We start from the raw sequence: 115,343 nt of genomic DNA on the forward strand, positions 1-115,343 counted from the left end.
TTAGACTTAACTAAGCATGATTATGATGTTATCTCAGTGCCTGGTCAATATGCACTTGAACGGCAACCGGAACGGCAAGAATTACGGCGCGGAATCACTGAATTTTCTAGTCGTCGTAATTCCAGCTCGCACCATATGAATCCATTTGTAGCATTAGTTGATAAGAATACAACTGAATTCACAGGAGATGCAATGGGGGTTCTGCTTGTTTATTCCGGTAACCATCAATTTACTCTTGAAAAAGATCAAATTGACCAAATCCGTTTGCTAACAGGAATTAATGATTACGATTTTGAATGGGTTCTTCAACCAGGAGAAAGTTTCCAAACGCCAGAAGCAATCATGGGCTTTAGCCAGCAGGGGCTGAATGGAATGTCGCATGTCTTCCATAGCTTGCTCCGTGACCGGGTTGCTCGTGGGAAGTACCAATATGCGGATCGTCCGATTGTAATTAATAACTGGGAAGCAACATTCTTTGATTTTGATGATGAAAAGCTTGACCAAATTATTGATGAAGCAAAGCCGCTAGGAATTGAAATGTTTGTATTGGACGATGGGTGGTTTGGCCATCGTAATGATGATAATTCTTCCCTTGGCGACTGGTTTGTTAATCAACAAAAGCTTACTGGGGGACTAAAGCGGGTTGCAGATCGAACTCATAAGAGCGGTATGAAGTTCGGGCTGTGGTTTGAACCAGAGATGATTTCAGTTGACTCTGAACTTTATAAAGAACATCCCGATTATGCCTTGCATGAGCCTAATCGTGGCATGACCCTTTCGCGAAATCAGTTAGTTTTAGATTTTAGCCGGAAAGAAGTAGTTGATAACATCTTTAATCAGATGTGCTTAATTTTAGATAAGGTGCCGCTTGATTACATTAAGTGGGACTTTAACCGAAACTTAACAGAGGTCTTTTCTAGTGCAGCTGACCCTGAACATCAAGGCGAGATTAGTCACCGCTATATTTTAGGGCTATATGACCTTATGGAACGTTTGGTAACCCGCTATCCTAATATTTTATTTGAAGGCTGTTCAGGCGGTGGTGGACGGTTTGATGCCGGAATCCTATACTACATGCCGCAAAGTTGGCCTTCTGATGATACGGATGCGGTAGAACGGTTGAAAATTCAATATGGGACATCCTTAACTTACCCAATTTCTTCAATGACTGCCCATGTTTCTGTGTCGCCTAATCAGCAAACTGGCCGTTCCACAAGCTTTAAGATGCGGGGCGATGTTGCAATGAGTGGTGTTTTTGGTTATGAATTAGATTTAGCAGACTTAACTGATGAAGACCGCCAAATGGTAAAGGAACAGATTAAATTTTATAAAGCTCACCGTCATCTAATTCAATACGGAGATTTCATTCGCCTTGAAAGCCCGTTTGACAGCAATACGGTTGCTTGGGAGTTTGTAAGTCCAGATAAGTCTGAAGCATTATTATTTATGTTTAAACAATTACACACAAATCGTTTTGAGATAAATAATACTAAAATGGCTGGACTTGATCCGACAATTGATTACCATGACGAAATGACGGATAAAACTTATGGCGGGGATGAATTAATGAACGTTGGTTTATTCCGTGACCCAACTCACACAGGAGATTTCCTATCCGAAGTACATTATTTCAAAGGTAAGTAGGTTTAACTGCTTTTAAAAATTAAAGAGAGCGTGAAGACGAGCCATTTGCGGGTTCGTCTTCACGCTCCTTTTAGTTCTTTAAGTTACTATTTTTTAGCTTTAATTAACGCATCAATTGTCCACATCCAGATTGCGTGACCCAAAAACTCAGAAATATGTTCTTCTAATGGTTGGTCCTTTGGTGATGGAACGGTTCCCATCATTGGCATTAATTTAAGATGGAAGAAATCCCAAACTGCAATACCAAATGGGACTCCATTGCCCTTTTTAATCCATGGTGCTAATTGACCGCCGACACTATAAATAACACCAAAGCCAGCAGAAAAGCTAAAGTGAACTAGGTAGCTCACCCATGGTAATTGTTGTCCTGAATAGGTATAAGTGGCATGGGTTATTCTAGCTGGTACACCAAATTGTTCGAGTAATTTTTGTGGCGGGTTTGTTTGGTTACGTTCTGGCGTACGAGGGGGAAGAATATTCTCCCATCCTAACTTAACTAAACCAGCAACTAAACCAGCTGTCACACCGATACCGATTGACTTACCCCAATTAATTTTATTCATATTAATCACCATCCCAAATATGAGTTATCAAATTAATTGTACCAATCTAGATTATAAATTCAATTAATTGAGCTAGCGTAGGTGTCTTTGCCGTGCATAGGATAACAAATCTGTTCCTAAAACATATTCAACGCGTGACAATTCAGTGAAGGATGTACAACCAAGGAGCGCTAATGAACGCTTTACGATTACTTGCCATTCCTCTAATGTTTGATCAAGGGCATCATATCCTTCACGTTGTAAGATGTTTAGGAAGTAACCAGCAACACCGACTGCGCGGGCACCAAGTACACCGGCTTTAATAACGTCAAGGGGGGAAGTTATTCCTCCAGAAGCAATAATCTCTGTTTTGCCCCGCCGAATAGAGTGTGCTTCTAGTAAGGATTCAGGAGTGGTTTGACCCCAATTAAGAAGACTATCGAAATTGATATTATGATTACGTCGATTTTCAATTGCAGCAAAGTTAGTGCCGCCACGACCACTAACATTAATTAGGTGAACGTCATGGGTTTGCAATTTAGCAATTGTAGTTTTGCTCATTCCAAAACCAACTTCTTTAACAATCACTGGAATATCAAGTTCATTCACTAGAAATTGAATGTTATCAAGCCAGTTAAAATCTCGGTCTCCTTCAGGCATGATTAGCTCTTGAGCAGCGTTAATATGAAGCTCAAGTGCGTTTGCCTTTAGAAGTGATATTGCCGCTTGCGCTTGGTCAAGACTAGTACTGGCACTTAAATTAGCAAAAATAATACCATCTGGATTCTCTTCTCTGATTACTTCAAATGAAGAAAACGCTTGAGGATCTTTATTAATAATGCTTAATGAACCGGTAGCCATTGCGAGATGGTGTTTATGTGCTAATTGAGCAAGCTGACGATTGATCTTAAGTGCTTGATCACTTCCGCCTGTCATTGCTTCAATATAAAATGGATTTTCAATTTCGAGATTATCAGCCAATTCGACATGGAGATCAACATCATCGGTGGTCATTTCAGGCAAACTATCATGAATTAAGCGCACTTGGTCAAAATAATGTTGCTGGTGAACTTGGTCATAGTATTTAGCTGCCAAGGAAAGATGTTCATTTTTACGCTGGGCATGACGTGATTCCATCATGGTCCTCCTTTAAGTTATTTAATATATGAAAGATGATTTTTAACGGATGTCTTAAGGCTTTTAGCACTATCAATAAAATGAACTGAAAGAGGAAGCTGCTCAATATGGTTCTTAGTCCAGCTCTTCAAAACATTTCCAAAATTTGAATTACTATCAATTGCGACAATTCCGCAATCACCACCGCCAGCACCAGAAGTTTTTGCTGCGCCACCAAAGGATTCCGCAATTTGACAAAGCTTTGCCAATGCTTCTGTTTCAATATTTACTCCTGAGTTAGTGCCAAGCTGTTTTAACAGGTCGCGATTATAACGAATTTCGTTTTTGATCGCCTCAAGGTCTTGCTGATGAAAACCGTCAACCATTCGTTGGATACAAGACTTACTCTTCTCAAGAAAACGCTGGTATTCACTTTGACGACGGGCCTTAAAGAGTGAAATCTTATCAACTAGTTGGGAAGTGGAAGCTGGTTTCCCAGTCCACCCAATTAATAGTTCTAGATTTTTAGGCGCCTTTAACGATTCAATATCAAGGTCAGGCCAGGGTAGGTCAATAATTGTTTTTAAATCTAAATACTTACGTTGTTGTGCTAACCATTGACGGTCAAATGAATGATAAGAAATCCATCCGCCATATACGGAAGCAGCTACATCACCAAGTGAACCGTTACCTTGAACTTCAAAGTGGGCGATTGCCGCTAATTTAAAAATCTGGTCCTTATTAACTGGCAGGTTATAGAAGTGGCAAAGGGCCTTAACGGTTGCTACCGTAACAGCTGCTGAAGATCCTAAACCATATTTTCTGCCATTAGCGCTGTCAAGCTGACTATCGATGTGAATATTAAAAATTCGCAAATCACGGCTAAAAGTTCGTGCATATTCTTCTGTTACTTTAATCGCTGAAAGAATATAGGAAAATGGGTTATCACGCTTGTCAACAACCATTTGATCACCGCGTCTCCGCCATGAAAGCTGATCATTATTATATTGGCGGCTGATAATTTGGCCGACTTCCTCAGCACTTTCTTCAATAGTACAAGTAACGAATTGATCTAATGCAACTAAAATAGCCGGATAACCATTTTCAACAACGGCATATTCACCGGCAATATACAATTTACCTGGTGCTTTTTCAGTAATCAAAATTTAAAGTCCCCTTATCATTAAATTTTATTCATTCCAAATTTTTATTCCGGGTCCCGGTTGTGAAACCACCAACCGATCATGACCAATAATATTGCTTAATTTAGTAACGATTTTTTCTCGGTTCATACGGTCATAGATAACTTTTACATTTGGACCGGCATCCATCGTATAATAGCAGTTTATCCCATTATTACGCAAGTCCTGAACTGCCTTAATAATGGTTAGTGTTTCGGCATTAAAGTAGGTAAATCCAGGATCGGCAGACAGTGTTAGCGCATGCATTCGCAAAGCATTTTCTTCGGCAATATGTCCGATTAGGTCAATATCTTTAGCTTTGATTGCTTTTTTAATGGCGGTCATATCCCGAGCTACCACTTTTCGCCAAGCATCATAGTAAGGTGAAGTGGCAACACTAGATTGCATTCCAGACCGGCTTGAGATTTTTTTCTTCTTGGTATTGACTAACACTGCTAACATTTCAATAGGGAAATCAACGTCTTCTAAAATTGGTTTGGCAAATGATGATTGATCATCGGTTCCTTTTTGCCATTCCACTAAGCCACCATAGATAGACCTAGTGGCAGAACCAGAACCACGACGCGCTAAACGAGAAAGATCACGGGACGATAATTTTAATCCCGCGGCAGAACTAGCTGCTCCTGCAAGCGCGGCAAAAGCTGATGCAGATGATGCAAGGCCAGCAGCAGTAGGAACATGATTGGTAGAATTAACCTTTGCAAAATAATTAATTCCGCTCAGTTCCCGCACAAGATTTAAAATATGAACAACTTTTTTAGCATCCTGCTGATCAAGCAATTGTTTGTCAACGTAAACTTGGTCGGAAGTGAGCTGATCGTCAAAGTTTACGGTGGTTGTCGTATAAAATTCGTTAAGCGTGAGGGAGAGACTATCTGTTTGCGGAATGATTAGTTCTTGATTTTCTTTTCCCCAGTATTTGACGAGCGCGATATTTGTATGTGCTTTTGCTGTTGCCATTAGTCATTACCTCGCTTATCAAGTGGTTGAAGCCAAACTTGTTGTGCTCCGTTTTCTTTTAAAATACTTGCCAGTCGACGAGCACCCATCGCTGTTCGTGCAAGTGCAATCATACAGCCACCACGGCCACCACCGGTTAATTTAGCACCTAATGCGCCATTATCTCGTGCAATATGGATTAAATGGTCTAACGAAGGATCTGATACATTGAGTGCTGCCAAATCGGTTTGTGCAAAGTTAAGTGCTTCTCCTAAATGTTCAACGTCATTTTTAGCTAAATAGTTCTTAGTTTGATTTACTAATTCGCCAAGATGGCTGATACGGGTTTCAGCATATTCTTTATTAGTTTTTAGTTCATCTTTAACGGCAGTAATTGCCTCTTTAGTAGCGCCTTTTATTCCGGTGTCTGCAATAACTAATGAAGCGTCTAAATTCATTTCGATTGGGACGCCAATTCGACCTTTGATATAAAAAAGCGGCTTTTCAGAACTAACGGTAGCCGCATCTAAACCTGAGGGACTACGGTGGGTAACTTGTTCCTCAATGTCAGCAAGCTGAAGCAGTACTGTTCGATCGAGCGGTTCATCATAGTAATCAAAAGATGCACGAATGATTGCAATCGCACTTGCTGCTGAAGAACCCATACCGCGTTCGGCAGGTAATTGACTTTCAACGGTTAAATCCCAGCCTCTTTCTTGAGCATTAAACCGAGCAGATAAAGCTTCAACTAATTTTTTAATCCCGGCCATAGAGGATGGTAAATTCTCTAAATCACCATGGTAATACCGACTTTTAATAATTTGCTGGTTATCTTGGCGACTAGTTAATGTAGCAGTTAGGCGGACACTTGGCAATGGAAGGGCAATTGCTGGTTGACCGTATACTACGCTATGTTCTCCCATTAAAATGATTTTCGCATGGCTAGTACCAATCCCTTGTTGTTTCACCATCGTAACCTACTTTCTACTTAAAAATTCAAATTTAATCATAGCATAAAACATTGATTCTAGCTAAAAACGATTACGGATGTTACCAAATCTAAATATTTTGCTATGAAAATTTATGGACTATGTAAAAATGAGAAATTTATAGTAGAATGGTGTATTATTTACTTTAGAATATTTAGTAATTTTGTATATTATAACTTCGGAGAAATATGGTGATATTGTGGCACAGCGTAGTAGTCAGCGCATAAAGAAGCGTGATAAAAAAGCGCCAATCTACTCAGTTGTTGACTTAGAAACAACAGGAACAAATGTTAATCACGGTGATCGAATCATTCAAATTGGGTGTGTTCTTGTTCAAGATGGCAAAATCATAAATCACTTTGAAACAAAGATAAATCCACGAGAGAAGATACCGCGCTCGATTGTCCAATTAACAGGGATTGAAGACAAAGATGTCCGCAAAGCACCCTTATTTGAGGATGTTGCCGGTACAATATATAGTTTGCTAACGGGGACAACATTTGTGGCACATAATGTTAATTTTGATTTTCCGTTTTTAAATGCAGAATTGGAAAGAGCCGGTTATCCCTCATTATCAATTCCAGCAATAGATACAGTAACTCTCAGTCAGATTCTTCTGCCAACAGCAAAAAGCTTTCGGTTACGTGATTTGACAAGTTCACTGCATATTGAACACGATCATCCGCATAGTGCCGTATCAGATGCTGAAGCAACAGCAGAACTGCTTAATGATCTGTTAAAAAAAGTCCAAGCTCTTCCTACGCTTACACTTGAGAAGCTTTCGCAACTGAAGCTTAATTTACCGCAACAAACGGCAGGCGTTTTTGATGCTGAACTACAGCAACGGCATAAAAAACCACGACCATTAAGTGAAGAATTGTATGTTTCTCATGGAATCGTTCTTCATAAGTCGCGTCCGATAACCGCAACTGGCAAAAGAGAAGCATATAAATATCCTTCAACTAAAAAGGCTAAAGAAAAAATATATCGCGATGCCTTGAAACTACGGCCTATTCAGGCAAAGATGATGAATAGTATTTACAATAACTATACTCATGATGAACCTAAAAATATGATCGTTGAAGCAGGTACAGGTGTTGGTAAAACATTGGGCTACTTATTCCCGCTAAGTTATGCTGCTTATCCAAATAAAAAGATCGTGATTAGTACCGCAACTAATGTTTTACAACAGCAAATTATTGACACTTCAATTGCACAATTAAATAAGGTTCTTCCTTTTAAGATGAATAGTGTCATTATTAAAGGAAATCACCATTATTTAGACCTTGCACGATTTGTCCATTCTTTAAGCGTAATTGAAGATTCAAAGCTTGTTCAATTATTAAAAGCTAAAATTTTAGTTTGGCTATTATCAACCCAGACTGGCGATTTAGATGAACTTAATTTGAATTCCCAACAGTCACCTTACTTTACTGAAATTCGTCACCAAGGTGTTCGGACCCTTAATTCATCAAATGCTTTCTATCATGATGATTTTCTAGTTCGGCGTGAAAAGCGTTTGCACCAAGCGGACATTATTATTACCAATCATGCTTATCTCGTAGCCCATGCTCAAGACCTAGGAGATGGAACACGGCGTCCTTACTTAGTGATTGATGAGGCACAGCACTTAAGCGAAAGTATTTTGAAGCGTTCTCGACGAACATTTAATTTCCAGCGATTGCGGACAGCTGTTCATGTGATGTCGAATTTAGTTAATAATGGGAGCGATCGTAATTTAACCGATATCTTTGCTGAGCAAGCATTGGGGAGTTATAATGTTGAACTGCTTCGGGGAGATTTGAATGCGGTTGAAGAAGCAGTAGATCTCTTTCAACAGGCTCTTTACCGTCAGTTTATGGCAAATTCAACTGGTAACCCGGATAATGAACTTATTGAGCAGCCGCTCCGCAATGACCAAGTAATGGAAGTCTTAGATATTGGCGGACCGATCATGATGAAATTAGAGCAGGCACTAAGTAGTGTTCAGTTGCATTTCTCCGCTTTAAGCCATCTTTTTACTAGTCAAAGCGATCGTTGGTTACTAAGTGATCGTTACCTAATGAGTCAATTTCAAAGCCAATTAGCAAAATTAATTGAAGCAGATCAAACATTGAATGAGTTTAGTGACACCCTGCAGCAACAAGGGGATGCAGCGGCTTTTTGGATAACCATCCGCCAATCAACTGAACAAAGTACTTTACAGCTTAGTGGAGGTTTATTGGAAACAACGCATTACTTAACTAAAAATGTCTATCCTTATTTTGCTCAACCGCTATTTGTAGGTGCTACGCTTTTTACATCGGCACGGTCACAATATTTATACAATCAATTAGATCTGGATCGTAATAATACATTAACTAGACGATTTGCATCGCCGTTTGATTACCAGCATAACGCAAAGCTGCTAATTGCTGAAGATGCACCGGTTCCTAGTGCACAGAACAATATTGACTATATTAAATATCTTAGTAATACGATTTATCGGTTGACTAAAAATGCGCGGTATCAAACAATGATCTTATTTAATTCCCTAGTAATGATTGAGCAAGTTTATAGTCAATTAAGGGAAACAGACTTATTTGATCAACGTGATATTTTAGCGCAGGGGATTACGGGTAACCGCGATAAAATATTAAAGCAATTTAGTAGCGGCCAAAATTCCATCTTACTAGGGGCATCGAGTTTCTGGGAGGGGATTGACCTTCCTAGCTCGGCATTGGAGCTGCTAATCATTACAAGATTACCATTTGACTCACCAGATGAGATTATGAACCGTGCCCATAATAAGTTGTTGCAGCAACAAGGGAAGAATCCTTTCTATCATTCAGAACTACCAAAAGCAACGATGCGGTTACGGCAGGGGATTGGTCGCTTGTTAAGAACAGAAGAAGATCGTGGTATTGCAATTGTGCTTGATCCGCGGCTGAAAACTAGACGCTATGGTCAGACCATCCTCAATAGTTTGCCGGCTGATTTGCCAGTTAGCGCACAGAAAACGAGTGAGCTTATAACAACAACGCAAACTTTTTTAATGGGTAACGGTAATGAAAAAGTTAAATAAACTTTATCAACTTTTATTTAGTTATTTCTGGTATAATCAAAACGATTGCCAAGCAAGGTCAAAAAAGTAAAGAATAAGAGGGAATTATATGCAGAGTCGACGAGAAGTTCAACGTGAACAGAGTCGTGGTTCCTCGATGCGGACGATTCGTAACCTTTTAATTGCGATCCTACTAATTTTATTAATCGTATGGAGTGTATTTGCTGTTAGCAGCCAGCCACGAAATGCGGCACGCCGACAAACTATATCGCTTGCGGAAAAATATGCGCATTTACGTTCGCCTGATCAGTTTTATATTTATAATCGGGAAAGCACTTATTATGCAATTAGTGGTAAAAATCAGAAAAATCAGCCTATTCTCGTCATCGTTCCACAACATGGCGGTAAGATTAGAGTATTAAAACAATCATCTGGGATCACTGCTGCTGAGGCACGAACAATGACTAAGGAAAATAGGAAGCCACGCGAAATCTTAAAAGTTGCTCCAGGAATATTTAATGATAAGACGGTCTGGGAAGTTACATATCGTAACCAAAAAGGAAATTTATGCTACGATTTGATCAATTTTAAGACTGGACAATATGTTCAAAATATTAATAATCTTTAGTATAAATTAGGACTGATAATTTTATGGAGGCTGGGATTACTCAGTCTCTTTACTTTTGCTGAGAGTGATGTAAAGGAGTTGATCAAATGGCAGATGTTGACTTATTACAGCATTATTTACAAGCTGGTGAAACGAATATCAGCAATTTATTATTGCACCATTATAAAGAATTAGGGATGACAACTTCACAGTTTGTACTTTATCTGCAATTTAAATCTTATCAAGATCGGGGGATAATGAACCCTGATGTAAGAACTATTGCAAAAAATTTGGGGACAGAAGAACGGCAAGTATTTGAACAGCTTCACCAAATGATGACAAACCACTTAGTAGAGCAAAAAATGCGGAAACTAGATAATGGTAAAGAAGATGCAATATATGATTTTTCTTTACTAATAAATAAATTAGTACTACTAAATGAGAATGATAACGAATTATCTATTAAGGTTGAAAATACTGCCACACGAGCCGAAACATTTAATCAGCTTGAAGCAGAATTTGGGCGACCGCTTTCATCAATGGAACTGCAAATTGTTAATGACTGGCTTGATAAAGATAATTATTCCGCAGTAATGATTAAGCTGGCACTGCGACAAGCGGTAATGAATAGCGCCTTAAATCTCCAGTATATGGATCGAATCCTTCAGAGTTGGAATCGTCAAGGGTTGAGGACCGAACGGGATATTGGTGAGCATGAAAAGCGGTTTGAGCAGCGAAAAGCATCAGGACAAAAAGCAATAAAGAAGACATTGGGAAAGCCTAAAATACCAATTTATAAATTAGGCGAATAAAATAATTTAATATAAGGGTGGTTGACATGGAAAAATCTTCTTCTCAGGTAATGAAGGGAATTATATGGGCAGCAGTTGCGTCTGCAATGTGGGGGATTTCTGGAACAGTCCTTCAGTTGATTTCACAAAATTTAGCCATTCCTGCCACGTGGATGCTATCTATGCGGACATTCTCAGCAGGGATCATCTTATTAATAATTAGTGTAATTTTATATGGAAAAAAGATTTTTAATGTGTTTAAAACGCGGGCAACTGCGATTTCAGTTATTAGTTATGCCATCTTAGGATTAATGGCTAATTTACTAACTTTTTACTATGCTATTCAAACGGGGAATGCATCAGCAGCTACGATTCTCCAATATCTTTCGCCGCTATTTATTGTGCTTGGCGGAATTATTTTTATGCATCGCCGCCCATTTAGAAGTGATATTATTTCGTTTGTTATTGCTTTAATTGGGGTTGCATTATGTATTACACGCGGGAACTTTACACAATTAGCATTACCGCTTGTTTCGTTGCTGTGGGGGTTAGGTTCAGGGATTACTGCCGCTTTTTATGTTGTATTGCCGCAACGGGCTGCCGATGAAAATCCGCCGATTGTTGTTTTAGGTTGGGGAACAATGATTGCAGGAATCCTATTTAATTTATATCGGCCATTTTGGGTTAATCCACCACATATTTCTACAACATTGGTAGCATCGGTTGCTACTGTGGTACTGTTTGGCACAATTCTGCCATTTGGAATTTTACTCCACGCAACTAAGTATGCTCCATCAGATGTGGTTAGTATTATGGATGCTGTTCAGCCAATTACAACTTCGATATTAAGTGTCATCTTCTTCCATCTGAACCTTAATTGGGCAGAAATTTTAGGTATTGTTTTAGTTATCATTGCCGTTTATGTCTTACAGAATGGTCGAAGAAAACATACGATTCATTATTAAAAGAAAATGAAAAAGGACTCAAAGCTTCTCCAGAGTACTGGTTGAAACTTTGAGTCCTTTTTAGCTGCAAATTATTTATTAAATAATTATTGTGGAGTAGCACTTGGCTGTGTTGCTGGTGCAGAGGAACTAGAACTAGCTGCTGAGGTGCTACTCGATGATGAAGATTGACTAGAGCCATTATTTCGTTCTTCTGCTCGGCTTTCACTACTGCTTGAGGAAGAACTTGATGAGCTTGATGACGACTCGCTGGAACTATTAGAAGAACTGCTATTATGATTGTCTGATGTGTCTTCGGTATATTCAAAAGCCCATTTAGAGTCACGAATGACCAGTTGACGCTTACCTTTAACACGAACTGCTTCAACTGTATCAGGCATTGTCCAATCAGAAGCATGATTTTGACTATCAAGATACTGCATTAGATCTTTGTAAAGCAATTGCGCTGATTTTACATATTGTTCAGAGATACTGCCACCTGGTTCAAGCGGGTGATCATATCCCGTCCATACAGCAATTGAATAGTTCTTCGTGTAACCAGCCATCCAGGAATCCATAACGCCAGATTGTCCTGAGTTGCCTGGATAGTTAGTTGTACCAGTTTTACCAGCTTGATTTACACCATCAATTTTGGCAGCAGTCGCACTACCTTGAGAGTCTGTAAATACTCCTTTAAGCATATCGGTAATCATGTAGGCAGTTGCCTTATTCATTGCCCGTTGACCCTTAGGATTGAATTGCTTTACAGCGCCATCTTGTGTAGTAATTGAATTGATGTAGTAAGGCTTATAGTAAGTACCGCCATTAGCAAAAGCCGCGTAGGCAGCAGAAACTTGAAGAGGAGAAATATATAAGGCAATCCCATTTTGTAAGGTATATGGTTGCTTTTGAGAAATTCCTAAACCATCTAAAAAGCTAGTGGCACGTTTAATTCCAACGGCTTGTAGTGCGCGGATAGCCGGGACATTTCGTGATTGAACCAGGGCATCACGCATTGTCATTGTTCCTTTATATTTCTTATCAAAGTCATGTAAGACAGTATTAGTACCAGGGAATACAAACCGTGTATCAGCGATTGATTTAAATGTTGGCCATTGAAGGTATTCAATAGCAGGCCCGTAATCCATTAATGGCTTAGCGGTTGAACCAGAGCTTCGATTGCTTTGAACAGCTCGATTAAGTCCATAAACAACATTACCTGTATGACGTCCGCCAAGCATTGCGATAATTTGCCCGTTGTGGGGATCAGTGACCGCAACCCCCGTTTGCATTTTATCGCTTTGGAACTGTACACCGCCATTTGCAGCATCGTATAGGTGTTGTTGAGCATCTAAGTCTAAATTAGTATGAACTTTTAACCCATCACTATAAGGGTTATATCCTTGTGCCTGAAGATCTGCTAAAACTTGTTTTACGTATGGATCAACAACTTTTGCTTTAACAGCAGTGCCGCTACCAGAAATATTACCATGGTCTGGGTCTAACCCAGCAGTAACGCTTTCACTAGCAGCCTGGTTAGCTTGAGCCTGGGTAATATAATTGCTCCGTACCATCGCATTTAGAACTTCATTTCGCCGTTGAGTGGCGTATTTAGTATTACTTACTAACGGGTTATAGTAGGTTGGTGACTGTGGCATCCCGGCGAGGAGTGCTAATTGTGAAAGATCGAGGTCGTTTAAATCTTTTCCGTAATAATATTGAGCGGCAGTTTGCATTCCATAAATCCCATTTCCCATATATACCTTGTTAATGTAAAAACCGAGAATTTGATTTTTGCTAAAGTGACGCTCAACGTTGATTGCTAACCACGCTTCCTGGGCTTTTCGCTTTAACGTTCGATCTGATGCAGCAGTAGAAAAGACGGATAATTTAACCAATTGCTGGGTTAAAGTACTTCCCCCCTGCATTCCGGATGAACGGCCAAAAATATTAGATGTCGCAGCACCTAAAATACGAATGGTATCAACACCGTGGTGCTTATAAAAACGACGATCTTCAATCGAAACAACGGCATTTTTAAGTTGCTTTGGAATTTGATTGTTCTTAGCATATTCACGTTTTTGTGCTCCTAAACGGGAAATTACTCGATTTTGATCATCATAAATAGTCGTAATGCTTTGACTTGTTAAATCATTTCTACTAATTTTAGGAGCACTTGATGCATAGTAGAAAAATAAAGCTGCACATGCAACCATTAGTAGGACGACAATTCCTGCTACCCAAAGCAGAATTTTCTTTATTAAGCCGCCAACATTGCGTTGTTGATTGTCATTGTTGTTATTGTTATGACGCTCACTACGCGTTGACTGATTATCATTTGACATAGTAAACTCCTTTACGCTTTTGCAGCAATTATTTTATCAACAGCATTTAAATATGGTAAACGCGGATTAAGTTGATAATGAATTTGGTAGCCTTCGTTAGCTATATCTGCTCGTAAAATTGACTTACGTCCGCCGTTTTGCTGCTGATCCCAGTATTTAAACAGGTTTGAAGCGGGAAGCAAATAAAGCAGGTCAAGCTCAGTGAACTTTATGAAGGCAAAACAAATTCCTCCCTGTGCTACACACTCACGCATATGTTGAATCTGATGAGGATGGAAGTTCTTTAATGGAAAAGAATTTTTATTACGTGTCTCTTTTGCATCAAAGTCAATATAGTACCCTCGATATACGCCATTATAGTCTGTTGTAGATGGCCGACGAAAGTAAGCCTCCCGAATAACGGCTGCACTTCGTTTTGGATAGTCAACCTTAACTAGTTGAACTGGCGTCGGCTTCTTATGAATTACGGCAATATGGCGCGATAAATAATACTGATTACTATGATTGATTTCATCTTCAAGCGACATCCCACGCTTAGCATAGATAGATTGATGTGGTGTCGGTAATTCATTATGTGTATTATAGTGTTGTACAGGTTGCTGACCATTGGGATAGTGAATGGTCACGATAATCACTCTCCTAACTAGAGCTATATTATACCAGACTACTTGCCTGATGATTGATACAAGATGATTACAAGTTTTTAGTAAGATTATTGTTATAACGGTGACTGCTAACTGATATAGTTCGGAGGCGCTTCAACTTATACCTTAAAATAACTGTAATTATGATGGAGGAATTTATGAAACGAGTATGGATTACGGGTTATCGCAGTTATGAATTAAATGTTTTTAAGGATAATGATCCAAAGGTAAAGATAATTAAAGAAGTACTAAAAAAATCTTTAAAGGCACGATTAGAACAAGAAAGCGATGAGTTTTGGGTGATTTCTGGTCCGCAAATGGGAGCAGAAAGGTGGGGGATTGAAGTTGCACTGGAATTGAAATTAGAGTTTCCCGAAATCAGAACAGCATTAATGCAGCCATTTGCCGAATTTGGCAGTCAATGGAATGATAGTAATAAATTAAAACTTACAAATATTGCTCAACAAGTTGATTTTTCAGCGGACGTTTCAGATAAACCATATCAATCACCACAACAATTGCGAAACTACCAGCAATTTATGCTCACCCATACCGATGAAGCAATTTTACTTTATGATCCAGAATTTGAAGGAAAAACAAAATATGACTATCAGGCAATTAAAAGATATGAGGAACAGGCTGACTACTCCCTTGAATTAATCGACTTTGATGAGTTACAAGAGGAAGCCGAAGTCTGGGAGGAACGTCAACGTGAAAAAGGCGGATTTTAGTCTTGCAATTTGTTTGAGGTTTGGTATTATAGTTAGTGGACTACGCAAACTAAACAATTGAGGTGTTTAAGTTGGATAACATAAAATTTACTCCACAAGATATTTTGCATAAGCAATTTAAGGAGAGAAATATTGGCAAAGGCTATGATGAAGCGGATGTTGATGCTTTCTTAGATGATGTTATTAAAGACTATGACACCTATAATAAGGAAATTGAACGTTTAAACGATGATAATGAACGTTTAAGAGCTAAGGTTGACGAACTTAATCGTCAAGTAGAAGTAGGTTCTTCTATGAGCAGTCAGACTGCTTCTCGTCAACCAGTATCAAGCGCTACAAATATGGATATTTTAAAGCGCCTGTCTAATCTTGAACGGCGAGTATTCGGTTCTCAATTAGACGGTAATGAAAACAATAATGACTCACATTTGCTTTAGTGCGTGTCATATAGTTTATTAATAGTTATTGCAAGTTTTGGGTAATTGAGCACAGCTATGTGTTGTGTTAGGAAGGTCCATGCTCGCACAGGCTGCGATGCCTGTAGTGTTTGTGCTCGCTGAAAAAATAAGGCGGGGCACCATTTATTTGGTGACGGCGGAAAAACAGACTAAGGTTTTAACTATGTCTTAGTATTCCTGAAAAGTGCCACAGTGACGATACAGTATTGGAAACAATGCTGGTGGAACGCGGTAAACCCCTCAAGCGGTAAACCCAAACTACGGTAGGGGAGCTTTGGATAACGAATTGAAGTGATTCCAGGGGAGAGTATTTTATACTCTGAGATAGATGATTACCTCGATATAATTTTGCCTGATAATTATATTACGACAAAACATGGCCTACAGATACTTGCATACAGGCACCCGGGTTCGCTCGGGTTTTTTTATTTTAAATTTTGTCACATACTATTTGGTGGTTAAATCAAATTTAATTTTCTACTGATAAATGAATTGCTAAGAGATTTTAACTATATAAAAGCAAAAATAACAATAGTTTTTAAATAACTATTTCAATTATTAACAATACAGATTATAATAGTGTAGGAATAAATTAAAAGTAGCTTTTTAGAAAATAGTTATCAGATGATTAATAATATAGGTATTAAATTTAGGGAATTATGAATAAGAAAATAAAAATTGTATATATGTCATTTTCTGGGAATGTTCGCTCATTCACTCACCGTCTCCAAGAGTATGCTACTCAGCAGCACCACTTAAATAATGAAAATCCAATCATTGAACTGCTAGAGCTTTCCGAAGATACTATTCCGACGAAAACCGAGGATGAGTTTTTTGTGATTTTACCAACTTATATGGTTGGAGGAACCAGGTTCATGCCAACTCTGACAGAAATTTTGACAACTCCGATGAGAGATTATTTGGAGTGCGATGAGAATGTAGAACGTTGCTTAGGATTAATTGGTAGTGGTAACTTAACGCTTGGAAAAATGTACGTTATAACCGCCAAAACTTATGCTCATGATTATGATCTACCATTATTATCAGCATTTGAATCACGTGGCACTACTCGTGATATCGAACGGATTTATAAGACCTTAAATGAAAAAGCATTTGGATAAAATTCCAGATGCTTTTATTTATACACGTCTTCTTTTTATTTTGCGACTAATATAATGTAAAATAGATAATTAGTAATATTGACTTAAGGAGAGTTTAATGTGCAAACATATCAGTTAATTGCTACTGCAGCTTCAGGTATAGAGGCTTTAGTAGGTAAAGAATTACGAAATCTTGGCTATGAGGTCAAGGTTGAAAATAGCCGTGTCCGATTTCAGGGGACGATGAAAGATGTTATTCGGACCAATTTATGGTTACGGACTGCTGACCGCGTGAAAATTATTGTTGGTGAGTTCGATGCTCGTTCATTTGAGGAACTATTTGATCGGACAGAAAATATTGCTTGGGAGAATTTGTTACCTGTAGACGCAAATTTTCCGGTTGAAGGGAAGAGTCATAATTCTCAGTTACATAATGTTCCAAGCGTGCAGGCAATTACTAAAAAAGCGATTGTTCAGCGTTTAAGCAAGGTTTATCATCGGCGGACTCGTTTGGCAGAAACAGGGGCTACATATCCTTTAGAGGTTGCCATCAATAAAGACCATGTGTTATTAACGCTCGATACTACTGGTGAAGGACTATTTAAACGTGGCTATCGAAAAAATAAAGGTGGTGCTCCGCTTAAAGAAAATATGGCAGCGGCCTTGGTAATGCTTGCTCACTGGTTTCCTGATAATCCCTTTGTTGATCCAGTATGCGGGTCTGGAACTATCCCGATTGAAGCAGCCCTGTACGGTCATAACATTGCTCCCGGAATCAATCGTTCATTTATTAGCGAACAGTGGGTAAACCTGGTCCCAGATGGTTTGTCTGATGAGGTACGCGATGAGGCAGATGCATTAGCTGATTATGATATTGAACTAGATATTCATGGATATGATATTGACCAAAATATGATTGATATTGCGCAGGAAAATTCACGTGCCGCAGGGTTAACGCATGATATTACATTTAAGCAGCTTGCGGTAAAGGATTGGCATACTACTAAAGTTAATGGGGTTATCGTTGCTAATCCGCCATATGGTGAACGATTAAGTGATAAGGAATCAGTTCATGAACTTTACCGGCAAATGGGTGACCTTTATCGTCCTTTAACTACGTGGAGTAAATATATTTTGACAGCTGATATGGAGTTTGAAAAGTATTATGGTGCACAGGCAACTAAACGCCGTAAACTTTATAATGGAGCCTTGCGAACTGACCTTTACCAGTATTGGGGCAAAAAAGATCGTTCTAAGTTCAAAACGTTGAAATAGCAAGGGGTTCAAGTAATTTGAGCCGCCTTAAATAAGTGTGAGGGGTACACAGGGGGCAAACTAATATATTTAATTAAATAAAAATTTAGCCCTGATAATTGCTGGAGGTTCTTCAACAATTATCAGGACTTTTTGGCTTAGTTAAACTGCTCTTGAAGCTATATTAATCATCAGTAGCCCATCAGTTATGTGAATGATATAATTAAGACTGTATTTTCTATATCAAAAAAGGCTATTTTATTTTACGGAGTGCTTGATTGGCAAGATTATGAGCACCGTGATTTTGCTGCTCTGGAATCCATTGAGTAACAACTGTTGTAAAGTTTTGCAACAGGTCATTAAGCTTATTTAATTCATTTTGGTAATGTTTTGTATAATTTTTGCCGATTGCATCGCTTAAAATCCGACTATCAGTATAAAATAAAACTGTTTCATTTTTACTAAAATGATCACTTAGATATTTAAATCCAAATTGCGCTGCAGCAAATTCGCCATGGTGGTTATCCATCATTTGTAATTCTGCCGGAGCTGCGAGCTGTATTTGCTCATGATTAGCAATAATTACAACTCCTAATCCAGTAGGACCGGGATTACCCTTGGTAGCAGCGTCTGTATAAATTTTAATCATAAAAAATGCCTCTTTTCTGAAAGGAATGTCTTTTAAATATTATGGAAGAAGAAACTCGCTATTTTTACCAACCAGATCTTACAGGTACAATTATTTGTTGGTGTTGGACTTTTCTCTTTTTTATTGCCGGATTAGTGGTTTGGCTTGAAATTACTCACTTCCAATGGCTAAGTGCTCTTCTTTTTGCAATTTTTGCAGTTTTAGCAATTTTAGAATGGCGCCGGCGAACAGTTGTGATAACGCCAACCAAGATGATATTTAATCGCTTGCTGCAAAAAGACTATCTTATTATTCCGATTGCTGATATCCGTCAGCCACAATTTACAAAGCATACGGTCACAATGACAGTTAATGGTGAGGTGCTTAACTTTACGTTCACTTCTAAAGCAGTTGCGCGGTTAAAATTAGCACTCAAACAACAGGGGGAACAGTAATTGTTACTTTGTCTAACTATTGGAATTATTATAATTTTAACAATTTGTGATCAATTATTAAAATATTGGGTTGCCTCTTCCATTGCCTTAGGAGGAAGTAAAACATTAATTCCGGGTATTGTTGAACTAACTAATTTACGAAATACCGGTGCAGCTTGGAGCCTGTTTGAAGGACAGCAGGTTTTCTTTACGATTGTCACGATTGTAGCAATTATTGTTATTAGCTATTTTATTTGGAAGTATCGAAAAAATGGTGCGATGCTAACAGGTTTGGCTTTAATCATGGCGGGAACGATTGGTAACTTTATCGATCGTCTTGTACATGGGTACGTAGTTGACATGTTTGAGACAATTTTTATTAATTTTCCTATTTTTAATATTGCGGATATGTGCCTAACACTTGGAGTTATTTGGCTGATAATTTGTATTTTGAGGGAGAAGGACTGAAATGTCAGAACAACTAGAATTAGTGATTGATGACAAAATGACTGGTCGTATTGATAAAGAGTTGGGGCATCATTTTGATCAATTTTCACGGTCACAGCTTCAACACTGGATAGAAGATGGTCATGTATTAGTTAATGGTAAGCAAGTAAAACCTAAATATAAATTATTAGTTGGTGATCAGGTAAAAATAATCCCAGAAGAACCGCAGAAGATTGACCTTGCTCCGGAAAATATTCCGCTTGACATTGTATATGAAGATGATGATGTAATTGTTGTTAACAAACCTCAGGGAATGGTTGTCCATCCTGCACCTGGACATCCAGATCACACCTTAGTTAATGCCTTATTATTTCATTCACCGCTATCAACAATTAATGGTGAATTTCGCCCAGGAATTGTTCATCGAATTGATAAGGATACTTCGGGCCTGTTAATGGTTGCTAAAAATGATATGGCACATCGGTCATTAACAGCACAATTAAAGGCTAAAACAAATAAACGTGAATATGTTGCGTTAGTTCATGGCGTAATTAAAGAAGATAAGGGAACAATTGATGCTCCGTTAGGTCGATCCTTAAAAGACCGTAAAAAGCAGGCTGTTGTTTTAGATGGGCGACATGCTATTACCCATTTTAAAGTATTAGAACGATTTAAAAATTATACACTTGTAGCTTGTCGATTAGAGACAGGCCGAACGCATCAGATTAGGGTACACATGAAATATATTGGTCACCCATTGGCTGGCGATCCTTTGTATGGACCACGGAAAACCTTGCCAGGTAATGGTCAGTATCTCCATGCTCGTTTACTTGGATTTAAGCACCCGCGAACGGGAAAAGAAATGGTTTTTACTGCACCATTGCCATCGTACTTTACAGCAATGCTTGAACATTTGCGTAAGACAGACCAATAAATTTCTTGTTTTTGTCAGGAATAACGTTCATAATAATATTGTTCAAATAGTAACAAAGTTGTTTAGGAGAGTGGTACAGTGGCAGCACGATACCTAATATTTGAAGATGGTTCAATTTTTGCAGGAGAAGGCTTTGGATCTCCTGCGGTTACTTTTGGTGAAGTTGTGTTTAACACTAGCATGACTGGCTATCAAGAGATTATTACTAATCAAGTTTATAATAATCAAATTGTCGTTTTCACCCAGCCTAATATCGGTAGCTATGGAATTCAGCGAAACATTTATGAATCTATTGTTCCCACGATTAAAGGAATTATTATTCGCTCTATATCAGATGCGGCTAATGACAACGATCGTCAATTAACTTTGGATAAATATCTTCAGCAAATGAATATTCCGGGAATTACTAATATTGATACCCGGGCGGTCGTTCATAAATTGCGAAAGGCTGGAAGACCTTTGAAAGGGAGCATTGTACCTGTTCCTGATGATCATGCATTTGACCAGCTACATGCAACCGTACTAACTAATCAACAAGTTGCTCAAGTATCAACCCCTAAGCCATATCCTAATCCAGGAACGGGGTTAAGTGTTGTTGTAATTGATTTTGGATTGAAGCATGGAATCCTTCGTGAATTAAGTCGCCGTAAATGTAACATTACCGTATTACCTTATACCGCTACTGCCGAAGAAATTTTACGTTTAGATCCAGATGGGGTGGTCCTATCCAGTGGGCCAGGTAATCCTCAGAATGTACGAAAATCTGTCTTGGAAATGATTCAGACAGTCCAAACCAAAGTACCTTTGTTTGCAATTGGATTAGGGCACGAACTATTTGGGATTGCTAACGGTGCAAATGTGCAACAAATTCCCGTAGAACATCATGGAATGAACCATCCTATTCATGAAATTATTACTGATCATGTTGTATATGCTACTCAGGCAGAGGGTTATACTATCGCTCGGAATTCTGTTGACCGTTCTCAGCTATTCATTACGTATGTTGATATGATTGATGATAGTGTTCAAGGGCTTCGTCATCGTCGCTATCCCGCATTTTCTGTTCAATTTTTCCCTGATGGTGCGCCGGGACCGGATGAAACAGATGGTTTATTTGACGAATTTGTCGATACGATGAATAGAAGGGAGGCTCGTCACTAGTGCAAAATTTAAAGTCTGTATTAATTATTGGGGCTGGAGCAAATGATGTTCAGCACGGGGATGAGCTTGATTCGGCTATCTATCAAGTCTCACAAGTCTTTAAACAAATGAAGATTAAAACAATTCTCGTTGATGATAACCCGTTTTCAGTAAGTTTAGAAAAAGTGGATCATGGATGCATTGTGCCGTTAAAGGTTGAGAGTCTTGTAGATATCATTAATAAGTTCCACCCTGATGCAATTTTACCTACTTTAGGGAATCGACAAGCATTTGAGCTTACACAGGAACTGTTAGAAAAAGGAATTATTAGAAAAGAAAACATTCAACTATTGGGTGTTCCTGAAGCCACCGTTCGCCAGGTTAATAGTGCGGTTCTTCTTGAACGGACCCTTCGTCAAATGGAAGCACCGGTCAAAAAGATTATTACTGTTAACAACTATCAAGAAGCGCTTGATGAAGCTACTAAATTAGGCTATCCGGTCATTATTCGGTCGGTATTGCCGAAAAGCAGCAGCACCCGGAAAATTGTTCATGACCGTAGTGAATTAGCTGATGCGGTAAAACAATGTTTAAGTCAATCAAGGGCTGAGCAGGTTGTTGTTCAGCAAAGTTTAGCTGGATATAAGGAAATTGAAGTTGTCGTTCAGCGGGATAGCTCGGGGACAATGATGATGCTATCGATGATTGAGGATATGGACCCGATTGGTATCCATGCTGGTGATTCAATTGCTTTTAATCCAGTTCAAACACTTCTGGACCGTCAAATCCAAGACATCCGTGATACTGCATTTGCTATTACCCGCAAGCTGCGGATTGTAGGGACAAATCACATTCAGTTTGCACTTGATACCAATAGTGACCGCTTTTATGTCATTAAAAGCAGTCCGTATTTTGATCGCATCACTGCTTTTGCTTCACAATCAACGGGTTATCCAATTGCACAGGTAACAGCACAATTATATGCAGGTAAGCGCCTTCGCGATATTGATTTAGGCGAGAATTATATTCATCATGCAGCATTGGTTGAGCCAACAATGGATCATATTGCTGCCCGTGTTCCGGTTTGGGGGTTTAGTGAATTACCTAAAGCAAGCCGATTGCTGGGGACAGAAAAGCGTTCAGTTGGGACAGTGTTTGGTGTTGGGCGAAGTACAATTGAAGCACTTTTTAAGGCGATTGAATCACGTTATAACGAACCTGCTGATTTCCATTTGGCAGCTCAAAAACAATTGACAGATGATCAGTTAGTTGCAAAAATTGTTCATCCAGAAGCTGGCCGGCTCTTTGTATTAATCGAAGCAATGCAACGCGGATACTCAATTAGTGAGCTATCAGAGATGACAAAGATTGATCCCTTTTATTTTGATCAAATTGATAAGATGCGCTCATTAATTCAGGAAATTGCTAGCCATCCTAATAAAGAACCATTCTTACAAAAGGCTAAAAGCTATGGACTGAGTAACCAGCTCATTGCCAGGTTATGGGAAACTACTCCTGAGCAGATTTATCAAATGAGCCTAGATCATCAATTAATGACAAAATATAAAGAAATTGAACCATCTGCGGGGGAATTTGATCAGCATACTAATAGTTTCTATTCTGCTTATGAGGAAGAAAATGAGATTGAACGAACTCCCCAACCAAGTGCACTTGTTGTTGGAACAGGGGGATTACGATTAGGTCTAAGCAATTCTAGTGATTACTTTGTAGCTATGTTATTACAAGAATTGCAAAATGAAGGCTTTAATAATGTTGTTATTAATTCCAATCCTAGTTCAGTAACCCTTAGCCCGGAATTGGCAAAAAAACGCTATATTGAACCTGCCACTATTGAGAATATTTTACAAATTTTACGGATAGAACAACCTCAATATTTATTTATTCCCGCCAGTTATGGCAAATTGTTAAATTCTCTTCAAAAATATGATTTAGATGTAAAAATGGTTATTATTCCAGATGAATTACCATCTAATGCAGCGGGGAGTGATAAGCAGCGTTACGGATTTAACTATGTTTATGATGGTAACTACGCATATCCACTTGGAGCAACGACAGAGCTTTTCTCGCCAATTGCATTAAACTACCAATCAACAGCCCTTCGTTATCCTGCTGATCTTGTTTCGCCAACTTACCAAAAACTCAATGATCAGGCTAATGCGGCAGTATTACAAATGGAGAAACCAGGGTTATATCAGGTAATCTTTGAACAGACGAATGATAAATTTGAATTATTAAAAGTTCAACCATTGTCATTGCCTGAAGTAGCTTTTCTCTCTAAAGCGTTACGGTTGAATTTACCTGGGATTTTCGCCCAATTATATACAAATAATTTAGATACTTTGCTAGAAACTAAAGCAGTGCCAGGGATTGTTACTTATCGGGCAACTTTTCCCTTTAAGGCCCTTCGAGTAAAAGGAGGAATTCCTGCTCGCAATCGGGTAATTGGTGCGCAAATGCAGTTTCTAGATGAATAATGAAAAAACCTTCAGTCTTTAATCTATGGAAGACTGGAGGTTCTTTTATGTGGCGTGGTATAAACTTTTGTCTTATTTCCCTAATTTATGCGGGGTCACGTACAAGGTCTTTTGCCCTGTGAATGTGACGAAACCGGGTTTAGCACCATTTGGCTTATGAAGGCGTTTTGCTGGAAGATAATCAACGGGCACATTGTCGGAGTCACGACCTTTTGAAAAGTATGCGGCTAATTGGGCAGCCTCAAGGATCGTTTCCTCGCTTGGATTAGTTGAACGAACGACAACGTGGGAACCGGGAATATCTTTAACATGAAGCCAAATTTCATTTTTGTTAGCAATCTTAAAGCTTAGCCGGTCATTTTGAAGATTATTTTTACCGACTAAGACTGCCGTACCATCACTGGTATGAAATTCTTCAGGAGCGCTTACTTTAACTTTTCGCTGTTTTTTACCATGCTTTTTTTTCTTAATGTAGCCCTGTTCTTGTAACTCAAGTTTTATTTCTTGAATATCATCGGGGGCCGCAAGCTTAATCTGATTTTCAATACTTTCAAAATATCGAATTTCATCTTCTGTTATTTTAAGCTGCTCATTAACATAGTCAACAGATGTTTTTAGTTTATTGTACTTAGTAAAGTATTTTTGCGCATTACGAGATGGGGATAGCTTGGGAGAAAGCTTAATTTTTATTGGTTTGTTTTCATCATAAAAATTTGGAAGTTCGATTTCTTTCATTCCAGGGGTTAATTTACTAAGATAAGTAGTAAGGATTTCACCACAAATACGGTATTGGTCTGCAGTAGCGGCATCTTGTAACTGTTGTTGGAGTTTTTTAACTTTTCGTCGGTCTTTTTTAAGTTCGTTTTTCAACACTTTTAATACTTGACCTGCTAATTCTTTTGACCGGTCCTGTTCTGCTTTGTTAGCATAAAAGGCGTCAAGAAGAGCTGATATCGAATTAAAGTGCTGCAACTGTTCTTCAGGGGTATCGACGGGAGGGAAAGCAGCAAATTGCGTTTTTCCATTAGCCATTGTAATAATAACCGGATCGGGATTTTCAAAATGATTAAGAAATTGCTGGTAAGCAGTTGGTAAGTTATCGCTTTGTAATAGTTCAGCTGCAAACTCTCTGGCTGAATCCTTGCCTAATCCCTGATAATGTTGCTGTAGTTGATGACCTAATTCTGTTAAATCAGAAGTCTGTTTTACAAGGTCAGAGTAAATTTGATTTGGAAGGTAAGGATTTACTTTATCTTGTTTAGGAGGCATCACAAATGTAGCACCTGGTAGTAAGAGACGGACACGATTTTGATCTGAGCCGACATGCTTGATTGTGTCGATGATTTTACTTGTTTTACGATTAACTAGTGAGATATTACTATGGCGAGCCATTATTTCGCTAATTAGAACTAATTGCTGACTATCGCCCAGTTCATCTCTGGTATCAAACGTAATCTTGATAATTCGATCGTTGTCAACTTGCTCAATCTTGTTAATAATTGCTCCTTCAAGGTACTTCCGCATTGTCATGGTAAAATTAGTTGGCACAGCTGGATTCTTATATGGAATGTCTGTGATTTGAATTCGTGGGTAAGTTGGATTAGCGGAAATAAGTAACGGGTAATTATGCCGATGAGCGCGAATGGTGATAATTAATTCGGCAGGGTAAGGTTGACTAACTTTGGCTACCCGACCAGTGGTTAATTTTTGATCTAACTCATGGACGATTGCGTGAGTAAAAAAACCATCAAAAGACATTAGTTAAACCTCCTATATTAATTGTTAAAACGAAAATAGCACTATTAATTATACAGTTTTGAATCATTAATGAAAAGTAATGTTACTTTAGTGGACATTTTTTTAGTTGGTTTAGAAGCGTCAATGTGGTATGCTTTTTGTATTATGTGGGTAAAATCCGCGTAAAAACGCAATTATTTTAAATTATACAATTTTTAGAACATGGAGTTGATAAGATGAAAATTGCTGTTGTTACTGACAGCACTGCCTACCTTTCTCCAGAAGAGGCGGCGGCTAATAATATTCATGTTGTCCCAATCCCAGTAACATTGGATGGTCAAACATACCGTGAAGGTGTTGATATTTCCACCAGTGATTTTTATGAAAAGATGGCAAATTCAAGTTCTTTTCCTAGTACATCGCAGACACCAATTGGTCAGTTGATGGAAGTTTATCAGGGCTTGGCTGATGATGGATATGAAGCTGTGATTAGTATTCATTTAACGCGGGCAATTACAGGTTATTTAGATACCGTTGAGCAGCTCGCTGAACAAATGAAAGATATTATTAAGATTGTTCCGATTGATTCGCACCTAACCGTTAAGATGATGGGTTATTTAGCTTTAGAAGCAGCAAAATTAGCCAATGAGGGCGATGATTTAGACGATATCGTTAAGAAAGTAAAAGAATATCGCGATACTTTCAATAATGTTTTTGTAGTTGATGATTTACAAAACTTGGTTCGTGGTGGTCGCCTGTCTAACGCTTCTGCATTTGTTGGTTCAATTTTAAAAATCAAGCCATTATTAACAATGCATACGCCAACACATGCAATTGAAGCATTCGAAAAAGTTCGTTCAATGAAGAAAGCTAAGCTGCGTTGTGAGCAAATCTTTGATGAAGATATTGCTAAACTTGACTACCCGGTTCGCGCAATGGTCATTCATGCTGATGTTCCTGAAGAAGGGCAAAAATGGCTTGATAAGCTTCAAGAAGACCATCCAGATATTTCTTTTGAATTAAGCTACTTTGGTCCGGTTATTGGAGCGCACCTAGGTAAGGGAGCTTTAGCATTGGCGTGGATGCAAGATACAACAAAGAAGCCTTTAGCATGAAAAAACAGACCTTAATCAAAACATTATTGGCAATTGCTGCTGGTATTTTAATGCTGTTAGTTTCATTTACCGGATTCCAAACTGTCCTGCCAACGGGCGAGGCATTTATGCCATTAGCTGGGGTAATCGCAGTTGGTACGGCAGTTGCATTAGGAATTAACATCTCGTTTATTGTTACTATTATTAGTACAATTATTATGTTCGTTTTGGGAACCGCTGACTGGGTTATCTTAGTTGATTTTATTATTGTTTTAATCGTTGTTGGATTGATTTTAAAAAAGCAGGTTCCACTAAATATTGATCTTAACCATCAGCAATTATTATGGTTGGCAATTTTTACCGGATTAGTACAATTATTTTTTATTTCAGCTTTCTATGGCTTAATTGGATTAGTGCTTACCGGCAGCCCAACAGGTGGTTTAACATTCGTGCAGCTAATCATTCCAAATGCGTTGCTTACAGGATTATTATATGGCTTTTTGGTTGCACCAATTTCTTTAATCTTTCGCTGGGTTGCTCGAAAAGCTTTACATATTGATAACCACCATGATGATTCTAGTAATTCTGCGGATACCAAGCACCAAGGATCGATAATTGTTGATTTGAGAAATTCTAAAAATAAAGATGATAAAAAATAAAGGTTTCAGGAACTAATCCGAATTCTAAAAACACTAAAAATAAACGACCAAGATTAGCTTCATTAGCGGATTTTGGTCGTTTATCATATTTACTATTTTTTAGCATTCCATTCGGCATGAAATTCAGCAAGATAATCAAGCATTACTTGTTGCCGATGGGCTGCTATTTTTTTAGCAGTAGCCGTATTCATCATATCTTTTAGATGTAGTAGCTTTTCATCAAAATGGTTAATAATTGTTTCATTAGCAAGGTTGCGGTATTCTTCACGAGACATGTTATACCGTGGCTTAATTGCTGGATCATATATTTTTTCGTGATGACCACCGCCATAGTAGATTGCTCTTGTGATCCCGATTGCGCCGATTGCATCTAACCAGTCAGCATCACGAACAATTTGACCTACAATTGATAGATTAATTTGTTCACCATCGAGGGTATGGGCAAAGGAGATATTATCAATTACATCCATTATTTGCTGAACTTGGTCAGAAGAAAACTCATTTTGGTTGAGATACGTAATTAATTCTTCTTTGGCGGCATTGATATTTTTGACTAGCTTTTCATCGATCGTGTCATGCAGGTATGCAGCAACAATTGGTAAAAACGGGTCCACATTCTCACCATTTGCTAGTCGTTTGCTCATTCTAACGACTCGGTTGATGTGATCCATCCCGTGACCAGTGCTATCCTGACCGAGCTTGCTAATCGTATATGCTTTGACCGCTGCTAATTGTTCTGTTTGATTCATTTTGTTACCTCTTTTATCTTTTACTTATTTTATTTTAATACCTAATCAAAGAGGTGCCAATTCTAAAAAAGCCCATAGTCAAAAATAGGGCATCGCATCTCCTGAAAACCTCTTGTAAAATAATATATGAAGGGGAATCAATAATGAACTTATTATTTTCAATTAACGATAAATTTGTTACGCAATTGGCGACTGTCCTGCTTTCAATCAAGCTTAATACTAAACAGCAGGAGTTTAATGTTTATGTATTGCAAAAAGAAAGACTACAACGAACTGCGGAGTTAGAGCAAATTTGTAGTAGATTCAATATGCACTATCACCCAGTAACAGTAGATGATGATTTGTTTAGCAAGGCACCGGTCACTGATCGTTACCCAACAACCATTTATTATCGTCTGCTTGCACATGAGCTGCTGCCGACAAACTTACATAAGGTTTTATACCTCGATGCCGATGTTTTATGTGTAAATGATCTGACAAGTCTTTATAATATTCCATTAGATGACTACCTATATGCTTCTGCAATTCATACTAATCTTACTAATACAACCGATGTGATTAATAAGATTAGACTGCAAAATTTTGATGCAGACGGCTATTACAATTCGGGAGTATTATTGATGAACTTGGATAATATCCGTAAAAAAGTACAAGCAAAGGATATTTTTGAGTATATCCGAAGCCACATGCTTTTATTACCAGATCAAGACGTTCTCAATGCTCTCTATGGACGCGATATCAAATCGGTTCCAGACCAGTTATACAATTTTGATACACGGAAAGGAACGATTTATGAAACAATCTCATTTGGGGAATGGACGACTGATTGGGTGTTAAAAAATACGGTTATCTTACATTATTGTGGTCATGATAAGCCATGGTTAGCCGATAAAAATACAGGACGATATACGGCGCTTTACAAAAACTACTTTCAAATGACCAACCGAATCTTGAATAACTAATAAAAGCATCGTGCTAATGAATGGGTTTCATAACACGATGCTTTTACTGATTAAAGACGAGTTAGTAAAGGATAACGGCAGCTGGCACAGTAATCCAGTAAAGGAGCGCTAGTATAATCAATGTTAAGGGGATGAGTATTAAACACCTTTTCTGCCATGTGATTCGCTGTTTATAGGCCTTTGCCTGCTTGACCAATTCAGGAGAAACTTCTAAGTGCTGTTCAGTAATTTTTGCTTTATCTAGGCTAGCCTGCTTATTATAGTCTTTTCCGTTGAGGTGGAAGTGAGCGCCATAAACAATATTGTAGATCTTCCATTCAGCGTTTTCGGTTTCTCGTCCAAAGACAACATAATCGGTCCATTGCTGACGCTTAAATGAGGAGTTGAATTGTGATAAAACATTAACTTCATTGTCTAAGCCAAATGCTTGTAATTTTGCAATTATAACGTTAGCTGATACTTGTTTAGCAGCTAACATTTTACCACGATTTACCATTACATCGTCGATAATACCTTCCGCAGCCTTATTTTTAATTTCAACCTGCATTGTCTTAAGAAAAGTGTACCCTAACTGTTGCTTTAAAATATTTAGATAATCACGATTACCGGTAAAGCAACGACGAATTGATTGTCCGTAGGTAAACTGAGCTTTAGCATAAGTATCAATTAAAGTTTGAACTAATTCATCGTCTAACTGGTGGGTATGTCCTAAGCTAATTTGATGTTCTTCCAACCTATTCTTAAATTGGGAAATGGTCATATTAGGCATTAGCATCCATTTAGCTAACCCGACAACTTTATGGGTATCGCTAGTTTCGCGAACGCTAATAATTAACCTTTTTACGAATGAATAAAGGTAAATAATGACACCAACTAGAAAAATAAGGAGAATAATGCTGTTTGCGCCATTAGATGAACTACCAGAATAGCTTCTTCCTGTTCCGCCCCCAGTAGAAGTATGGTGATGACCACCACCGCCAGTCGAGCCCATTGATGCGAAAGCTGATTGGATTGTCAACAATTTGATAATTATTATGAGGGAGATTATTTTTAAATATTTAAATGGTTTAATGATAGTAATCCTCTTCTAAATTTATTAATCGGCTTATTATAGCATATTGCTGGGCAGTCGATTAATAGGCTACTTCAAAAGCAGCTCATCATGGGCTAAAAAGCTTTCGTTAAATTTAGTGAGGGGATGAAAGTAAACTTTGCCAAATTCATCAATTAATCCGTGAAAGTCTTTTGCCATTTCAACTGTAAAATCATTATTTAACTGATACAGTTTAGCAAGACTGCGATAATCGGTTAAGTTTTGAATCCCAAGAAGGGTAAAAAGGGTGCGGGCATACTTATCACTGATAAAAGTTGGAACTTCAAAGACATAAGTTAGCAACACATCCGCCGTTTCTTCACCGACCCCGTGTAATTGGAGCAGGTGGTGACGCAAATCAGCGCCAAAGGTATTCTTTATGGCAGAATAATCAAAATTATATTTATTAAGCCATGAAAAAATATTATAAATGGCTTTGCTCTTATTACGGAAAAAGCCGGCTGGGCGAACAGCGTTCTGTAATTCTTCGGTTGTCATTGCAAGGATTAAAGAAGGGATAAAATCGGTTTGTTTCTTAAACAATAACCGTGCGCGATCAGCATTTCGCCAGTTTGTATTCTGAATCAGGATTGCACCGATAATAATTTCTTCTTTGGAATCAGCAGGCCACCACCCAGAAGGTCCCATATTTTGACGCATTTTCCAATAAAGTTCTTGAACAGTTAGTTTCATTTTACTTTCCCCAGAAAAATTTAATTAAGATCTTATTGACTTGTGGACTATGGTGAAGCAGTTCATGTTTAGCATCTGGTCCGGTAATTTTAATTTCACGATAAGAACGGGTGCGGTTATTAATGAGGTATTTAAGTGATTGGCAAGAAGCATTTGATACTTGACTATCATTGCCATCCTTTAAGTCTCCGTATATATTTAAGAGTCTGATTTGAGTTGGGTAACGGTGACGGAGAGGTAGCAGTTTTTGATAAGTATCGTTCATTGAAGATGGCTTCCCGGTCTTTCTGTTAGTTGTCAGGTTAGCTGGTTCATTCCAACCAATTGCGCCGTCGAATGTTCCAGCCATCGCTACTTGTTTTTGGATTTGCGGCAGATTACGATTGCCGGCATTAGCAAGCAGGTAATACATAACAGCCATATTTCCCATTGAATGAGCTTCAATATTTACTTTTTTAAAATGGTATTGTGATTGCAATTCTTCAAGGACATTTTTAACCCATTGTCCCTGGAGTGCGTAATCTGTTGTTCGACTATTATCAAAATTAACCATTACTAAAGGATTAATTGCGTTATGGGCAATATTTCCCTTAAGCGTAACAGTTCCATTACTTGCTACATCGGCTGTAATAACAGTTTTTGAGACACCGGCTTTCACAAACTCATTGACCATGTATTCTTCAGCGTGGGCACCACTTCCGTACCCATGAAAGAAAAGGGTGGGTGTAGTGGAATGGACATATTTGTTAGAGATATCAGCATGGACACCTGTTCCTATCAGACTAAAGCACATGGTCGCCACCAGGAGGGTAATTAGTGATAGTAGGTTAAATTTTTTTAGTTTAGTCATAAAAAAGCCTTCTTTTACTATTTAGTGATATCATAGCATATTGAAGGACTAACTTTTAAGAGGTAATGCTTGTATTTAAAATATAAAATATGTTACAGTATTATGGTTGTCAAACGAATAACACATTAATTATGGAATGAGAAGGGAAGGTAATACGATGGAAATCAAACAAGCTAAAATGGATGATTTAAATCAAATTATGGAAATTCTGCGAGATGGTCGTAACCAATTAGCTGAGCAAGGAATCGATCAATGGCAGGGTGATTACCCGAACGAAGAACATATTAAAGAAGATATTGAAAAAGGTTTTGCGTACCTTGTTCAATCTGACGATGATGAGACTGTTGGGGCACTATCAATTGTTGAAGCACCGGATCACTCATATGACGAACTTCATGGTGACTGGTTAATTGATACTGATAAATATGTTGTTATTCACCGAGTAGCAATTCACTCAAACCATGCCGGTAAAGGATATGCTTCTCAGTTGTTTACCAGTGTAATCGACTATATTAAGAACAATCGAAAAGAAATTAAGACAATTCGGATTGATACGCATGTTGATAATAAAATTATGCAACATTTGATTGCTAAGAACGGCTTTACTAAAGTCGGGGAGCTTCATGGTGTTTACAGACCTGAAGAAAATTCATACGTTTACGCTTTATTAACAGGTAACTAATAAAAAGCGAGGGATTAGGAATTATTTCTTAACCTCTCGCTTTTTTTAATTTTTAAAACTATGAACTGGGGCAGGGATTAAACCGCCACGGTTAATCATAGCAGTGCTTGCTGCTTTATTAACAGCCATCAGGGGGGCATGGCCTAATAGCCCGCCAAACTCAACAGTATCGCCTACCTTCTTGCCAGGGGCTGGAATAACACGTACTGCAGTTGTTTTGTTATTAATCATTCCAATGGCGGCTTCATCAGCAATCATTGCACTGATAGTTTCTTTTGGTGTATCACCAGGAATTGCAATCATGTCAAGACCAACTGAACAAACCGCAGTCATTGCCTCTAATTTTGAGATGTTTAGAGTTCCGGCATTAACAGCCTTAATCATTCCTGCGTCTTCAGAGATGGGGATAAATGCTCCCGACAATCCGCCGACGTGACTACATGCCATAATTCCGCCTTTTTTAACGGCATCGTTTAACATTGCTAGTGCGGCAGTTGTACCATGTGTCCCGACCTGAGCAACACCAATTTCTTCTAAAACTTCAGCAACTGAATCGCCCGCTGCAGCAGTTGGTGCCAACGAAAGATCAACAATTCCAAATTGAACTCCTAATTTTTCGGCAGCAACAGTCCCTACTAATTGACCCATTCTTGTAACCTTAAATGCTGTTTTCTTAATTGTTTCTGCGACGACATCCATCGAGGCACCCTTTACTTTTTCAAGGGCTGTTTTGATAACTCCCGGACCGGAAACACCAACATTAATTACAACATCAGGTTCACTGACACCGTGGAAACCACCAGCCATGAAAGGGTTGTCTTCAACAGCATTGCAGAAGATAACTAATTTAGCATTAGTCATCATATCAAGCTTGGATCCTGCAACAACTACTTCACCCATTTGCGCAACCGCGTCCATATTAATTCCGCTGCGAGTAGAGCCGACATTTACAGATGCGCAGACGAAATCTGTTTCAGCTAGTGCTTCTGGCAATGAAGAGATAAGGGTACGGTCACCACTTTGATAGCCCTTTTGAACAAGAGCGCTATAACCACCGATGAAGTCAATTCCCAGGGCCTTAGCAGCCTTATCCAACGTTTTTGCATACTTAACATAATCATGATCATGAGAAGCGGCAGCAATTAGCGAGATAGGGGTAACAGTTACCCGTTTATTAGCAATCGGAATTCCATACTCGGTTTCAATCTGATGGCCTACCTTAACTAAATCTTTTGCTTTGGCAGTAATTTTCTCATAAATTTTTTGGCAAGCAATATCACTATCGCTGTCAATACAGTCAAGTAATGAAATTCCCATTGTAATTGTCCGAACATCGAGATTTTCATTTGAAATCATATGACTGGTTTCATAGATTTGCTGTGAATTCATTAAAATTTGCTCCTTAAATTAAAGATTATGCATTGCATCGTAAATTTTGGCATTTCGTAAGTTGATTTCAACACCAATCTCTTTCCCAAGCGCGGTAAAATCGTTGTTCAATTGATGGCTATCAAGATTATTAGGAATCATTACCGACATCATCATAACAAAGTTTCCATCCATAATAGTTTGCGAGACGTCTAAAATGTTGATTTTCTTATCAGCAAGGAGGGCGCTAACCTTGGCAATAATTCCAACTTGGTCTTCTCCTAATACAGTTACTACAGCTTTCATTAAAATATCCTCGCTTTCTTTTAATGATTTTAATTGTAATATAATGATATGATCATTTCTAGACGATTATTGGAATTCTTAATAAAAAACAAGGAGCCGGAAATTAACATTTTTCTCGGCTTCTTGCTTCCTAAAATAAATTATTCAATCCTAAAACGCGCCTGGCTTAGCGATGTAGTCATCAACACCGTCAGGATTACCCGACCATTTAAACTTATCATACCAGATAGAGTGTTTTTCCGTATCTAGCTGGTCAATTTGCTCAATCTCGTGTGGTGATAGGGTAAAGTCGAAAATATCTGCATTCTCTTTCATTCGTTGCGGATGAGTCGTCTTAGTAAGGACAACAAAGTTTTGCTGAATTTCCCAGCGAAGAATAACCTGCGCCGGAGTTTTCTGATGATGCTCAGCGATTTTAGCAATAACATCATTTGCCAACAGTCGTCCATTGCCAAGGGGCGACCAAGCTTCAAGCTGGATATTCTTTTGATGACAAAAATCAACAATCTCTGGTTGATGAATGAGAGGATTAAATTCAATTTGGTTTACAGCCGGCAAAATTTGGGCATGATCAAGTAAGTCTGTCATTCTTTCGACATTAAAATTACATACTCCAATTGCTTTTGCTTCACCATCGGCATATATATCTTGTAGTGCGCGCCAGCTTTCATTATATTTATTGTTTACTGGCCAATGAAGTAAGAGTAGGTCAACATAATCAGTCTGCAGTTTCTGTAGTTGTGCGGAAAAAGCTTTGCGTAATTTATCATAATTGCCTTGATCGCCATTAAAAATTTTAGTTGTTAAAAAGATGCTTTCTCTTTTTCGACCTGTAGAAGTTAAACCGTCCTGAATTCCTTTTCCAACTGCTTCTTCATTGCCGTATTGTTTGGCAGTATCGATTAGAACATAGTCGTTTTCAATAGCTTCTTTTACCGTTTGGCGGGTTTCATTCAGTGATGTCTTCCAAACGCCCAGACCAAGCTGCGGTATAAGCAATCCGTTATTTAATTCGATTTTAGATTGAAGATTTTGATTCATTTATATCACCTTTACTATTAAAGAAAACTTTATGCACACATTAATCATAACATTATATAAGATAACTTGTATACTAAAGCGTATTAAATAATTGACATGATAAGTCAAAGTTATATAGAATTGACTTATTATAAAAGTTGGAGAGAGAATGTTATGAACGATAAAGTTACGATAAAGACAATTGCAAAGATTGCAAATGTTTCTCACACCACCGTATCACGAGCCCTAAATGATAGTCCTTTGGTTAAAGAGAAAACTAAAAAGGAAATTAGGGACATTGCAGAAAGACTAAATTATTCGCCTAACCTAAATGCTAAGGCGTTAGTTGAGCATCGATCGTTCATTATTGCCGTTTACTTCACTGATCTAAATAGCGGGACATCTCCTAGCTTCATGTCGGAAATGCTCCATCAAATAAAAGAAATGTTACCAACCGGGTATGAGATAGCGGTAGATAGTTTTGCCGGATTGCGTCAGGCAAATCAATCAATTAATTTACGATTTGATGGAGCGTTAGTTGTCAGTCAATCTGTGAGTGATGACTTGTATATTGACCAGTTAGCAAAAACGGGAAAACCAGTAGTAGTCTTGAATAGAAAAATTGATCGTGATGATCTTTTTAACTATGCCTCTGATGATTATTCAGGAACTGTTACGGCAATTGAATATTTGTTACAAATGGGGCATCGAAAGCTAGGGATTATTTCCGGTAAAGAGGAGTTTACATCTTCTCAAAATCGGTTAGCGGGGTTTCTAGACACACTACAAAAGCACAATATTACTCGTAATGATAACTGGGTTGCAACTGGTGATTACAGTGTGCAGTCCGGCTATAACGCAATGGAGAAAATCTTAAATTCTGGTGACCTTCCTACTTGTATGTTTGTGTCAAATGATGATATGGCAATGGGGGCAATGCGCGCTTGCGAAGATTATGGCTTTAGTATTCCAGAGCAAATTTCGTTTATGGGATTTGATGATAGTGCATATTCAAATTACTGCATTCCGCGACTAACGACCATTCGAAAGCCGGTGCGTGAAATTACTAACAATGGAATTAAAACATTAAATAGCCTAATTAATAATGAAAGTCCAGAAACAATTCAGGCAATGAATATAAAACCTTCTTTAGTCGTTCGGGAGTCAGTGAAAAAAATAAATTAGTTATTTTTTTCACAAAAATTGTTAACGTTTTCAAAAATATGTGGTATTATACAATTGTTAAGGAAATCGCTTTCAATCAATGCAATGATAGAACTATCCTTAGCGATTGCAATCATTCACAGTAGTTACTGTTAAGAAGTTGTGAAAGAGCAACTTTTAATTTTATAGATAAATGTTCACGTGTGCGTTTTCTTGCTCTTTAGATATTAAGGGAGGTCATACCGTTGGATACCACATCTGTTAAAGACAATACTGGAAATGGATCAGCAAAAGATACCACGGTAACGAAAACGGATAACTTTAATAAAAAGATTCCTACTCATCAGAAGATTTTTTATGGTTTTGGTGATTTTGGAAATGGTTTTATGTTTGATTTGGGTCAAGCTTACTTGACAAAATTCTGGATTGATGCAGCTGGAATTGGTGCTGGTGCAGTTGCAGGAATTTTCGCCTTTACTAAGATTTTTGATGCCTTCATGGATCCAATTGCTGGTTCCTTTGTTGATGGACGGAAAAACATTGGTAAACGGGGAAAGTTCCGTCCAGTGATGATGATTTCAGCAATTATTCTTGGTATTATGACAGTTATCACGTTTACGATGCCAATGGGGTTAACAACAACCCAAAAGATTATCTACGCTTATGCTGTTTATATGATTTGGGGTGTTGTGTACTCATTTACTAACGATCCATATGGGTCACTAGCATCGGTTATGTCGCGAAACCCGCAAGATCGAAGCTTTATGGCAACTACTCGTCAAGTTGGTTCTGTTGGTGCCCAATTTATTGCTGGGGTTGCGTTTATTCCACTAATGGAGCTTGTCGGTGGTGGAATGAGTAGTAAAGATCAGCTTCATGGTTACTTCTTTGCTGCTGCTGTGTTTGCTGTCATTGGTGTTGCTATGTTTGCGGTTTGTTATTTTGGAACAAAAGAAAATGTTAAGGTTCACCGTGATAAAAATGCCAAGCGTGAAGGATTTAAAGACTATATTAAGGTTGTCTTTACTAACGGACCGCTTGGGGCGTTAATTTTGATGACATTGTTCACGATTTCAGCCATGAATACGAATAATCAAATGATGGTCTTTTATGCTCAATATAATTTAGGAAACATTGGGTTACAGCCAGTTATCAATGCTGTAATGATGGGCTGCTCAATCGTTGGGGTATTCATGATTCCAGCGTTGACTAAACGTTTTGGTCAAAAACGAACTGCAATGTTGTCGTTTGTTGTTGGTGCAATTGCTAACATCTTAAACTTCTTCTTACCAAGCAATGTAATTACTTTTATTGTGCTGGTAACAATTGGCTATACTGCCTTAGCTATTCCAAACGGGATTACATGGGCTATGGTTTCTAACGCCATTGATTACGGTGAATGGCATACTGGAATGCGGAAGGAAGGTATTACATACGCTGCCTTTAACTTCTCGCGAAAGATTGCGCAATCAATTGCTGCTTTGGTTAGTGCCGGTGTATTAGCAGTTACCGGTTATGTTGCTAATGCTCATCAGACTGCCCGTACATTGCAAGGAATCAAAGCTGCAATGACCCTTTATCCCGGCTTTTGCTTAATCATGGCTGCAATTATTATTGGTTTCTTATACAAGATTAGTGATAAGAAATTTAAGCAAATTGCGACTGACCTTGATAATGGTAAGTGGGAGCATGGTGTCATTGGTGATGAAGACGTTAAGGACTAAACTGATTGGTTTTGATGTAAGATAAGGATTATAGGAGGAATAATCATGACATTACTTGATAGAGATTTCTTACTAACTAACGAATGGGGTAAAAAGTTATTCTTTGACTATGCTAAAGATATGCCAATCATTGACTTTCACTGTCATTTAAACCCAGAAGAGATTTATGAAAACAAAAATTATGCAAACATTACCAGGGTGTGGATCAATGAAGACCACTATGGCGACCATTACAAGTGGCGCTTAATGCGGGCAAATGGCGTGCCAGAAGAACTAATTACTGGAGACGCTGATGATTATGAAAAGTTCTTAGCATGGGCAGGGACAATCGAAAAAGCCGTTGGTAATCCGGTTTATGAATGGACTCATCTTGAATTACGGCGTTTCTTCGGGATCGATAAACCTTTGACACGAAAGAATGCGCCAGAAGTTTGGAAGAAAGCTAATGCCCTCCTTCAAACAGATGACTTCAAGCCACGTAACCTAATTAAGCTTTCCAACGTTAAGGCCGTCTGCACAACCGATGATCCGGCATCAGACCTTCATTATCATAAACTATTGAAGAAAGATGAACGTGAAAACGGTTTTAGAACATTACCAGCAATGCGGCCTGACAATCTAATTCAAATTAATAAACCAACATTTGCCGAATACCTTAAGAAATTAGGTAAAGTTTCCGGTGTTGAAATTAACTCTTTCCGTGATTTAATCAAGGCAATGGATCAACGTTTCCAATACTTCAATGATATGGGCGGTCGTCTCTCTGATCATTCACTTCTTACTTACCATTATGCTGAAGCTACTGATGATGAACTTGATGCCATTATGAAGAAGGCGGAAGCAAATGAAGAAGTAACAGGGATTGAATATGATAAATGGCTTACGATGTTCCTTGAAGAAATGATGAAATTAAATACCAAGTACAATTGGACAATGCAATTCCACATTAATTCAATTCGGGACCTTAATCACCCAATGTTTGAACAGCTTGGTCAAGACACTGGTTATGATGCAATGGGAACTCAACCCGATATTGTTTCTCATATGCAAAAGCTTTACACTAAGATGCGTGATACAAATGATATCCCAAAGACTATCTTCTACTCATTAAACCCAAATGACTGGATGCAACTAGTTACACTAATGGGCTGCTTCCTTGAAGGTGGTAAGCAACGGATGCAATTAGGTGCTGCTTGGTGGTTCAATGATACTGCTGAGGGAATGACTACGCAGTTACGTGATTTTGCTCAACAAAGCCTTTTGCCAAACTTTGTCGGAATGCTAACCGATTCGCGGAGTTTCCTTTCATATCCACGTCATGAGTACTTCCGGCGGGTATTATGTAACTTTATTGGTAGCTTGGTTGAACAAGGGCGGGCACCTGAAGATAAAGAATACCTTGGTAAAATTGTCCAAGATATTGCTTACAACAATGCTTATGAATACTTTGGCTTCTTTAATGATGCTACCCCTGATGAATTATTTACTAAGCATGAAAATCCATTTCAATATTAAAATTTAAGTAATACGAGGAGTGATGGCGGAGATGTCATGACTCCTTTTTAGTAAAGGAGGAATCTGATAATGAAATATCCAGGAGAGCCATTAAATATCTTACACACAATCGGACTAAAAGAGTTATATCCGCTTATCCGAATCAGCTTTTCGGTTGATGAGCGATTTGATGTGGGGCGGTTTAAAAAAGCAATAATACAATGCAATGAGGTTGTTCCAGAGCTTTTTTCAAAGTATGTGCTTGAAGATAATTCGTTTATCCCAGTAACCGATGATTTGGAAGGGGTTCTATTTATGGGACTTGATCCCGATATTGACAGTGAACGCTGGGATTTGTTTGCGGATCCTCAATTGCGAATTTATTTAAATGAGTCAGAAGATGGGTATGATGTTACTATTTACCTTAGTCATATTTTGACCGATGGGGCCGGTGGCAAACAGTTTTTATATTTATTGGCATCGGCATATAATACAGGAAAAATTAACAAGGTGAACCACCAGGATATTGATTGGTTGCGACAATTACTTAAAGAACATCCGGTTAAGACTAATCGGCAGGCAGATCACCCTGCAAAGCCATTAACAATGCCTGCGCTCGCTAATGACCAAGGGAAACGGCGGAGAACGCTGACTATTAGATTGAGCAAAGACGAAACAAACCAATTGTGTCAAGCCGCTCATCATAAGCATGTAACCCTAAATGACCTCTTTATGGCTGCGTTTGGGCAGGCGGTTCAGCGTTATGCCGACACTGATGAAATAGCTTTAGCATGTCCAACAGATATGCGGCAATTTATTCTGGGGGCTGAACAGCTACGAATGGCTAATCATACTTCGCGGTATAATATCGCAATCAAATCAGATTTGCGACAGCCATTTGAAACGGTCGTTAATTCAGTCCATCAAGCAATGGCAACCAACAAGCGGGAATTCCAATGCTTCCAGTCAGTTAAAGAATTAATTGATAAGTATGAGCAGTATCCGCTTGCTGAATTACAGCAGATTGTGGAGGATAATTACCATGTTCGCAATATTTCATATACAAATTTTGGCATTATTGATCCACAACGCTTTGCTTTTACTGATTGTGCAATTACAGATTTTTCAATGCTGGGAACATATCGAAAATACCCGATGTTTCAAGTGGCAATTAGCACTTATTGCGGACAGGTTAACTTATCTTTTGCAATGATCGGTAATGATGCGGAAGAACGAATGGGCAGAGCAGTAGTGTTAACCATGTGCGACTTATTGCGTGAATATTTCTTAAGATTTAATTAGTGACTTAAAGCGGCTATTTAGTGGCCGTTTTTTTATATTTTCAAGGTTAGTCGATATTGACTAATTAGTTAAAAGCGATTACAATTCTAATATACTAATATATCAGTTATCAACAAATGGAAGAAGATGGTACTCTGGTTAGCTGGCAGATTGCTTTTATAAACATTTGTCAGTATGACTGTTAAAAGGTCTTTTCAATTATTCTCCTTGCATCTCAGTGAAGTTGTAGTAAAATACTGTTTGGCTAATCTCTTGTTCACGTGAACATAGAGATTAAAAAGAGTGAGAGGAGAGACTTTTAATGAATCTAATTAAAAGTATTATTGTTGTTATCATTGCTAGTATTCTTTTAGCAGGCGGTGTTAGTGCCAGTTCGATTTATACTAGCAAGCAAAATATGAATAGTCATAATCTAAGCTACCAGATGACAAATATTGTAACAAAGAATAAGGAAACAGTTGACTATCAAATGAATAAGTAATGCAAACCGTTAGCAGACCGGCAGTTTGTGTTGGTCTCTTAATTTTAAAATGACTTGATCAATCCTAAACAATCTAATTAATCCTATTGAAATTTTCACGTTAACATTTTATAATACAAATAGATTGATAGCGCATTCATCAACTGCTGTAGTTGCACATATGACTACGTATTCAATATATCGGCTTAATTTGCAAGTTATTGCACATCATCCTCTCACAGATGCGACTAAATTTAGCAAATCAAACCGGGCGCACAGTAGTTAATTTGGTTTGGAGGTTTTTTAGGATGGAGAGTCTAAATAACAGTTTTCGTAAGTTGCCACAATATCCAAATAAGGTTATTCAGTTCGGTGAAGGAAATTTCTTACGTGCATTCATTGATTGGCAAATTCAGCAAATGAATAAGCAAGGCCTATTTAAGGGCGGGGTGCAAATTGTTCAACCATTGCCAACAGGTCGAGTAAAAGATCTCGATGAACAAGATGACTTGTATACAGTATTGCTTGAAGGAATTTTAGATGGCAAGAAAATCCAAAGTCATGAAATTATTGAATCAGTTAATGGAACTGTTAATCCTTACACTGAATATGATAAGTACATGGCTTTAGCTGAAGATGACAATATTGAGGTTATCTTCTCTAACACGACTGAAGCAGGAATCGCTTTTGATAAAAATGACACTCTTGAGAAAATTAAAAATGGTGAAAAGAGTTCATATCCTGCTAAGCTAACTGCTTTACTTTACCATCGATTTGAACTTGGTAAGAAGGGATTCCATATTATCCCGTGTGAATTAATCAATCATAATGGTGATGCATTGAAGAAGACCATTTTACAATATGCGGATCTTTGGAATTTAGGACAAGACTTTGTTGACTGGATTAACAAAGATAATAAATTCTATTCCACATTAGTTGACCGGATTGTACCGGGTTATCCACGTGATCGAGCAGCAGATCTTGAACAGGAATGGGGCTATAAAGACCAGAACATGGTAAAGACAGAACCATTCTTAATCTTTGTAATTGAAGGCGACAAGGACATCGAAAAAGTATTACCGCTTAAAGAAGCCGGCATTAACCTCGTCGTAACTGACGATATGCAGCCATACCGTAATCGGAAAGTATCGATTCTTAATGGCCCGCATACCACGATGTCGCCAATTGGCCGTTTAGCCGGTCTACAAACAGTTGGCCAGGTAATGGCTGATAAGGACTTTTATAAGTTTATTGATGATGAAATGCATAAAGAAATCATTCCTGTTGTGCCGCTACCAAAAGAAGAATTGGAAAGTTACGCTAAGGGAATCCAAGAACGGTTTGAAAACCCATATGTTAAGCACCAATTAAGCGCTTTGGCCCTCAATAGTATTTCAAAGTACCGTGCGCGGTTATTACCAAATTACAAGCGCTATTATGAAAAATATGGCAAGCTTCCTAAACGGATGACCGTTGCCCTAGCAGCTTATCTTTGGATCTATAACGGCAAATCTGAATTTGAGATTAATGACACCGCTGATATTGTTGACGGTTTTGCGAAGATTAAGGGTACAGATGATTACATCCATGCGGCTCTTTCTAATCATGATTTCTGGGGTGAAGATTTAACTAAGATTCCCGGACTCGAGGACTTAGTAACCAAGTATTATAACGAAATTGGCAAAAAGGGAACACGTGAGATCGTTCAAGAAATTAACGTGGAGGAGTAAGTTTTATGGAAAAGCTACTTATCTTAAACCCTAATGATAACGTGGCCGTTGCGACCGTTGATCTTCCTGCACAAACAACCGTTGAAGTTAATGGCAAAAAGATTGTTATCAGTGATAATATTCCCGTTGGCAATAAGGTTGCGCTGACCGATTTAAATAGCGGGGCTAATATTATCAAATTCGGACAACCGATTGGGCACTTAACAACAAGTGTGACTGCTGGTGTATTGATCAATAAACAAAATCTTATAACAAATCAAAATAACAACAAAATTAACACACCAAATATAAAAGTTGATTTTCCTGATATAGGTCAAAAAACTTTTATGGGTTATCGTCGGCAGAATGGCAAAGTTGGGATCCGCAATGACCTCTATATTGTGCCAACAGTTGGTTGTATTACACCTTTAATGGATGTGATGGTCCAACAGTTCAAAGCCAAACATCCTGATAATGGAGCATTCGATAATATCATTTTGCTTAAGCACCCATATGGCTGTTCGCAACTGGGTGATGATTTTGAACAAACGCGGCATATTCTTTGTGACGCAGCTTTGCATCCGAATGCTGGTGGTGTATTAGTATTTGGTCTTGGCTGTGAGAACAACCAAATGGACGGAATGAAAGCTGAAATTGAGCAAATGGCAGGAATTGACAGCCAAAGAATGAAATTTCTTGTTGCCCAGGAAGTAAAAGATGAATTTGCGGACGCTCAGCAGTTACTAGAAGAGTTAAATGCGGCAGCAGCTGATGATAAGCGAACGCCGGTATCGTTGAGCGAACTGAAAATAGGATTGCAAAGTGTTCGTCCTGATGGGCTAAGTGCGATTACCGCTGACCGCTTAATTGCTGATGCGGCTAGTTACATTACTGCTAATGACGGGACGGTTGCATTAACCGGAATCCCTTCGCTATCTGGAGCAGAGCAGGAAATCATTGCACGTGCATCGAATAAAGAAGTTTCTGAGCATGTGACTTCGATTTTTGATAACATTAAGCATTATTATGCTCATTTTGATGCTCAGATGAACAAAGTACCAAGTGACGCAGAAGATAAAATTGGCATTTCAACTGCTGAAGAACGCGCACTTATGACCCTTCGTCTTGCTGGTAATGGTGAAGTGAATGATGCTTTACCGTATGGGCATAAATTAACAAGAAATGGGATTAACCTAATTGAAAGTCCGGATAATGACCTTATTGATTCTTCGGCAGAAGCTTCTGCTGACTGTCAAATGGTTGTTGTCAGTACAGGTAAAGGGACGCCATATTCTACCTATGTCCCGACAATTAAGGTTTCCTCTAACTCAGCGCTTGCAGAAAAGAAGAACCGCTGGATTGATTTTGATGGTGAGAAAGCCGCAAATGATCCAAAGGGGATTGAAAGATTTATTAACTATATTATTGATGTTGCTAATGGTACCAAGACAAGTAATGAAAAAGCCGGGCTTCATGGGTTAGCTATTTTCAAGATTGGTGTCACCGAATAAGCGGGGGATTAAAATGCAAGTTATTGAAAACAAAGAATTTCGGGCTGAGATTGATGAACATGGCGCGCAATTAACTCACCTCATTAATAAAACAGCTGGTTTCGATTATATCTGGAATGGAAAAGAATGGGGGAAACATGCTCCGGTTCTCTTTCCGGCAATCGGACGCTCGAATAAAGACGAATATGTATTAAATGGACATACTTATTCTATGCCGCAACATGGTTTTGTGGCAGATGAAGACTTTTCAGTTATCTCACATGAGCCTAATATTCTTACTTTAGGTCTTCGTGCGGATGATAAAACTAGAGAAATGTATCCATTTGATTTTGAACTGAAGATTACGTTTACTCTCCTTAGCACGGGTCTTACGCTTAGCTTCGATGTTAGTAATCATTCAGATGAGGTCATGCCATTTTCACTTGGCTCTCATCCCGCATTTAATGTGCCAATTAATGGCATCGGTAAATTTGATAATTACCGGGTAGAATTTATCGGTACAGAAGATCCGTTAAATGTTTATGAAATTGTAAAAACACCTGCTCCATATCGGACAGGAAAACAGGAACCGTTAACTAATTCAAATGGTAACCTATTTGAACTTAACTATGAAACGTTTAAACCAGGATTGCGAATCATTACTAATTCAGGAGTCAAAAGTGTTCGTCTCTTCTCACCTCTAACTAGTCACCAAATTCAATTAGATGTTGACCAGTTTAACAATATTTGCTTATGGACAAAAGAAGACGAAGATTGTTCATTCCTATGTATTGAACCATTTAATGGCTTACCTGATGTACTTGGTGCTCCTGTTGATTGGAAGGATAAAGAAGGCAACTTGTTCTTACAACCAAGTAGTTCACAGGTATATCAATATGAAATTCATTTATCATAAAAAGGAGATTATTTAATTATGTTACCAAAATTTGAAGCATTAGAAGCCGTCAAAAATGCTGGTGTTGTAGCGGTTGTTCGTGGTCGTAGCGAAGAAAATTCTTACAAGATTTCAAAAGCAAGTATTGAAGGGGGCATTAAGGCAATTGAATTAGCTTTCACCTCGCCAAATGCTGACGTTACAATCAAACGTTTAAGTGAAGAATATGCTGATGATCCATCGGTAGTCGTTGGCGCGGGGACTGTTCTTGATCCATCAACGGCGCGAATGGCAATGATTGCTGGCGCAAAATTTATTGTTAGTCCTTCTTATAATGAAGAAGTTGCGGAATTATGTAACCTCTACTGTGTTCCATATATGCCCGGATGCTTTACACCAAGCGAAGTTCAAAAAGCATTAAGCACCGGTGCTGACGTTATTAAGATCTTTCCTGGTGCAATTGCTACTCAAAAGATGATTCCAGAATTGCAAGGACCATTCCCTCAAGCCAATATTATGCCTAGTGGCGGTGTTTCTCTGGACAATATGGCTGAATGGTTCAAGGCTGGTGCATTTGTTGTTGGTGCTGGTGGTAGTTTAGTTGGTCCTGGTGCCGATGGTGATTACTCTAAAGTAAAGGAAAATGCACAAAAGTTTCATGCAGAGTTTGAACGGATTCAACAAGAAGCAAAGTAACAAATAACCTTTGCTTCAATAAAAAAGGAGCTTGATACTAGTGAACAATTTCATTATTCTGAACGATCATGACACTGTCGCCGTTGCTCTCCAAGACATCAAAAAAGGATCTGTTCTAAAGACAAAAATGCATGGAGACGTAATCGTTTTAGAAGATATTACTCGTGGTCATAAGATTGCCCTTGAGAATGTTGCAGAAGGCGAAGACATTATTAAATACGGGTATCCAATTGGTCATGCGACAAAGCCTATTAAGCGTGGCAGTCATGTTCACGTTCACAATGTTGCAACCAATTTATCCGGCGAATTACAGTATCACTATAATCCAATTGAAATAGAGTCTAAAGTAAAAAAAGATAAGCGGACGTTTATGGGCTACAAGCGTCCAAATGGTAAGGTTGGCATTCGCAATGATTTATATATTATTCCGGTTGTAGGTTCTGTTAGTGAAACCCTCGATCCGCTAGTCGAGCAGTTTAAAGCCTTACACCCTGACAACGGTAATTTTGATAATGTAATTCCGTTAAAACACACATACGGTTTTGACACGCCTGAAGATAATTATGAACATGCTCGTAAGATCTTAGTTGATGCTGCCCGTCAACCTAATGCCGGCGCAGTACTTATTTGCGGATTAGATTGTGCCGATGATAGTGAGTTAGAAAAAATGAAACAGGCACTAGTTGCAGCAGGCGGGCCGATTAATACCCAACGAATCAAGTTCCTTTCATCTGCTGATAGCGACGATGAACTTGCTGATGGATTAGCGATGCTGGAAGAATTAAATAACGCGGTAGCAGACGATCAGCGAACACCGCAACCGCTTAGCGAATTAAAAATTGGCTTAAAGTGTGGCGGTTCAGACGGGTTATCTGGCGTTACTGCTAATCCATTGCTAGGACGACTCTCTGATTTTGTTGATGCTCAGGGAGGAACGACCGTTTTATCAGAAGTACCAGAAATGTTTGGTGCAGAACAGATTTTAATGTCACGAGCACAGGATAAAGAGACATTTGACAAGATTGTGAACCTGATTAATAACTTCAAGGCTTACTTTGAGAGTTTTCACCAGCCAATCTATGAAAATCCTTCACCAGGTAATAAAGCTGGTGGAATTTCTACACTTGAAGATAAGTCATTGGGATGTACGCAAAAATCAGGATCATCAGCAGTTAATGATGTCCTGCAATATGGTGATAAGTTGAAGACAAAAGGATTAAACCTATTGCAGGCACCCGGCAACGACCTCGTTTCTTCTTCAGCCGAGGCATCGGCAGACTGTCAAATGGTTCTATTTACAACTGGCCGGGGAACGCCATTTGCTACTTATGTTCCAACAGTAAAAGTATCTTCTAATTCTTATATTGCTAACTTAAAACCACGGTGGATTGATTTTGACGCAGGACGATTAATGAATGAATCAATGGATGATTTAGCGGATGAATTTATCCAATTTATCATTGATGTCGCAAGTGGTAAAAAAACTAATAATGAAAAATATAATGTTCACGGTATCGCAATTTTCAAGACTGGTGTTACTGAATAGTAAAAGGGGTGATATGCGATGAGTAAAATTGTAACTTTTGGCGAAATGATGATGCGTCTCAAACCAACTGATAAGAAACGGATGCTGCAAGCAGATAGGTTCGATGCAAATTATGGTGGTTCGGAAGCCAACGTTGCGGTTTCATTAAGCCTATTTGGTGACCAGGCAGCCTTTGTATCAAAGTTCCCTGAAAATGTGTTAGGGAAAGCTGCCACTGATAAATTACGTGAATATGGTGTGGACACCTCATTACTGCAATATGGTGGCCCGCGTCTTGGAATTTACTTTTTTGAAAAAGGGGCTAGTGTGCGTTCAACCAAGGTCACCTATGATCGTGCGGGTAGTTCTTTTGCAACGTCAAAGGCTGACGAATATGATTGGGCGACATTGCTAAAGGGCGCGGATTACTTTTACTTCAGTGGAATCACAGCAGCCCTCTCCAATGAAATGCGTAAAACAATTTTAACGGCTTGCGAGTATTGCAAAGAACATGGAATTAAAGTAGCCTGTGATTTAAACTTCAGGGGTAAGCTTTGGACCCCAGCAGAAGCACAAGCATATATGCAAAAAATAATGCCATATCTTACTGTTTGCTTAGTAAATGACGAAGATTTTGAACAAAGTCTCGGCATTTATGCTTTTGATGGCGACATGGCTCGTGGAATTGATCAAAAAGACACCTTTATTCATGGAATGAAAGAAATTGTTAAGCAATATCCTAATGTGAAGGTTGTTGCAAGTGTATTAAGAAACATTCAATCTGTCGATAAGTCGACGTGGATGGCTTTGATGTTAAAAGATGGAAAGGTTTATGAAAGTCCAGCGTATAAGATTGATGTTCTTGAAGGTGTTGCTGGTGGTGATGCCTTTGGTGCAGGATTAATGCACGGAATTTTGAATGGTCATGATCCGCAAGAGACGATTGATTATGCAATTGCGGCGAGTGTGCTTAAGCTAACCGTTCTTGGCGACTTGAATATCTCAACTAAAGAGGATGTTGAAGCAGTTATGCAAGGTGGCGCCGGTACAAGGGTTGCAAGGTAAAAGAAAAATATTTTTAGAATAATTAAGACAACAAGTAATTATCTATTTTAGGTTATTACTTGTTGTCTTTTTTAATAAATTATTCAATTCCGTTTTTAATCAATATTATCAAAATAATCTGGGAAAGACTTAATAAGCGACTCTTCTTCATCAAGCATTCGGTGCATGTGATTAGCTGTCAAACGATCCGCCTCGTTAACATCGTTTGTCTTAATAGCTTTATAAATTGCGATATGTTCCTCAATCAATCCTTGCCACGAAAGTTTTTGCACTTTTAACCGTAAGAACCGGAAACGATTAAACTGAATATTAATCTTTTTTAGCCAATCCCATACGCGTTGGTGATCGGTAAGCTTATAAAAGTACTCATGAAAGACATCGTCACTGTCTAAGAAGGCAGGGAAGTCATCACTTTCACGAGTTCTTTTTTCATTTTCAATGATTCGGTCGAGATAAGCTATTTGTTCTTCATTAAGTTTCAGCGTTGCAGCTTCTCGCATAATTCGCCGCTCGACACTAGCACGGACAAAACGGGCATCTAAAACGTCTTTTAAATCAATCTTTGCAATATAAGTGCCTGATTGTGGGATTACATTGATAAGCTGCTCTTGACGTAATTGAAGTAACGCTTCTCTAACGGGAGTCCGGCCAATCTGAAGGTCTTCTTCGATTTTCTTTTCTGATATCTTCTGACCAGGTTCATATTCGGCATCGATAATCTTTTTTAAGATGATGTCATAAGCCTGTCCAGTTAAGTTATTTCGTGAGTAATTAGGCATTCCTACAACGTCCTTTCTAGTGTTTTTATTATAACGTTTCTTGTGATAAAAAAGCAATTTCTGTAAAGATATTGACAAAACTACTGAAAACGTTTACTATAAAGTCAACTGATATATTAGTATATTACTTTGAAAGGAAGCGCTGTTAATGGTGAAATTAACTGACGACTATCTTAACAATCCAACACCATTTGAAGAAGCTGGAGTGCGGGTTCCTAAGTATGCGCAAGATAAATTAATTGAACATACTAACGAGAATCCGGTATGGGTTCATTTTGGTGGCGGTAATCTCTTTAGATGTTTTCATTCTGTCATTGCTCAGGATTTAATTAATAAGGGCGAATTAGATAGTGGAATTATTGTTGCTGACACCTATGATGATGAAGTAATTAATGAAGTCTACAAGCCTTATAATAATCGCTTCTTATCAGTTGTGATGAAAAATGATGGCCTGGATAAGGAGTTAGTAGCGAGCGTAACTGACAGTATTTATGCCAATAGTAAAAATAAAGCAGGACTTGAAAAACTAAAAGATATTTTTAAGAAACCAACACTGCAATTAGCGACATTTTCAATAACGGAAAAAGGGTATGCCTTAAAAGATATGAACGGCAACTTGACTAAGGGAGCTGAACATGACCTTAGTAATGACCCGGATTCTGCGGTTACTAATATGGGAATAATTGCCAATCTATTACTATCACGGTATAAGGCAGGAAAATTACCAATTGCCATGGTCAGTACCGATAATTTCTCACAAAATGGGAAACGGTTGGAAGAAGCAGTCCAACTTATCGCTAATGGTTGGGTGAAAAATGGTTTCGCCGACCAAGGATTCCTTGAGTACCTCGATGATCCTAAGCAAGTATCATTTCCGTGGAGTATGATTGACCGAATTACACCAAATCCGTCCGAAAAAGTATCGAAAGAGTTAGTTGAAGATGGGATTAAAGACGCGGCAATCGTTCATACCGATAAGCATACAAATATTGCACCGTTTGGTAATACCGAAGAAACTCATTATCTCGTAATTGAAGACAGTTTTCCAAACGGACGGCCAAAGCTTGAAGATGCCGGTGTATTTATGACCGACCGCGAAACTGTTAATGATGCTGACCAGATGAAAGTTACTGCTTGTCTTAATCCTCTCCACACATCACTAGCAATTTTTGGCTGTCTGCTGGACTTTCATTCAATTGCTGATGAAGCAGTGGACGATGACCTCCTAAAGATGATTAAGAATCTCGGTTACGGTGAAGATTTACCAGTCGTAAAGGACCCGAAGATTATTAATCCCAAAGAATTTATTAGTACTTTAATTACTAAGCGGTTACCGAATAAAAATATTCCTGATACACCACAGCGGATCGCGTCAGATACGTCGCAAAAAGTTGGTATTCGTTATGGAGTAACCCTTCAGCACTATGTTGATAATCCTAAACTTGATCCGGCAGACCTTGAATTTATCCCAATGATCATTGCTGGCTGGTGCCGTTACTTAATGGCAGTTGATGATAATGGAAATGCCTTTACTCCAAGTCCAGATCCGTTATATGACCAGTTACATGAGTACGTTAAGGATATTAAGATCGGTGGTTCAGAAAGCAATATCCATGAAAAATTACAGCCAATTTTAAGTAACAAGTCAATTTTTGGTAATGATCTTTATGAAATCGGTCTAGGAAATAAGATCGAGGATTACTTCAAACAGATGATTACAAAGCCAGGAGCAGTTCGGGCGACAATTCATCAAACTGTTGAAGAAAAAGGAAAATATTAGTAGAAGAAGGTATTTATGAAATGAAAAATATGGGATTTCGCTGGTATGGCGATGGCAATGATTCAATTAAATTGTCAGATATTCGTCAAATTCCAGGAACAACACAAGTAGTAGGAGCGTTGTTCGATATTCCGGTTGGCGAAGTTTGGCCAAAGGAACGAATAGCAGCACTAAAAAAAGAAGTTGAAGATGCTGGATTAAAACTTGAAGTAATTGAATCGGTTAATATTCATGACGATATAAAGATTGGATTACCAAGTCGTGATAAATATATTGAGAACTATAAAGAAACAATTAAGAATTTGGCAGCCTATGGAATCAAAGTCATTTGCTATAACTTTATGCCAATTTTTGACTGGGTACGGACTGACCTTCATTATCCGCTTCCTGATGGATCAACGGACATGGCGTTTCAACATAAATATGTTGAAGGATCACCAGAAGACATTATTAAATCTGTAGAAAAGAATTCTAATGGTTATGTTCTTCCAGGCTGGGAACCAGAACGGCTAGCAGAAGTCAAACGCTTATTTGAAGCTTATAAGGATGTTGATGAACAGAAGCTGCGTGAAAACCTTAAATACTTCTTAGATGCGATTATTCCAACCTGTGAAAAGTATGATGTTCGGATGGCAATGCACCCTGATGATCCGCCAATGCCATTATTTGGCTTACCGCGAATTTATAAAAATCGAGAAGACATGCTAAAAATCGAACAAATGCATGAATCAAAATACAATGGTTTTACGATCTGTACAGGAAGTCTTGGCGAAAATCCTAATAATGATGTTCCCGCTATCATTAGAGAATTTGTCAAGAAAGATCGGGCACCATTTATTCACGCTCGTAATATTAAGTTTATGGGTAATGGTGATTTTCATGAGTCAGCACACTTATCTTCAGAAGGTTCATTAGATATGTATGAAATCATGAAAGCTTTATATGACACTGGGTTTGATGGTTACATTCGTCCAGACCATGGTCGTGACATTTGGGGCGAAGAAGGTCGTCCAGGATATGGATTATATGATCGCGCACTTGGAATTACTTATTTGAATGGTCTTTGGGAAGCAATTACAAAGGAAAATAAGTAAAGGATGGGAAGGTAGTGATTAACCATGCCGGCCGATATAGTTTCGCTAATCTGGATTGGTCTTGGAATTGGCTTATTGGTTTATTTAATTGTTGGACTTAAGCTTCATAATATTATCGCACTGCTTTTAGCAGGACTCTTTATAGCTTTTGCTGAAGGAATGCCAATTACTAAGGTTGTTCCGACAGTTGAAAAGGGAATTGGCGGAGTTTTATCTACTCTTGCCTTAATAGTTATCTTTGGAGCAATTGTCGGGGAACTGATGACAGAATCAGGCGCTTCTCAACAAATTGCGGATACAATTGTTTCAAAAATGGGACGTAAATATTTATCATTTGCTCTTCTTATTATTGGAATGATTTTTGGAATGTCAATGTTTTATGAGGTAGCATTCTTAATTACTGCGCCACTTGTTATCAGTATTGCCCAAGAAGCAAAAATCCCGTATATGAGATTGATAATTCCAACTGTTGCAGGGGCAACGATGGGACACAGTATATTTCCACCGCAGCCTGGTCCAATGGCATTAGTTACTGCCTTTCATGCTGATATAGCGCAAGTATATATTTGGGGATTTGTAGTAGTTATCCCGACAATTATTTGTTCTGGTATTTTAGTTCGACACTTCATTACAGGACTGGATTCGATGCCTCTTGGCAATGTTATGAAACCGGCACCAAAGAAACCTAAAAATGAACTTCCAAGTTTTGGGATAAGTTTATTGGTACCATTATTGCCTGCCATTATTATTATAATTTCATCGCTATTTAAATCTATTAGCAGTGAACAAAGTATGGTTTATAAGGTAATGAGTTTTCTGGGTAGTGCTGATATTAGTATGTTAATTACTGTAATTATTGCAATGATCGTATTTGGTTATGCAAGAGGCAAGAGCGGTAAACAAGTAACTGCCCAACTTACAAAAGCGATTCAAGGAATTTCTAATGTTTTACTTGTGATTGCAGCTGGTGGGGTAATGAAAGAAGTTATTATCGATACCGGTGTTGGTAATATTATTGTTCAAATGTTTGGAAAATTACCAGTATCACCTTTCATTCTTGCGTGGTTAATTACTGTATTAATTAGGATTTTAACAGGACAGGGAGCAGTTGCTGCTATTACTGCTGCGGGAATTGTGGCCCCAATGGTAACAATGATGCACGTAAGTCCTGTGCTAATGGTACTAGCATGTGCCTGTGGTAGTAATACTATGACTTTAATGTATGACGGGGGATTTCTCCTCTTTCAACAATCATTCGGTATTTCCTTAAAAGATACATTTAAAACATGGGATGCTTTAGAATTAGTTAACTCAGTTGTAGGGTTGGCAATGGTATTACTATTAAGTTTATTTGTTCATTAATTGTGAATTGGTGAGCTATATGAGACGCTGAAAATAATTTATAAAGATGGTTGGTAAAAAGGCAATTAGAACGCATATTTAAGACGACATTATCTATGGATTAGATATGTGTTTTAATTTTGCTTCGATTGTGAAAAAATTAACAATTTTAGTATTAAAAGAAAGTTGTGAATTAAAATGAAAAAGAAAGGTAAGACTAGCTGGGTTTACACACCAAAGAAAATCAATGTTTGGCGTGGAATTGGTTTTGGGATGAATGACTTAATGGGCGGTGGATGGAATAACATCGTTTCTGGAGTTATCTTTGTGTTTGTTATGAGTAATGGTATTAGTCCCGCACTTGCAGGAGCGATTACGGGAATTGGACGAATTTTTGATGCTATTTTTTCGCTATTCTTTGGGGCAATTACCGATGGCTTCTATCGAAATAAGTTGGGACAAAAATTTGGTCGCCGGCATTTCTTCATTTTAATTGGTGGAATCTTATTTGCTATCGTATTCCCATTATTCTGGGTAAAGTCAACTAATTGGATTTATTACTTGATTGTGTATGTTGCCATTGAATTGATTATCGCTATGATTTTAATTCCGTGGGAAACATTACCAACTGAAATGACAACGGACTACAACTTGCGTACTGTATTATCTGGATCACGGATGGTAATTTCAGCTACTGGTACAGCACTTGTATTCTTTATACTTGCAGCATTGAAACATGCTCAGAACCCTAACGCTTATTTGGTAACAGGAATTATTTGGACAATTATTTTTGTCATTGCAATTTTTGTTTCATATCGTAGTACCTGGGAACGACCATTAACAGAGGACTTTGTTAAAAAACTTGATTCAAAGCCTGACTTACCCTTAGGTACATTTCTTAAAAATACTGTTGAGGATTACTTCTCGACGTTTAAAAACAAATCCTTTAGACAACATCTGGCAATTTATTTACTATCATTTACCGGTAAAGACTTCTATTCAATTATGCTTCCAACATTTATTCTTTGCTGTATTAATGGCGCAAAAGATGATCTTCCATGGACATTGCAAGCATTATCAGCTATTGGTATTTTAGCTACATTAGCTGCAACTAGAATGATGATTAAACGCGGACCAAGATTTCTTTACGGTCTAAGTTATTCAACGATTATTCTTACAATGATTGGTTATATCCTTACTTGGATGTTTGATGTTAATAATCCGGTTGTAATTTTAATTGCTATTTCATTAGTTTATCAATGCGGACGTGCAATTTTGGAATTCACGCCATGGAACGTTTTCCCATTTATTCCTGATATTGATCGGATTATGACGCGTCAAGATCGTGCTGGTATTTATGCAGCTGTCATGACCTTTTTCCGTAAATCTACCGGAGCTGTTGCCTCATGGATTGCCGGTATCCTCTTGGAGGTGATTGGCTTTAATTCTAAAACAATGCTTAATTACAATACAACCCCACGAAGTATTCAACTTGGAATCATGCTAATTTGCTTCATTGGACCTGTTGTTTTGATTGGCTGGGCATTAATAATTGCAATGAAATTCAAACTTAATCGTCAAACGCATGATGTATTAAAGGCTGAACTTGAACGGCTTCAAGCTGGTGGTTCAAAGGCGGATGTAACCCCTGAAACAAAAGAGGTTGTTGAAGAATTAACAGGGGAACCATATGCAAAAGTATGGCCTAATATAAATGACGATAACATTAAAACAAACGGAGGTAAATAAACATGACACTAGTAGGAAAAGACTTTTTGTTAACTAACGAATGGGGTAAAAAGCTGTTCTTTGATTATGCAAAGGATATGCCAATCATTGACTATCACTGTCACCTTGTACCGAAAGAAATTTATGAGAATAAGAATTATAAAAATATTACTCGTTTATGGCTTAATGATGGTACTTATGGTGACCATTATAAGTGGCGGTTGGAACGAGCAAATGGTGTTCCTGAAGAACTAATTACTGGTGATGCTGATGACTATGAAAAGTTCTTAGCATGGGCTGGTACAATTGAGAAGGCTGTCGGTAACCCAGTTTATGAATGGACCCATCTTGAATTACGCCGCTTCTTCGGAATTGATGAACCACTAACTCGTAAAAATGCGCCAGAAGTTTGGAAGAAAGCTAATGCCCTCCTTCAAACAGATGACTTTAACCCGCGTAACCTTATCAAACTTTCCCATGTAGTTGCTGTATGTACAACGGATGATCCGGCATCAGACCTTCATTATCATAAATTGCTGAAAAAAGATGAGAGAGAAAATGGCTTCCGCACATTACCAGCAATGCGGCCTGATAATTTAATCTATATTGATAAGCCAACATACGGTCAATGCCTTAATGAATTAGCTACGGTATCTGGAGTTAAAATCGACTCATTTAAGGATATTATTAAAGCAATGGATCAACGGTTTGGTTACTTTAATAAAATGGGTGCTCGGCTTTCTGACCACTCGCTAAGTACTTATCATTTTGTTGAAGCAACCGATGATGAACTTGATTCAATCGTTAATAAAGCTATCAATAACGAGCAATTAACTGATCGTGAGCGTGACCAATATCTCACAATGCTTGTCGAAAACTTAATGAAGCTTAATAAAAAATATGATTGGACAATGCAGTTCCATAATAATGTTTTACGAAGCATCAATCACCCAATGTTTGATCAAATTGGTCCTGATACTGGTTTTGATGCAATGGGAACACAACCTGACATGGTAGCAGAAATTCAAAAGCTCTTTACTAAGATGAAGGATGAAGATAGTTTACCAAAGATTATTTTCTATTCCCTTAACCCGAATGATTGGCTACAACTGGTAACGCTGATGGGATGTTTCCAAGAAGGTGGTAAACAACGAATGCAGTTAGGTGCTGCTTGGTGGTTCAATGATACTGCTGAAGGGATGCAGCAACAATTACGGACATTTGCTCAACAAAGCCTTTTGCCTAACTTTGTCGGAATGCTAACAGATTCACGAAGCTTCCTTTCTTATCCTCGCCATGAGTACTTCCGTCGAGTATTATGTAACTTTATCGGAAGTTTGGTTGAGCAGGGACGGGCTCCAGAGGATAAAGAGTACCTCGGTAAGATCGTTCAAGATATTTCTTACAATAATGCATTAAATTACTTTAACTTTTTCCCTGATGAAAAGCCAAGCGACTTGTTTGGTAAGCATGAAAATAAGTTTCAATTTTAAATAAAGGAATCCTCAATGAGTACAAAAAGTATTTGTTGGGGATTCCTTTATTTAAAGTGATAAAACTGATTTTTTACGTATTTAAACTATAGAATCAAAATTGATTCAGAATTCACATACCGATATGGTATAATAAATGAGCAACTATCTGTAAATAAGAGTGATATTGTAACTATCCAGATTATTAGTATTGAAGATTACCATTAACATTATTTAGAGCAAGAGGAGTTGATACTATGCTACATCGAGAAAATAGAATTAAAAAGTACCACCTTAGTTCTGCTGCTGATTTAATTAAAGAAACAATGGATTACTATAGTATTACTCAGTCAGACTTAGCAGACCGGCTAGGCGTCAGCCAAAAAAATATTTCTGATATTCTTAATCGTAAACGTTTTTTGAATGAGGTAGTGGCGTTGCGGATTGAGAAGGTAATGGGAATATCTAGTGAGTTATTACTTGCACTAGACTCTAATTACAAATTACGACTTGCAAAAGAAAATAATGAAGTAACAAAAGCTGATAGTAAATCACCGTTATTTTTGCAACAATATGACTGGGTAACTGCGTAGTTGCATTTAGTATTAAATCTTATTCAAAAAAACCGAATAACAAATTAAAAGTCTTATGGTATACCTACTGTAGGGCTTTTATAATTGCCTTGGATTTTTTCTCAGCTTGATGAAATACTGCTAGTGCTGAATCTAATTGATTCTCCTTTGTCGCCTCAAAAGTTGCAAAAGTAAAGGGTTTGAGTTGATTGATAAAGCTAATATATCGATCAACATCGATGATTCCAGAACCAAATGGAACCGTTACTTTTTGACCATTAATAAAATCAACATCTTTTAAATGAAAGGTACAGATTTGCGGGCCGTATAATCGAGCTGCCTCGCTTAAGATGGTGCCCTGATCTTTATAGTTATCCTTTGAAATAAGGTTGGCAAGGTCAAAAATTACAAATAGGTTTGGGCTGTTTACTGCGTCTAGAACTCGGCGAACTGCGTAATTATCATAAAGGGGATGATTTATCCCTGGTTCAATTGCAAATAAAGCTCCTAACTTTTCTGCAGCACTGGTTATTTGTTTTACAGAATCAATTACCCGCAGCAGGGCAGAATCTGTGAAATTATGCGGCGTATAGCCATTAGGAGAAAGAACGCTGCCGGTTTCACTGCCAACAACTGCTGCATGCAAAAACTTTTCTGCTACTAAACTGTTTTGATAGCTTTGTAAGTTCTTATCGCGAACAGTGGAATCATAGTCAATCATATTAACGTAATTGCCAAGTACAGATATCTTAACTCCGGCTTCCTTAAATTTCTGATCGATCATGGTTAACAGGCCAGGGGAATACTGCAAACTATCTGTGATCAATTCTTTTGGCAAAAATTTGAACGGAGCAAACTGCACATTGTTAAATCCATAGTTAGCAGTAACACTTAATAAATGATTCAAAGTATGCTCACTGACATCATGGGCACGGATACCAATATTAATACTCATTTGTAATCACCTCTATGTTTTTATCATATCACTAAATTATTTATTGGAAATTTAATTTCTTAAATAGAAAGAATTTAATGAAATCGATTGCAAAAAGTGTCAATAAGATTATAATTAATAGTGAATAAGGAAATGTTATTTCTAATTAAGAAACGAAGGAATGAAAACAATGAGTTTCAAAATGGTAACTCGTTACGCACACAGTCCTAAGGATATTCAACATTATGATACAAAAGAATTACGAGACGAATTTTTAATGGATAAAATTTTTTCTTTGGGCGACATTTTATTAACATATACCTATAATGATCGGATGATTTTTGGCGGTGTTACACCCAAGGCTGGCGAACCACTAGAAATTAAGCTTGATAAAGATCTGGGAGTTGATTACTTCTTACAGCGTCGGGAACTTGGTTTTATTAACATTGGTGGTTCCGGTTCAGTAACTATTGATGGACAAAAAGACAATATCGTAAAGCATGATGGCTATTATATCGGAATGGGTGCTAAACATGTTGTATTTGAATCCGATAGTTCTGACGATCCTGCTAAGTTCTATGTCGTATCAACTCCTGCTCATAAGACATACCCAAACAAGAAGCTTCCGTTTAAGGACGCGATTGCTATGCCAATGGGGAATCAAAAGGATATGAACAAACGGACGATTTACAAATACATTGACGCTTCAAGCATGGATACCTGTCAATTGCAAATGGGCTATACAGTGCTCGAACCTGGTAATGGTTGGAACACAATGCCGTGTCATACTCATGCACGTCGGATGGAAACGTACATGTACTGTGAATTTGGCTCTAAGGATACCCGCGTTTTCCATTTCATGGGCAAGCCGGATGAAAGCAAACATATTGTGTTAGAGCCGGAACAAGCAGTAGTAAACCCTAGCTGGTCGATTCATTGTGGTGTAGGGACTACCAGTTACTCATTTATCTGGGCAATGTGTGGTGAAAATCAAACATATGATGACATGGATATGGTTGACATGCATGATTTAAGATAAAGAAGGTATTGTAATGGCTCAATCACAAGAAGAAATCAAACAAAATGAAGCAGCACTTGACAAGTTTAAGATGTCCGCATTTGACTTAAGCGGTAAGGTTGCAATTATTACTGGCGGGAATACTGGTTTAGGTCAAGGCTATGCTGTTGCCTTAGCTGAAGCCGGTGCTGATATTTTTATTCCAACACATGGTACGCAAGGCTGGGACGCTACCCGCGAGATGATTGAAAAGCGTGGGCGCAAGGTTGAATTTATGCAGGTTGACTTAACTAAGCCGGGTGTTGCACAAAAGGTTGTTGACCAAGCAATTAAGGCATTTGGTCATCTTGATATTTTGATTAATAATGCGGGAATGATTAAACGTAACCCAATTCTAGAATCAAAGGACGCCGACTGGGACGCGGTAATTAATATTAACTTAAATGCTGTTTACCATATGTCGATGGCCGCAGCAAAAGTTTTCGCAAAACAAGGTCATGGTAAGATTATCAATATTGGTTCAATGCTTTCTTTCCAAGGGGGGAAGTTTATACCATCTTATACTGCATCTAAACACGGGGTTGCAGGTTTAACGAAATCATTTGCTAGTGAGATGGGAGCGTATGGTGTTCAGGTTAACGCGATTGCTCCTGGTTATATCAAAACAGCTAATACCGCACCCATTCGGGCAGACAAAGCGCGAAATCAAGAAATCCTTGATCGAATTCCGGCTGGCCACTGGGCTGAACCGCACGAATTAATGGGTGTTGCAGTGTTCTTGGCAAGTGATGCTGCTAATTATGTTAATGGAACGATCATGCCGGTCGACGGCGGATATTTGGTTCGATAAGTAGAAAAAATATATAAAAGTGGGAGTAAAGCATGACTTGGCAATGATTACGGCTTTACTCCCATTTGCAGTTTTATATTATTTGGCTTGCTAAAAGAAATAAAATGTTGTTTGATAGAAATTAGTTAATTTTTGACGAAGTGAGTGAATTAAATGGAAAGTAAATTATACGGTGCTGTGTTATTAAAAGCACGTCAGATCCTTGATTATATCGCAAGTGCTTCCGAAGCGCCGACCCTCCGTGAATTAGATGAACAACTTGATATTTCAAAGCCCACAATCTATAAAATACTAAAAACTTTAGAATACTGCGGATATGTTCGGGTAGAAGGAGAAGATAAGCACTACTACTTAGGGACGATTTTTCTTCAGTATGCGCAAGCAGTTAATAATTCTTTCAATATAGAAGAAATTGCTAAACCATATTTAAAGGAGCTTCGTGACGCAACCAATGAAACGGTTAATCTTGGTATTATCGAGAGTAAAAGTGTCGTCCTTCTCTCAAAGCTGGAAAGCACTAATAGTATCAAACTGGTATCGTATATTGGCGGTAAGATGCACATGTACTCTTCTGCAATGGGGAAAGCGGTGTTAGCTACTTATAACGACAAACAATTATCCGAATACTTAACGGGCATCACTTTTGAAAAGCTAACCGCAAAGACAATCGATAATGAACAAGCACTGCTAACCAATCTAAACGAAACAAGGGCGCAGGGATATTCAATTGACGATGTTGAAAATCAGCCAGGGGTATACTGTCTCGGCTTTGCCTTAGTAAAAAATGGTCATACTTTTGGCGCATTTAGTATTAGTACTCCTGAATACCGGATGAACGATAAGAAAAAAGAACAGTTCGTAAAGCTTGGGCAACAAACCCAACAAAAGATTTTAAATGCAATTTAGGATTCTTGAATTTCTTCATTAACAAATTGTAAAAATTTCTTGATAGCTGGTGAAAGGACGGTATTCTTACGCCAAGCTAGGACATCCCCAGTTGATTTATTAGGAGTAAACGGGACAAATGCTAAGTCCGGATCATGAAAATTATCGTAGACCCCTTTAACCGTTAAGACATAATAGTTGCTGTTTCTTAAAAGTGCAATGGTATTTCCTGGCAGGCTAGTAGTTGCACGAACATTTAACCGCGTTTGGTCAAGTTTTAAAATATCGCTAACCTCATCCCGAACAATGCTACGATGAGGAAGGATTAAGGGAAGCTTGTAAAGATCTTTTTTAGTGACAGTTGGATACTTGGCAATAGGAGCATCTTTAAGCATTATCAGTCCCCATTTTTCACGAACGGGTAATTCAAGGAAGTTATACTTAGCGGCTTCAACCGGCTCTAATAAGCACACAAGGTCATCCAATCCTTCATCTAATTGGCGTCGAAGAACATCACCATCACCGTCAGATAAATTAAAGATAACATTAGGATAAAGTTTTTGAAATTCAGCGATTAATTTTGTGATATATGAGGAGACGCTTGAGACAGCTGAACCAAGATTGATTTCCCCAGTTAACTCTTCTTCGTGCTGGTGGAGCTCATTTTCTGTTTGATGTAGCAATTGTACTATTGTTGTTGCTCGCTGTTGGAAAATGATACCGGCCTTGGTTAATTGCAACCGACGATTTTCACGATCAAAAAGCTTCACGTCCAGTTCTGCTTCTAAATCCATAATTTGTCGTGATAAGGTCGGCTGCGTAATATGCAATTGTTCCGCAGCTTTAGTGATATTATTAGTTTGAGCAACAGTTAAAAAGTATTTTAATACACGGGTATCCATAATTTATCCCTCGCTTAGAATTGATTAAGGAGTATTTGAAATGGCAAGGCAAGCATTGATTTTATACTATTCACAATTTGGCAACACGGCTAAGTTAGCTGGCCAAATTCATGAAGCAACGAGTGCTGATATTGTTCGGGTTAAAGTTGCTGCTAATGTCTTTCCGCTTGATATGCAGGAAACAGGAAGAATTTATCAACAGCAACGTAAAAATCATGATTTACCTAAATTGGTGACGGACGTACCTAACTTGGCTTATTATGATTTGCTTTTAATAGGCGGACCAGTTTGGAATGAAAAAGTTGCTTCTCCCATCTTATCTTTATTACAACAATTGCAGAGCTTTAACGGTGAAGTGGCACCTTTTAGCACCGGCTGGAGTGAAACAGGTAATTATCAGCAAGATTTCATTAATCATGCTGGCAAACTAAATGTCACTGATGGCTACCACATTCTAACGCACGGCACGCCCGCATTTAACCAAAAATCATTATTTTCTTGGTTACGAAAATTATAATTCACTTTTTGGATAATTTATTATTTATAATAAGCTTTTTACATTCTTTATTCTAGTAGTTATTATTAAAGCACTAATTTAATTGGAGGTAATAACTATGGCTAAGAATGAACATGAAGTGAAAAATGACCTTTTTGGTTTTGGCGATATGAACGTTGCATTTGCAAAATACTTTGTTGGTACGAGTTACCTTAACGGACTAGTATCACCTGATGATAATATTGATGTAAACATTTCTAACGTTAATTTTGAACCCGGTTGCCGTAATAACTGGCACATCCATCATAATGGCTTTCAAATTTTACTAGTAACTGCTGGTGAAGGATGGTACCAAGAAGAAGGTAAGCCAGCACAGTTACTGAAATCTGGTGACGTTGTAGCAATTCATGAAGGCGTTAAGCATTGGCATGGTGCTACTAAGGATAGCTGGTTCTCTCACATTGCAATTACTAAGGGAACAAGCGAATGGTGTGAAGAAGTGGATAATGATACATATAATCGCCTATCTGAATAATTGAACAGTCAGTTTTGTTTGTTCTCTTGTCTAACTTTGATATACTAAATAAGGTTTGAGGAGGAGATCAAATGGAAAGCTGGCTCTTTTTAGCTTTAGTATTATTAATCGCAATTTTCGGTCATAATTCATCTTTGATTATCGCAAGTATCGTTGTAATAGTTTTGAAATTAATTCCTTACACTGCCAAATGGCTCCCGTTAATTCAACAAAAGGGGATTAATTGGGGCGTAACAGTAATTTCTGTGGCTATTTTAATTCCGATTGCTACGGGACAGATAGAGTTTGATGATTTATGGGCAGCATTTAAAACGCCTGCTGGCTGGATTGCAGTTGGTGCCGGAATAGCTGTTGCAATTTTATCAAAGTATGGTGTTAATCAATTAGCTGCCGTACCCCAGGTTACAGTCGCCTTAGTACTGGGAACAATTATTGGTGTGGTTGCCTTTAAAGGAATCGCAGCCGGACCGGTAATTGCTAGTGGGATGACTTATTGTATCGTCACTTTATTAAATTTGCATTTTTAGTAAAAAGAAACAAGATCAAAATTAGCTAAATAGCTGATTCTGATCTTGTTTTTCGTTTACTAGTTTTTATCCGTTTTCTAACTTCACTTGCGAAGAAATTTTATGGTAGAGTTTCGTACTTAAATAAAGAGAAGTTAATAGTAAGCATAAACATAAAATAAATCCAGCTTGAATCCCCAGGTGTGATGAGGGGTTATGTACAAGGTGGTTAACAATTCCAACAATTGCAACGATTAACGCTGTCCCGAATGAGGCGGCAATTTGACGTAAGGTATTAAAAGTTGCAACCGCATCTGGAACAATCTCATTCGGTAAGAGGGAGAGGGCTTGTGTTTGCAAGGGGATTAACATTGTTACCAAACCAAATTGACGAACGGTTTGAAACAGGGTAATCATAATTACTGAACTTCGTGCTCCAATTGCAGCTTGTCCGATTGTACCGAGAATATCAATTATTAGCCCAACACCGACAAGTATTTTAATTGGGTAGATATCATAAAAGTGACCACTGGTTGTTGAAAGCAATCCGGTCAAAATTGCCCCTGGCAAGACTGCAATAGCAGAAACAACTGTACTTTTGCCCAGAACAATCTGAACCAGTAATGGAATTAAAATGGCATTACCGTACATAGTTGCTGTGATTAACATATTAATAATAGTGGCAAGAACAAACTGCTTATGAGTAAAAATTCCAAAGTTAATTAATTGCTTATTACTGTGCCGTTGGTTGAGGAAAAAGAAAAGTAGGAATAATAAACCGATTAAAACATAACCAGCAACATTGAACGACATAAGCGGGTTATTAGAAACATTTGAAAGGCCCATTAATAGCGACCATAAGCCAGCAGTAATTAAGATTAATGCTAGGGTATTGAATTGCGGATGCTCATTGTGCGCGATTGACGGTAAAAAGAAAAATGATAAGAGCAATGTTGCAACGGCAAAGGGAATAATTAACAGAAATAAGTACCGCCATGAAAAGAAGTGTAGCAAGAAGCCGGAAATAGCTGGTCCCAGAATTGGTGCGCAATTAAATGCCAGTCCAATAATCCCCATAATTTGGCCCTTTTTACCTGGCTTAGCATAACGAATTGCTAGTACATTTACTAGGGGCATCATCATTCCTGCTCCCAGCGCTTGAATCATTCGGGCAATCACAATTAAATTAAAGTTCCAAGCTGCTGCTCCTGCAATTGTCCCGATGAGAAAAATTCCAGAAAAGACAATGAAAAGGTTTTTAAATGGAAATCTCTTTATTAAAAATGAACTGACGGGAATCATCAGGGCATTTACAAGCATGTATCCATTTGTAACCCATTGAACTTGCGCTTCACTGATATGAAAAACATTCATAAAAGTTGGCAATGCAATGTTCATTAAGGTTGAACAAAGAAGGCCAAAAAATGTACCAAAAACCATGATTATTAATGCATGGCGAATTCGTTGATTTTCCATTAGTTAAATATATCGCTCCTTGGTATTAGTCAAACATTATAGAGTTTACTAGTTCGATTATTAAAGTCAATACGCATTGAAAATTTGCAACAAAGTAAAATAATGATAGAATATAATTATAAATAATTTACATCTGTAAACGCAGGAGGTATTAGATGAACAGCGATTTAGAAATAACTCCCGCTGAATGGCAAGTTATGCGGGTAGTTTGGAGCTTAAGACAAACAACCAGTAGTCGAATCATTGAAATCTTGCAACAAAAAGTTGAATGGAAACCAGCCACAATAAAAACACTATTACGACGCTTAGTTGACAAAGAGGCTCTATCGGCAACTCGTCAAGGTCGTGGTTTCATTTATGAGCCGTTAGTTCCTGAACAGCAAACAATGGATCAAGCCGCTGATAACTTATTTAATAATATTTGTGAGCGGCACGTTGGTAGTACTCTTGAGCATGTAATTAATAATGCAACTCTTAGTAAAGATGATATTGCGAGCCTTCAAAAATTACTGGCAAGCAAAGTAGCTGATTCGCCTGATAATGTTAAATGTAACTGTATTCCGCACATGCAAATGAAATGCTGATAAAAGAATTAAGAGACTGGAAAACACTTCTTCCCAGTCTCTTAATTCTTTATTTATTTTTATCGTCTTTAGTTGAGCCTTGTTTTTTTCTAGGTTTGATAAAGACTACCTTGAATTTGTTAACATACGCGTTCTTTAAATCAAGTGGCGTAAATGAAAAGTTATCTACCCTAATAGGCTGACCAACCTTTAAATCGTATTGGCGTTCAAGGAAAAAGCCAGTTAATGTTGTTACCTCGGAGTTATCAAATTGTTCAATGTTAGTATTGAAGTAACGTTCAAAATCATCAAGAGGCATCTTACCAGAAACCTCAAATGTTGGATTACCCTTACTATCAGGATCTTTCTTTTCAATCATATCAGATGTTGCATGATCTATTTCTTCACCCACAGTGCCGAATAATTCTTCGTAAATATCCTTATCAGTAATGATTCCTGAAGTACCGCCATATTCATCTTGTACGACAACAATCGGTACTTGTTTTTTCATCATTTCAGCTAAAACATTAGTAAGCTGTTCATTTTCATAAACAATTGGGATCCGCCGCATGATTGTCCGGACAGATTGTTGCGGATTAATTTGATTTTGCCGCATAATGTCATATGCAAAAACATAACCAAGAATGTGGTCCTTATCATTATTGGCAACAACCGGAAAACGTGTAAATTTCTTTTCAAAATAAAGTTTTGCTGCGTCTTCAATGGAGGCCGTAATATCAATGACCGCTAATTGTGTCCGATCAACCATAATGTCTTCAGCAACCTTATCATTCATTTCAAAGGCACGTTGCATGAAGATAACATCTTCTTTATCCATCTCACCAGCTTTTTCTGACTGTTGAGATAAGGTCATAATTTCATTTTGTGAATACGTATCTTCTTCCGGTTGGACATTGTATCCTAACATTTTTGTAATTGCAGCAGCGACTACCGCGAATAACCAAACAAATGGGTAGAAGACAGTATGGAAAAATTGAATTGGATGAACAATTGCTAAAAGAATCGGTACCGGTCGATCAATCGCCATGTTTTTAGGAACCAAGTCAGTAAATACTGCATGGAAGAATGTGAAGATCAAAACTCCGATAACCGGTGCAATTGCTTGAAGAATATCATGTGGAATTACATTAATCTTTAGTAACAGGTCGGTGATAAACTCGTCACCTAACCAACCTAAAACTAAAGAAGTCATAGTAACACCGACTTGAGCTGTTGATAAGTACTCATTAAGGTTTGCTACCATGTGTTCCGCACGTTGAACCTTACGTGTTTGACGTAGTTCTTTTAATTCACTGGGGCGGACTTTAACAACTGAATATTCCAGAAGCGTAAATAAAGCCGCAAGCAGTAAAATCAAAATAATGATAATTAATTTAAACCAATATGAATCCCATAAACCATTCATCGTTTAAAAATTTCACCTAAACTTTCTTAAATAATTTATCGACTACTATTGTATCAGTAAATCATCGTGAAGGGGGAGTTTAATTATTTTTTTATAATTGAAAATGCTAAAATAGAGGAAAATAAGTAGGAGAAGAGCCATGTCGAGCAACGAAGAAGAGATAAAAAAATCAGCACGATTACGCGAAATCATGCAAATAATGCGGAAGTACCATTTTGTTAGTAATTTTTACCACCAAACCAATCCACAAGCGATTTGCCAGGCACTCCAAGAGTTGGGGCCAACCTTTATTAAACTTGGTCAGATTTTGTCAACTCGTCCTGATCTTGTATCGCCAGCATATATTAAGGAACTGCGCAACCTGCAAGACCAGGTTAAATCTGATAGTTTTACAACGGTAAAGCAGACTTTTGAAGAAGAAACCGGAAAGAAAATTGATGATGAATTTGCCAGTTTTGCAGAAGAACCTTTTGCGTCTGCATCGATTGGTCAGGTTCACCATGCAACACTTAAAGATGGCACTCCAGTTGTTGTTAAGGTTCAGCATCCAGAAGTTGGTAAGCTTGTTAATACTGACTTAGCCCTCTTAAGAAAAGCAGTTGTCTTATTTAAGTATGTTCCTCAAGATATTGCAGTTGTTGACTTAAATAAGGTAATTGATGAATTAAGCACTTCATTATTAAGCGAGGTTAACACCCTTAAGGAAGCAAAAAACGGGGAAGAATTTTATACATTAAATAACGGGGACGGCGCAATTTTAGTGCCTAAAGTATACTTGGATTATTGTGCGCCTAAGATTCTTGTTAATGAGGCGATGGAAGGGAAGAGTATTCGTTATCGGTTTAAACCATCAAACGATATTGATCAAAAGACAGTGGCAGTAAATCATGAGATTGCTATTACCCTGGTTAATAACTTTCTGAAACAGGTTTTCGTGGACCACTATTTTCACGCTGATCCTCATCCGGGCAATATATTGATTCATGAACTAGGTCCTCACGATGCGCAAAAGAAATACGCAACGACCAAGCACCGTGAAAAAACAATCTATAATACAATGATTAGCTATGATCAACAAGTTGAATTAACAAACTATCGAATTGTCTACCTTGATTTCGGAATGATGGGAAGATTGAGTCCGGCAATGGCCAATAGTATTGCTAATATCGTAATTGCAATCAACACCAAGGATACCCGTAAAATTGGAAAGGCAGTTTTAAATGTTTGCAACCGGATCGGTGAAGTTGATGAAAATGCATTTTATCGGGAACTCGGCGCATTTATCCAACCATATTTTTCAACGGGTCTTGGCGATATTGACTTTGTAAAAATGTTGTATCAAATTATCCAGCTATGCAAGAAAAACCATCTTCAAATGCGGGGAGAGGTAACAATGTTGATTAAGGCATTTGGCACCCTAGAAAGTTCGGTTGCTAAACTTGACCCCGAAATATCAATGCTCGAGGTTGCACAGTCTTTTGGCCGGCACTATTTAAAACGAAACTTTAACTGGCGGTCTGCGGTTGATAATAATTTGATTAATCTTTTCTTTGCTAGTAAGGCAATGAGTAAGATGCCAGAACGAATTAATGAACTGATTGAAACCTTTGTTAGTGGGGATGCAAAAATTGACTTACAGTATAAGAATGAACAACGAGTATTAAAGCAAGTTGAACGATTGATGAATCGGTTCATGATCGCAATTATTTTAGCTGCGGTAATTCTTGGTTCATCATTATTGATTCAGGGGACTCCGGCTGGTTCTCATATCTACCGTTTTGGGGTAACTGGTTATATTATTGCGATTATAATAATAATCATTTTGGTTATTACGGAAGTTATTCATCGATGGCGAAATTGGCGAAGGAAACGATGATTAATGATAATTTTAAGTTTAGTTAATGAATTACTATGTGCTTTATGCTGGGGAATTACGATTCGATTGATTTTAGTTCGCCATCTGCACAGTGAATCGAGGGCAATCCAATTTAACGCTTTTGCCTTTATTTTAATGTTGATAAACCTCATAATTATTTTGCCCGTTTTTGCCTTTTTAATTATGAATATGCCTGCTAAGACTTTTAGCTGGCTAACCGTATTAGTGGTAGCAACACTTGACGTCTTAAGTACATTTAATTTAATTTTATTTTGCGTTTACAGTCACTATACCCGTATGCTAAAATGTCCACCCACGGTTCATTATTTTCTCGTTTTAGGAGCGGCAGTTAGGCACGGGCACGTTCCACCGGTTTTAGCTACGCGGCTAGACAGGGTAGTCGTATGTTGGAAAAAACATCAATCTGCGAAAATTATTGTTTCAGGCGGAAAGGTACAGAAAGAAAAAATATCTGAAGCTGATGCAATGGCAGCTTATTTAATTAATCAAGGGATTCCGACGTTAAAAATAATTCGGGAGACACGGGCACGGAATACATGGCAAAATTTAACTTTTACCAGTCAACTTATTAATCCTCATGCGTCTGTAGTAGTTGTAACTAGCGATTTTCACGTGCTTCGTGCTAAAACTTATGCAAGAAAGCTTGGCTTGCTGTGGTCCTTTGTAGGAAGCAAGACACCCTGGCAGTATTGCCCGTTAACTTTTATTCGCGATTATCTTGGCCTTATTCGTGATCATCGTTGGCTAGCCGGTAGCATCTTTATCCTGCTGCTTTTGGTTGAATTTAGTTTGATATAAATAAATGGGGAATAGCCGTCACGAAAACAGCTATTTCCCATTAAAATTTACTTATTCTTATAAACAGCAATCTCAATTAAATTCTTATCAGGATCATAAACATAGAGAGAGGTCATTTCACCTTCAGCTCCATGCTTTTCAACAGGCCCAGCAATAATGTCAATGTAATAACTATTAAGATGATGAACAATATCGTCAATGCTATCACCTGCAACCAAGCACAAATCGGCAGAACCGGTCGTTGGGTGAGCAGCCTTTAGAGTAGTTGGCCGTTCACTCTTTTGTAATCGAATTAATTGGTGTCCGCACCGCATTGTGATTAAGTCATCATTACTTTGTTCCTTAATTACGGGCATATCAAATACCTCATGATAAAAACGCATTGATTGTTCTAAATTCGTTACTGTTAGAACAATATGATCAATTCGTCGCATTTTCATAATTCAAGTCTCCCTTAAATTTAAGTCAATATCATTATACAAGTTTCTAAATTAAAATAGCAAAAGTTGTATAATGGAATGACTATTGGATATAAGGAGAGCGACTATGGATTCAAGGACGATAATTAGTGTAGCGGTTGGGGGCTTCTTAGGCGGAATTACTCGTTATGAGCTTGGTTTCTTATTAGGGAACAACGGTGTTTTATGTGCTAACCTTATTGGCTCATTTTTATTATCATTTATAACCTACTACTTCATAGATCGAAAGCCACTAGCAACATGGTTAAATGCCGGGATTGGAACTGGATTCATTGGTGCATTTACGACTTTTTCATCACTAATAACAACAATTATTAAGCTTGAGAGTCAGGATCTAATTGCTAGTATTGCCTATTTTTTGGTAAGTTCTCTGGGCGGGTTAACGTTAGCGTTACTAGGATTCGTGCTGGCGCGAAAATACGGGAGGCATCAGCAAAATGATTAACGTGGGTCTTGGGGCAGCAATTGGGGCGGTTATCCGTTACATAATTACAACCTGGTGGAAGCGGCTAAAAATAGATTGGCCATTAGCTACTTTATTTATTAATATAACTGGGAGTTTCTTGTTAGGGATCCTTACCGAAAATTTTGCCAGTAATTCGCCAATTATGCTTTTGTTTGGTACTGGTTTAATGGGTGGTTATACTACGTTTTCTACTTTTAATGTTGAATTGATTTCGATGATTGATGAGCGGAGATGGCGGACATTGACCGTTTATTTAGGATTAAGTTATATTGGTGGAACTGTCGCAGCAATATGCGGGCTAATGATATGAAAGAAGCGATAAAGAATGACAAAAAATACCTTACCATCACAAATTGAAGTGAGAGGCGGTAAAGTACATAATCTTAAAAAGATTGATATTAACATACCGTTACATAAATTTGTTGCAATCTCCGGTCTGTCCGGATCTGGAAAAAGCTCATTAGCAATGGGGATTTTATATGAAGAGGGTTCACGTCGATACTTAGAAGCCCTTTCAACTTATACAAGGCGTCGAATAAAACTAGGCGCGCAGGCAGATGTCACCAGCGTTAAGCATATTCCCTCAGCGCTGGCCCTCAAACAGCGGCCATCAATCCCATCTGAACGTGCAACTGTCGGCACAATGAGCGAGATGCTAAACGTAATTCGGTTAATCTTTTCGCGGCTTGGGGAACCGGTTTGTCCAAATGGTCACCGTTTAAAACCAAGCCTTGAGATTGCTGAGGTAATGAGTAAAACCGGCGATGCGATGGGCCAATTGACATGTCCGGTTTGTGGTGAAAAATTTTATGCTTACAGTGCGGAAGATTTTGCCTTTAACTCTGACGGGGCGTGTCAACGATGTCAAGGAACTGGGCTGGTTCGTGAACTTGATGAGAGTAAGCTTATTGGTGATGAAAATCTTAGCTTGGCTGACGGTGCAGTTGCGTCATGGCATTTACCGGGGCGTAATTTTATGCCAAGTGTTGCTGAACAAGCCGGTGTCCGAATTCACGTTCCATATAAAGACCTAACTGCAAAAGAAAAGGATTTTGTCTTAAATGGTCCGCAAAAGAAGTTTAAAATGGATTTTCGTTCAGGAACTGGCCGCGTTTTTCACGATTTTAATGCATTATACGAGAATGCTCACGAGGCAGTTCTTGCATCTGCTAAAAGCAGTAAAAGCGAACGGGCGCAAAAACGGATTAGCGAATTTTTTCATTATTCAACATGTCCAGTTTGTCATGGATCACGGTTAAAGCCAGAATTATTGAAGCAGCTTGCCGGTGGCTTAAACATTGCCCAAGTTAGCGATCTTACGCTTGGTGAATTGAAACAGTGGAAGCAAGATGTATCAGCCGCACTTCCTCCTGAAATGGAAAAAATGGCAACTTCGCTTTTTAAGGAGTTTGATGATAATTTACGGCCGTTGCTTGAATTGGGGCTTGACTATTTAACTTTATCACGGAACGGCAATACCTTATCAACCGGAGAATTACAACGAATTCAACTGGCGCGAACCTTGCGAACACAAACTACTGGCGTTTTATACATCCTTGATGAACCTTCAATTGGTCTTCACCCGGATAATATTAATGGCCTTCTAAACGTGTTTAAGGAATTAGTGGCACAGGGCAACTCGTTAGTGGTTGTCGATCATAATGTTGATATTATTAAGGAAGCTGATTGGATTATTGAAATTGGCCCTGGCTCTGGCGAAAAAGGCGGAAAAATTCTTACACAGGGAGCACCATCCCAAATTGCTGATGATCCACAATCAAAAATCGGTCCTTATATAAAGGGAACGGCAACCTTAAATAGCCGACCATTAGCAAAGAATCCCGCTAATCAAAATATTTCATTTGAAGTGAATAATTACTATAATCTAAAGGACGTCCAAGGCAAAATTCCCGTTAATCGGTTAACTGCAATCACCGGATTTTCTGGTGCCGGTAAGACTAGTTTAATTTTAGATAGTCTAGTTCCAGCTATTCATGCACAATCAACGGGAACTAAATTACCGCAGCAAGTAAAGAACTTATCAAGCCCGTTAAAAGAAGTTGTAAGTGTCGATGCGGCACCAATCGGTAAAACCAATCGTTCAACGGTAGCTACCTATACTAGTATTATGGATAACCTGCGGAAACTATTTGCCGCCCAATCATTAGCAAAAGAAAAACATTTTACGCCTTCATATTTTTCATATAATAATAAGCAAGGTGCTTGTCCAACATGTGGAGGTGCCGGCATCGTAACACTCGACATTCAATTCTTACCGGATATGCAGCAAACTTGTCCAAAGTGTGGCGGAAGTCGATATAATGAAAAAATCCAAAAGGTCAAATGGCATGGATATTCAATTGTTGACATCCTAAAGCTAGACGTACGAGTTGCGATGAAAGTGTTTGAAGAAGTTCCCAAAATTGCTCGCGAACTCCAGTTATTAGATGAAGTTGGCTTAGGCTATCTTCATTTAGGTGAAAGTACGCCGAGTCTTTCTGGTGGTGAAGCTCAACGTTTAAAACTCGTTAAACACCTGAACCATAATCAAAGCGAGACCCTATTTGTATTCGATGAACCAACTATTGGGTTGCATCCCCTTGATGTCAAAACGCTTTTAGCGGTAATGCAACAGCTGCTTGACCGGGGAGCAACAATTATTACCATTACTCACGATTTAAATCTAATTAGCAATGCTGACTACATGCTTGATATGGGTCCGCGTGGTGGTAGTAATGGCGGGGAGATTGTTGCCCATGGTAAGCCATCGACCCTGATACAAGATCCGCAAAGCCTAACCAGTAAGTATCTGGCAGAATACTGGGCAAGATTTAAATAGAAAAAGCAGGTATTTATGCGCGTTATAATTTTCCGTACATAAATACCTGTTTTTATGTTATTTAGCGACTTCTTTCTCCTCATGGTTTTGCCAAATCTTACGCACGAGCAGATAACAGCCGATTAGGATTAAAATTGCGATTGCGGCACCAATTAATCGTCTCATGTTGCCCTTAAAAATTGCATCTCCACCAAAAGCATATAGGAATGATGTTGGTGCCATTCCGACAGCTACCATTGCAAGATAGTGCTTTCGGCTGACGTTTAGGCGAGCACCGGCATAGTTTACAAGTACGCTAGGAATAACGGGGACCATAAAGCCGATTGTTAGGGCAATCAGGGGATGCTTCTGTTGTAAAAGATGCTGAAGGAGCTTATTCTTTTTTACTCGTTTAGAGAGATCAATTTTCCGAATAATACTCATCACAGTACAGTTTCCGAGAATATTCCCAGACCAGTTAATTAAGAAACCGACGATTGGTCCATAACATAATCCGGCAAAGATACAGACAACAGAATTAGACATTCCTGGAATTGAATTTAGGATCCCGACTAATGCAACAAGAAGAAAAATATCTGTAAAGCCATGACTTCTAATCATATGAAGGAGCTTTGTCCTATTGTGAGAATTAAAGTTTAAGAGCAAGTCAATCTCTGGTTTATATGTTCGATAGATAAAGTAAAGGACGATTATTGCTAAGATGATTGCCCCAACAATTAGCCATGTTTTATTTAATTTACGCTCTTTCATAGTTAATGTTCCTCCTTTTGAAACGTGAGACCGGCTTTTTTAAATAGCGAAATGAGAGAATGGCGTAAAAGAGGATCATGAGCGTAAAGATAAGTTCCATAAACGCCACGCTTAAATAAAACATTCAGTGAGTTCATAATCATTCGTTTTTCTAAACTTTCAATCTCTGCTGGGTCAGTAAGGTCGTCTCGTTTTTTGAATGCTTCAATATCGGTATAGCGATTGAGATTAACTTGAAGCTGATGTGTTTGCGGGGTCTGACTGATGGGCGGACCGATTATGATCCCCGTGTAATTTAAGTCAAAACCTTGGCAGGTATAGATTGAACCGACTTCATTAATTGTTTGCGGCAGTTCTGCCCAGGGGGTAACGGTATAATTATATTGATCCCAGGGCATTTTGAATCTGCCTTCTTCAATATAATGTTTGCCACCATCAAGAGTTGACGGATATCCTGACGTAGAAAGAATTCGCGAAAGTCCCACTTCCTCATTACGATGCACAATTGCCTTTCTCATTTCCTCAGCGTCATCGTAAATGCGGAAATCATAATGATCACGGGCGGATGCTGGTAGAGGGGTTAATTTATAGTTAGTAAAGTCGTTAAACCACTTAACTAATTTATCGCTTGCATTCATCCGAAACATATGTGTAAGATGATAGTCTTTATGCGGGTACTGATTAGTAATTGCCTGAAGTCGTTTAGGTGTCCAGAGACTCTTCATTCGTAAAACTTGATACTGGTCAAAAACAATCACAACCACTTTTGCTCGTTTAATAATCTCCACAAGCTGATTATCGTGGTAGAAATTATTATAGTGGTCCGGTTTGGATAATAAAAGATGTGCCTCATCAATGACAGCGATGTCAATAGTCTGCTTTTGTTTGTCCAGCTGGTTAATTAATGAGGTTGGCCGCGCAAAGTCTTTTTTATACAGCTCCTTTATCGGTCCTGCAATCTCTTTATATACCTTCAAAATTTCCGGGTGGTTAACAAGAAAATAATTATTGGTATGATAGAGCAAAGAATTTTTCTGGGTACGAGCTTCTGTTTGAATTCGCGCAAATAATTGTGAAAGAATTACGCTTTTTCCAGTACCCGCATCCCCGTATATTGTATATATTGCAGGATAATTTTCAGTTAAATGCTGCTTAGTAAATGTAATAATGTCATTTACAAGTCTTTCTTGTTCTGATGTTAGTTTTTTAAATGGTGAAATTTTGCTAGTTGCAGCGTTATCAATATTTTTCATGACTATTTCCTTTTTTACGAATTACTCTATTTAATGGTATCGAAATGCACTAATTTCGTCAATTTGAACCTGAGGGTAATTTACTCAATGCTTGCGAAAGTGTTAAAATAATAAGAGCAATAAATATTACTACATTGATTAAATGTAAAATTAAGAAGGAGTGGAATAGATGAATCTGCATCCTGATTACCTCTTAAATGAAGTTAATGAACCAAGTGATATTAAAGGGATGTCACTTGATGAATTAAAGCAATTAGCAACCGAAATGCGTCAATTAGTTTTAGAACGTGATGCCAAAATCGGTGGACATGTTGGCCCTAACCTTGGTGTAATGGAATTGACAATTGCTTTCCATTACGTTTTCGACTCACCGCATGATAAAGTTATTTGGGATGTTTCGCACCAAAGTTACGCCCATAAGATGCTGACCGGACGTAAATTAGGGTTCTTAGATCCTGATCATTATGAGGACATTACAGGATATACGTCGCCAGAAGAAAGTGCCCATGATTTCTTTGAGATTGGTCACACTTCAACTTCAATTTCACTTGCGGTAGGAATGGCACAAGCACGTGATTTGATGAAGCCTCAATCACATAACAATATTATGGCGGTAATTGGGGATGGTTCCTTAAGTGGCGGATTAGCATTTGAAGGGTTAAATAACGCTGCAAAACTTAAGTCAAACTTGATTATCCTAGTTAATGATAACCAGATGTCAATTGATGAAGATCAGGGCGGATTATATAAGGGCCTTAAAGAACTTCGCGATACTAACGGTCAGTCACCAAATAACATTTTTAAGTTTATGGGGCTTGATTATAAGTACATTGCTGATGGTAATGACCTACAGACGATGATCGATACATTCAAAGAAGTGAAAAATATTGATCACCCAATCGTCCTCCATGTTAATACGCTAAAGGGAAAGGGATATAAGCCAGCTGTTGACAATAAGATGAAGTACCATTGGCGCGCTCCTTTTGACCTTAAGACAGGCGAGGATATTTATAAAGCAAATGGTGAATCGTATAGTGATGCGGTTCTTGCAGAATTAGATAAACAGATTGCGGAAAAGAAACCGGTTGTTGCTATTAATGCCGGTATTCCAGGAGTTTTTGATCTTGGTAAATTTAAAGCTAAACATCCGGACCGTTACTATGATGTTGGAATTGCTGAACAAGATTCTATTACGACAGCGGTTGCAATGGCTCAGGCTGGTGCGCGCCCCGTTGTTTTCCAAAACAGTACTTTCCTTCAACGGGCATATGACCAGTTAATTCATGATATGGCATTGAATGATGCGCCGGTTGTAATGATTGTTCGTGGCGGCTCGATTTCTGAAAACTCTGCTACTCATCAGGGAACATTTGATATTTCAATGATTAGTGATTTGCCAAATATTGAATATTTAGCACCAACAAATGTTGAAGAAATGATTTCAATGCTTCGTTGGGCAATCAACCAAACTGATGAACCAGTTGTCATTCGTCAACCAGAAAAACCACTTGTCCATGGTACGCCAACTCAAGAGGACTACAGTACAATTAAGTATGATATCGCTCATCGCGGAAGTGAAGTTGCGATTATGGCAGTCGGCGATTTCTGGGAGCTTGGGGAAAAGGTAAGAAAAGAGCTTCAAGATAAGTTGAATATTGATGCTACCTTGATTAATCCGAAGTCGGTAACCGGAATTGATTCAGATGTTTTGCATCATTTAGCGGAAAATCATGATGTCGTTGTAACACTAGAAGACGGAATCTTGAGTGGCGGCTTTGGTGAAACGATTGCTCGCTATTACGGACCCAAGAATATGAAAGTTTTAAACTTCGGAGCACCGCGTGAATTTGCGGATAATGTTCCTACAGATGTACTATATGAATGGTATCACTTAACTCCTAAACAAATTGTGGATGACGTTGAACAAGTTATTCACTCGTTGTAATAAAGAACTGTCATTACAGGTTTTTGCCTGGTGGGTGACAGTTTTTTTAGTTTAAAAATGCAAATAGCTTCTTTTTACGTATATATATTTATAGTGACCTAAAAAGGAGTTATTTAATTATGAAACTTAAAAATAATACTTACTCATTACGCAACGCCTACTTATTAGGACTAGCAACGGCAACATCGATTTTGACAATCAATTTTACTAACCCTCCAGCATTGGCCGATAGTCAGGTTCTTCCAGCAAATTCCCTTGTTAGCAAATCAGATAAAGGCGAAACTGTCCCTGTAAAACGAGTGATTTTCTTTAACCTTTTAAGCGGTGTTCAAAAGGTGGAACAAGTGTCTTATGCTCACCGTCAAGTATCAAATGATCCTAAGCAGCCTTCTGTTTGGATTATTGAACCGTTTGAAGAGATTAAAATTCCAGAACAAGCTGGCTTTGTTCCTTCAATTAGTGAACTACCGATAATTACTAGAACGACTGATCTTTCTTGTTTTAAGCATCCCATCGATGTCTTTTACCATCCCCTTGACGCAGGTTATCAATTAGATAAACCAGCAAAGCAAGAAAAACAAAATGAGGAATCCTTTACTCAAACAAGTATTGCCACAGAGGATCGGCAAACTAACACAGAATATTATCAAGTAAAGAGTGAAGGAGTGCAGAGTGATAATACCGGGTCAGCAGACAAATCGACGAATACAATGGTGAATGAAACTAAAGATGAAGCAATTCAGGAAGGCAATCAAGGAATTGATGCAGGTACGGATCCACTAGAAATAGGGCATAAAGATCAAGATACTCAGGTTACGAATGAGGTAGAAGAACAGGGAGTAGGAGAATCAATAATCGATATTAAAGACACAGCAGCCGGAGATAGTGACTATCACTATCAGGACCAAAATTGGCAAACAGACGCCTTACCACAAGACGATGAAAGTACAATGACTGACTTTAATCCCCCAATGCTAATATCGACTGAAACAGGGGATGCTGTAGTGAGTGTGAAGGAGCAGGGGACCCAGACAAATGATTATTCTGGTGAAAAACCTAAACAAGACACAAGGGATACCCAGACGCTAATTGATAAAAAAGAAGCAGGGATGCAAACAATGACTTCAGATGTTGAAAATAGCGAAAGTCAAACAAATTATATTGAAACAGGTGAAACTGCAACACAAACAAAGATAGAAGTAATGGATAAAGAAGTTCAAACGGAAAATAAACTGTTGCAAGATCAAGAAATAGATAAGTCGAAAGAGGATTATCTTGAGCAAGGAAGTCAAACGGACCAGGTATTACAGGAAACTCGAGGAACACAAAGCAGTATTCCAGCGCAAGATGACAACCAGCAAACGGATAATTTTAGTCAAGAAGTAGCGGTACAGATAGATCCTATTGAAACAAAAGAAGAAGGGACTGATCCGCTAATCAGTTATCAGGAAAGAGATACTCAAGCAACGTTAAAACAAGCAGAAAAAATTACCCTGCCAGAAGATAATCAAAATAAGGAAATCAGTTTCAGGAGCCGTCCTCAGTCAACGATCCAAGAGATTAACGAGGAGTCTGCGGGAATTTCTCTACCCGATAACAATAAGCGCAGTAATTTTCACCAACAAATAACGAAAGCTAATGATAAATTGAGGACTTTAGTTAAGCATAGAAATAATAAACATCAGCAGGAAAAAGGGATGCTTCCGCAAACGGGTAATAAAACTGATTCGTTAGCGACATTTATTGGTTTGGGAATCACACTTTTGATTGCGGGGATGGGCTTATTTTCCCTCAAGAAGATAAAAAGCAGAAAATAAAACAAGAAATTTGCTAAAAGTACTTGCATTCTTAATTTTCTAATAGTATTCTAATGTTATTGAAAAACAAATGGAGGAAATTAAAATGCAAATTTATAATCGATCTATTATTCATCATCTAACCTCCACCTCAACCACAACAACATTCATCGTGGTTGAGTAGTTTTAATATATCTTAAATCTGTTAGCAAATGGCTATCCAAGATGTCTCAACCACTTATCAAAATTGACAAGGGTTGTTTAGGGACGTAATGGGTAGCTTTTTTATTTGAAATGAGGTTAGAATGATGGACAATCAAGAAAAGAAAGTAAAATTAAATCGGACGATGACACCTGGTCAAATGGAAATGATTGCAATCGGGGGAACAATCGGTAGTGGTCTTTTCATGGGGGCAACATCAACGATTAAATGGACAGGACCATCTGTACTACTGGCGTATGCGTTTGTCGGTTTAGTTCTTTATGGTGTTATGCGTGCGCTAGGAGAAATGATCTATATTAGTCCAGGCACCGGGTCTTTTGCGGATTATGGTTCAAAATACATTCATCCCTTAGCAGGATATTTAACAAAGTGGAGTAATGTTTTCCAGTTTATCATTGTTGGTATTTCAGACATTATTGCAATGAGTCAATACTTAAATTATTGGTGGCCTAAATTACCAGACTGGATTTCTGGATTAGTAATGATCACTATTCTGACGCTTGCTAATCTGGCTTCTGCTAAGGCTTATGGACGACTCGAATTTTGGTTCGCGATGATTAAGGTTGTTACAATTATCGTAATGATCATTTTAGGACTTTTGGTAATTGTGCTAGGACTTGGAAATAACTGGCATCCGGTTGGTATTTCCAACTTATGGACACATGGTGGATTCTTTACTGGCGGATTTATGGGATTCATGTTCTCATTATCTGTTATCGCAGGTTCATACCAGGGAATTGAGTTACTTGGTATTACAGCCGGTGAAGCTGCTTCTCCACGTCACGCAATTGTTAAATCAGTGAAATCTGTTATTTGGCGGATCTTGATTTTCTACATTGGAGCAATTTTTGTTATCGTTTCAATCTATCCATGGGACGAATTAAAAGCAGTAGGTTCCCCATTTGTTGAAACATTTACTAAGGTTGGTATTACCGGAGCAGCAGGGATTATTAACTTTGTTGTGCTAACTGCCGCTTTATCTGGTGCCAACTCAGGAATCTACAGTGCTAGTCGGATGTTATTTAAGCTTTCGGTCGATGGTGAAGTTCCTAAGGTATTTAGTAAGTTATCAAAACGGGTTGTTCCTAATGTAGCCATTCTAACAATTGCATTTTGGATCTTCCTTGGCTTTATTGTTAACATGCTGCTATCAATGTTTAATGCTGCCTCGGCAAATATCTTCGTAATCGTATATAGTTCAAGTGTTCTTCCCGGAATGGTCCCATGGTTTATTATCTTAATTTCGGAATTAAACTTCCGCCGCAATAATCCTGAAGAATTAACTGACCATCCATTTAAAATGCCGTTGTATCCAGCATATAATTACTTCAGTTTAATCGCATTAACCGTTATCTTGCTCTTTATGTTCTTCAATCCAGATACAAGAATTTCGGTTAGCGTTGGCGCAATCTTCTTAATTATTATGAGTATTATTTATAAACTAAGAACTCGCCGCCAAGATAAATTAGCATAAAAATATAAATGCTCTCAAAATAGATTGTTTTGGGAGTATTTTCTTTTGCTAAGGAAAATGATAGAATATTTTTACGAACGTACGTTTAATTAGAAAGGTATTTACGAACATATGCGATTTCGATTTAATAAAAAAACAAAGTATCTAATTTTAGCATTAGTAGCGATTTTCGGTATTGGCAGTTTTACACAGCAGCCAGAAAAGGGGAATGCTTCTCCGCAAGGGATTCAACGACTTGTCTCCTGGCGGCATAACAGCAACCATAATCGTTCATCAACATTAACGCCTCCTACGCAATCTCAGGCGACAAGTGTACTCTCTGATGGTGTTCGTCAGCAATTAGGAACCTCCAATATAAAATGGAATGGATATGGTGCATTTATCCTCAATAATAACCAAACTAATTTGAATGCCAGCATTAATAACGCTCCATACGCTGTTAATCGTCGCGATTCTCGAGGACGCGCATGGCAGGGTGATGCATGGCTTAACCGAACAACACGACAATATCGTAACCGTAATGAAACGGGGAATGGTGCTACTAATTGGAAACCGGTTGGATTTTTGCAGGCCCATAATTTAAAGGGTGGTATTTCTCATGCTTATGATCGCGGCCACTTGCTAGGTTATGCTCTGGTTGGCGGGATTCGCGGATTTAATGCTTCTGAGTCTAATCCAGCAAATATTGCGACACAGACAGCCTGGGCAAATGAAGCACGAAGCAGTTCTTCGACTGGGCAAAATTACTACGAAGGCCTTGTTAGAAAGGCACTTGACCAAAATAAACAGGTGCGTTACCGAGTAACTGATATTTATGATGGCAATAATTTAGTGCCTTCCGGTGCTCATATTGAAGCAAAATCAAAAGACGGGAGCTTACAATATAACGTTTTCGTGCCAAATGTACAAAATAATATCAGTATCAATTATGCTACTGGAGCGGTAACGGCGATTGATGGATAAATAACTATTACTAAGCTATAAAGAGGCTCTTCCTGATATTCAGGAGGGGCCTTTTTTAGTTAATCACTCTATTGATAATTCAAAATATTTTAATGGTTACTTGCAAAATTAATGTAAATAACCGAAAATAAAGGAAGTTAATATTGTTTAGAAAAGGACTATGCTAATGACAGATTCAGATCTAAAAAAGATTCATATTGTTTTTAATGGTCAAGACACGCCACCATTAAAAATTAGCCAGCTTTTTGATGCAAATAAGTTTAATCGTATGACAGCGGTAACGGGTAATATTACAGCTGATTTTATTAATCAGTACTTAAGTCGATTTATTAAAGTTGAAGTTGCCCTCAGTACTCCTGAAAATCATGAAGTCAAGACTGGCGAAGACGTAATTACAAAAGTTGCTTTAACTGATGCATTGCTTGTGGCAGCAAATAAAAAGCCAGCAAAAATATTTGAAGCACTTACCAGCGATAATCAGGTAAATGTATTGAATAACCTTTTTCAGGTTGCTATTGCACCAACTCAGGCCATTCATTCGCGTTTTTACCTTTTGAGTAATTCTGAAACCCATGATACGCGGGTAATTCTGGGAAGTCTTAACCTAGATAATGATTCATTTGATAGTCAACGTAACCAATATGAAGAAATTCTGGTTTTTGATAACGATATCCGGCTATTTCAGAACTTAGACAGCCACTATAAAAATGATATTAAGCCAGTGTTGCGACCATTTTTTACAGAAAACCTCTTAAAGGCCGCACAGAATCAAATTGATGAGAGTCTTAAAGATAATAAAGGCGCTACAAATGCAGTTGTAATTCTTGATAATGAAGTAACCGACCAAATTGCCGCTGCTGATATGACTGACTTAATTAGTCATGATATTCAAAAACAAATCGATGAAAATAAGATTCCCGCTATGATTACAAAGGCTATGCGGGATATTACTACTAATCGATCCCAAGACAAAGAAGAAGCAGAACGACAAATTCAACAGCATGACACTATTTATACCTTACAGAAGACAGCAGTGTCACCACGTGCTGCTAAACCAAAATTAAAATCACGGGAAAAGATTTTTAAACAGGTTCAGGATGCGCTGATTAGTGGCATGACACCACAACAACGATCTGCAGAAAAGAAATATACAACCTTCTTGTATGACCGGCCAATGGAAAGAAACCTAGTTAACAATAATAGCGGACTTTATGTACCAAATGATACTGGTACTCACCCGATTCCATTTGGCAAGGTCGCAACTATTAGTCAAATTCGTGATGGATTAAAGAGCATCGACGCGATTATGAAAGGCTACCAGCAATATGTTGTCGATTATAATGATGACTACGGCAAGCGGTTTTATGAGGCTATTTTATATAGTTTTACGGCGCCATTCTTATGGGAAATTCGGGCTAAAGCTAGTCTAAATCCCGAAGATGGTAACGATATCCCTAATTTCCTGATTCTAGGTGCAACTGCCGGTTCTGGAAAGTCAACCTTATTGCGGATCATTAATCAGTTAACGTGGAATACCGACCGTTCATTAATAGACTTTGGAACTATCTATCCAACTGAAACACCTCAGAAAAAGGCAAAGACAGTTGATGCAATTGAACATTACATGAAACTAGGCAGTTCATATCCGGTTTTAATGGACGAAATTGAACCATATTTCTTCCAGCAGGACCAATATAGTCGGCACTTGGTCGTTGATACGATGAATGAATTAGTTAATAATCCTCATGCAATTGCACCATTAATCGGAACAACTAACTACGATTCAGGCTTTACCATGCTTCGTGAAACCGCTCGGCGAACTTATTACCTACAAATCGACAAGGTTATCGATGAACAGCAGAAGGGTGAGGCTAATAAATATATCTATAACGTACGTCAAACCTTAAATAATACATTGTTTAAGGATTTTGTAATGCGGATGGCAAGTTTATTAGAAGATGACGAAACCCCATGGCGGGCCTTTGATGAAAAGACTGGTAAACTAGATTTCTTAGCAAATACGCGAAAGCTATTCCGTGACTACTACCAAATGGCTGATATGGAAATTCCGCCATATTTTGCTGATGAAATTTGTGATGATTTTAAGGAGAGTTCACGAAACCGTTGGGCAAAACTCTATTTAACGCAAGAAGAAGATTTCAAATATCGTCAACAAGATCATAGTTTGTTATTTGATATTTCAAAGCTTAATACTTTTAATGGATTTACAGCTGATAGTATTGAAAAGTACCGAAATGCGCTTCCAATTGAACTTTGCGTTGATGGGATTAATGGGAAACGTGGTAAATTCGTTGAAATAAAAGCAAACGAATTCTTTAAGTGGATCGGTGAGCGTAATCCATATGCTGACGAAAAAGATATGGATAATAATGAAACAATAACCGCAAAGCCAGCTAAAAAATCTTCAGAATCCCTTGCAAGAGAACCAAAGAGAGGATTCTGGGCACGTCTATTTGGTTAATATTAAAAAGAAGGTCTAGGACGCAATTAAGCATTCAAGACCTTTTTATTATTTACTATTAACTTTAGCGGCTGCTCGTTTAGGCTGCCGTTTTAAGTTTTCAAGTCGATTTACCAATGGTTTCGCATATTTTACGTAAAGCGAATTGCTAAGGAGCCAGTTATGAAAACGCGGCGATACCTTAGTAATACACCATATTGTCAGAAGGAAAAAGGGCACTTGAGGAATTATCGGAAGTAAGACCCCAATTATCCCGCCAACAAATGAAATACTGCCTAATACGATCCACAGAAGTTTCATTCCTAGTTTTAAGAGCATTAATAATTCCTCCTTCTTTCGATGTTAAAGTTATTATTATTCTATCATGCTAACACAGAAAAAGGTTGGGCAGTGTTTTAAGTTTTTATTATATTTAGATTAAGGAGAGAAAAATGACATTTTATACAATTAGTTATTTATCAAATCATCAACACATGAATCAACTGTTTAATTACATTGCAATCCTCATTTTTGCGATTTTAATTGGAGTAATGGTGCTCTTATATTTACGTCACCGGCTTATTACCCGCTATCGTGATTTAGGGATAATTTTCTTTTTATTATTGCTGCTCTTCATTGGTTTTCAGGTTACCGATATGGAAAAGAGTACGACCCAGCAATCGCAGACAACCCAAATGATTCCATTTATTAAAGCAGTTGCCCGTGATCATAATGTTTCACCACAAAAAGTAGTTGTTAATTCGACAACGTTAACAGATGGTATCCTTGTTCGGATAGAGGACCGCGATTACCGGGTTAACTTAAGTCAAACAGGAGACAACTATACTCTTACGCGGGCACACGTTGTTAATCACAAGGTCAATTTAATGAAGTAGGAGGGCAGCATGGATAACTATTCATTAATTATTATAAAGTTTGTCCTTGGTATGTTATGTTTGATTCTTCAGATTAATTTGTTGGGGAAGGGAAATCTTGCACCTACTTCAGCTATTGACCAAGTACAAAATTATGTTCTAGGTGGTATCATTGGTGGAATCATTTATAACAGTGATATTTCAGTTCTCGAGTTTATAATGGTTCTTTTAATCTGGACTTTAATTGTCTTTGCTGTAAAGTTTGCTAAAGACCATAATGTTTGGATAAGGCGCCTAATCGATGGCCGACCACAAATATTGATCCAAAATGGCAAGGTATTAGTAGAAAACTGTATGCGGGCAGGAATTAGTGCAAATGACCTCATGTTCCGTCTTCGTGGCCATGGGATATATGAAGTTGCAAAAGTAAAAAGCGGGATTTTAGAACAAAATGGCCAGTTAGTAATTATTGAAAACGATGAAGCAAATGTTCGCTTTACTTTGATTAACGATGGACAAATTAATATCGATGTGATGGAACTAATTCACCATGATGAGCAATGGGTATTTGAACAAATCCATAAAGCAGGTTACGGTAGCGTTGACGACATATATCTTGGAGAATATATTAATGGTAAGTTAACCTTAATTCCATATCCTAAAGTTTAAAAATCTCCCTTTATAATTTTCAAACGTATAATAGGATATAAATCGATATGATAAGAGATGATTTGATGAAAAAGTCGCTAAAAATCGTCGGAATTAGTTTAGGAAGTCTTATTCTTCTTGCTTTTGGCATTCAGGGATTCTTATTACAAGGAACTCCTGGTCAACGCTTGTCACCACGAAATTATCAAAGCAAAATAGAGTATTCTTCTATCCCCACTATCCTTATTCCAGGATGGGGCGGAAATACGACCACTTATAATAAAATGATCAAATATTATCAACAAAAAAATATTGCTCAAAAGGTATTGACTATCTGGGTTGCACCAAATGGGCAGATTTGGACTGAAGGTAATTTTAATGGTCAAAAGAATGCATTGATTCAGGTTTTATTTACCTGGAATTATAATGTTACTTATCATCCGCAAGTTAAGCAATTGACGCTTGTTCTTAAATATCTCCAACAGCACTATCATATTCAAAAGATGAATGTGGTTGCTCATTCGTATGGAGGAACTGAATTTATTCACGCCTACATGGGATCAAAATATCTCCAACACCACATTCGCTTAAATAAACTGGTTTTCCTTGGTGTTCCAGTAGAAGAAAGCTTAAATGACCAGCTGAGATATCGGTATCATTTAATTAGTAAGTCAACAGATAAGAATTTCCAAGAATTGTTTTTGCAAATGAAAAAATGGCAATTAAATTATCCGATTAAAATTTATAATTTAATGGGAAGTGAAGAAGAGGATAAGAAAACTGATGGATCAGTTCCTCATATTCAATCGGAAATGCTAAAGTCATTAATTAAGACCCATTCGTCAATTGAATATCATCAAAAAATCTATCCTAAAACTACACACTTTCAATTACATCACCGGACAGTGATCATAAAACAAATCGCTAATATTTTATGGGGGAAGGGTTCGAATGAATAAAGAACATGGGCAAGTAACTGGTTTGATCTGGCGTGGTACATCTGAATTAACGACATACCAGCAATTAAAGGCATATGCAGAAAAGAACGGTCTTACAGTTTCAATAGCTGCTAAAAAGCTGATCCAGCAGGCATTGATGAAAAAATAGTTGCTTAGTGTTGACAGTAATTAATTAATATTATATTATGATGACAATAAAATTAATAATTAATTAGAGAAAGATGAGTAATGCTTTGATGCTATTATAGAGAGTCAGGGTTGGTGAAAACTGATATAGCAGAGATTCATGAAGATGGTCTTGGGATTCTAATAGTATTGTGAGCTTATTAAGTGAGCAAACTACGCCTGACACCCGATAAAGTGTCTAAGTTTACCCTGACAAGGGTGTACTTATTGAGGGTAGTTGTGTAAGCAGCTACTAAATTTAAGGGTGGTAACACGTTAATGAACGTCCCTAGGAGCTAGTACAGTTCCTAGGGATTTTTTTATTACTTATTTTTACTGAGAAAGGAATTGATTGGTTATGACAGAACAGATTACAGCACCTTACCGCTACGATATTGTTGGTAGTTTTCTCCGTCCTAGTAAATTAAAAAATGCTCGTGCAAAGTTCAAAGCGGGAGAAATTGATTATGGCGCCCTAACAAAAGTGGAAGATCAATGTATCGCAGATTTAATTGCCAAGGAAAAGCAAGTCGGCCTTCATGCGGTTACTGATGGTGAATTTCGTCGTAGTTGGTGGCACCTTGATTTCCTGTGGGGACTTAATGGGGTAACAAAATATGATTATCAACAAAGCTATAAGTTTCAAGGAGCAAAAACACGAACAGATAACGCTGAACTAGGGGGCAAAGTCTCGTATAATCCTAATCATCCGTTTTTTGAAGCTTTTAAATTCACACAAGAGCAAGCTGATGATGATGTTATTGTTAAACAAACAATTCCCTCGCCAACAATGCTTTTCCGTGACAATCGTTCTGATAATTGGGCTGAATATTATGACCGATGGGAAAATTATTTAACAGATTTAGCAACAACGTATAATAAAACAATTCAACACTTTTATGACTTAGGTTGTCGTTATCTTCAAATCGATGATACAACATGGGCATTTTTGATAAGCAAACTCAATGCAAGCAAAGACAATCCTCAGGAACATCAAAAATACATTAAGTTAGCTCAGGATGCGGTAACAGTAATAAATAAAGCTTTGGCAGGGTTGCCAGCCGATTTAACTGTTACTACTCATATCTGCCGTGGGAATTTTAAATCAACCTTCCTATTTTCTGGAGGATATGAACCAATAGCTGAATATTTAGCGCAACTGAATTATGACGGTTTCTTTCTTGAATATGATAATAATCGTTCGGGAGATTTTGCACCATTAGCTACTATTTGGAATAATCGTCCTAATGTTCGTATTGTCTTGGGCCTCGTCACTTCTAAAAGCGGTCAGCTGGAAGATAAAGAGTCAATTATTGCACGAATTAACGAAGCAACTAAGTACGTTCCCTTAACGAATTTAGCAATCAGTCCGCAATGTGGGTTTGCTTCAACAGAGGAGGGAAATATCTTAACTGAAGAGCAGGAATGGCAAAAAATCCGATTAATCAAAGAAATTGCTGAAGAGGTTTGGAGATAGCATCGGAAGAAGGGATTATAGATGAATATTGTGCATTACCTAGATACAAATTTACTTATCTTAAAAAAGCAGCAATCTGCTTCTAAACTAAATAGTAATTGGTTAATCCATCTATTTCATGATAGAATTTAAATGAACAAAAATTAAAGGGGAGTTCATTTAATGACAAATCAAAAGAGTAAGACTGTATATTTTTGCGCAGGATGGTTTACTGATAAGCAGAATAAGGCTTATGAGGACGCAATGAATGCAATCAAAACAAACCCAACAGTAGATGTTGAGAATTCATATGTGCCATTACAACACCAGTACAAAGGATTACGGGTCGACGAGCATCCTGAACTTTTACAAGATCGTGAATGGAGCACGGCAACCTATAATGGTGATCGAGTAGGAGTTTCAACTTCTGATATGCTATTGGCGGTATATATTCCAGAAGAAGAGGATGTCGGAATGGGCGTTGAATTAGGAATGGCACGCGCGCTTGGTAAGTATATTATGGTTGTTATCCCTGATGAAGATTTTGGTAAACCAATCAACTTAATGAGTTGGGGGATTGCCGATAACTTTATTAAAATGTCCGAACTTCCCCAATACGACTTCAATAAGCCATCCTATAATTTCTACGACGGCGGAGTATATTGATGAAAAAAGACCGGAGAATAATTCTCCGGTCTTTTTCTCAAACAACTAGTTTACATAATATTTCTAATGCTGTTGACTTAAAAATAACTGTTCAATTTCAGTTAATAAGCCATTATGATTATTATCATTAACAGTAACTTTATCAGCGACTTTAAGTAAATCACTAGTCGCATTCTTCATTGCAATCCCACAACCAGCCTCTGTCAACATCTCGATATCATTTGATGTATCACCAAATGCGACAACTTGTGCTAGCGTTCCATTTAAGTATCTTTCAACTAATTCTTTTAGTCCGCGTGCTTTATTAACACCTGCAGGTAAGATATCAATTCCATATGCACCGCTATAGGTAGCTTGAATGGCACTACAGAAGCGATTTAGTTGTTGGACGTAATCTTGAATTACCTCTTGTGATATTTTCTGTTTAGCCCAACCAATGTTCAAATTGTAAATGGGTTCATTAATTTCTTCTAGGCTAGTGAAATAAGTATGATGCGGATAATAAGGAACTGAAACATCTCGATATTGGTTTGCAATAATTGTCTGTGATCCTCCAGATAGCGATAAAATATCAGGTTTTGGCAATTTTTCTTTAATAAAAAATAGTACCTGCTGTAACGTCTTTTTAGAGTGAGTTTGATTATATATCGACTTTTGATCTATTACTATTCGACCACCATTTTCAGCAACAAATTCTTTTACAAGAGGGCAAGGGCGGAAAATAGTTGTCAATGCGTCATAACTGTTTCCGCTGGCAATAATAAAATGGTATCCTGCTTGCTGGAGAAGGGCGACATCCTTATTAAATCGTTTAATATCAAAATGATCATTATCATCTAGGAGAGTGCCGTCTATATCAACCGCAATAAAACCGTATTTCTTCATCAACATTCCTTTCTATTTTACAGGTGAAGCGGCTTTTTGACTGTTTTGCTGTTTAATCTGTTGCTTCAATTGTGAATTTTCTTTTTGAAGTTGATTTATCTTCTTTTGATACCTTTTTAGTTCATCTTTACTAATTCGTGATGATTGTAATTCTTTTAGTTCCTTAGTAGTTTTTAAATGACTAGAGAATGATAATAAGTAAATAGTCATTGCTCCAATTAACAAACAGATAAAGATTAGTAATACTAATGGTGTTTTCACTCGTGCTCCAAAAAGGTTAACTACCACCGTTGCTGTATTAAGCAAGGCAAAAATAGCAATAATAATCAAAATAATGATTGAAGCAATAGTTGTTGATTGCTTTTTCAACTGAAGTTCCTCCTTATGCTTTTACCGTAATACATTCATTATATTAATTTAGGAACTAATGGTAAAGAAAGATAAGGGAAGGAGAGGCATTTAATGAGTATTAGATAGAATGTTACTAGGACTTTGTTATCTTCATCGGTGAGCATGTTCCCCAAATGTTCCCCAAAATTACAAATTTATACATTTTTATACAATTTCAGCAAAACAAAAGCTCTACCAAAATGCCGTTATATCAACGTTTTGATAGAGCTTTTGTTTTATACGGTTTTTCAAAAATGCGTCCCCCGAGAGTCGAACTCGGATCATGAGGACCGAAATCTCATGTGCTATCCATTACACTAAGGACGCTTTACATTTTTTATTTTAGCGCATTTATTAAAAAAATAAAGAGTTTTTGTCAATTTTCCTTAAAAATATAATACTTAATGATATATAAAATGTCATGATGTTAATGAATCAATTAACTGAAACCGCTTTTAATATTGGCGCTAACAAAACTTTGGTAAATAATTATCCATTCAGTCATCGTCAGCAAAACTTAAATTAACCGGATTACAAAAATCGTTGTTACTTAAGAACTTATTTCCATGTAACATCAAAAATAAAGGGCGCATTTTTATTAAAATAAAAACTAATTTGAACGTAATTCTTTTATATATAAAGGAAGTCAAAAATTGCTAATTTGAGGGGCTTTTTTGTTTCTGTAGCATTAAAACTATAATTTTAATGACAGGTTAATTTTGAATTAAATCATGCCCTCTTTGCAATCTTTACTAGTAACTTTGCCATTTTTATGGTTAGATTTAAATGATACCTATTTTTTAAGGAGCAATTATTATGGAAATTAAATACTGGGCTGATATTGCTTGCCCATATTGTTATATTGGTATTACTCAATTACAACGGGCACTTGAAGAGCTAAAAATAGCTGATCAGACGCCACTAGAATTTATGTCGTTTCAATTAGATCCGACATTACCAACAACAACGAATAAGTCGATGACTGAGTACTATGCACAAACGCATAAGCTAACTACTCAGGAAGCTTTATCTCAGCTTGAGCAAATTGATAAAATGGCTGCTAACATTAATTTACCCATTAAAATGGAAGCGGCAATTCCCGTTAATACATTAGCGGCCCATCGATTAATCAAATATGTCGAAAGCTTAAATAATCAAGCATTATTAAATAAAACCGTTAAACGTCTTTATCAGGTATATTTTAATGATAATAAGTCAATTGCTGACAATAAGGTTTTAACTAATGCAATGTCAGCAATTGGATTACCCACTGATGACGTAAAAAGCGTCCTTGAATCTGGAAAATTTGAGACTGAAGTACGAAAAAACGAGCGACGCGCCTTTATGATTGGTATGCCAAGTGCGCCTTTATTCGTCATCAATAACAAATATTCTATTACTGGCGCTCAACCCTATGAGGTGTTTTTAGAAGCATTGAAAAAAGTAATTAATAAAAATGCTTAATTAGCTATAAGTTTGTATCTCCCTCCTTACTCATTGTTAATTCTTTATAATAATTTATGTAACGAGTAAAATGGTTGTGAGGAGGTCTTTTATAATGAAAGTGACTAAGATAGTCGTAGGAATTATTATGATTGTACTCGCTATTATTATATTTGTTCAATCAATTGTAGAAGGATTTGGTAACCCAATTTCAGCAATTCGAGTTTACGCTGGTACGGCAGAGCTTATTGTAGCACTTTTATATCTTGCTTCTGGAATTGTTTATATTGCTACCTGTGGAATCGATGGACTGGGCGGCGATATTGCAGGACTATCAATGATGTTAATAAGCTGGATTCTTGGCTTATTAACTTTTAAGATATACTTACCGCTACAACTATGGGCATGGTTAGCATTAATTGTTGGTGTAGGATTTTTTGTTTGGCATATCATATTAAATCGTGAATAAGCATTACTTTTAAATGTAAAAAAGCCGCTGTTAAGAAAACATTTCTCAACAGCGGCTTAAATAATTGGGCTAGCTGGATTCGAACCAGCGCATGACGGTACCAAAAACCGTTGCCTTACCGCTTGGCTATAGCCCAATCATATGTGAATCTAAGTAGATAATTCTACTTAATGGAGGATACAGGGCTCGAACCTGTGACCCCCTGCTTGTAAGGCAGATGCTCTCCCAACTGAGCTAATCCTCCAAAAATGACCCGTGCGGGATTTGAACCCACGATACCAGCGTGAAAGGCTGGTGTCTTAACCACTTGACTAACGGGCCATATTAACATAACTAAAAGCGGGTAACGAGAATCGAACTCGCGACAACAGCTTGGAAGGCTGTGGTTTTACCACTAAACTATACCCGCATCTCAGCGACGAATATAATAATATCAAGTAATGTTATAAAAAGCAATACTTTTTATAAAAAAATATTTTATTTTCTGTTAAATATTTGCACGTTAAGCATTCACCACATCTAATAACTGTTACTCGTAGTCTTCCCCTTAGTTAATATGTAAAAAAAGCACTTAAGAAGTTTCTAACTTCTTAAGTGCTTTAGCCAGATCGGGAAAACAGGATTCGAACCTGCGACCCCCTGGTCCCAAACCAGGTGCTCTACCAAGCTGAGCTATTTCCCGAAAAAGTGCCGAGGACCGGGATCGAACCGGTACGGTTATCACTAACCGCAGGATTTTAAGTCCTGTGCGTCTGCCAATTCCGCCACCCCGGCATAATGAACTGGCTAAGCGGAAGACGGGATTCGAACCCGCGACCCCCACCATGGCAAGGTGATGTTCTACCACTGAACTACTTCCGCAAAAAATGACCCGTGCGGGATTTGAACCCACGATACCAGCGTGAAAGGCTGGTGTCTTAACCACTTGACTAACGGGTCATATTAATATAACAAACAATTCCAACTTAAATTGTTAACTAGTCTTTCACAACGTTATTAATAATAACAAGTGATCTATAAAATAGCAAGAACTTTTTTAGATTTTTTCGATTAAAATTACCCACTAACCATATAAATGTTATTTCCATACGTCTAGGCATTATTTAGAAGCCTCATTTAACAAAATCATTTGCTAAAAGCTTAAAGAAAATTCCTACATCATAGTTAGAAATTGATTATCTTAACAGCTATTTTGACCGCCATTTGCGATTGAACTTGCTAATTATATTATTAGCATTACATGACTACCTAAAGGAAGATTAATTAATTCTACAATTAAAATAAAACCAACTAAATATAACTTTACTATTTTCTTTAGAATTGATAAAATATAATCTGTTCTGTTGTTAACGGGAAATAGCTCAGCTTGGTAGAGCACCTGGTTTGGGACCAGGGGGTCGCAGGTTCGAATCCTGTTTTCCCGATAGATTTTTGGTCGTTGAAAGTTATTCTTTCATGCGACTTTTTTTATTATTCATAGCTAGTACAAACTTTATAGGAGAATCAATAACATGGAAGCTGATAAATATTTGAATTTGATTCAGGAGGAATTAAAAAATCTTCCCGAATACGTTAATGAATATTATTTAGGAACTAATCATGCGGTTACAACAACGTATCAATATTTAACGGAAATTCGACGCTTCTTTGACTGGCTTAGATCAAGCGGGCTTGTTTCTGTTAACTCTAATAAAAATTTACCGATTAATACACTAGCTACTCTGCGAAGAAATGATGTTATGCTTTATATTGATTATTTACAGCATACGACCAACGCGCAGGGACGGTTAAACTCCCCTACCTCAATTAACCGATCAATTAACGCTTTAAGGTCGCTATATAAATTTTTAACTGTTACGGCTGATAATAATAACGGCGAGTCTTACTTTGATCGAAATGTCATGTTAAAAATTGATTCGCTTAATGATACAAAAACACTAAATTACCGTGCTCATACTCTTGCATCGCATATGTATCGCGGAGAAATGAAGTTTGATTTTATTAATTTTATCGAAAAAGAGTATCCCAACAAATGCGATAAGAGAGCTCTTCCTTCTTATAAAATGAATAAAGAACGTGATATTGCAATTATTGCGCTTATTCTTGGAACCGGAGTACGTGTTTCAGAAGCTGCCAATGTAAACCTTGCCGACCTAAATTTGAAGCAATCTCTGCTTGATGTTACCCGAAAAGGAGGGCAGCGAGATTCTGTTCCAATTGCTCCATGGGCGGTTTCGTATATTCAATCTTACCAATCAATTCGTGCACAACGGTATCACGCATTAAAAAAGGATACAGCCTTCTTTTTAACTCTTTACCATCAGCAAACCCGTCGGATGACAGCTAATGCAATTGAGAAAATGGTTAAAAAGTATTCAACTGCATTTGGTCATCCACTTACTCCACATAAATTGCGCCATACGCTTGCGTCGGAAATGTATGAAGTAACAAAGGATCAGGTGTTAGTTGCGCAACAGCTTGGTCAAAAAGGTACTTCTGCTACCGATTTATATACTCATGTTGACCAAAAACAACAACGAGATGCACTTAAACAAATAAGTAAAACTTCTGATCAAAACAAATAATTGCTTTTGATTAATGGCTATCTTCGGTATAATAGATGCTGGTGTATAATTTTTGATGGAGGAGAAAATTTTGGGCTTTATTACATCATTGTTTGGAAAAAGACAATATGTTTGTCCGTTTTGCCACGAGCACTATACATTCTCAGCATTCCATGCTCGCCGGCTTGCTGACAAAGATGGACAAATTCATTGCTATTATTGCCGCAAAGTCTTACAACAATTGCATTAGCCAATAATAGATATATTGTTTTTACAAAATAAAAATTTTAAAACAAAAAATCGCTAAAGCTTAATTTAAAGCTTAGCGATTTTTTGTTTCTATTAATAGTAACGACGCTTGTTAACACCAGCAAGGCCAAACATACCAAGTAAGGTTGCTACACCTAATCCCATTACAGCTTTATTTGAATCGCTACCGGTTTGTGGTAAACGACCATTCTTGGTTTCTGGTTGTTTAGGATTTTCAGGTGTAACTGGAGTTTGCGGTGTTGAAGGAACTTCAGGAGTGGTTGGGGTCTCCGGCGTCTTAGGTGTAGACGGTGTTTCTGGTGTTGCTGGATCATGTGGCTTTAATCCATAACCTCCAATTAAATCCCAATCAATCGGCTTACCCATTTCTCCAGGTAAAGCTGATGTTTGTAACGTTCCAAGCATATTATTATTTTCACTGTTATCGTTCCATACCCAGTTACCTTGGTTAGTAGCTTGAGCTAAGACAATAGTAGTATTATCTGGATTTACTTGAACAATAAAGCTAGGTGCCCAAGTTGAATTCATTCCTTTACCTGCTACTTCCCCACGGTTAGTCATGTATGAAGTAATTAACAACTGATTTGCTTTACCTTTTACAGGTACTGCATAGTAAGAATAGGTTGCAGTTCGCCAATTTGCTGGAACGGATGCAGTTAAAACAACTCCAGAATCATTCAATGGCTTATATGGGCCAGTAAGACTATCTGAAACATAACCAATCATTGCTACGTTATCTCCAACAGTCTTATTAGCTTCATTAAGAATATCAATATTTGTACCCCGGCTCAAACGAGTAGCAGAGAAAAGGTAATATTTATCACCAAGTTTAACTACATTAGGGCGTTCAAGCTCATCGCTTACCATATTTGATGTAATTAATGGAGAATAAACTTCTTCTACTTGTGGATTCTTTTCATCGTTATTTAACTTAAGAATACCTAAAGCGCCGTTTGCAAAGATAGCCTTTTTATAATCAATATTTGTAGTATTGGTAAGGTGGAATAAACTTTGAATATTGAATAAATCGTTTCCACCATAGTTTGACCAATTATAAAGTTGATTTTCACCTTGGTAATTTTCCGTTCCAGTGTTTCCCTCAAATACTAAATAACGATCACCATTTGGCATTTGTATAACATGAGCATCACGAAGAGTGTAGTTATCATCAAAGCTATTTACTTGTTTCCATTGGTCATATGTTTGATAGTGATAACCATCACCAGCAAAGACCACATGATTGTTATCTACTTTTTCAATGTGAACACCATTTTCATCAGCAGTTAAGTACATAGTTGCACTTGCCAGCTTCTGATGATTAATTGCATTATTTGTATCATTAATTGTATAGAAAAGTTGAATGGAATTATCTGAATTAACAATAGCAGATCCAGACCATTCTTGAGTTAATGAATTCTCATTATATCCAAAAATTGATCCTGCATTACGCCAATGTGAAAAGTCGTTATCTCCGTACTTGTTGTAAAGCAAGTAAATATGATTATCTTCATGGTGTGGTCGTCCCATCATCGCAATAACAAGTTGATATCCATTCCAGTTAGAAACGTAACCAGTGACAGGATCTTGTACTGGCCATGAATCCCAAATATCTAAATCAGCATACTCACCTGTTTCTGCATCTCGTGTATATGCTGCATCCATATTTCTAATTTGACTGGCATTAAAATATGGAATAGCATACCGAGGATCTTGTTTTACCAAGGCATCACCAATCTTTTTAAGATCACTGTAAGTCATCTGTGCGCCAGCTTTGGCATTCTTAGAAAAGTTCACCTTATTCAATGCCTTAACTTGATCTTGAGTTAAGCTAGCTGGGTCAATTCCAGCATTCTTTACAACGTTTTCTGCATCTTTATTTAGTTTAGAATTATTTTCTTTTTGTGGTGTGGTTTTTTCTGCATCTGTAGTTGAAGAATCCTTAGTATTTACAGGCGTTTCCGCATTATTTTCAGTATCTTTAACAGCTGGTGCAGCTTTTTGCTCATCATTATCTGTTACTTGTGCAGAATTAGCTACTTTGTTATCTGCACTACTTGAAGAAGCTGATGAACTTGTAGATGAATTAGTAAAATCAGCTTCTTTGCTATTAGCCTTTTGTGCATTAGCAACAGAAGAATTACTACTTTCGCTAGTTGTTTCTTTAGCTGTGGCTGCACTAGTTGCAGTAGTTTGACCACTACCTAATACAACGCTTTTAACAGCAACATTATTATCGTCAGTTGTAACTTTTACTGTGGACGATACATCAGTGCTTTCTGTATCAGTATTTGCAGATGCATTTACAGCTGTTGCTCCCAAAACTAAAGCAGCTGTTGAAAGTGTAACTACTGCCCAGTTTTTACCGCTCTTATACATTTTCTTATGTTCTTTACGTTCTAACATAGAAATAAACCCCGTTTCTTTCAAATTGTTTAACGTTTATCATTTTACTTTGTATTATTTTAGTATGCTTTATATAAATTATCAATAATATTTTCACAAAACTTTCATATTTAAAGCCGCATTTTATATTTGTTTTCCATTTCCTTCTGAGACGAATCATAATGAACTACTACCCATCAATTTGAATTTCATTACGTCTCAGAAGGAATTTTGCTTTTTAGCCCTATTTTAGCTTTATCTTTAAATAAGTAAGACTCTTTTGATAAAAGAGTCTTACTTTAATGTCCTAGAAAGACTGCTATAATAGGCTTTTAAAAAGCTATATTTTAATGTAAGACTGTTGTATAATTTTATTTAAAAAGTGTCTTACTTAAATTTAACCTATTTTTTGAGAAAAAAGGAGAATTTTCATCTTATGTTATATAACGCAGCATTGGTTTTAGAAGGCGGCGCATTCCGAGGACAATATACTGCCGGGATTGTTGACACCTTTCTTGCCCACCATATTGAATTCCGTAGTGTAATTGGCGTTTCAGCAGGCTCTCTTTGTGGAGTTAACTTTGTATCCAAACAATATGGTCGAGCAGCAAATATTAACATTAATCACCGTCATGACCGTAAATATATTTCTATGGCCCGCGTATTTAAGAAACAGATAATTAATCTTGATTACCTATTTGAAGATCATGGTTATTCCTGGCAAAACTTTAATGAAGCCGCATATCGCAGATCAGCTTCGCATTTTACAGCTGTTGCTACTTCAGTTAAAACTGGAAAGACAGTTCTATTTACCGACCCGGTAGGTGACGAGCTTACAAACGCACTAAAGGCTTCATCATCGATGCCATTTCTTTCGGATCCTCAAGAAACATCAAAGGGGCCTTGCCTTGATGGCGGTATTACAGACTCTATTCCTTTTGATATTGCTCAGCAACAGGGCTATGACAAAATAGTAGTCGTCCGTACAAGAGATGTTAAATATCGAAAAAAGCCTTCTAGCTCAGCGGTAAAGAAGTTATATGACATGGTTTATAAAGACTATCCCGCCTTTGCGAAAGCTGGTATTAATCGGCCGCTTCTTTATAATCAGCAAATTGCCGAAATAGACCGGTTAGTTAATGAAGGAAAATTATTTAACATCGCCCCCTCTAAGCCAATTAAAATTAAACGAATTGAAGGAAATATCAAAAAAATTCGAGCATTATACGAAACTGGTCGTAAAGAAGGAGAAGAAATAATACCATCATTGGTTGAGTATCTGACAAATTAACAAAGGAAAAAATATTATGTCAACTAAAAAGCGGATTTATATTCCCAAAAATAAAACTAACGGTCAAATTAAAGGAAAACGTAAAATCTGGGTAGAAAATGTTAAATTTTTAACCCTTGAAGAATACGATCAGTTAAGAGAAACAATCAAATTATCCTCCCGCCCCGAATTGGTTAATCGTAACTTACTATTAATCGCCATTGCTCTGAATAATGGCTTGCGAGCCTCTGATGTTGTCACACTCAGAGTTGGGCACGTCCTTAATAAAACCAAAACACGGGTTATTGAACAAAAAACTGGTAAAGCAAAAACCCTCTTTTGGAATAACTGCTTAGCTGAAATTATTGATTATCTTAATGATCTTGAGTACCACGATGAAAATGACTACCTCTTTCCTGGAAAACAAGATGGTCATTTTTCAGTTCACGGTTTTTACGAAATGCTGCAACGAATGGCACGAAAAACTGGTAATGATAAAATCATATCAAAAATTGGCACACACTCTTTTCGGAAAACCTTCGGACGCCAATTATATAAAAAAGGGGTTAATGTTGAAATTATTTCTCAACTATTTAACCACTCATCTGAGCGCAATACTCGGCACTATCTTGGAATCGAACAAGAAGACCTTGATAAGGTTGTTCAAAATTTCAAATTCGAGTAATTACTATTTCAAATATTATGTAAACTAAAATATTTAGTCACTTTTCCTAATGGTTTTAATATTATAATTCGTTATGATTAAACCATTATCAAGTATTGGATGTGTCTAAATGAATGTAAAAAATGTTCCAAAAAAACAACTCTGGGGTGTCGAATTAAACTTAATCTCTCTCCTATTCAGCAGTATCAGTCCGGTTCTCAATAAGTTTTCGCTTGTTGCTTTAAGTCCGGTTGTTGGTGGCATTTTTACTAGTATGTTTGCCGCAATTTTTGTCTTTGCAACGCTCCTTATTACCCGCCAGCGTGTTTCGCTAGGTAATCTAAAGAGTCCCTGGTTATGGGTTTTAGGTGGAACAAATGCGATCGGTATTATTCTTCAATATATTGCCTTATCCACTCTGAGTCCAATTACCGTTACCCTTATTGCGCGGATGTACCTCGTTTATGTTTTCTTTTTATCTTATGTCTTCTTAAAAGAAAAAATTACAAAGTGGGATTATCTAGCAATTATTCTCTGTATTTTAGGGTCCTTTTTTATCTCCGGTAGCCGTCTTCAATTTAGTGATAATATCCTTGGCCTGGCTTGTGCATTTATCTACCCGCTAATGTATGCGGCTAATAATATTGTTGCTAAATACTTGGTTAGTGATGCTGAGCCTAGTAATATCCTTTTTTATAATCACCTCACCTCAGCATTATTGCTTTTCTGCTATGCACTCATAACGAGGACTGCATTTAACAATCTTTCTGGTCAAGCAATTGCTTTTAATTTTGGTGGTGCATTCTTCAATGGATTCTTATCCCTGCTCCTCTTCTATACTAGTCTGAGATTTATTACGGCTGGTAAAGCAAATATTGTACGGGCACTCGGATCAGTAATTGTTATTATTTACTCTTCCTTCTTCTTCCCGGTTCAAGTAACTCCTTCTTTAGTATTAGGAGCTATTCTTGTAATATCAGCAAGTACAATTGTCACTTTTACAAAGACAAAATCATATTAAAAAGATCCAGGTATGCGAAATAATTCGGATATCTGGATCTTTCTGTGTTTTAATATGCTTTTACTCGTCGACGATAAACAATGTAACGACGGAAAATATATTGCCATGGTAAGGTTAAAGCATGAACTAATCGTGTATATGGGAAATATCCGAAAATTGCAAGACCACATAAAATATGAATCTTGTAAATTAGCGGAACTGACATCATTAACTGCCACTGCGGATTTAGAACAAATAGACTTCTTACCCATGGACTAATCGTTGTTCGGTAGTTGTAGTCAATAAATGCGCCGGTAATGGTACATGTAAGTCCTAAAGCAATTGTAATTAACAATGCCCAGTCAACGACGATATCATTAATATCACTTGTCTTATATACCCGTGAAACTGTCATGCGCCGATAAGTTAAAATAGCAATTCCAATAAATGCTAAGAGGCCAGCAGGAATACCCATCATTAGCGAACCAAAAAGATGGTACATGTGTTCAGTAATTCCAAAATATGCAGTCCAGCTGGCAGGAATAAACATCCCTAAACAATGACCAAAGAAAGCCAAGATAATTCCAATGTGGAAAGTAACGCTTCCTATCATTAACCATTTCTTTTCAAAAAGTTCACTAGATTTCGCAGTTATTGAAAAGTGGAAGTATTTAAACCTTACAAAAGTTCCGATGAAAAATGACGCCAACATTATATACGGGTAAATTACCCATAGAAAAATCGACCAACCATCACTATGCATCTTCTTGCACCTCCATTTTAATACATGAACCGATTAGCGAACGTGTGAGCCTAATTAGCTGAATATATGGATTATCACTATCAGATACCGCATTCTTTAACAATGTATATGTTCCATCTTCAATAATACTTAACGCTAATTGAATATCCTGTCGCCGCGGATCATTAGTGTAGTCGCCATATGCTAAAAATTCCAATAAAAGAGGTAGGTAGTCAGAAAGCTCACTCGTTGCCTCTGATACGCCAAACATTTCATAAAGCATTTTTAGTCGTGCTAGAATTGTCCCCCGCTCACGTGAATCTGTCATTTTATAGTATGACATGTAAAGGGTATAACGACGATTCATCTCAAAAAGATGAGCATACATTTCCTGTAATTCAATTGATGGCATAGTCCCCAGCTCGTCAAATAAGCTTAAGAGTTCGCCACGCGTTGCTGTGGACAAAGCACCATCGTTTAGTAAAAGTTGACGAAACTCTGATGAAAAAGTATCAGTAACAGGATAATCAATCAATCGTGAGAGAATTGCAAAAGTATCTTTTAATTCGGTTAGTCGTTTAAAATCAATCACGCCAAATCCCTCCGTAAAAGCTATCAGCATAAATCTGATTAGTCGATTTCCCAGCTTCTGCTTTTTTAAACATACTCTTGTGTTGCGGAGCTAATGCACACCCTTCACATTCATCATAGCCTAAACTTCCTTGTTCGGTTTGAGCATCATCTAGTTCTGCCTTTTGACTGCTTGGAATTACAAAGCGGTCTTCATACTTAGCAATGGCTAATAAACGGTAGAGTGAAGTTGCTCGTGCTTCTGTTAGGCCGACTCGCTCTAACTTGCTTAAATCAAAGTCATGACCACTAGTCTTGGCCCGCATATATAGCCTCATCATTGCTAACTTATATAATGCTTGCTTAATAACAGGTACATTTCCAGCTGTTAAAAGGCTTGCTAAGTATTGAACCGGTACCCGCATTTGGTCAATACCAGGGAAGATCATTTCAGGATTCTTAATAGAATCACGACCTTCAAAGTAACTCATAACTGGAGATAGCGGTGGAATATACCACACCATCGGCATTGTTCGATATTCGGGATGAAGGGGAAAAGCAATCTTTTCTTTTACCGCCATCTTATAGATTGGTGATTTTTGAGCTGCTTCAATCATCTCTTCGGAAATGCCATCTTGACGAGCTTGTTTAACTATTTCTGGGTCATTCGGGTCTAAAAATAGCCCAAGTTGTGCTTCATACAGCTTGCTTTCATCAGGTGTTGAAGCAGCCTCCTCAACTCGGTCAGCATCATATAAAATAGCGCCAATATACCTAATCCGTCCAACACAAGTTTCAGCGCAGACAGTGGGTTGCCCTTCTTCAATTCGGGGATAACAGAAAGTACATTTTTCGGCCTTATGAGTTTTCCAGTTAAAGTAGACTTTTTTATAAGGACAGCCAGTCATGCAGAATCGCCAGCCACGACATCTTTCTTGATCAACTAAGACGATCCCATCTTCATCTCTTTTGTACATCGCACCCGATGGACAGGAAGCCACACACGGTGCATTTAAGCAGTGTTCACATAATCGAGGAAGGTACATCATGAATGCCTGCTCAAAGTTGTTTTTAATATCCCCTTCGATTCTTTGCATATTAGGGTCTTGCGCTACATATTCAGTTGAACCAGCTAAATCATCATCCCAGTTTGGCCCCGTTGTCAGTTCCATTCCTTCGCCAGTGATCTGTGATTTAGGCCGTGCAACAGGTTGATGTTTTTGTTCAGGACCAAATAGGGTCTTATAGTCGTAAGTCCATGGCTCATAATAATTATCCAGCTCTGGCATGTCATTATTGTAAAAAATCTTACCAAGAGCAATTTTATTTAGTTTATTTCCTGCGCGTAATTTAAGTTTACCTTTTGAATCAAGGGTCCAACCACCATGGTATTGATCTTCGTCTTCCCAGCGTTTTGGATAGCCGACACCTGGTTTCGTTTCAACATTATTAAACCACATGTATTCGGCACCAGGTCGATTAGTCCAAGTGTTTTTACAAGTTACTGAACAGGTATGACAACCAATACACTTATCGAGGTTTAAGACCATACTGATTTGTGCTTTAATCTTCACTCCAGTTCACCTTCTTAAGTTTTCTTACATTTGCATAAAGGTCCCGTTGATTTCCTGTTGGTCCATAATAATTCCAACCATAACTCAATTGTCCATAACCACCAACCATGTGCGTCGGTTTAACATGAATTTGTGTTGGTGCATTATGCGATCCACCACGATTACCAGTAATTGATGAGAGCGGTTCATAGATTTCGTTATCTTGAGCATGGTACATATACATTGAACCTTCTGGCATTCTTACAGATACGACAGCCCGCGCGGTAACAACCCCGTTTCGGTTATAAACTTCAATCCAGTCATTATCTTTTACTTTAATTTTTTCAGCATCGACTGGACTAAGCCAGATTGTTGGACCACCACGGAATAAGGTCAGCATCTCAAGGTTATCATAGTACATAGTATGGATGTTCCATTTACCATGAGGCGTCATATATTTAAGCGTTATTTCGTCTTCCGCCGGTGAAACATCAACATCCCCGGGAGCCATAACTATTGGTGGTAAGGAAGGCTTGTAGGTTGCTAATCCTTCACCAAATTCACGGAAAATCTCATGATCAATATAGTAATGTTGCCGACCAGTCAAGGTTCTTGTTGGCACATTTCGTTCGGTCATTAAGGAGAATGGGGTATACCTTGCACCACCATGCTTAGCAGAAGTGCCCAGCGGGGTTGGATATGCTTCTTGCGGTTGCGCGGTAATTTGCTTAAATGACATTGAATCATCAGCATGGCCTCGGCCAATATCCGTTAATTTTTCACCGGTTCTAGCCTGTTTCTTTTGCCAAGCGAGATCGGCAAGTTTTCCATTTGAAGCAGTCGACATCCGCAGAATAGCATCACAGACTTTCTCATCTTCATCAAGCAATGGACAGCCTGCACCAATTCCGTCGCTTGCTACCCCATTCATCCCCTTTAAGTATTCATACTGATCTTTAACATCGTAAGGATAATTATTAACAATATTGGGACCAAGTGTAATGAATTTATCATAAATTGTGGTGTAGTCCCGTGGGATAAGCTTAAGGGACGGCATTGTCTTTCCAGGAATTGGCTCTGTTTCGCCTTTCTTCCAATCCTTGATTTCACCATATGGTTGAGCAATCTCACCTGACGTATCGTGACCAAGAGGCGCGCTCTTTAGGTCATAATGAGTACCTGGCATATATTTCTTTGCCATTTCAGCAACTGCCTTAGCAAGAAGCTTGAACTGTTGCCAATCAGACTTTGATTCCCACATTGGACTAACAGCAGCATTAAACGGGTGAATATAAGGGTGCATATCGGTTGATGAAAGATCCTTTTTCTCATACCATGTTGCGGCTGGTAATACAACATCTGAATACATTGGTGTCGAAACCATTCGGAAATCCATATCAACAACGAGGTCTAACTTTCCAACAGCAGCTTTATCATGCCAAACCATATCTTGCGGCTTAGCACGATCATTAGGTCTAGCTAGTAATCCATTTTCTGCCCCGAGCAAGTGCTTCATAAAGTATTCGGAGCCCTTTCCAGAAGAGGCAAAGAGGTTTGAACGCCATAAGAAGAAAGCTTTAGGCTGATTTTCTTTTGCATCAGGATCTTCTGCAGCAAAATGAAGCGAACCCTTCTTTAGTTCTTCAACGACCTTCTTTGAAATCTCGTTGATATCTGTTGTGTTGTAATCTTTCGCAAAGGAAAGTGGATTGCGGTTAAATTGCGGATAAGATGGTAACCAGCCTAATCGAATTGCCATCTGATTGTAATCGGCATTATGCATGTAAGAATGCTTACTCTTCCATACAGGCGATTTTTGCGCTTGATTATCAATTTCTTCGTAACGCCATTGGTCAGTAGCAAAGTAGTACCAAGTAGTTCCTTGCATTTGCCGGGCACCGCCTTTTTCCCAGTCGTTGGCAAAGGTTATATTAGCCCAGCCTTCTTGTGGTCGAAGTTTCTCTTGACCAACATAGTGAGCCCATCCACCACCAGTCATTCCGACACAACCACAAAGCATTAACATATTAATAATGTTTCGATAGTTCATGTCAGCATTAAACCAGTGGTTAACGCCTCCACCCATGATAACCATACTGCGTCCTTCATTTTCAGCTGCATTTTGAGCAAATTCACGCGCAATTTGGATAACTTGTTTTGCTTTCACTCCTGAACGACTTTCCTGCCAGGCAGGCGTGAAGTAGCTATCAGCATCCATGGCATCTTTTGCAGCTAAATCGTCATTACCGGTTCTGTTAATTCCCATTTGAGCCATCATTAAGTCATAAACATTAGTGACTAAGTGTTCCTGCCCATCGGTAAATTTAATCTTCTTCACTGGCAAATGACGTTGAACAACGCTATTTCCTTTATTGCTGAATGCAGGGAAGTCGGCAATAACTTGTTCTGTTTCACCTGCTTGTTCATTAATTGAAAGAACTGGATCAATTTTATTGCCATCTTGGTCGACAAGGTCTAGATTCCATTTTTCCTGTTTGTCATATTCCTGTCCCATCGTCCCGTTTGGAACAACAATCCGCTGGTTATTTCGATCATAAACAACCGTCTTCCATGCTGGATTAACAATTGTATCGTCTTCAACTAGGTCATTGATTCGAACAAAGCGACCAGCGGTATAATGTCCTGCATTGGCCGTACTTTCTTCTAATTCAACTAAGAATGGAAGGTCTGTAAAGCGTTTTGAATAATCTATAAACCGTTTAACCGGATGCTTCTGATAAAACTCATCTAAGATTACATAAGTCATTGCTTGGGCAACTGCTGAATCACTACCAGGATGTGGCGCTAACCAATCATCGGCAAATTTTACATTTTCAGCATAGTCAGGACTAACTGCAACGATCTTAGCCCCCTTATACCGGACTTCTGTCATAAAGTGAGCGTCCGGTGTCCGAGTTAGCGGTACATTTGAGCCCCACATTATAATGTAAGAACTGTTATACCATTCAGCAGATTCAGGGACATCAGTTTGTTCACCCCATACTTGCGGGGATGCAGGTGGTAAGTCGGCATACCAGTCATAGAAACTCATTTGTTCACCACCAAGCAGTGCAATGAAACGCGCACCCGCACTGAAACTCATCATTGACATTGCAGGGATTGGGGTAAATCCACCGATTCTATCGGGACCGTATTTTTTAATTGTATATAGGCACGCGGCAGCAATCATTTCTAACGCTTCATAACGGTGTACCCGAATTAATCCGCCATGACCACGAACACTTTTATACTTTTTAGCCTTCTCTGGGTCTTCAACAATACTTCCCCAGGCTTCCAATGGATTTTGGTGTTCTTTTTTCGCTGCTGTCCAAAGTTCCCATAGCTTACCACGGATATAAGGATATTTTATCCGCACGGGGCTATATTCGTACCATGAAAAGCTTGCTCCCCGTGGGCATCCCCGCGGTTCGTATCCTGGAATATTAGGTCCGCATGACGGGTAGTCAGTAGCTTGATGTTCCCAAGTAATAATTCCTTGTTTAACATAGACGTTCCATGAACATGAACCCGTACAGTTAACACCATGAGTTGTTCGTACGACTTTATCATGTGCCCATCGCTGGCGGTAAAGTTTTTCCCAACGACGATTATTTTCTTCAAGTTGTGTAAAGGTTCCATTAAACTTATCAACTTTATTAAAGAACCGTGACTTCATCGTTGATTGACCTCCTTTATTGGATGGCTTACCAATATTAAAAACAAAGTAAGTCTTTTCCCTAATGTAAAGACTATCATCATTCCTGCTATACTACGACTAGGGAAATACCTATATTTTTTACTAGATGAGGTGCTAATAGACATGAACCGTTATGATCGTCAAGAAAGGGTCCGCCAGATTGGGCATGCTGGTCAGCAAAAAATAAGTCAGTCTGCAATAATGATTGTTGGTGTTGGAGCACTAGGAAGTTATGCGGCTGAACAGCTTGTCCGTGCTGGGATCAAAAAAATCATTTTAGTTGATCCTGACACCGTTGATATTACTAATCTTCAGCGGCAATCACTTTTTACCGAAGCTGATGCACAACAAAAACGGCTAAAAGTTGAAGCAGTAAAAGAGCACTTATCGAAAATTAATTCTAAGTGTCAAATTATTGCGAGCCCGGCGCCCCTTTCCGCCGACCTTATTGAAGAACACCAATTTAACCTTTGCCTTGATTGCTTAGATAACTATCAAGCACGTGATCTTTTGAATAAGTTGGCAATTTCAGGAAGGTTTGATTACCTATTTGCCAGTTGTGCCGGAACATATGGTAATGTAATGGCAATTTCGCCGATCAATCACCCTTGTTTAAATTGTCTTTTCCCTAATCTTGAGGAGCTAAAACAAAATGATTGCGACCTAATTGGGGTAAATACCGCCTTAATTCCGGTTGTAGCTGGTTTGCAAGTGTCATTAGCACTTCATTATCTTGTTGATAAGACCCAGGTTAATTTTAATGAGCTGATTACTATTGATAACTGGTCAATGCAGTTTACCAAATTCAAAATTTCTAAGAACCACCAATGCCCTACTTGCACATCCCCTTATCATTTTGAATTTAATGAGCCTGAGCAAGAATTACATATGCTATGTGGCGAGGATGCATTTTATACGGTAAAAAAGGAAACGGTTGATTTTAAGGCAATCCAAAAAATATTAGCGCGAAAGAAACTGTTGGTAAGTGCTAATCAAATGTTCTTACATTTTAAATGGTACGATCGTCCTGTTAGTATCTTTAAGAATGGTAAGATTGTAATGTATAATTTGCCAAATTTGACCATTGCCCGGCAACAATTACAATCACTAAATGTTTTAATGAAAGAAGATGCAAAATGAAAAAAGTTGCAATTTTAACGGTAAGCGATAGCCGAACCATTGATGATGACACCTCGGGAAAGCTAATTGCAGAAATAATGACAAATAATGGCTTATCATTGTCGACCCGCGTTGTTGTTAATGATGATATTGTTAATATCCAGGCGGCTTATCTTCAATTAGAGCAAGCAAATCCTGATATCATTATTACTAATGGCGGAACTGGGATTGCTCAACGAGACGTTACAATTCCAGCTATTAGGCCCTTACTTACAAAAATTATCCCTGGATTTGGTGAAGCCTTTCGCCAAATTTCCTTCGCAGAGATTGGGACCCGGGCATTAGCGTCGCAAGCCCTTGCTGGTTTTAATCACCGCAATCAACTTACCTATTGTTTACCAGGATCTAAGAATGCTTGTCAAACTGCATTAGACAAATTAATTCTGCCTGAGTACGACCATTTATTATTTGAAAGCAGCGCTCAACGAAAGGAAGTCCATCATCATGCTCACTAGGAGAACCCCTATTTCTGTTGCAGATGCACAGAAGAAAATCAATGCGATTCCATTAAAAACTGAAACAGAAGTTGTCGCCCTTACCTCCGCAAATCATCGGATTTTAGCCGAAGATGTTCATGCACCTTATGACTATCCCCACTTTCGCCGTGCCGGTATGGATGGATATGCAATCTTAGCGAGTGATGATCATGATTATCCTCGTGAGTTTACTGTTCGCGGAGAAATTCAAGCGGGTGCAACATGGGATACACCTTTGCATTCGGGGGATGCCGTCCGAATTATGACCGGAGCATATGTTCCCGAAGACGCCGGTAAAGTAATTCGGATTGAAAAAACACGGCCCGCTGATGATCAGGCAAAGGTGCAAATTATTACTACTGAAGAAAAAAGTAATATTACTGAAGCTGGGACAGACGTTAAAGACGGAGATGTTATCTTACCTAAAAACCAAGAAATCAATCCGGGAGGTCTTGCGGTATTAACTGCATTTGGCGTGCAGACAGTTAAGGTTTATAAGAAACCGCGAATTGCAATTATTGCTACGGGTACTGAGTTACTTGCAGCCAATGACCAGATTGAACCTGGAAAAATCTTCAATAGTAATGGAATCATGCTAAAAAATTTAGTGGAAGAAACTGGCGGCGTTGTTGACTTTGAAACCCAGTTGCCAGATGATGCGGCACTCATTAAACAAACCCTTGAAGAACAAATGGCTACTCATGAAATCGTAATTACTGACGGCGGCGTTTCGGTGGGTGATTTCGATTATATTGGTGATGAGGCACGAAAAGCAGATCAATTACTATTTAATAAAATTAAGCAGCGGCCTGGAAGCGTGACAACTGCCTTTGTCCAGAATAATACGTTAGTAATGGCCTTATCTGGTAACCCTGGTGCATGTTTTACCGGTTTCTACCTATATATGGAGCCGTTAATCCGTCGTTATCAACACCAGGCCAGCCGTATTAAACACGTTCGAGCCGTCTTAGCTGCCCCATATAACAAGACTAATGGATTTGACCGGTATCTCCGTTGTACTTATGAGTTCAAGAATAATCAATTTTATGTTTACCCAAACGGAATAAATCGGTCTGGATCATTAGCAAACCTGCAAACAACAACCTGCTTAGCCCTAATCCCTCATAGCACTACGCCAATGAAAGTCGGCACGGAGACAGACGCATGGCTATTACCTTTCAAATAATCGGTCATAAAAAAAGCGGCAAAACACTCATCACTACTTCTCTAATTAAAAAGCTAACCTTAGCCGGGTATAGTGTGGCAGCAATTAAACACGATGCCCATCATGCCGCAATGGATATTCCTGGGACTGATAGCGATCGAATGAGCAGTGCCGGCGCATCACAGGTTATCCTCCAATCAGAGACTGGCTTGTTTTTTCATCAAGAAGGTCATGTCCCCTCCTTGCCAGCAATGGTTGATTTTCTCGGCAGAACTGCAGACTTTGTTTTAATTGAAGGGCATAAGGAAGCAATTCTTTATCCCCAGCTTCTCCTACTTAAGCCGCACGAAAGCCCTAATGAAATCTTGACTACCCAGCCTGTTAAAACCGGGACGCTTTTTGATAATCAATACGCGGAATTAGTGGGTCAAAATGAAATTACTGCTTGGTGTTTTAATTACCTAAAGCAGGTTAAGGAGAAAAAATAATGATCGGAATAGTTTATGCAGGAGGAAACTCTAAGCGGTTTGGTCAGGATAAAGCAACTTATCAGGTCCTTGGATTGCCAGCTTCTAACGTTCAATTAGCTGTTACCAAGTTGAAGCTATTTTGTAGTCAGGTGCTGGTATGTGCAAATAGCCATAACCAATCGCAAATAAAGCAACTACTTGGTAATGACGCGCTTGTAAAAGTTATTTGTGATGTTCATCCTTTTGATCATCATGGTCCCCTTTCCGCTATTTTTGCTGCTACTGCTCAGTTTTCTAATAGCCAAGATTACCTTTCCGTAGCAGTCGATTATCCTTATATAAAAAGGACAACGCTTGATTGCTTGGCTCACGCTCCTCAATCATATATTGCTACCAGTAAACATAATCATTATTCGTTAGCTCACTTTAGGATTACTAATTACCAGGTTAAACAATGGCTAAAAAATGATAATTGGCGATTACGCACCTTTATCACTGATAAATGCGGGTGTCAGCCACTTATTTATGAATCAACTAATGAATTTTCTAACCTAAATTATCAAGGGGTCAATCAACAATATGAAAAATAAAGATACAATGACAAATCCAGACTTTCAAAAACTTATCGCCCTCGTCCTAAATGATTTAGCAATTAGACGGACGATGCTCGAAAATCGGGAACAAGAAGTAAGCCAACAAATGAGTTCACTTGAAAGGGATGCTGAACTAGAACAATTAGATGATCAGATTCAACAAGTACAAGCTGACTTTGATCATTATCATGAGTTTCAAGATCCCCAATTTAACTTTAACGCTACTAAGTATTTTCAAGGGCCTTCAATGGGCTTACCACGCCGTCCCTAAGTAAGATTACTATGCTGCTATTATTACCAAAGAGGTTGAGAGCACTTCTCGATCTCTTTTTGTATATGGTCGCTTTCATTGCAACAATTTAGGGAAAGCGTTATTATATAAAATAGGAATATTTTATTAGGTGTTGGAAAATTTGCTTGGGGAGGCAACTAATCATGCTTGAGATAGCTAACTGGATACAAACGTATTTTAATCAGTCACCAGATGCAATTTTTTTATTTAAAAATGATGACCTCCTTGTAAGCAATCAACCAGCACAAAGATTAGTGTCAGTGTTAAAACTAGACACTAATTATCTTCTTCAGCTTGGTAAAAACGCTTGGTCGCAGCTTAGCAACGATGACTGTGCATCATGTTTAATAAAGAAAAGATTAAAAGGTGCAACCATTCCATTAACTTTTCATCAAGCAACAGGCCATCCCCTACATTTTTCAATGATTTACCGACCTCTTGACGAAAAAGAATCCGTTTATGCCCTCACGTTAGAAAATCGTGAGCAGCAACAACGGCTATCGCAGATTGAAGAACAGCGGCTTCTCAATAAGTACGTTACTGAAGCGCATGAAAAAGAAAGACAGAAAATCTCGCAAGACCTTCATGATAGTGTTGCTCAGGGAATTTATGCAGCAATAATGGGTATTCAACGATTAGCATCGGTTCCAAATGACAATCGGCAACAAGTGCAAAACATCAGTACGGCAATTGAGAAACAATTATATGCCACCCTTAAGGAAATTAAGGGATTAGCACTAGATATTCGGCCTTCCGTTCTTGATAACTTTGGGTTAGTTGCGGCAATTAAGGGATTAGCGCAACGACTACAAGCAAGTACAGGTATTACGATCAACGTTATTGCATTAACAGCTGCTGATAAATTAGCAACTAGTATCCAAAACGTTCTTTACCGAATAACGCAAGAAGCGATTAATAATGCAATTAAACACGCCCATTCAACAGAAATTAATATAATTATTACCAATCATAATAACTATCTTCAATTAGAAGTCTTAGATAATGGACACGGCTTTGACGTTCGCCAGCAGAATGGGTTCAACGGCCACTCGCTTGGGTTAATGAACATGAATGAACGTGTTAAAGCGTATAATGGTGCTTTTACAATTAAATCAAAAATTAATAAGGGAACGGCTGTTACAGTAAAATTTCCTTATAATAACATAGGCAAGGATATGGTGAGAGAAAATGTATAACGTTTTAGTGGCTGACGATCATGCAATTGTGCGCTCTGGAATTTCATATTTGGTTGACCTGCAATCTAATTTTACCGTTGTTGATGGAACAGCAAGCGGTACCGATACATATATCCGTGTTGAACAAGGCGGAATTGACGTTCTAATCATGGATCTCAGTATGCCTCCTGGGGAAAACGGCTTGATTACAACCCGCCGAATCCATGATAAATTTCCTAAGGTCCGAATTATCATTCTCTCCATGCATGAAGAACAAGAGTATATTAATAAGGCGATGGCAAACGGTGCGATGGCGTATATTCTCAAAAGCTCACCTGATACTGAAATTATTAAAGCCTTGCAACACGTCATCAATGGTGAAAAATATTTAGATGCCAATATTATTGTTAGTAAAAAGGATATTAAAGAAATTAACGCTTCAGGAAACACCTTAAATTTAAAGGGATACAATAGCCTCTCAAAAAGGGAAAAAGAAGTATTTCCCTTAATTGCTCTGGGATACTCAAATAAGGAAATTTCAGAAAAGATGTTTATTTCAACTAAAACCGTTGAAGCTCATAAAGCTAATATTTCGCGAAAACTTCACCTCCATAGCCGTGTCGATTTAGTCCAATACGCTATTCATCACCATCTAATTGACTTTTAATAACGGGGATCCTGAAATAAGAGGAATCCCCGATTTTATTTGTAGAAAAGATTTTTTACAATAAAGAAAATACTACGTGAAGGAGAGTGTTTTTATGGCCACCAACTTAAGTCACGATGATGAACTACGAGGACTTCTTAGCGATATTGCTCGAAAGCGTTTTACTAACAGTCGCCAAGTAAATCCGGTTTCAAATCTTTTCCTTACAGCAAAAGATGCCATCGAACACCAATACATTTCTGGAGCAGTTATTGATGAGACATTTAGCAGTACGTTGGCAGAAATGAATTTAAAAAATGCCGTCTTAACTGAACGTGGTCGCAATAAGCTTGCCGAACTCTTAGACCATGCCACAAAGGAGTCTTAATATGGATATTCAAGCTAAATTGAAACGGGACTATGAAAATAAGTCAATTTATACAGCCGGCTTTTATGCTGATCCAGATAATGATTTAGAAAACCATAAAAAGTTATTCGATGCATTAAAATCATTGACCGAAAATCAGGAACCCACAACACCATTTGCCCTCCAAATGATGTTAACTAATAGTGAAATTAATGTTATGCCTTTGGGATTAGTGGATTTAGATGAACTAAAAGAGTTTGAAAATGAACAGCGATCAATTCATGGCCTCCATGATCATACTGAATCGCTCCCGCTTGTAATTCAATACTCCCCCCATACCGACAAAGCAAAAGTAATTAAAAAAAGAGTGGGAACTGTTCAAGAACTGTTTTCTAACTTTAACCAGCAGATTGAAAAGATTTGGCAAGTTATTAAAGAATTCATGCAGGCTAACTTTACAATCCTTACTACTATTGAAAATGATCTTATTGCCGACAGCTACAATGTTAAGCAAGAATACTTAACTACTTTTTCAAAAATGACAGAAGCTGAACGAGAAGAGAAACTAGGCTTTAGTGTTCCTGAAACGGAAATTAACCAGTTCTGTTCTTATATGAGTGATATGCATGAAGTCCAAGCAGTTGTTTTATCAGCGGGATCATTTGCCAATCACGAACTATTAGGTAAGAATACTTTTACTGAAATGCTAAGTGACAATATTCGCCGAAGCACACTCTTTTGGGTACTTGATAACACCTTTTATGAAATTTACTATTACTTCTACATGAGCAACGAAAACGATAAGCTTCATAAAAGACTCAAGCATCAGCGAGGAACATTGATTGTTAATATGCGGAATGATGCTTTTCATCGTGCACAAGAGCTTACTGCAAAACAGGTTAAGAAATTCGACTTCAATGAATACCTTACTGATATTTTCATCCCAGTTGCCGAACAAATTATCGCGGAAGTAAATAAGTTTAAGGACTGATATTGTGAATATAACCCCTGATGAACGGCTAACAGATGCCCTAGCAACGATCATTAATCAATTTCCGCCAATGGTTCAGGAAATGATTACTTTACCAGTTGAGGAGAAAGAACGCAATTTAAGGCTGCTAGTTTTTGAATATTTTAGTTATCTTAGTCCAAAAGATCTCACAATTGACCAAATTACCGCTGCCCAATTGCCAGAATTAATATCATTAGCCCTCAAGTCCAATCCCCCATCTTTTCAACCAGATAATTTAACACCAGCCGAACTTGCTACTCAGAAAGCATCTTCTTATATTGCTAACTATTTAATGAGCCGATATGTTCATATGTTACAGACAGTTGGCAATCCGCCACAGGTTATTAATGAATTAACGACCGATGCTGGTGACATAATGTTAGCTCAAATTCAACGATTGCAGTTTAACTATAATCAACAATTCAAGGTTGCCGA

The 115,343-nt window shown here is 38.0% G+C and carries 108 protein-coding genes, 10 tRNA genes and 1 other RNA gene (2 of these 119 only partly in view); 78 read left to right on the forward strand and 41 right to left on the reverse strand.

Going from position 1 to position 115,343, the window contains the following annotated elements; genetic code table 11:
• A protein-coding gene (locus IEU90_RS04145; RefSeq protein WP_153709648.1) for an alpha-galactosidase crosses the window boundary here: on the forward strand, positions 1 to 1,644 show its 3' portion. 546 nt of this gene lie to the left of the window's left edge; only the last 1,644 of its 2,190 coding nucleotides appear in the window; the start codon falls outside the window, past its left edge; it ends in the stop codon at positions 1,642 to 1,644.
• Between the two features lie 86 nt (positions 1,645 to 1,730).
• Here the strand turns inward: IEU90_RS04145 and IEU90_RS04150 are convergent, their stop codons facing one another.
• From IEU90_RS04150 to mvk, 5 genes are read right to left on the reverse strand one after another with little or no spacing between them, the layout of a single operon-like run.
• Positions 1,731 to 2,219, reverse strand: a complete 489-nt coding sequence (locus tag IEU90_RS04150; RefSeq protein WP_153709647.1) for a DUF1440 domain-containing protein — start codon at positions 2,217 to 2,219, stop codon at positions 1,731 to 1,733.
• A gap of 60 nt (positions 2,220 to 2,279) precedes the next feature.
• Entirely contained in the window at positions 2,280 to 3,326 is a 1,047-nt protein-coding gene (gene fni, locus IEU90_RS04155) for a type 2 isopentenyl-diphosphate Delta-isomerase (protein WP_163704060.1), read from the reverse strand.
• A gap of 14 nt (positions 3,327 to 3,340) precedes the next feature.
• Positions 3,341 to 4,465, reverse strand: a complete 1,125-nt coding sequence (locus IEU90_RS04160; protein ID WP_153709645.1) for a phosphomevalonate kinase — start codon at positions 4,463 to 4,465, stop codon at positions 3,341 to 3,343.
• A gap of 27 nt (positions 4,466 to 4,492) precedes the next feature.
• Positions 4,493 to 5,464 (reverse strand): diphosphomevalonate decarboxylase, encoded by a 972-nt coding sequence (mvaD, locus tag IEU90_RS04165; protein ID WP_153709644.1) that lies wholly within the window; start codon positions 5,462 to 5,464, stop codon positions 4,493 to 4,495.
• Positions 5,464 to 6,414 carry a mevalonate kinase gene (gene mvk, locus IEU90_RS04170; protein WP_153709643.1) on the reverse strand — a complete coding sequence of 317 codons (951 nt, stop codon included), beginning with the start codon at positions 6,412 to 6,414 and terminating at the stop codon, positions 5,464 to 5,466. Before mvk ends, mvaD begins: the two co-directional genes overlap by 1 nt.
• Positions 6,415 to 6,631: 217 nt before the next feature.
• Here mvk and IEU90_RS04175 point away from each other — a divergent pair, with 217 nt between their 5' ends.
• From IEU90_RS04175 to IEU90_RS04190, 4 genes are all read left to right on the forward strand, one after another.
• Positions 6,632 to 9,496 (forward strand): helicase C-terminal domain-containing protein, encoded by a 2,865-nt coding sequence (locus tag IEU90_RS04175; protein WP_188357768.1) that lies wholly within the window; start codon positions 6,632 to 6,634, stop codon positions 9,494 to 9,496.
• A gap of 88 nt (positions 9,497 to 9,584) precedes the next feature.
• The gene (locus IEU90_RS04180; protein WP_153709641.1) at positions 9,585 to 10,103 is read left to right on the forward strand and encodes a cell wall elongation regulator TseB-like domain-containing protein; all 519 of its coding nucleotides are present in this window, start codon (positions 9,585 to 9,587) and stop codon (positions 10,101 to 10,103) included.
• 86 nt (positions 10,104 to 10,189) lie between these two features.
• Entirely contained in the window at positions 10,190 to 10,894 is a 705-nt protein-coding gene (locus IEU90_RS04185; protein ID WP_153709640.1) for a DnaD domain-containing protein, read from the forward strand.
• A gap of 26 nt (positions 10,895 to 10,920) precedes the next feature.
• A complete protein-coding gene (locus IEU90_RS04190; RefSeq protein ID WP_153709639.1) occupies positions 10,921 to 11,838 on the forward strand; it encodes a DMT family transporter in 918 nt (305 codons plus the stop codon).
• An 86-nt stretch (positions 11,839 to 11,924) separates the two neighbouring features.
• Here IEU90_RS04190 and IEU90_RS04195 read toward each other — a convergent pair whose 3' ends face one another.
• Both IEU90_RS04195 and recU read right to left on the reverse strand, forming a co-directional pair.
• Positions 11,925 to 14,162 carry a PBP1A family penicillin-binding protein gene (locus tag IEU90_RS04195; protein ID WP_188357769.1) on the reverse strand — a complete coding sequence of 746 codons (2,238 nt, stop codon included), beginning with the start codon at positions 14,160 to 14,162 and terminating at the stop codon, positions 11,925 to 11,927.
• A gap of 11 nt (positions 14,163 to 14,173) precedes the next feature.
• Complete coding sequence (recU, locus tag IEU90_RS04200) at positions 14,174 to 14,788, reverse strand: Holliday junction resolvase RecU (protein ID WP_188357770.1); 615 nt, start codon at positions 14,786 to 14,788, stop codon at positions 14,174 to 14,176.
• A 176-nt stretch (positions 14,789 to 14,964) separates the two neighbouring features.
• Here recU and IEU90_RS04205 point away from each other — a divergent pair, with 176 nt between their 5' ends.
• From IEU90_RS04205 to IEU90_RS04225, 5 genes are all read left to right on the forward strand, one after another.
• Positions 14,965 to 15,537 (forward strand): SLOG family protein, encoded by a 573-nt coding sequence (locus IEU90_RS04205; protein WP_153709637.1) that lies wholly within the window; start codon positions 14,965 to 14,967, stop codon positions 15,535 to 15,537.
• A gap of 71 nt (positions 15,538 to 15,608) precedes the next feature.
• Positions 15,609 to 15,974: a cell division regulator GpsB gene (gene gpsB, locus IEU90_RS04210; protein WP_153709636.1), complete on the forward strand. Its 366-nt coding sequence runs from the start codon at positions 15,609 to 15,611 to the stop codon at positions 15,972 to 15,974.
• A 33-nt stretch (positions 15,975 to 16,007) separates the two neighbouring features.
• Positions 16,008 to 16,384, forward strand: an RNA gene (rnpB, locus tag IEU90_RS04215) — RNase P RNA component class B.
• Between the two features lie 297 nt (positions 16,385 to 16,681).
• Positions 16,682 to 17,116 carry a class Ib ribonucleoside-diphosphate reductase assembly flavoprotein NrdI gene (locus IEU90_RS04220; protein ID WP_229723584.1) on the forward strand — a complete coding sequence of 145 codons (435 nt, stop codon included), beginning with the start codon at positions 16,682 to 16,684 and terminating at the stop codon, positions 17,114 to 17,116.
• A gap of 99 nt (positions 17,117 to 17,215) precedes the next feature.
• Positions 17,216 to 18,370 (forward strand): THUMP domain-containing class I SAM-dependent RNA methyltransferase, encoded by a 1,155-nt coding sequence (locus IEU90_RS04225; RefSeq protein ID WP_188357771.1) that lies wholly within the window; start codon positions 17,216 to 17,218, stop codon positions 18,368 to 18,370.
• Between the two features lie 232 nt (positions 18,371 to 18,602).
• On the opposite strand, the gene IEU90_RS04230 is transcribed toward IEU90_RS04225, so the two are convergent.
• A complete protein-coding gene (locus tag IEU90_RS04230) occupies positions 18,603 to 18,998 on the reverse strand; it encodes a ribonuclease HI family protein (protein WP_153709634.1) in 396 nt (131 codons plus the stop codon).
• A 41-nt stretch (positions 18,999 to 19,039) separates the two neighbouring features.
• Here IEU90_RS04230 and IEU90_RS04235 point away from each other — a divergent pair, with 41 nt between their 5' ends.
• The 5 genes from IEU90_RS04235 (at position 19,040) to IEU90_RS04255 (ending at position 24,427) form a co-directional block, all read left to right on the forward strand.
• Positions 19,040 to 19,432 carry an EbsA family protein gene (locus tag IEU90_RS04235; RefSeq protein ID WP_153709633.1) on the forward strand — a complete coding sequence of 131 codons (393 nt, stop codon included), beginning with the start codon at positions 19,040 to 19,042 and terminating at the stop codon, positions 19,430 to 19,432.
• Complete coding sequence (gene lspA, locus IEU90_RS04240; RefSeq protein WP_153709632.1) at positions 19,433 to 19,879, forward strand: signal peptidase II; 447 nt, start codon at positions 19,433 to 19,435, stop codon at positions 19,877 to 19,879.
• Between the two features lies 1 nt (position 19,880).
• On the forward strand, positions 19,881 to 20,792 hold the full coding sequence (locus IEU90_RS04245; RefSeq protein ID WP_153709631.1) for an RluA family pseudouridine synthase: 912 nt from the start codon (positions 19,881 to 19,883) through the stop codon (positions 20,790 to 20,792).
• 78 nt (positions 20,793 to 20,870) lie between these two features.
• Positions 20,871 to 21,953, forward strand: a complete 1,083-nt coding sequence (locus IEU90_RS04250; RefSeq protein WP_182598306.1) for a carbamoyl phosphate synthase small subunit — start codon at positions 20,871 to 20,873, stop codon at positions 21,951 to 21,953.
• The gene (locus tag IEU90_RS04255) at positions 21,953 to 24,427 is read left to right on the forward strand and encodes an ATP-binding protein (RefSeq protein WP_188357772.1); all 2,475 of its coding nucleotides are present in this window, start codon (positions 21,953 to 21,955) and stop codon (positions 24,425 to 24,427) included. The genes IEU90_RS04250 and IEU90_RS04255 overlap by 1 nt, the downstream gene beginning before the upstream one ends.
• A 72-nt stretch (positions 24,428 to 24,499) precedes the next feature.
• On the opposite strand, the gene IEU90_RS04260 is transcribed toward IEU90_RS04255, so the two are convergent.
• A complete protein-coding gene (locus tag IEU90_RS04260) occupies positions 24,500 to 26,185 on the reverse strand; it encodes an NFACT RNA binding domain-containing protein (RefSeq protein WP_188357773.1) in 1,686 nt (561 codons plus the stop codon).
• Between the two features lie 215 nt (positions 26,186 to 26,400).
• Here IEU90_RS04260 and IEU90_RS04265 point away from each other — a divergent pair, with 215 nt between their 5' ends.
• Both IEU90_RS04265 and IEU90_RS04270 read left to right on the forward strand, forming a co-directional pair.
• Positions 26,401 to 27,279 carry a DegV family protein gene (locus IEU90_RS04265; RefSeq protein WP_153709629.1) on the forward strand — a complete coding sequence of 293 codons (879 nt, stop codon included), beginning with the start codon at positions 26,401 to 26,403 and terminating at the stop codon, positions 27,277 to 27,279.
• Positions 27,276 to 27,917, forward strand: a complete 642-nt coding sequence (locus tag IEU90_RS04270; protein ID WP_153709628.1) for a hypothetical protein — start codon at positions 27,276 to 27,278, stop codon at positions 27,915 to 27,917. Before IEU90_RS04265 ends, IEU90_RS04270 begins: the two co-directional genes overlap by 4 nt.
• A 92-nt stretch (positions 27,918 to 28,009) precedes the next feature.
• Here IEU90_RS04270 and IEU90_RS04275 read toward each other — a convergent pair whose 3' ends face one another.
• Positions 28,010 to 28,666, reverse strand: coding sequence for an HD domain-containing protein (locus IEU90_RS04275; RefSeq protein ID WP_153709627.1), 657 nt, complete (start codon positions 28,664 to 28,666; stop codon positions 28,010 to 28,012).
• A 143-nt stretch (positions 28,667 to 28,809) separates the two neighbouring features.
• On the opposite strand from IEU90_RS04275, the gene IEU90_RS04280 reads away from it, so the two are divergent.
• Positions 28,810 to 29,628, forward strand: coding sequence for a glycosyltransferase family 8 protein (locus tag IEU90_RS04280; protein ID WP_153709626.1), 819 nt, complete (start codon positions 28,810 to 28,812; stop codon positions 29,626 to 29,628).
• Positions 29,629 to 29,689: 61 nt separating this feature from the next.
• Here IEU90_RS04280 and IEU90_RS04285 read toward each other — a convergent pair whose 3' ends face one another.
• The 3 genes from IEU90_RS04285 to IEU90_RS04295 form a co-directional block, all read right to left on the reverse strand.
• The gene (locus tag IEU90_RS04285; RefSeq protein WP_225431258.1) at positions 29,690 to 30,619 is read right to left on the reverse strand and encodes a hypothetical protein; all 930 of its coding nucleotides are present in this window, start codon (positions 30,617 to 30,619) and stop codon (positions 29,690 to 29,692) included.
• A 150-nt stretch (positions 30,620 to 30,769) separates the two neighbouring features.
• On the reverse strand, positions 30,770 to 31,414 hold the full coding sequence (locus IEU90_RS04290) for an endonuclease III domain-containing protein (RefSeq protein ID WP_153709624.1): 645 nt from the start codon (positions 31,412 to 31,414) through the stop codon (positions 30,770 to 30,772).
• Position 31,415: 1 nt separating this feature from the next.
• Positions 31,416 to 32,264, reverse strand: a complete 849-nt coding sequence (locus IEU90_RS04295) for an alpha/beta hydrolase (RefSeq protein WP_153709623.1) — start codon at positions 32,262 to 32,264, stop codon at positions 31,416 to 31,418.
• A gap of 157 nt (positions 32,265 to 32,421) precedes the next feature.
• On the opposite strand from IEU90_RS04295, the gene IEU90_RS04300 reads away from it, so the two are divergent.
• A complete protein-coding gene (locus IEU90_RS04300) occupies positions 32,422 to 32,946 on the forward strand; it encodes a GNAT family N-acetyltransferase (RefSeq protein ID WP_153709622.1) in 525 nt (174 codons plus the stop codon).
• A 45-nt stretch (positions 32,947 to 32,991) separates the two neighbouring features.
• Here IEU90_RS04300 and IEU90_RS04305 read toward each other — a convergent pair whose 3' ends face one another.
• The 3 genes from IEU90_RS04305 to IEU90_RS04315 all read right to left on the reverse strand — a co-directional run bounded on the left by IEU90_RS04305 (position 32,992) and on the right by IEU90_RS04315 (position 35,661).
• The gene (locus tag IEU90_RS04305) at positions 32,992 to 34,335 is read right to left on the reverse strand and encodes a PFL family protein (protein WP_188357774.1); all 1,344 of its coding nucleotides are present in this window, start codon (positions 34,333 to 34,335) and stop codon (positions 32,992 to 32,994) included.
• Positions 34,336 to 34,353: 18 nt separating this feature from the next.
• Positions 34,354 to 34,620 (reverse strand): ACT domain-containing protein, encoded by a 267-nt coding sequence (locus IEU90_RS04310; RefSeq protein ID WP_153709620.1) that lies wholly within the window; start codon positions 34,618 to 34,620, stop codon positions 34,354 to 34,356.
• 150 nt (positions 34,621 to 34,770) lie between these two features.
• Positions 34,771 to 35,661: an aldo/keto reductase gene (locus IEU90_RS04315; RefSeq protein WP_153709619.1), complete on the reverse strand. Its 891-nt coding sequence runs from the start codon at positions 35,659 to 35,661 to the stop codon at positions 34,771 to 34,773.
• A gap of 153 nt (positions 35,662 to 35,814) precedes the next feature.
• Here IEU90_RS04315 and IEU90_RS04320 point away from each other — a divergent pair, with 153 nt between their 5' ends.
• From IEU90_RS04320 to IEU90_RS04370, 11 genes are all read left to right on the forward strand, one after another.
• Complete coding sequence (locus IEU90_RS04320) at positions 35,815 to 36,825, forward strand: LacI family DNA-binding transcriptional regulator (RefSeq protein ID WP_188357775.1); 1,011 nt, start codon at positions 35,815 to 35,817, stop codon at positions 36,823 to 36,825.
• 224 nt (positions 36,826 to 37,049) lie between these two features.
• On the forward strand, positions 37,050 to 38,528 hold the full coding sequence (locus IEU90_RS04325) for a glycoside-pentoside-hexuronide (GPH):cation symporter (protein WP_188357776.1): 1,479 nt from the start codon (positions 37,050 to 37,052) through the stop codon (positions 38,526 to 38,528).
• Positions 38,529 to 38,573: 45 nt separating this feature from the next.
• Entirely contained in the window at positions 38,574 to 40,043 is a 1,470-nt protein-coding gene (uxaC, locus tag IEU90_RS04330; protein ID WP_153709616.1) for a glucuronate isomerase, read from the forward strand.
• A gap of 69 nt (positions 40,044 to 40,112) precedes the next feature.
• Positions 40,113 to 41,324 carry a condensation domain-containing protein gene (locus IEU90_RS04335; RefSeq protein ID WP_153709615.1) on the forward strand — a complete coding sequence of 404 codons (1,212 nt, stop codon included), beginning with the start codon at positions 40,113 to 40,115 and terminating at the stop codon, positions 41,322 to 41,324.
• 301 nt (positions 41,325 to 41,625) lie between these two features.
• Positions 41,626 to 41,805: a hypothetical protein gene (locus IEU90_RS04340; protein ID WP_153709614.1), complete on the forward strand. Its 180-nt coding sequence runs from the start codon at positions 41,626 to 41,628 to the stop codon at positions 41,803 to 41,805.
• Between the two features lie 287 nt (positions 41,806 to 42,092).
• Positions 42,093 to 43,514 carry a tagaturonate reductase gene (locus IEU90_RS04345; RefSeq protein ID WP_188357777.1) on the forward strand — a complete coding sequence of 474 codons (1,422 nt, stop codon included), beginning with the start codon at positions 42,093 to 42,095 and terminating at the stop codon, positions 43,512 to 43,514.
• A 5-nt stretch (positions 43,515 to 43,519) separates the two neighbouring features.
• Positions 43,520 to 45,004 (forward strand): UxaA family hydrolase, encoded by a 1,485-nt coding sequence (locus tag IEU90_RS04350; protein WP_188357778.1) that lies wholly within the window; start codon positions 43,520 to 43,522, stop codon positions 45,002 to 45,004.
• A 13-nt stretch (positions 45,005 to 45,017) separates the two neighbouring features.
• Positions 45,018 to 45,899 carry an aldose 1-epimerase family protein gene (locus IEU90_RS04355; RefSeq protein WP_153709611.1) on the forward strand — a complete coding sequence of 294 codons (882 nt, stop codon included), beginning with the start codon at positions 45,018 to 45,020 and terminating at the stop codon, positions 45,897 to 45,899.
• Positions 45,900 to 45,917: 18 nt separating this feature from the next.
• A complete protein-coding gene (locus tag IEU90_RS04360; RefSeq protein WP_153709610.1) occupies positions 45,918 to 46,574 on the forward strand; it encodes a bifunctional 2-keto-4-hydroxyglutarate aldolase/2-keto-3-deoxy-6-phosphogluconate aldolase in 657 nt (218 codons plus the stop codon).
• Between the two features lie 40 nt (positions 46,575 to 46,614).
• Positions 46,615 to 48,120 carry a UxaA family hydrolase gene (locus IEU90_RS04365; RefSeq protein ID WP_188357779.1) on the forward strand — a complete coding sequence of 502 codons (1,506 nt, stop codon included), beginning with the start codon at positions 46,615 to 46,617 and terminating at the stop codon, positions 48,118 to 48,120.
• 18 nt (positions 48,121 to 48,138) lie between these two features.
• Positions 48,139 to 49,164, forward strand: a complete 1,026-nt coding sequence (locus IEU90_RS04370) for a sugar kinase (protein ID WP_153709608.1) — start codon at positions 48,139 to 48,141, stop codon at positions 49,162 to 49,164.
• Between the two features lie 95 nt (positions 49,165 to 49,259).
• On the opposite strand, the gene IEU90_RS04375 is transcribed toward IEU90_RS04370, so the two are convergent.
• Complete coding sequence (locus tag IEU90_RS04375; RefSeq protein WP_087215123.1) at positions 49,260 to 49,943, reverse strand: GntR family transcriptional regulator; 684 nt, start codon at positions 49,941 to 49,943, stop codon at positions 49,260 to 49,262.
• Between the two features lie 148 nt (positions 49,944 to 50,091).
• On the opposite strand from IEU90_RS04375, the gene IEU90_RS04380 reads away from it, so the two are divergent.
• The 6 genes from IEU90_RS04380 to IEU90_RS04405 all read left to right on the forward strand — a co-directional run bounded on the left by IEU90_RS04380 (position 50,092) and on the right by IEU90_RS04405 (position 57,951).
• Entirely contained in the window at positions 50,092 to 51,723 is a 1,632-nt protein-coding gene (locus IEU90_RS04380) for a mannitol dehydrogenase family protein (protein ID WP_153709607.1), read from the forward strand.
• A gap of 20 nt (positions 51,724 to 51,743) precedes the next feature.
• A complete protein-coding gene (gene uxuA, locus IEU90_RS04385) occupies positions 51,744 to 52,817 on the forward strand; it encodes a mannonate dehydratase (protein ID WP_153709606.1) in 1,074 nt (357 codons plus the stop codon).
• Between the two features lie 24 nt (positions 52,818 to 52,841).
• Positions 52,842 to 54,179, forward strand: coding sequence for a gluconate:H+ symporter (locus IEU90_RS04390; RefSeq protein WP_153709605.1), 1,338 nt, complete (start codon positions 52,842 to 52,844; stop codon positions 54,177 to 54,179).
• 177 nt (positions 54,180 to 54,356) lie between these two features.
• Positions 54,357 to 55,907: an MFS transporter gene (locus IEU90_RS04395; RefSeq protein WP_153709604.1), complete on the forward strand. Its 1,551-nt coding sequence runs from the start codon at positions 54,357 to 54,359 to the stop codon at positions 55,905 to 55,907.
• A gap of 2 nt (positions 55,908 to 55,909) precedes the next feature.
• The gene (gene uxaC, locus IEU90_RS04400; RefSeq protein ID WP_188357780.1) at positions 55,910 to 57,379 is read left to right on the forward strand and encodes a glucuronate isomerase; all 1,470 of its coding nucleotides are present in this window, start codon (positions 55,910 to 55,912) and stop codon (positions 57,377 to 57,379) included.
• A 236-nt stretch (positions 57,380 to 57,615) separates the two neighbouring features.
• Positions 57,616 to 57,951 (forward strand): helix-turn-helix transcriptional regulator, encoded by a 336-nt coding sequence (locus tag IEU90_RS04405; protein ID WP_153709602.1) that lies wholly within the window; start codon positions 57,616 to 57,618, stop codon positions 57,949 to 57,951.
• Positions 57,952 to 58,015: 64 nt separating this feature from the next.
• Here IEU90_RS04405 and IEU90_RS04410 read toward each other — a convergent pair whose 3' ends face one another.
• The gene (locus IEU90_RS04410; protein WP_188357781.1) at positions 58,016 to 58,885 is read right to left on the reverse strand and encodes a sugar phosphate isomerase/epimerase family protein; all 870 of its coding nucleotides are present in this window, start codon (positions 58,883 to 58,885) and stop codon (positions 58,016 to 58,018) included.
• Between the two features lie 169 nt (positions 58,886 to 59,054).
• On the opposite strand from IEU90_RS04410, the gene kduI reads away from it, so the two are divergent.
• From kduI to IEU90_RS04425, 3 genes are all read left to right on the forward strand, one after another.
• On the forward strand, positions 59,055 to 59,903 hold the full coding sequence (gene kduI, locus IEU90_RS04415) for a 5-dehydro-4-deoxy-D-glucuronate isomerase (protein ID WP_087215161.1): 849 nt from the start codon (positions 59,055 to 59,057) through the stop codon (positions 59,901 to 59,903).
• A 13-nt stretch (positions 59,904 to 59,916) separates the two neighbouring features.
• Entirely contained in the window at positions 59,917 to 60,732 is an 816-nt protein-coding gene (gene kduD / locus IEU90_RS04420) for a 2-dehydro-3-deoxy-D-gluconate 5-dehydrogenase KduD (protein ID WP_153709600.1), read from the forward strand.
• 153 nt (positions 60,733 to 60,885) lie between these two features.
• Positions 60,886 to 61,638 carry an IclR family transcriptional regulator gene (locus tag IEU90_RS04425; protein WP_153709599.1) on the forward strand — a complete coding sequence of 251 codons (753 nt, stop codon included), beginning with the start codon at positions 60,886 to 60,888 and terminating at the stop codon, positions 61,636 to 61,638.
• Here IEU90_RS04425 and IEU90_RS04430 read toward each other — a convergent pair.
• Positions 61,635 to 62,519 carry a LysR family transcriptional regulator gene (locus tag IEU90_RS04430; protein WP_153709598.1) on the reverse strand — a complete coding sequence of 295 codons (885 nt, stop codon included), beginning with the start codon at positions 62,517 to 62,519 and terminating at the stop codon, positions 61,635 to 61,637. The genes IEU90_RS04425 and IEU90_RS04430 overlap by 4 nt on opposite strands.
• A gap of 40 nt (positions 62,520 to 62,559) precedes the next feature.
• Here IEU90_RS04430 and IEU90_RS04435 point away from each other — a divergent pair, with 40 nt between their 5' ends.
• The 3 genes from IEU90_RS04435 (at position 62,560) to IEU90_RS04445 (ending at position 64,077) form a co-directional block, all read left to right on the forward strand.
• Complete coding sequence (locus tag IEU90_RS04435) at positions 62,560 to 63,036, forward strand: flavodoxin family protein (protein WP_153709597.1); 477 nt, start codon at positions 62,560 to 62,562, stop codon at positions 63,034 to 63,036.
• A 97-nt stretch (positions 63,037 to 63,133) separates the two neighbouring features.
• Entirely contained in the window at positions 63,134 to 63,550 is a 417-nt protein-coding gene (locus tag IEU90_RS04440; protein ID WP_188357782.1) for a cupin domain-containing protein, read from the forward strand.
• A 71-nt stretch (positions 63,551 to 63,621) separates the two neighbouring features.
• A complete protein-coding gene (locus tag IEU90_RS04445; RefSeq protein WP_153709595.1) occupies positions 63,622 to 64,077 on the forward strand; it encodes a DUF441 domain-containing protein in 456 nt (151 codons plus the stop codon).
• Between the two features lie 66 nt (positions 64,078 to 64,143).
• On the opposite strand, the gene IEU90_RS04450 is transcribed toward IEU90_RS04445, so the two are convergent.
• Positions 64,144 to 65,532 carry a DHA2 family efflux MFS transporter permease subunit gene (locus IEU90_RS04450; RefSeq protein ID WP_188357783.1) on the reverse strand — a complete coding sequence of 463 codons (1,389 nt, stop codon included), beginning with the start codon at positions 65,530 to 65,532 and terminating at the stop codon, positions 64,144 to 64,146.
• A gap of 155 nt (positions 65,533 to 65,687) precedes the next feature.
• Between IEU90_RS04450 and IEU90_RS04455 the strand changes: the two genes are divergently transcribed.
• Positions 65,688 to 66,116 (forward strand): CopY/TcrY family copper transport repressor, encoded by a 429-nt coding sequence (locus IEU90_RS04455; protein ID WP_153709593.1) that lies wholly within the window; start codon positions 65,688 to 65,690, stop codon positions 66,114 to 66,116.
• A 49-nt stretch (positions 66,117 to 66,165) separates the two neighbouring features.
• On the opposite strand, the gene IEU90_RS04460 is transcribed toward IEU90_RS04455, so the two are convergent.
• Positions 66,166 to 67,521: a hemolysin family protein gene (locus IEU90_RS04460; protein WP_153709592.1), complete on the reverse strand. Its 1,356-nt coding sequence runs from the start codon at positions 67,519 to 67,521 to the stop codon at positions 66,166 to 66,168.
• A 139-nt stretch (positions 67,522 to 67,660) separates the two neighbouring features.
• On the opposite strand from IEU90_RS04460, the gene IEU90_RS04465 reads away from it, so the two are divergent.
• On the forward strand, positions 67,661 to 69,397 hold the full coding sequence (locus IEU90_RS04465) for an ABC1 kinase family protein (RefSeq protein WP_188357784.1): 1,737 nt from the start codon (positions 67,661 to 67,663) through the stop codon (positions 69,395 to 69,397).
• A 3-nt stretch (positions 69,398 to 69,400) separates the two neighbouring features.
• Positions 69,401 to 70,216 (forward strand): YdcF family protein, encoded by an 816-nt coding sequence (locus tag IEU90_RS04470; RefSeq protein ID WP_153709590.1) that lies wholly within the window; start codon positions 69,401 to 69,403, stop codon positions 70,214 to 70,216.
• A gap of 47 nt (positions 70,217 to 70,263) precedes the next feature.
• Here IEU90_RS04470 and IEU90_RS04475 read toward each other — a convergent pair whose 3' ends face one another.
• Positions 70,264 to 70,656 carry a VOC family protein gene (locus IEU90_RS04475; protein ID WP_153709589.1) on the reverse strand — a complete coding sequence of 131 codons (393 nt, stop codon included), beginning with the start codon at positions 70,654 to 70,656 and terminating at the stop codon, positions 70,264 to 70,266.
• A 106-nt stretch (positions 70,657 to 70,762) separates the two neighbouring features.
• Here IEU90_RS04475 and IEU90_RS04480 point away from each other — a divergent pair, with 106 nt between their 5' ends.
• From IEU90_RS04480 to IEU90_RS04490, 3 genes are read left to right on the forward strand one after another with little or no spacing between them, the layout of a single operon-like run.
• A complete protein-coding gene (locus IEU90_RS04480) occupies positions 70,763 to 71,140 on the forward strand; it encodes a fluoride efflux transporter FluC (protein ID WP_153709588.1) in 378 nt (125 codons plus the stop codon).
• Positions 71,133 to 71,471 (forward strand): fluoride efflux transporter FluC, encoded by a 339-nt coding sequence (locus tag IEU90_RS04485; protein WP_153709587.1) that lies wholly within the window; start codon positions 71,133 to 71,135, stop codon positions 71,469 to 71,471. Before IEU90_RS04480 ends, IEU90_RS04485 begins: the two co-directional genes overlap by 8 nt.
• A 15-nt stretch (positions 71,472 to 71,486) precedes the next feature.
• Entirely contained in the window at positions 71,487 to 74,000 is a 2,514-nt protein-coding gene (locus IEU90_RS04490) for an ATP-binding cassette domain-containing protein (protein ID WP_153709586.1), read from the forward strand.
• Positions 74,001 to 74,057: 57 nt separating this feature from the next.
• Here IEU90_RS04490 and IEU90_RS04495 read toward each other — a convergent pair whose 3' ends face one another.
• On the reverse strand, positions 74,058 to 74,750 hold the full coding sequence (locus IEU90_RS04495; RefSeq protein ID WP_153709585.1) for a TVP38/TMEM64 family protein: 693 nt from the start codon (positions 74,748 to 74,750) through the stop codon (positions 74,058 to 74,060).
• Positions 74,751 to 74,752: 2 nt separating this feature from the next.
• Positions 74,753 to 76,003 carry a DUF2075 domain-containing protein gene (locus tag IEU90_RS04500; protein WP_153709584.1) on the reverse strand — a complete coding sequence of 417 codons (1,251 nt, stop codon included), beginning with the start codon at positions 76,001 to 76,003 and terminating at the stop codon, positions 74,753 to 74,755.
• Positions 76,004 to 76,172: 169 nt separating this feature from the next.
• Between IEU90_RS04500 and IEU90_RS04505 the strand changes: the two genes are divergently transcribed.
• The 5 genes from IEU90_RS04505 (at position 76,173) to IEU90_RS04525 (ending at position 84,886) form a co-directional block, all read left to right on the forward strand.
• Positions 76,173 to 77,948 carry a 1-deoxy-D-xylulose-5-phosphate synthase gene (locus IEU90_RS04505; RefSeq protein WP_153709583.1) on the forward strand — a complete coding sequence of 592 codons (1,776 nt, stop codon included), beginning with the start codon at positions 76,173 to 76,175 and terminating at the stop codon, positions 77,946 to 77,948.
• A 119-nt stretch (positions 77,949 to 78,067) separates the two neighbouring features.
• Complete coding sequence (locus tag IEU90_RS04510; protein WP_188357785.1) at positions 78,068 to 79,765, forward strand: LPXTG cell wall anchor domain-containing protein; 1,698 nt, start codon at positions 78,068 to 78,070, stop codon at positions 79,763 to 79,765.
• A 284-nt stretch (positions 79,766 to 80,049) separates the two neighbouring features.
• Positions 80,050 to 81,441 (forward strand): amino acid permease, encoded by a 1,392-nt coding sequence (locus IEU90_RS04515; protein WP_153709581.1) that lies wholly within the window; start codon positions 80,050 to 80,052, stop codon positions 81,439 to 81,441.
• A 111-nt stretch (positions 81,442 to 81,552) separates the two neighbouring features.
• Entirely contained in the window at positions 81,553 to 82,404 is an 852-nt protein-coding gene (locus IEU90_RS04520) for a DNA/RNA non-specific endonuclease (RefSeq protein ID WP_188357786.1), read from the forward strand.
• 166 nt (positions 82,405 to 82,570) lie between these two features.
• Complete coding sequence (locus IEU90_RS04525; RefSeq protein ID WP_153709579.1) at positions 82,571 to 84,886, forward strand: Aq_aa27 family P-loop NTPase; 2,316 nt, start codon at positions 82,571 to 82,573, stop codon at positions 84,884 to 84,886.
• Positions 84,887 to 84,934: 48 nt separating this feature from the next.
• On the opposite strand, the gene IEU90_RS04530 is transcribed toward IEU90_RS04525, so the two are convergent.
• A complete protein-coding gene (locus tag IEU90_RS04530; RefSeq protein ID WP_153709578.1) occupies positions 84,935 to 85,204 on the reverse strand; it encodes a DUF454 family protein in 270 nt (89 codons plus the stop codon).
• A gap of 113 nt (positions 85,205 to 85,317) precedes the next feature.
• Between IEU90_RS04530 and IEU90_RS04535 the strand changes: the two genes are divergently transcribed.
• The 6 genes from IEU90_RS04535 to IEU90_RS04560 all read left to right on the forward strand — a co-directional run bounded on the left by IEU90_RS04535 (position 85,318) and on the right by IEU90_RS04560 (position 89,634).
• Positions 85,318 to 85,761 (forward strand): DUF3290 family protein, encoded by a 444-nt coding sequence (locus tag IEU90_RS04535; RefSeq protein ID WP_153709577.1) that lies wholly within the window; start codon positions 85,318 to 85,320, stop codon positions 85,759 to 85,761.
• Positions 85,762 to 85,770: 9 nt separating this feature from the next.
• The gene (locus tag IEU90_RS04540; protein WP_188357787.1) at positions 85,771 to 86,409 is read left to right on the forward strand and encodes a DUF421 domain-containing protein; all 639 of its coding nucleotides are present in this window, start codon (positions 85,771 to 85,773) and stop codon (positions 86,407 to 86,409) included.
• Between the two features lie 65 nt (positions 86,410 to 86,474).
• Positions 86,475 to 87,347 carry an alpha/beta hydrolase gene (locus IEU90_RS04545; RefSeq protein ID WP_153709804.1) on the forward strand — a complete coding sequence of 291 codons (873 nt, stop codon included), beginning with the start codon at positions 86,475 to 86,477 and terminating at the stop codon, positions 87,345 to 87,347.
• The gene (locus tag IEU90_RS04550; RefSeq protein WP_188357788.1) at positions 87,340 to 87,495 is read left to right on the forward strand and encodes a hypothetical protein; all 156 of its coding nucleotides are present in this window, start codon (positions 87,340 to 87,342) and stop codon (positions 87,493 to 87,495) included. The genes IEU90_RS04545 and IEU90_RS04550 overlap by 8 nt, the downstream gene beginning before the upstream one ends.
• A 375-nt stretch (positions 87,496 to 87,870) precedes the next feature.
• Positions 87,871 to 88,989, forward strand: a complete 1,119-nt coding sequence (locus tag IEU90_RS04555) for a vitamin B12 independent methionine synthase (protein WP_153709575.1) — start codon at positions 87,871 to 87,873, stop codon at positions 88,987 to 88,989.
• Between the two features lie 162 nt (positions 88,990 to 89,151).
• Positions 89,152 to 89,634 (forward strand): nucleoside 2-deoxyribosyltransferase, encoded by a 483-nt coding sequence (locus IEU90_RS04560; protein ID WP_153709574.1) that lies wholly within the window; start codon positions 89,152 to 89,154, stop codon positions 89,632 to 89,634.
• Positions 89,635 to 89,697: 63 nt separating this feature from the next.
• Here IEU90_RS04560 and IEU90_RS04565 read toward each other — a convergent pair whose 3' ends face one another.
• The 3 genes from IEU90_RS04565 to IEU90_RS04575 form a co-directional block, all read right to left on the reverse strand.
• Positions 89,698 to 90,519: an HAD-IIB family hydrolase gene (locus IEU90_RS04565; RefSeq protein ID WP_153709573.1), complete on the reverse strand. Its 822-nt coding sequence runs from the start codon at positions 90,517 to 90,519 to the stop codon at positions 89,698 to 89,700.
• Positions 90,520 to 90,531: 12 nt separating this feature from the next.
• On the reverse strand, positions 90,532 to 90,888 hold the full coding sequence (locus tag IEU90_RS04570; protein WP_153709572.1) for a LapA family protein: 357 nt from the start codon (positions 90,886 to 90,888) through the stop codon (positions 90,532 to 90,534).
• Positions 90,889 to 91,164: 276 nt separating this feature from the next.
• A tRNA-Arg gene (locus tag IEU90_RS04575) sits at positions 91,165 to 91,236 on the reverse strand.
• A 489-nt stretch (positions 91,237 to 91,725) separates the two neighbouring features.
• Here IEU90_RS04575 and IEU90_RS04580 point away from each other — a divergent pair.
• Both IEU90_RS04580 and IEU90_RS04585 read left to right on the forward strand, forming a co-directional pair.
• Entirely contained in the window at positions 91,726 to 92,373 is a 648-nt protein-coding gene (locus IEU90_RS04580; RefSeq protein WP_153709571.1) for a DsbA family oxidoreductase, read from the forward strand.
• Positions 92,374 to 92,467: 94 nt separating this feature from the next.
• Positions 92,468 to 92,821 carry a hypothetical protein gene (locus IEU90_RS04585; RefSeq protein WP_153709570.1) on the forward strand — a complete coding sequence of 118 codons (354 nt, stop codon included), beginning with the start codon at positions 92,468 to 92,470 and terminating at the stop codon, positions 92,819 to 92,821.
• A 64-nt stretch (positions 92,822 to 92,885) separates the two neighbouring features.
• On the opposite strand, the gene IEU90_RS04590 is transcribed toward IEU90_RS04585, so the two are convergent.
• The 8 genes from IEU90_RS04590 to IEU90_RS04625 all read right to left on the reverse strand — a co-directional run bounded on the left by IEU90_RS04590 (position 92,886) and on the right by IEU90_RS04625 (position 93,760).
• Positions 92,886 to 92,957, reverse strand: a tRNA-Gln gene (locus IEU90_RS04590).
• A gap of 35 nt (positions 92,958 to 92,992) precedes the next feature.
• Positions 92,993 to 93,065: transfer RNA gene (locus IEU90_RS04595), tRNA-Val, on the reverse strand.
• A 5-nt stretch (positions 93,066 to 93,070) separates the two neighbouring features.
• A tRNA-Glu gene (locus IEU90_RS04600) sits at positions 93,071 to 93,142 on the reverse strand.
• Positions 93,143 to 93,159: 17 nt separating this feature from the next.
• Positions 93,160 to 93,230, reverse strand: a tRNA-Gly gene (locus IEU90_RS04605).
• A 199-nt stretch (positions 93,231 to 93,429) separates the two neighbouring features.
• Positions 93,430 to 93,503, reverse strand: a tRNA-Pro gene (locus tag IEU90_RS04610).
• A gap of 6 nt (positions 93,504 to 93,509) precedes the next feature.
• Positions 93,510 to 93,595: transfer RNA gene (locus IEU90_RS04615), tRNA-Leu, on the reverse strand.
• Between the two features lie 15 nt (positions 93,596 to 93,610).
• Positions 93,611 to 93,682: transfer RNA gene (locus tag IEU90_RS04620), tRNA-Gly, on the reverse strand.
• Between the two features lie 6 nt (positions 93,683 to 93,688).
• A tRNA-Glu gene (locus IEU90_RS04625) sits at positions 93,689 to 93,760 on the reverse strand.
• Between the two features lie 411 nt (positions 93,761 to 94,171).
• On the opposite strand from IEU90_RS04625, the gene IEU90_RS04630 reads away from it, so the two are divergent.
• The 3 genes from IEU90_RS04630 (at position 94,172) to IEU90_RS04640 (ending at position 95,635) form a co-directional block, all read left to right on the forward strand.
• A tRNA-Pro gene (locus IEU90_RS04630) sits at positions 94,172 to 94,245 on the forward strand.
• 87 nt (positions 94,246 to 94,332) lie between these two features.
• A complete protein-coding gene (xerS, locus tag IEU90_RS04635; RefSeq protein WP_153709569.1) occupies positions 94,333 to 95,406 on the forward strand; it encodes a tyrosine recombinase XerS in 1,074 nt (357 codons plus the stop codon).
• Between the two features lie 70 nt (positions 95,407 to 95,476).
• Complete coding sequence (locus IEU90_RS04640; protein ID WP_163704001.1) at positions 95,477 to 95,635, forward strand: hypothetical protein; 159 nt, start codon at positions 95,477 to 95,479, stop codon at positions 95,633 to 95,635.
• Between the two features lie 92 nt (positions 95,636 to 95,727).
• On the opposite strand, the gene IEU90_RS04645 is transcribed toward IEU90_RS04640, so the two are convergent.
• Complete coding sequence (locus IEU90_RS04645; RefSeq protein WP_188357789.1) at positions 95,728 to 98,058, reverse strand: glycoside hydrolase family 68 protein; 2,331 nt, start codon at positions 98,056 to 98,058, stop codon at positions 95,728 to 95,730.
• Positions 98,059 to 98,473: 415 nt separating this feature from the next.
• On the opposite strand from IEU90_RS04645, the gene IEU90_RS04650 reads away from it, so the two are divergent.
• The 3 genes from IEU90_RS04650 to IEU90_RS04660 all read left to right on the forward strand — a co-directional run bounded on the left by IEU90_RS04650 (position 98,474) and on the right by IEU90_RS04660 (position 100,992).
• Complete coding sequence (locus tag IEU90_RS04650; protein WP_153709568.1) at positions 98,474 to 99,328, forward strand: patatin-like phospholipase family protein; 855 nt, start codon at positions 98,474 to 98,476, stop codon at positions 99,326 to 99,328.
• Between the two features lie 16 nt (positions 99,329 to 99,344).
• Positions 99,345 to 99,992 (forward strand): site-specific integrase, encoded by a 648-nt coding sequence (locus IEU90_RS04655; RefSeq protein ID WP_153709567.1) that lies wholly within the window; start codon positions 99,345 to 99,347, stop codon positions 99,990 to 99,992.
• A gap of 109 nt (positions 99,993 to 100,101) precedes the next feature.
• Positions 100,102 to 100,992 (forward strand): DMT family transporter, encoded by an 891-nt coding sequence (locus IEU90_RS04660; RefSeq protein ID WP_188357790.1) that lies wholly within the window; start codon positions 100,102 to 100,104, stop codon positions 100,990 to 100,992.
• A gap of 49 nt (positions 100,993 to 101,041) precedes the next feature.
• Here the strand turns inward: IEU90_RS04660 and narI are convergent, their stop codons facing one another.
• Genes narI through IEU90_RS04680 form a run of 4 tightly spaced genes read right to left on the reverse strand, consistent with a single transcriptional unit; the run spans position 101,042 to position 107,512 of the window.
• Complete coding sequence (narI, locus tag IEU90_RS04665; protein WP_153709565.1) at positions 101,042 to 101,734, reverse strand: respiratory nitrate reductase subunit gamma; 693 nt, start codon at positions 101,732 to 101,734, stop codon at positions 101,042 to 101,044.
• Positions 101,727 to 102,305: a nitrate reductase molybdenum cofactor assembly chaperone gene (narJ, locus tag IEU90_RS04670; RefSeq protein ID WP_163703996.1), complete on the reverse strand. Its 579-nt coding sequence runs from the start codon at positions 102,303 to 102,305 to the stop codon at positions 101,727 to 101,729. The genes narI and narJ overlap by 8 nt, the downstream gene beginning before the upstream one ends.
• The gene (gene narH, locus IEU90_RS04675; RefSeq protein ID WP_188357791.1) at positions 102,298 to 103,857 is read right to left on the reverse strand and encodes a nitrate reductase subunit beta; all 1,560 of its coding nucleotides are present in this window, start codon (positions 103,855 to 103,857) and stop codon (positions 102,298 to 102,300) included. The genes narJ and narH overlap by 8 nt, the downstream gene beginning before the upstream one ends.
• Complete coding sequence (locus tag IEU90_RS04680) at positions 103,847 to 107,512, reverse strand: nitrate reductase subunit alpha (protein ID WP_188357792.1); 3,666 nt, start codon at positions 107,510 to 107,512, stop codon at positions 103,847 to 103,849. Before IEU90_RS04680 ends, narH begins: the two co-directional genes overlap by 11 nt.
• A 144-nt stretch (positions 107,513 to 107,656) precedes the next feature.
• Between IEU90_RS04680 and IEU90_RS04685 the strand changes: the two genes are divergently transcribed.
• From IEU90_RS04685 to IEU90_RS04735, 11 genes are all read left to right on the forward strand, one after another.
• A complete protein-coding gene (locus tag IEU90_RS04685) occupies positions 107,657 to 108,673 on the forward strand; it encodes a HesA/MoeB/ThiF family protein (protein ID WP_153709562.1) in 1,017 nt (338 codons plus the stop codon).
• On the forward strand, positions 108,670 to 109,167 hold the full coding sequence (locus IEU90_RS04690; RefSeq protein ID WP_153709561.1) for a MogA/MoaB family molybdenum cofactor biosynthesis protein: 498 nt from the start codon (positions 108,670 to 108,672) through the stop codon (positions 109,165 to 109,167). The genes IEU90_RS04685 and IEU90_RS04690 overlap by 4 nt, the downstream gene beginning before the upstream one ends.
• Positions 109,157 to 110,374 carry a molybdopterin molybdotransferase MoeA gene (locus tag IEU90_RS04695; RefSeq protein ID WP_153709560.1) on the forward strand — a complete coding sequence of 406 codons (1,218 nt, stop codon included), beginning with the start codon at positions 109,157 to 109,159 and terminating at the stop codon, positions 110,372 to 110,374. The genes IEU90_RS04690 and IEU90_RS04695 overlap by 11 nt, the downstream gene beginning before the upstream one ends.
• Positions 110,353 to 110,841, forward strand: coding sequence for a molybdopterin-guanine dinucleotide biosynthesis protein B (gene mobB, locus IEU90_RS04700; protein ID WP_153709559.1), 489 nt, complete (start codon positions 110,353 to 110,355; stop codon positions 110,839 to 110,841). The genes IEU90_RS04695 and mobB overlap by 22 nt, the downstream gene beginning before the upstream one ends.
• The gene (locus IEU90_RS04705) at positions 110,841 to 111,413 is read left to right on the forward strand and encodes an NTP transferase domain-containing protein (protein ID WP_153709558.1); all 573 of its coding nucleotides are present in this window, start codon (positions 110,841 to 110,843) and stop codon (positions 111,411 to 111,413) included. The genes mobB and IEU90_RS04705 overlap by 1 nt, the downstream gene beginning before the upstream one ends.
• Entirely contained in the window at positions 111,403 to 111,687 is a 285-nt protein-coding gene (locus tag IEU90_RS04710; RefSeq protein WP_153709557.1) for a hypothetical protein, read from the forward strand. Before IEU90_RS04705 ends, IEU90_RS04710 begins: the two co-directional genes overlap by 11 nt.
• Before the next feature lie 164 nt (positions 111,688 to 111,851).
• Positions 111,852 to 112,904 carry a sensor histidine kinase gene (locus IEU90_RS04715; RefSeq protein WP_188357793.1) on the forward strand — a complete coding sequence of 351 codons (1,053 nt, stop codon included), beginning with the start codon at positions 111,852 to 111,854 and terminating at the stop codon, positions 112,902 to 112,904.
• A complete protein-coding gene (locus IEU90_RS04720; protein WP_153709555.1) occupies positions 112,897 to 113,550 on the forward strand; it encodes a response regulator in 654 nt (217 codons plus the stop codon). Before IEU90_RS04715 ends, IEU90_RS04720 begins: the two co-directional genes overlap by 8 nt.
• 94 nt (positions 113,551 to 113,644) lie before the next feature.
• On the forward strand, positions 113,645 to 113,917 hold the full coding sequence (locus IEU90_RS04725; RefSeq protein ID WP_153709554.1) for a hypothetical protein: 273 nt from the start codon (positions 113,645 to 113,647) through the stop codon (positions 113,915 to 113,917).
• Position 113,918: 1 nt separating this feature from the next.
• Positions 113,919 to 114,887: a hypothetical protein gene (locus IEU90_RS04730; RefSeq protein WP_153709553.1), complete on the forward strand. Its 969-nt coding sequence runs from the start codon at positions 113,919 to 113,921 to the stop codon at positions 114,885 to 114,887.
• 4 nt (positions 114,888 to 114,891) lie between these two features.
• Positions 114,892 to 115,343 carry the 5' portion of a polyprenyl synthetase family protein gene (locus IEU90_RS04735; RefSeq protein WP_188357794.1) on the forward strand. Its footprint extends 454 nt past the window's final position, so only the first 452 of its 906 coding nucleotides appear in the window; it begins with the start codon at positions 114,892 to 114,894; the stop codon falls past the right edge of the window.

This window comes from Limosilactobacillus caviae (genome assembly GCF_014635905.1).
Taxonomy (GTDB): Bacteria; Bacillota; Bacilli; order Lactobacillales; family Lactobacillaceae; genus Limosilactobacillus; species Limosilactobacillus caviae.

Excerpts from the sequence above, each read along its gene's own strand:
- IEU90_RS04390 (WP_153709605.1), top strand. The coding sequence starts at position 52,842 with ATGCCGGCCGATATAGTTTCGCTAATCTGGATTGGTCTTGGAATTGGC.
- IEU90_RS04245 (WP_153709631.1), top strand. The coding sequence starts at position 19,881 with ATGTCAGAACAACTAGAATTAGTGATTGATGACAAAATGACTGGTCGT.
- IEU90_RS04435 (WP_153709597.1), top strand. The coding sequence starts at position 62,560 with ATGGCAAGGCAAGCATTGATTTTATACTATTCACAATTTGGCAACACG.
- IEU90_RS04270 (WP_153709628.1), top strand. The coding sequence starts at position 27,276 with ATGAAAAAACAGACCTTAATCAAAACATTATTGGCAATTGCTGCTGGT.
- IEU90_RS04530 (WP_153709578.1), bottom strand. The coding sequence starts at position 85,204 with ATGCTCTTAAAACTAGGAATGAAACTTCTGTGGATCGTATTAGGCAGT.
- IEU90_RS04525 (WP_153709579.1), top strand. The coding sequence starts at position 82,571 with ATGACAGATTCAGATCTAAAAAAGATTCATATTGTTTTTAATGGTCAA.
- mvk (WP_153709643.1), bottom strand. The coding sequence starts at position 6,414 with ATGGTGAAACAACAAGGGATTGGTACTAGCCATGCGAAAATCATTTTA.
- IEU90_RS04565 (WP_153709573.1), bottom strand. The coding sequence starts at position 90,519 with ATGAAGAAATACGGTTTTATTGCGGTTGATATAGACGGCACTCTCCTA.
- IEU90_RS04340 (WP_153709614.1), top strand. The coding sequence starts at position 41,626 with ATGAATCTAATTAAAAGTATTATTGTTGTTATCATTGCTAGTATTCTT.
- IEU90_RS04275 (WP_153709627.1), bottom strand. The coding sequence starts at position 28,666 with ATGAATCAAACAGAACAATTAGCAGCGGTCAAAGCATATACGATTAGC.
- IEU90_RS04505 (WP_153709583.1), top strand. The coding sequence starts at position 76,173 with ATGAATCTGCATCCTGATTACCTCTTAAATGAAGTTAATGAACCAAGT.
- IEU90_RS04205 (WP_153709637.1), top strand. The coding sequence starts at position 14,965 with ATGAAACGAGTATGGATTACGGGTTATCGCAGTTATGAATTAAATGTT.
- mvaD (WP_153709644.1), bottom strand. The coding sequence starts at position 5,464 with ATGGCAACAGCAAAAGCACATACAAATATCGCGCTCGTCAAATACTGG.
- IEU90_RS04150 (WP_153709647.1), bottom strand. The coding sequence starts at position 2,219 with ATGGTGATTAATATGAATAAAATTAATTGGGGTAAGTCAATCGGTATC.
- IEU90_RS04345 (WP_188357777.1), top strand. The coding sequence starts at position 42,093 with ATGGAGAGTCTAAATAACAGTTTTCGTAAGTTGCCACAATATCCAAAT.
- IEU90_RS04430 (WP_153709598.1), bottom strand. The coding sequence starts at position 62,519 with ATGGATACCCGTGTATTAAAATACTTTTTAACTGTTGCTCAAACTAAT.
- IEU90_RS04450 (WP_188357783.1), bottom strand. The coding sequence starts at position 65,532 with ATGGAAAATCAACGAATTCGCCATGCATTAATAATCATGGTTTTTGGT.
- IEU90_RS04535 (WP_153709577.1), top strand. The coding sequence starts at position 85,318 with ATGACATTTTATACAATTAGTTATTTATCAAATCATCAACACATGAAT.
- IEU90_RS04520 (WP_188357786.1), top strand. The coding sequence starts at position 81,553 with ATGCGATTTCGATTTAATAAAAAAACAAAGTATCTAATTTTAGCATTA.
- IEU90_RS04295 (WP_153709623.1), bottom strand. The coding sequence starts at position 32,264 with ATGACTAAACTAAAAAAATTTAACCTACTATCACTAATTACCCTCCTG.
- IEU90_RS04585 (WP_153709570.1), top strand. The coding sequence starts at position 92,468 with ATGAAAGTGACTAAGATAGTCGTAGGAATTATTATGATTGTACTCGCT.
- IEU90_RS04485 (WP_153709587.1), top strand. The coding sequence starts at position 71,133 with ATGATTAACGTGGGTCTTGGGGCAGCAATTGGGGCGGTTATCCGTTAC.
- IEU90_RS04285 (WP_225431258.1), bottom strand. The coding sequence starts at position 30,619 with ATGGGCTCGACTGGCGGTGGTGGTCATCACCATACTTCTACTGGGGGC.
- IEU90_RS04460 (WP_153709592.1), bottom strand. The coding sequence starts at position 67,521 with ATGAATGGTTTATGGGATTCATATTGGTTTAAATTAATTATCATTATT.
- mobB (WP_153709559.1), top strand. The coding sequence starts at position 110,353 with ATGGCTATTACCTTTCAAATAATCGGTCATAAAAAAAGCGGCAAAACA.
- fni (WP_163704060.1), bottom strand. The coding sequence starts at position 3,326 with ATGATGGAATCACGTCATGCCCAGCGTAAAAATGAACATCTTTCCTTG.
- IEU90_RS04265 (WP_153709629.1), top strand. The coding sequence starts at position 26,401 with ATGAAAATTGCTGTTGTTACTGACAGCACTGCCTACCTTTCTCCAGAA.
- IEU90_RS04355 (WP_153709611.1), top strand. The coding sequence starts at position 45,018 with ATGCAAGTTATTGAAAACAAAGAATTTCGGGCTGAGATTGATGAACAT.
- IEU90_RS04515 (WP_153709581.1), top strand. The coding sequence starts at position 80,050 with ATGATGGACAATCAAGAAAAGAAAGTAAAATTAAATCGGACGATGACA.
- IEU90_RS04580 (WP_153709571.1), top strand. The coding sequence starts at position 91,726 with ATGGAAATTAAATACTGGGCTGATATTGCTTGCCCATATTGTTATATT.
- IEU90_RS04375 (WP_087215123.1), bottom strand. The coding sequence starts at position 49,943 with ATGCCTAATTACTCACGAAATAACTTAACTGGACAGGCTTATGACATC.
- IEU90_RS04705 (WP_153709558.1), top strand. The coding sequence starts at position 110,841 with ATGATCGGAATAGTTTATGCAGGAGGAAACTCTAAGCGGTTTGGTCAG.
- IEU90_RS04305 (WP_188357774.1), bottom strand. The coding sequence starts at position 34,335 with ATGAATTCACAGCAAATCTATGAAACCAGTCATATGATTTCAAATGAA.
- IEU90_RS04555 (WP_153709575.1), top strand. The coding sequence starts at position 87,871 with ATGACAGAACAGATTACAGCACCTTACCGCTACGATATTGTTGGTAGT.
- IEU90_RS04335 (WP_153709615.1), top strand. The coding sequence starts at position 40,113 with ATGAAATATCCAGGAGAGCCATTAAATATCTTACACACAATCGGACTA.
- IEU90_RS04360 (WP_153709610.1), top strand. The coding sequence starts at position 45,918 with ATGTTACCAAAATTTGAAGCATTAGAAGCCGTCAAAAATGCTGGTGTT.
- IEU90_RS04180 (WP_153709641.1), top strand. The coding sequence starts at position 9,585 with ATGCAGAGTCGACGAGAAGTTCAACGTGAACAGAGTCGTGGTTCCTCG.
- uxaC (WP_188357780.1), top strand. The coding sequence starts at position 55,910 with ATGACACTAGTAGGAAAAGACTTTTTGTTAACTAACGAATGGGGTAAA.
- IEU90_RS04650 (WP_153709568.1), top strand. The coding sequence starts at position 98,474 with ATGTTATATAACGCAGCATTGGTTTTAGAAGGCGGCGCATTCCGAGGA.
- IEU90_RS04645 (WP_188357789.1), bottom strand. The coding sequence starts at position 98,058 with ATGTTAGAACGTAAAGAACATAAGAAAATGTATAAGAGCGGTAAAAAC.
- uxaC (WP_153709616.1), top strand. The coding sequence starts at position 38,574 with ATGACATTACTTGATAGAGATTTCTTACTAACTAACGAATGGGGTAAA.
- IEU90_RS04220 (WP_229723584.1), top strand. The coding sequence starts at position 16,682 with ATGTCATTTTCTGGGAATGTTCGCTCATTCACTCACCGTCTCCAAGAG.
- IEU90_RS04320 (WP_188357775.1), top strand. The coding sequence starts at position 35,815 with ATGAACGATAAAGTTACGATAAAGACAATTGCAAAGATTGCAAATGTT.
- IEU90_RS04715 (WP_188357793.1), top strand. The coding sequence starts at position 111,852 with ATGCTTGAGATAGCTAACTGGATACAAACGTATTTTAATCAGTCACCA.
- kduD (WP_153709600.1), top strand. The coding sequence starts at position 59,917 with ATGGCTCAATCACAAGAAGAAATCAAACAAAATGAAGCAGCACTTGAC.
- IEU90_RS04455 (WP_153709593.1), top strand. The coding sequence starts at position 65,688 with ATGAACAGCGATTTAGAAATAACTCCCGCTGAATGGCAAGTTATGCGG.
- IEU90_RS04560 (WP_153709574.1), top strand. The coding sequence starts at position 89,152 with ATGACAAATCAAAAGAGTAAGACTGTATATTTTTGCGCAGGATGGTTT.
- IEU90_RS04720 (WP_153709555.1), top strand. The coding sequence starts at position 112,897 with ATGTATAACGTTTTAGTGGCTGACGATCATGCAATTGTGCGCTCTGGA.
- IEU90_RS04660 (WP_188357790.1), top strand. The coding sequence starts at position 100,102 with ATGAATGTAAAAAATGTTCCAAAAAAACAACTCTGGGGTGTCGAATTA.
- IEU90_RS04395 (WP_153709604.1), top strand. The coding sequence starts at position 54,357 with ATGAAAAAGAAAGGTAAGACTAGCTGGGTTTACACACCAAAGAAAATC.
- IEU90_RS04510 (WP_188357785.1), top strand. The coding sequence starts at position 78,068 with ATGAAACTTAAAAATAATACTTACTCATTACGCAACGCCTACTTATTA.
- IEU90_RS04470 (WP_153709590.1), top strand. The coding sequence starts at position 69,401 with ATGATAATTTTAAGTTTAGTTAATGAATTACTATGTGCTTTATGCTGG.
- IEU90_RS04405 (WP_153709602.1), top strand. The coding sequence starts at position 57,616 with ATGCTACATCGAGAAAATAGAATTAAAAAGTACCACCTTAGTTCTGCT.
- IEU90_RS04545 (WP_153709804.1), top strand. The coding sequence starts at position 86,475 with ATGAAAAAGTCGCTAAAAATCGTCGGAATTAGTTTAGGAAGTCTTATT.
- IEU90_RS04260 (WP_188357773.1), bottom strand. The coding sequence starts at position 26,185 with ATGTCTTTTGATGGTTTTTTTACTCACGCAATCGTCCATGAGTTAGAT.
- IEU90_RS04475 (WP_153709589.1), bottom strand. The coding sequence starts at position 70,656 with ATGAAAATGCGACGAATTGATCATATTGTTCTAACAGTAACGAATTTA.
- IEU90_RS04190 (WP_153709639.1), top strand. The coding sequence starts at position 10,921 with ATGGAAAAATCTTCTTCTCAGGTAATGAAGGGAATTATATGGGCAGCA.
- IEU90_RS04550 (WP_188357788.1), top strand. The coding sequence starts at position 87,340 with ATGAATAAAGAACATGGGCAAGTAACTGGTTTGATCTGGCGTGGTACA.
- IEU90_RS04185 (WP_153709640.1), top strand. The coding sequence starts at position 10,190 with ATGGCAGATGTTGACTTATTACAGCATTATTTACAAGCTGGTGAAACG.
- IEU90_RS04695 (WP_153709560.1), top strand. The coding sequence starts at position 109,157 with ATGCTCACTAGGAGAACCCCTATTTCTGTTGCAGATGCACAGAAGAAA.
- IEU90_RS04690 (WP_153709561.1), top strand. The coding sequence starts at position 108,670 with ATGAAAAAAGTTGCAATTTTAACGGTAAGCGATAGCCGAACCATTGAT.
- IEU90_RS04315 (WP_153709619.1), bottom strand. The coding sequence starts at position 35,661 with ATGAATCAAAATCTTCAATCTAAAATCGAATTAAATAACGGATTGCTT.
- IEU90_RS04280 (WP_153709626.1), top strand. The coding sequence starts at position 28,810 with ATGAACTTATTATTTTCAATTAACGATAAATTTGTTACGCAATTGGCG.
- IEU90_RS04380 (WP_153709607.1), top strand. The coding sequence starts at position 50,092 with ATGGTGAAATTAACTGACGACTATCTTAACAATCCAACACCATTTGAA.
- narI (WP_153709565.1), bottom strand. The coding sequence starts at position 101,734 with ATGCATAGTGATGGTTGGTCGATTTTTCTATGGGTAATTTACCCGTAT.
- IEU90_RS04540 (WP_188357787.1), top strand. The coding sequence starts at position 85,771 with ATGGATAACTATTCATTAATTATTATAAAGTTTGTCCTTGGTATGTTA.
- IEU90_RS04445 (WP_153709595.1), top strand. The coding sequence starts at position 63,622 with ATGGAAAGCTGGCTCTTTTTAGCTTTAGTATTATTAATCGCAATTTTC.
- xerS (WP_153709569.1), top strand. The coding sequence starts at position 94,333 with ATGGAAGCTGATAAATATTTGAATTTGATTCAGGAGGAATTAAAAAAT.
- IEU90_RS04235 (WP_153709633.1), top strand. The coding sequence starts at position 19,040 with ATGGAAGAAGAAACTCGCTATTTTTACCAACCAGATCTTACAGGTACA.
- IEU90_RS04425 (WP_153709599.1), top strand. The coding sequence starts at position 60,886 with ATGGAAAGTAAATTATACGGTGCTGTGTTATTAAAAGCACGTCAGATC.
- IEU90_RS04300 (WP_153709622.1), top strand. The coding sequence starts at position 32,422 with ATGGAAATCAAACAAGCTAAAATGGATGATTTAAATCAAATTATGGAA.
- IEU90_RS04350 (WP_188357778.1), top strand. The coding sequence starts at position 43,520 with ATGGAAAAGCTACTTATCTTAAACCCTAATGATAACGTGGCCGTTGCG.
- IEU90_RS04480 (WP_153709588.1), top strand. The coding sequence starts at position 70,763 with ATGGATTCAAGGACGATAATTAGTGTAGCGGTTGGGGGCTTCTTAGGC.
- IEU90_RS04370 (WP_153709608.1), top strand. The coding sequence starts at position 48,139 with ATGAGTAAAATTGTAACTTTTGGCGAAATGATGATGCGTCTCAAACCA.
- IEU90_RS04710 (WP_153709557.1), top strand. The coding sequence starts at position 111,403 with ATGAAAAATAAAGATACAATGACAAATCCAGACTTTCAAAAACTTATC.
- IEU90_RS04495 (WP_153709585.1), bottom strand. The coding sequence starts at position 74,750 with ATGAAAGAGCGTAAATTAAATAAAACATGGCTAATTGTTGGGGCAATC.
- IEU90_RS04730 (WP_153709553.1), top strand. The coding sequence starts at position 113,919 with ATGGATATTCAAGCTAAATTGAAACGGGACTATGAAAATAAGTCAATT.
- IEU90_RS04410 (WP_188357781.1), bottom strand. The coding sequence starts at position 58,885 with ATGAGTATTAATATTGGTATCCGTGCCCATGATGTCAGTGAGCATACT.
- IEU90_RS04655 (WP_153709567.1), top strand. The coding sequence starts at position 99,345 with ATGTCAACTAAAAAGCGGATTTATATTCCCAAAAATAAAACTAACGGT.
- IEU90_RS04290 (WP_153709624.1), bottom strand. The coding sequence starts at position 31,414 with ATGAAACTAACTGTTCAAGAACTTTATTGGAAAATGCGTCAAAATATG.
- IEU90_RS04680 (WP_188357792.1), bottom strand. The coding sequence starts at position 107,512 with ATGAAGTCACGGTTCTTTAATAAAGTTGATAAGTTTAATGGAACCTTT.
- IEU90_RS04465 (WP_188357784.1), top strand. The coding sequence starts at position 67,661 with ATGTCGAGCAACGAAGAAGAGATAAAAAAATCAGCACGATTACGCGAA.
- uxuA (WP_153709606.1), top strand. The coding sequence starts at position 51,744 with ATGAAAAATATGGGATTTCGCTGGTATGGCGATGGCAATGATTCAATT.
- IEU90_RS04440 (WP_188357782.1), top strand. The coding sequence starts at position 63,134 with ATGGCTAAGAATGAACATGAAGTGAAAAATGACCTTTTTGGTTTTGGC.
- IEU90_RS04230 (WP_153709634.1), bottom strand. The coding sequence starts at position 18,998 with ATGATTAAAATTTATACAGACGCTGCTACCAAGGGTAATCCCGGTCCT.
- IEU90_RS04685 (WP_153709562.1), top strand. The coding sequence starts at position 107,657 with ATGAACCGTTATGATCGTCAAGAAAGGGTCCGCCAGATTGGGCATGCT.
- IEU90_RS04725 (WP_153709554.1), top strand. The coding sequence starts at position 113,645 with ATGGCCACCAACTTAAGTCACGATGATGAACTACGAGGACTTCTTAGC.
- IEU90_RS04490 (WP_153709586.1), top strand. The coding sequence starts at position 71,487 with ATGACAAAAAATACCTTACCATCACAAATTGAAGTGAGAGGCGGTAAA.
- IEU90_RS04500 (WP_153709584.1), bottom strand. The coding sequence starts at position 76,003 with ATGAAAAATATTGATAACGCTGCAACTAGCAAAATTTCACCATTTAAA.
- kduI (WP_087215161.1), top strand. The coding sequence starts at position 59,055 with ATGAGTTTCAAAATGGTAACTCGTTACGCACACAGTCCTAAGGATATT.
- IEU90_RS04310 (WP_153709620.1), bottom strand. The coding sequence starts at position 34,620 with ATGAAAGCTGTAGTAACTGTATTAGGAGAAGACCAAGTTGGAATTATT.
- IEU90_RS04195 (WP_188357769.1), bottom strand. The coding sequence starts at position 14,162 with ATGTCAAATGATAATCAGTCAACGCGTAGTGAGCGTCATAACAATAAC.